General features: G+C 48.7%; 100 protein-coding genes, 1 tRNA gene and 3 pseudogenes (1 of these 104 only partly in view). 65 read left to right on the plus strand and 39 right to left on the minus strand.

The features are described from left to right. The 5 genes and pseudogenes from AC53GJ_RS04085 to AC53GJ_RS04105 all read right to left on the minus strand — a co-directional run. On the minus strand, positions 1-243 hold the 5' portion of the coding sequence (locus AC53GJ_RS04085; protein WP_496731269.1) for a BON domain-containing protein. 117 nt of this gene lie to the left of the window's left edge; the window shows 243 of its 360 coding nt (coding positions 1-243); its start codon is at positions 241-243; the stop codon falls past the left edge of the window. 909 nt (positions 244-1,152) lie between these two features. Beyond that, positions 1,153-1,500 (minus strand): DUF3024 domain-containing protein, encoded by a 348-nt coding sequence (locus AC53GJ_RS04090; RefSeq protein WP_496731270.1) that lies wholly within the window; start codon positions 1,498-1,500, stop codon positions 1,153-1,155. A gap of 36 nt (positions 1,501-1,536) precedes the next feature. After that, the gene (locus tag AC53GJ_RS04095; RefSeq protein ID WP_496731271.1) at positions 1,537-1,842 is read right to left on the minus strand and encodes a type II toxin-antitoxin system RelE/ParE family toxin; all 306 of its coding nucleotides are present in this window, start codon (positions 1,840-1,842) and stop codon (positions 1,537-1,539) included. Further along, complete coding sequence (locus AC53GJ_RS04100; protein ID WP_496731272.1) at positions 1,835-2,089, minus strand: type II toxin-antitoxin system ParD family antitoxin; 255 nt, start codon at positions 2,087-2,089, stop codon at positions 1,835-1,837. Before AC53GJ_RS04100 ends, AC53GJ_RS04095 begins: the two co-directional genes overlap by 8 nt. An 84-nt stretch (positions 2,090-2,173) precedes the next feature. Continuing rightward, a pseudogene (locus AC53GJ_RS04105) lies at positions 2,174-2,275 on the minus strand (flagellin); the annotation flags it as partial. 153 nt (positions 2,276-2,428) lie between these two features. Here AC53GJ_RS04105 and AC53GJ_RS04110 point away from each other — a divergent pair. The 4 genes from AC53GJ_RS04110 (at position 2,429) to AC53GJ_RS04125 (ending at position 4,942) form a co-directional block, all read left to right on the plus strand. Beyond that, positions 2,429-2,986 carry an ATP-binding protein gene (locus AC53GJ_RS04110; protein WP_496732759.1) on the plus strand — a complete coding sequence of 186 codons (558 nt, stop codon included), beginning with the start codon at positions 2,429-2,431 and terminating at the stop codon, positions 2,984-2,986. A gap of 31 nt (positions 2,987-3,017) precedes the next feature. Next, the gene (locus AC53GJ_RS04115; RefSeq protein ID WP_496731273.1) at positions 3,018-3,476 is read left to right on the plus strand and encodes a DUF6641 family protein; all 459 of its coding nucleotides are present in this window, start codon (positions 3,018-3,020) and stop codon (positions 3,474-3,476) included. Between the two features lie 62 nt (positions 3,477-3,538). Next, positions 3,539-3,943 (plus strand): DUF2787 family protein, encoded by a 405-nt coding sequence (locus tag AC53GJ_RS04120; protein WP_496731274.1) that lies wholly within the window; start codon positions 3,539-3,541, stop codon positions 3,941-3,943. 225 nt (positions 3,944-4,168) lie between these two features. After that, positions 4,169-4,942 carry a hypothetical protein gene (locus tag AC53GJ_RS04125; protein WP_496731275.1) on the plus strand — a complete coding sequence of 258 codons (774 nt, stop codon included), beginning with the start codon at positions 4,169-4,171 and terminating at the stop codon, positions 4,940-4,942. Between the two features lie 121 nt (positions 4,943-5,063). Here the strand turns inward: AC53GJ_RS04125 and AC53GJ_RS04130 are convergent, their stop codons facing one another. Continuing rightward, a complete protein-coding gene (locus AC53GJ_RS04130; protein ID WP_496731276.1) occupies positions 5,064-6,923 on the minus strand; it encodes an ATP-binding protein in 1,860 nt (619 codons plus the stop codon). Positions 6,924-7,369: 446 nt separating this feature from the next. Between AC53GJ_RS04130 and AC53GJ_RS04135 the strand changes: the two genes are divergently transcribed. The 4 genes from AC53GJ_RS04135 (at position 7,370) to AC53GJ_RS04150 (ending at position 12,324) form a co-directional block, all read left to right on the plus strand. Continuing rightward, the gene (locus AC53GJ_RS04135) at positions 7,370-8,647 is read left to right on the plus strand and encodes a tyrosine-type recombinase/integrase (protein ID WP_496731277.1); all 1,278 of its coding nucleotides are present in this window, start codon (positions 7,370-7,372) and stop codon (positions 8,645-8,647) included. 753 nt (positions 8,648-9,400) lie between these two features. Beyond that, positions 9,401-9,670, plus strand: coding sequence for a hypothetical protein (locus AC53GJ_RS04140; protein ID WP_496731278.1), 270 nt, complete (start codon positions 9,401-9,403; stop codon positions 9,668-9,670). A gap of 696 nt (positions 9,671-10,366) precedes the next feature. Beyond that, positions 10,367-10,948 carry a restriction endonuclease subunit S gene (locus AC53GJ_RS04145; RefSeq protein WP_496731279.1) on the plus strand — a complete coding sequence of 194 codons (582 nt, stop codon included), beginning with the start codon at positions 10,367-10,369 and terminating at the stop codon, positions 10,946-10,948. After that, on the plus strand, positions 10,945-12,324 hold the full coding sequence (locus AC53GJ_RS04150) for an HsdM family class I SAM-dependent methyltransferase (protein ID WP_496731280.1): 1,380 nt from the start codon (positions 10,945-10,947) through the stop codon (positions 12,322-12,324). The genes AC53GJ_RS04145 and AC53GJ_RS04150 overlap by 4 nt, the downstream gene beginning before the upstream one ends. Before the next feature lie 91 nt (positions 12,325-12,415). Here AC53GJ_RS04150 and AC53GJ_RS04155 read toward each other — a convergent pair whose 3' ends face one another. The 6 genes and pseudogenes from AC53GJ_RS04155 to AC53GJ_RS04180 form a co-directional block, all read right to left on the minus strand. Then, the gene (locus AC53GJ_RS04155; protein ID WP_496731281.1) at positions 12,416-13,519 is read right to left on the minus strand and encodes a DUF2971 domain-containing protein; all 1,104 of its coding nucleotides are present in this window, start codon (positions 13,517-13,519) and stop codon (positions 12,416-12,418) included. 350 nt (positions 13,520-13,869) lie between these two features. Further along, positions 13,870-14,556 carry a hypothetical protein gene (locus tag AC53GJ_RS04160; RefSeq protein ID WP_496731282.1) on the minus strand — a complete coding sequence of 229 codons (687 nt, stop codon included), beginning with the start codon at positions 14,554-14,556 and terminating at the stop codon, positions 13,870-13,872. Positions 14,557-14,708: 152 nt separating this feature from the next. Beyond that, complete coding sequence (locus AC53GJ_RS04165) at positions 14,709-14,936, minus strand: hypothetical protein (protein WP_496731283.1); 228 nt, start codon at positions 14,934-14,936, stop codon at positions 14,709-14,711. Positions 14,937-15,085: 149 nt separating this feature from the next. After that, positions 15,086-15,844 carry an RES family NAD+ phosphorylase gene (locus tag AC53GJ_RS04170; protein ID WP_496731284.1) on the minus strand — a complete coding sequence of 253 codons (759 nt, stop codon included), beginning with the start codon at positions 15,842-15,844 and terminating at the stop codon, positions 15,086-15,088. 83 nt (positions 15,845-15,927) lie between these two features. Continuing rightward, positions 15,928-16,152 (minus strand): annotated as a pseudogene (locus AC53GJ_RS04175) (flagellin); the annotation flags it as partial. 744 nt (positions 16,153-16,896) lie between these two features. Further along, positions 16,897-17,259: pseudogene (locus AC53GJ_RS04180) on the minus strand (flagellin N-terminal helical domain-containing protein); the annotation flags it as partial. A 255-nt stretch (positions 17,260-17,514) separates the two neighbouring features. Here AC53GJ_RS04180 and AC53GJ_RS04185 point away from each other — a divergent pair. After that, positions 17,515-17,754 (plus strand): helix-turn-helix domain-containing protein, encoded by a 240-nt coding sequence (locus AC53GJ_RS04185; RefSeq protein WP_496731285.1) that lies wholly within the window; start codon positions 17,515-17,517, stop codon positions 17,752-17,754. Positions 17,755-17,839: 85 nt separating this feature from the next. Here the strand turns inward: AC53GJ_RS04185 and AC53GJ_RS04190 are convergent, their stop codons facing one another. Next, on the minus strand, positions 17,840-18,487 hold the full coding sequence (locus AC53GJ_RS04190) for a response regulator (protein ID WP_496731286.1): 648 nt from the start codon (positions 18,485-18,487) through the stop codon (positions 17,840-17,842). 57 nt (positions 18,488-18,544) lie between these two features. On the opposite strand from AC53GJ_RS04190, the gene AC53GJ_RS04195 reads away from it, so the two are divergent. Beyond that, positions 18,545-20,125: an MASE1 domain-containing protein gene (locus AC53GJ_RS04195; RefSeq protein ID WP_496731287.1), complete on the plus strand. Its 1,581-nt coding sequence runs from the start codon at positions 18,545-18,547 to the stop codon at positions 20,123-20,125. Here AC53GJ_RS04195 and AC53GJ_RS04200 read toward each other — a convergent pair. Beyond that, complete coding sequence (locus AC53GJ_RS04200; protein WP_496731288.1) at positions 20,111-20,365, minus strand: hypothetical protein; 255 nt, start codon at positions 20,363-20,365, stop codon at positions 20,111-20,113. The two genes, AC53GJ_RS04195 and AC53GJ_RS04200, sit on opposite strands and share 15 nt — an antisense overlap. Then, complete coding sequence (locus AC53GJ_RS04205) at positions 20,365-21,006, minus strand: hypothetical protein (protein ID WP_496731289.1); 642 nt, start codon at positions 21,004-21,006, stop codon at positions 20,365-20,367. Before AC53GJ_RS04205 ends, AC53GJ_RS04200 begins: the two co-directional genes overlap by 1 nt. Positions 21,007-21,162: 156 nt before the next feature. Here AC53GJ_RS04205 and AC53GJ_RS04210 point away from each other — a divergent pair, with 156 nt between their 5' ends. The 6 genes from AC53GJ_RS04210 (at position 21,163) to AC53GJ_RS04235 (ending at position 26,857) form a co-directional block, all read left to right on the plus strand. Next, positions 21,163-22,125, plus strand: a complete 963-nt coding sequence (locus tag AC53GJ_RS04210) for an endonuclease/exonuclease/phosphatase family protein (protein WP_496731290.1) — start codon at positions 21,163-21,165, stop codon at positions 22,123-22,125. Positions 22,126-22,189: 64 nt separating this feature from the next. Then, positions 22,190-22,390 (plus strand): hypothetical protein, encoded by a 201-nt coding sequence (locus AC53GJ_RS04215; RefSeq protein ID WP_496731291.1) that lies wholly within the window; start codon positions 22,190-22,192, stop codon positions 22,388-22,390. Between the two features lie 40 nt (positions 22,391-22,430). Next, positions 22,431-22,832 carry a hypothetical protein gene (locus tag AC53GJ_RS04220; protein ID WP_496731292.1) on the plus strand — a complete coding sequence of 134 codons (402 nt, stop codon included), beginning with the start codon at positions 22,431-22,433 and terminating at the stop codon, positions 22,830-22,832. Positions 22,833-22,974: 142 nt separating this feature from the next. After that, a protein-coding gene (locus AC53GJ_RS04225) for an IS3 family transposase (RefSeq protein WP_496732760.1) occupies positions 22,975-24,149 on the plus strand; the annotation gives its coding sequence in 2 pieces (ribosomal slippage) (positions 22,975-23,242 and positions 23,242-24,149; 1,176 coding nt in all). 45 nt (positions 24,150-24,194) lie between these two features. Next, on the plus strand, positions 24,195-25,031 hold the full coding sequence (locus AC53GJ_RS04230) for an anti-phage phospholipase (protein WP_496731293.1): 837 nt from the start codon (positions 24,195-24,197) through the stop codon (positions 25,029-25,031). Positions 25,032-25,111: 80 nt separating this feature from the next. After that, positions 25,112-26,857, plus strand: coding sequence for an anti-phage protein (locus AC53GJ_RS04235; protein ID WP_496731294.1), 1,746 nt, complete (start codon positions 25,112-25,114; stop codon positions 26,855-26,857). Positions 26,858-26,910: 53 nt separating this feature from the next. On the opposite strand, the gene AC53GJ_RS04240 is transcribed toward AC53GJ_RS04235, so the two are convergent. Continuing rightward, a tRNA-Leu gene (locus tag AC53GJ_RS04240) sits at positions 26,911-26,996 on the minus strand. A gap of 490 nt (positions 26,997-27,486) precedes the next feature. On the opposite strand from AC53GJ_RS04240, the gene AC53GJ_RS04245 reads away from it, so the two are divergent. The 3 genes from AC53GJ_RS04245 to AC53GJ_RS04255 all read left to right on the plus strand — a co-directional run bounded on the left by AC53GJ_RS04245 (position 27,487) and on the right by AC53GJ_RS04255 (position 30,375). Further along, positions 27,487-29,154 (plus strand): sensor domain-containing diguanylate cyclase, encoded by a 1,668-nt coding sequence (locus AC53GJ_RS04245; RefSeq protein WP_496731295.1) that lies wholly within the window; start codon positions 27,487-27,489, stop codon positions 29,152-29,154. A 221-nt stretch (positions 29,155-29,375) separates the two neighbouring features. Then, complete coding sequence (locus AC53GJ_RS04250) at positions 29,376-29,873, plus strand: RDD family protein (RefSeq protein ID WP_496731296.1); 498 nt, start codon at positions 29,376-29,378, stop codon at positions 29,871-29,873. Positions 29,874-30,030: 157 nt separating this feature from the next. Continuing rightward, positions 30,031-30,375, plus strand: coding sequence for a hypothetical protein (locus AC53GJ_RS04255; protein WP_496731297.1), 345 nt, complete (start codon positions 30,031-30,033; stop codon positions 30,373-30,375). 342 nt (positions 30,376-30,717) lie between these two features. Here AC53GJ_RS04255 and AC53GJ_RS04260 read toward each other — a convergent pair whose 3' ends face one another. The 3 genes from AC53GJ_RS04260 to AC53GJ_RS04270 all read right to left on the minus strand — a co-directional run bounded on the left by AC53GJ_RS04260 (position 30,718) and on the right by AC53GJ_RS04270 (position 36,750). Beyond that, positions 30,718-32,208, minus strand: a complete 1,491-nt coding sequence (locus AC53GJ_RS04260) for an efflux transporter outer membrane subunit (RefSeq protein ID WP_496731298.1) — start codon at positions 32,206-32,208, stop codon at positions 30,718-30,720. Beyond that, a complete protein-coding gene (locus AC53GJ_RS04265; RefSeq protein ID WP_496731299.1) occupies positions 32,201-35,377 on the minus strand; it encodes an efflux RND transporter permease subunit in 3,177 nt (1,058 codons plus the stop codon). Before AC53GJ_RS04265 ends, AC53GJ_RS04260 begins: the two co-directional genes overlap by 8 nt. Positions 35,378-35,505: 128 nt before the next feature. Further along, positions 35,506-36,750, minus strand: a complete 1,245-nt coding sequence (locus AC53GJ_RS04270) for an efflux RND transporter periplasmic adaptor subunit (RefSeq protein WP_496731300.1) — start codon at positions 36,748-36,750, stop codon at positions 35,506-35,508. Between the two features lie 387 nt (positions 36,751-37,137). On the opposite strand from AC53GJ_RS04270, the gene AC53GJ_RS04275 reads away from it, so the two are divergent. After that, positions 37,138-37,749, plus strand: a complete 612-nt coding sequence (locus AC53GJ_RS04275; RefSeq protein ID WP_496731301.1) for a TetR/AcrR family transcriptional regulator — start codon at positions 37,138-37,140, stop codon at positions 37,747-37,749. Here AC53GJ_RS04275 and AC53GJ_RS04280 read toward each other — a convergent pair. Further along, positions 37,746-38,051, minus strand: a complete 306-nt coding sequence (locus tag AC53GJ_RS04280) for a hypothetical protein (RefSeq protein ID WP_496731302.1) — start codon at positions 38,049-38,051, stop codon at positions 37,746-37,748. The two genes, AC53GJ_RS04275 and AC53GJ_RS04280, sit on opposite strands and share 4 nt — an antisense overlap. 275 nt (positions 38,052-38,326) lie before the next feature. On the opposite strand from AC53GJ_RS04280, the gene AC53GJ_RS04285 reads away from it, so the two are divergent. Beyond that, positions 38,327-39,289, plus strand: coding sequence for a sensor domain-containing diguanylate cyclase (locus AC53GJ_RS04285; RefSeq protein WP_496731303.1), 963 nt, complete (start codon positions 38,327-38,329; stop codon positions 39,287-39,289). Positions 39,290-39,436: 147 nt separating this feature from the next. On the opposite strand, the gene AC53GJ_RS04290 is transcribed toward AC53GJ_RS04285, so the two are convergent. After that, positions 39,437-40,150 carry a SapC family protein gene (locus tag AC53GJ_RS04290; protein WP_496731304.1) on the minus strand — a complete coding sequence of 238 codons (714 nt, stop codon included), beginning with the start codon at positions 40,148-40,150 and terminating at the stop codon, positions 39,437-39,439. A gap of 333 nt (positions 40,151-40,483) precedes the next feature. Here AC53GJ_RS04290 and AC53GJ_RS04295 point away from each other — a divergent pair, with 333 nt between their 5' ends. The 13 genes from AC53GJ_RS04295 to speD all read left to right on the plus strand — a co-directional run bounded on the left by AC53GJ_RS04295 (position 40,484) and on the right by speD (position 53,793). Then, positions 40,484-42,217 (plus strand): phosphoethanolamine transferase, encoded by a 1,734-nt coding sequence (locus AC53GJ_RS04295; RefSeq protein WP_496731305.1) that lies wholly within the window; start codon positions 40,484-40,486, stop codon positions 42,215-42,217. Positions 42,218-42,502: 285 nt separating this feature from the next. Beyond that, on the plus strand, positions 42,503-43,420 hold the full coding sequence (locus tag AC53GJ_RS04300; RefSeq protein WP_496731306.1) for a porin: 918 nt from the start codon (positions 42,503-42,505) through the stop codon (positions 43,418-43,420). A gap of 245 nt (positions 43,421-43,665) precedes the next feature. Then, positions 43,666-43,878, plus strand: coding sequence for a hypothetical protein (locus AC53GJ_RS04305; RefSeq protein ID WP_496731307.1), 213 nt, complete (start codon positions 43,666-43,668; stop codon positions 43,876-43,878). 207 nt (positions 43,879-44,085) lie between these two features. Next, a complete protein-coding gene (locus AC53GJ_RS04310; RefSeq protein WP_496731308.1) occupies positions 44,086-44,310 on the plus strand; it encodes a hypothetical protein in 225 nt (74 codons plus the stop codon). Positions 44,311-44,381: 71 nt separating this feature from the next. Further along, positions 44,382-45,575: a lanthionine synthetase LanC family protein gene (locus AC53GJ_RS04315; RefSeq protein ID WP_496731309.1), complete on the plus strand. Its 1,194-nt coding sequence runs from the start codon at positions 44,382-44,384 to the stop codon at positions 45,573-45,575. Between the two features lie 181 nt (positions 45,576-45,756). Next, positions 45,757-46,377 carry an anthranilate synthase component II gene (locus AC53GJ_RS04320; RefSeq protein ID WP_496731310.1) on the plus strand — a complete coding sequence of 207 codons (621 nt, stop codon included), beginning with the start codon at positions 45,757-45,759 and terminating at the stop codon, positions 46,375-46,377. A 44-nt stretch (positions 46,378-46,421) separates the two neighbouring features. Then, positions 46,422-47,543 (plus strand): HDOD domain-containing protein, encoded by a 1,122-nt coding sequence (locus AC53GJ_RS04325; RefSeq protein WP_496731311.1) that lies wholly within the window; start codon positions 46,422-46,424, stop codon positions 47,541-47,543. A gap of 348 nt (positions 47,544-47,891) precedes the next feature. Further along, positions 47,892-49,109, plus strand: a complete 1,218-nt coding sequence (locus AC53GJ_RS04330) for an aspartate aminotransferase family protein (RefSeq protein ID WP_496731312.1) — start codon at positions 47,892-47,894, stop codon at positions 49,107-49,109. Between the two features lie 163 nt (positions 49,110-49,272). Beyond that, complete coding sequence (astA, locus tag AC53GJ_RS04335; RefSeq protein WP_496731313.1) at positions 49,273-50,289, plus strand: arginine N-succinyltransferase; 1,017 nt, start codon at positions 49,273-49,275, stop codon at positions 50,287-50,289. A 93-nt stretch (positions 50,290-50,382) separates the two neighbouring features. Further along, positions 50,383-51,846 carry a succinylglutamate-semialdehyde dehydrogenase gene (gene astD, locus AC53GJ_RS04340; RefSeq protein WP_496731314.1) on the plus strand — a complete coding sequence of 488 codons (1,464 nt, stop codon included), beginning with the start codon at positions 50,383-50,385 and terminating at the stop codon, positions 51,844-51,846. A gap of 189 nt (positions 51,847-52,035) precedes the next feature. Then, positions 52,036-52,386 (plus strand): DUF3802 family protein, encoded by a 351-nt coding sequence (locus tag AC53GJ_RS04345; protein WP_496731315.1) that lies wholly within the window; start codon positions 52,036-52,038, stop codon positions 52,384-52,386. A gap of 82 nt (positions 52,387-52,468) precedes the next feature. Then, positions 52,469-52,912: an OsmC family protein gene (locus AC53GJ_RS04350; protein WP_496731316.1), complete on the plus strand. Its 444-nt coding sequence runs from the start codon at positions 52,469-52,471 to the stop codon at positions 52,910-52,912. A gap of 74 nt (positions 52,913-52,986) precedes the next feature. Further along, positions 52,987-53,793 carry an adenosylmethionine decarboxylase gene (gene speD, locus AC53GJ_RS04355; RefSeq protein WP_496731317.1) on the plus strand — a complete coding sequence of 269 codons (807 nt, stop codon included), beginning with the start codon at positions 52,987-52,989 and terminating at the stop codon, positions 53,791-53,793. Between the two features lie 50 nt (positions 53,794-53,843). Here the strand turns inward: speD and AC53GJ_RS04360 are convergent, their stop codons facing one another. The 8 genes from AC53GJ_RS04360 to AC53GJ_RS04395 all read right to left on the minus strand — a co-directional run bounded on the left by AC53GJ_RS04360 (position 53,844) and on the right by AC53GJ_RS04395 (position 63,737). Further along, positions 53,844-55,589: a potassium/proton antiporter gene (locus AC53GJ_RS04360; protein WP_496731318.1), complete on the minus strand. Its 1,746-nt coding sequence runs from the start codon at positions 55,587-55,589 to the stop codon at positions 53,844-53,846. A gap of 290 nt (positions 55,590-55,879) precedes the next feature. Continuing rightward, positions 55,880-56,209: a DUF4144 family protein gene (locus AC53GJ_RS04365; protein ID WP_496731319.1), complete on the minus strand. Its 330-nt coding sequence runs from the start codon at positions 56,207-56,209 to the stop codon at positions 55,880-55,882. A 71-nt stretch (positions 56,210-56,280) separates the two neighbouring features. Next, positions 56,281-57,867, minus strand: a complete 1,587-nt coding sequence (gene purH / locus AC53GJ_RS04370; protein WP_496731320.1) for a bifunctional phosphoribosylaminoimidazolecarboxamide formyltransferase/IMP cyclohydrolase — start codon at positions 57,865-57,867, stop codon at positions 56,281-56,283. 211 nt (positions 57,868-58,078) lie between these two features. Beyond that, the gene (gene fis, locus AC53GJ_RS04375; RefSeq protein WP_008897208.1) at positions 58,079-58,369 is read right to left on the minus strand and encodes a DNA-binding transcriptional regulator Fis; all 291 of its coding nucleotides are present in this window, start codon (positions 58,367-58,369) and stop codon (positions 58,079-58,081) included. After that, complete coding sequence (gene dusB, locus AC53GJ_RS04380) at positions 58,362-59,357, minus strand: tRNA dihydrouridine synthase DusB (protein WP_496731321.1); 996 nt, start codon at positions 59,355-59,357, stop codon at positions 58,362-58,364. Before dusB ends, fis begins: the two co-directional genes overlap by 8 nt. A 463-nt stretch (positions 59,358-59,820) precedes the next feature. Beyond that, complete coding sequence (locus AC53GJ_RS04385) at positions 59,821-61,041, minus strand: hypothetical protein (RefSeq protein WP_496731322.1); 1,221 nt, start codon at positions 61,039-61,041, stop codon at positions 59,821-59,823. Between the two features lie 228 nt (positions 61,042-61,269). Further along, positions 61,270-62,154, minus strand: coding sequence for a 50S ribosomal protein L11 methyltransferase (prmA, locus tag AC53GJ_RS04390; RefSeq protein ID WP_496731323.1), 885 nt, complete (start codon positions 62,152-62,154; stop codon positions 61,270-61,272). 86 nt (positions 62,155-62,240) lie between these two features. After that, on the minus strand, positions 62,241-63,737 hold the full coding sequence (locus AC53GJ_RS04395) for a capsule assembly Wzi family protein (protein ID WP_496731324.1): 1,497 nt from the start codon (positions 63,735-63,737) through the stop codon (positions 62,241-62,243). A gap of 460 nt (positions 63,738-64,197) precedes the next feature. Between AC53GJ_RS04395 and glf the strand changes: the two genes are divergently transcribed. Further along, complete coding sequence (glf, locus tag AC53GJ_RS04400; RefSeq protein ID WP_496731325.1) at positions 64,198-65,349, plus strand: UDP-galactopyranose mutase; 1,152 nt, start codon at positions 64,198-64,200, stop codon at positions 65,347-65,349. Positions 65,350-65,358: 9 nt separating this feature from the next. After that, entirely contained in the window at positions 65,359-66,171 is an 813-nt protein-coding gene (locus AC53GJ_RS04405) for a DUF707 domain-containing protein (protein WP_496731326.1), read from the plus strand. Positions 66,172-66,275: 104 nt separating this feature from the next. On the opposite strand, the gene accC is transcribed toward AC53GJ_RS04405, so the two are convergent. From accC to AC53GJ_RS04425, 4 genes are all read right to left on the minus strand, one after another. Continuing rightward, a complete protein-coding gene (gene accC, locus AC53GJ_RS04410; RefSeq protein ID WP_496731327.1) occupies positions 66,276-67,619 on the minus strand; it encodes an acetyl-CoA carboxylase biotin carboxylase subunit in 1,344 nt (447 codons plus the stop codon). Positions 67,620-67,635: 16 nt separating this feature from the next. Next, a complete protein-coding gene (gene accB, locus AC53GJ_RS04415) occupies positions 67,636-68,085 on the minus strand; it encodes an acetyl-CoA carboxylase biotin carboxyl carrier protein (protein ID WP_496731328.1) in 450 nt (149 codons plus the stop codon). A gap of 74 nt (positions 68,086-68,159) precedes the next feature. Next, the gene (gene aroQ / locus AC53GJ_RS04420) at positions 68,160-68,615 is read right to left on the minus strand and encodes a type II 3-dehydroquinate dehydratase (protein WP_496731329.1); all 456 of its coding nucleotides are present in this window, start codon (positions 68,613-68,615) and stop codon (positions 68,160-68,162) included. A 286-nt stretch (positions 68,616-68,901) separates the two neighbouring features. Beyond that, complete coding sequence (locus AC53GJ_RS04425; RefSeq protein WP_496731330.1) at positions 68,902-70,719, minus strand: protein-disulfide reductase DsbD; 1,818 nt, start codon at positions 70,717-70,719, stop codon at positions 68,902-68,904. 370 nt (positions 70,720-71,089) lie between these two features. Between AC53GJ_RS04425 and AC53GJ_RS04430 the strand changes: the two genes are divergently transcribed. The 4 genes from AC53GJ_RS04430 to AC53GJ_RS04445 all read left to right on the plus strand — a co-directional run bounded on the left by AC53GJ_RS04430 (position 71,090) and on the right by AC53GJ_RS04445 (position 76,173). Then, complete coding sequence (locus tag AC53GJ_RS04430) at positions 71,090-71,380, plus strand: co-chaperone GroES (protein WP_496731331.1); 291 nt, start codon at positions 71,090-71,092, stop codon at positions 71,378-71,380. Positions 71,381-71,437: 57 nt separating this feature from the next. Then, entirely contained in the window at positions 71,438-73,075 is a 1,638-nt protein-coding gene (gene groL, locus AC53GJ_RS04435; protein ID WP_496731332.1) for a chaperonin GroEL, read from the plus strand. Positions 73,076-74,155: 1,080 nt separating this feature from the next. Further along, positions 74,156-75,817: a group II intron reverse transcriptase/maturase gene (ltrA, locus tag AC53GJ_RS04440; protein WP_496731333.1), complete on the plus strand. Its 1,662-nt coding sequence runs from the start codon at positions 74,156-74,158 to the stop codon at positions 75,815-75,817. 53 nt (positions 75,818-75,870) lie between these two features. Continuing rightward, positions 75,871-76,173, plus strand: a complete 303-nt coding sequence (locus AC53GJ_RS04445; protein ID WP_496731334.1) for an Ea8.5 family phage-derived protein — start codon at positions 75,871-75,873, stop codon at positions 76,171-76,173. 985 nt (positions 76,174-77,158) lie between these two features. Here the strand turns inward: AC53GJ_RS04445 and AC53GJ_RS04450 are convergent. Continuing rightward, positions 77,159-77,491, minus strand: a complete 333-nt coding sequence (locus tag AC53GJ_RS04450; RefSeq protein WP_496731335.1) for a hypothetical protein — start codon at positions 77,489-77,491, stop codon at positions 77,159-77,161. A 412-nt stretch (positions 77,492-77,903) separates the two neighbouring features. Here AC53GJ_RS04450 and AC53GJ_RS04455 point away from each other — a divergent pair, with 412 nt between their 5' ends. The 3 genes from AC53GJ_RS04455 to AC53GJ_RS04465 are packed head-to-tail and all read left to right on the plus strand — an operon-like array spanning position 77,904 to position 81,691. Then, entirely contained in the window at positions 77,904-78,488 is a 585-nt protein-coding gene (locus tag AC53GJ_RS04455; RefSeq protein WP_496731336.1) for an aspartyl/asparaginyl beta-hydroxylase domain-containing protein, read from the plus strand. After that, a complete protein-coding gene (locus AC53GJ_RS04460) occupies positions 78,469-80,520 on the plus strand; it encodes a phytanoyl-CoA dioxygenase family protein (RefSeq protein ID WP_496731337.1) in 2,052 nt (683 codons plus the stop codon). The genes AC53GJ_RS04455 and AC53GJ_RS04460 overlap by 20 nt, the downstream gene beginning before the upstream one ends. Next, positions 80,513-81,691 (plus strand): sulfotransferase, encoded by a 1,179-nt coding sequence (locus tag AC53GJ_RS04465; RefSeq protein ID WP_496731338.1) that lies wholly within the window; start codon positions 80,513-80,515, stop codon positions 81,689-81,691. Before AC53GJ_RS04460 ends, AC53GJ_RS04465 begins: the two co-directional genes overlap by 8 nt. 26 nt (positions 81,692-81,717) lie before the next feature. Here AC53GJ_RS04465 and AC53GJ_RS04470 read toward each other — a convergent pair whose 3' ends face one another. Then, positions 81,718-82,530, minus strand: a complete 813-nt coding sequence (locus AC53GJ_RS04470; RefSeq protein WP_496731339.1) for a hypothetical protein — start codon at positions 82,528-82,530, stop codon at positions 81,718-81,720. Positions 82,531-82,665: 135 nt separating this feature from the next. On the opposite strand from AC53GJ_RS04470, the gene AC53GJ_RS04475 reads away from it, so the two are divergent. From AC53GJ_RS04475 to AC53GJ_RS04510, 8 genes are all read left to right on the plus strand, one after another. Then, positions 82,666-83,175 (plus strand): GNAT family N-acetyltransferase, encoded by a 510-nt coding sequence (locus AC53GJ_RS04475; RefSeq protein WP_496732761.1) that lies wholly within the window; start codon positions 82,666-82,668, stop codon positions 83,173-83,175. A gap of 85 nt (positions 83,176-83,260) precedes the next feature. After that, positions 83,261-83,578: a DUF6916 family protein gene (locus AC53GJ_RS04480; protein WP_496731340.1), complete on the plus strand. Its 318-nt coding sequence runs from the start codon at positions 83,261-83,263 to the stop codon at positions 83,576-83,578. 41 nt (positions 83,579-83,619) lie between these two features. After that, positions 83,620-84,165, plus strand: a complete 546-nt coding sequence (locus AC53GJ_RS04485) for a phage tail protein (RefSeq protein ID WP_496731341.1) — start codon at positions 83,620-83,622, stop codon at positions 84,163-84,165. An 11-nt stretch (positions 84,166-84,176) separates the two neighbouring features. Next, positions 84,177-84,695 carry a phage tail protein gene (locus AC53GJ_RS04490; RefSeq protein ID WP_496731342.1) on the plus strand — a complete coding sequence of 173 codons (519 nt, stop codon included), beginning with the start codon at positions 84,177-84,179 and terminating at the stop codon, positions 84,693-84,695. Beyond that, positions 84,662-85,252 carry a phage tail protein gene (locus AC53GJ_RS04495; protein WP_496731343.1) on the plus strand — a complete coding sequence of 197 codons (591 nt, stop codon included), beginning with the start codon at positions 84,662-84,664 and terminating at the stop codon, positions 85,250-85,252. Before AC53GJ_RS04490 ends, AC53GJ_RS04495 begins: the two co-directional genes overlap by 34 nt. A 53-nt stretch (positions 85,253-85,305) precedes the next feature. After that, complete coding sequence (locus tag AC53GJ_RS04500; RefSeq protein WP_496732762.1) at positions 85,306-86,667, plus strand: S8 family peptidase; 1,362 nt, start codon at positions 85,306-85,308, stop codon at positions 86,665-86,667. Between the two features lie 13 nt (positions 86,668-86,680). Then, entirely contained in the window at positions 86,681-87,754 is a 1,074-nt protein-coding gene (locus AC53GJ_RS04505; RefSeq protein WP_496731344.1) for a TIGR03032 family protein, read from the plus strand. 26 nt (positions 87,755-87,780) lie between these two features. Further along, entirely contained in the window at positions 87,781-98,433 is a 10,653-nt protein-coding gene (locus AC53GJ_RS04510) for an Ig-like domain-containing protein (RefSeq protein ID WP_496731345.1), read from the plus strand. A 70-nt stretch (positions 98,434-98,503) separates the two neighbouring features. Here AC53GJ_RS04510 and AC53GJ_RS04515 read toward each other — a convergent pair whose 3' ends face one another. Continuing rightward, positions 98,504-99,397 carry a phosphoribulokinase gene (locus AC53GJ_RS04515; RefSeq protein ID WP_496731346.1) on the minus strand — a complete coding sequence of 298 codons (894 nt, stop codon included), beginning with the start codon at positions 99,395-99,397 and terminating at the stop codon, positions 98,504-98,506. Between the two features lie 111 nt (positions 99,398-99,508). Here AC53GJ_RS04515 and AC53GJ_RS04520 point away from each other — a divergent pair, with 111 nt between their 5' ends. Beyond that, a complete protein-coding gene (locus tag AC53GJ_RS04520; RefSeq protein WP_496731347.1) occupies positions 99,509-100,519 on the plus strand; it encodes a TolB family protein in 1,011 nt (336 codons plus the stop codon). Beyond that, positions 100,516-100,926, plus strand: a complete 411-nt coding sequence (locus AC53GJ_RS04525; RefSeq protein WP_496731348.1) for an MAPEG family protein — start codon at positions 100,516-100,518, stop codon at positions 100,924-100,926. Before AC53GJ_RS04520 ends, AC53GJ_RS04525 begins: the two co-directional genes overlap by 4 nt. Before the next feature lie 5 nt (positions 100,927-100,931). Here the strand turns inward: AC53GJ_RS04525 and AC53GJ_RS04530 are convergent, their stop codons facing one another. From AC53GJ_RS04530 to AC53GJ_RS04540, 3 genes are all read right to left on the minus strand, one after another. After that, the gene (locus AC53GJ_RS04530) at positions 100,932-102,707 is read right to left on the minus strand and encodes an ExeM/NucH family extracellular endonuclease (protein WP_496731349.1); all 1,776 of its coding nucleotides are present in this window, start codon (positions 102,705-102,707) and stop codon (positions 100,932-100,934) included. Positions 102,708-102,875: 168 nt separating this feature from the next. Further along, positions 102,876-104,165: a phosphoribosylamine--glycine ligase gene (purD, locus tag AC53GJ_RS04535; RefSeq protein ID WP_496731350.1), complete on the minus strand. Its 1,290-nt coding sequence runs from the start codon at positions 104,163-104,165 to the stop codon at positions 102,876-102,878. Positions 104,166-104,191: 26 nt separating this feature from the next. Continuing rightward, complete coding sequence (locus tag AC53GJ_RS04540) at positions 104,192-105,022, minus strand: class I SAM-dependent methyltransferase (protein ID WP_496731351.1); 831 nt, start codon at positions 105,020-105,022, stop codon at positions 104,192-104,194. A 214-nt stretch (positions 105,023-105,236) separates the two neighbouring features. Between AC53GJ_RS04540 and trmJ the strand changes: the two genes are divergently transcribed. The 12 genes from trmJ (at position 105,237) to AC53GJ_RS04600 (ending at position 115,148) form a co-directional block, all read left to right on the plus strand. Beyond that, positions 105,237-105,968 (plus strand): tRNA (cytosine(32)/uridine(32)-2'-O)-methyltransferase TrmJ, encoded by a 732-nt coding sequence (gene trmJ / locus AC53GJ_RS04545; protein ID WP_496731352.1) that lies wholly within the window; start codon positions 105,237-105,239, stop codon positions 105,966-105,968. Between the two features lie 69 nt (positions 105,969-106,037). Beyond that, positions 106,038-106,847, plus strand: coding sequence for a serine O-acetyltransferase (gene cysE / locus AC53GJ_RS04550; RefSeq protein ID WP_496732763.1), 810 nt, complete (start codon positions 106,038-106,040; stop codon positions 106,845-106,847). Between the two features lie 120 nt (positions 106,848-106,967). Next, positions 106,968-107,450 carry a Fe-S cluster assembly transcriptional regulator IscR gene (gene iscR / locus AC53GJ_RS04555; RefSeq protein ID WP_496731353.1) on the plus strand — a complete coding sequence of 161 codons (483 nt, stop codon included), beginning with the start codon at positions 106,968-106,970 and terminating at the stop codon, positions 107,448-107,450. A 19-nt stretch (positions 107,451-107,469) separates the two neighbouring features. Next, entirely contained in the window at positions 107,470-108,684 is a 1,215-nt protein-coding gene (locus AC53GJ_RS04560; RefSeq protein ID WP_496731354.1) for an IscS subfamily cysteine desulfurase, read from the plus strand. 73 nt (positions 108,685-108,757) lie between these two features. Further along, the gene (gene iscU / locus AC53GJ_RS04565; RefSeq protein ID WP_496731355.1) at positions 108,758-109,141 is read left to right on the plus strand and encodes a Fe-S cluster assembly scaffold IscU; all 384 of its coding nucleotides are present in this window, start codon (positions 108,758-108,760) and stop codon (positions 109,139-109,141) included. Positions 109,142-109,147: 6 nt separating this feature from the next. Then, complete coding sequence (gene iscA, locus AC53GJ_RS04570; RefSeq protein ID WP_496731356.1) at positions 109,148-109,471, plus strand: iron-sulfur cluster assembly protein IscA; 324 nt, start codon at positions 109,148-109,150, stop codon at positions 109,469-109,471. Positions 109,472-109,483: 12 nt separating this feature from the next. After that, positions 109,484-110,008 (plus strand): co-chaperone HscB, encoded by a 525-nt coding sequence (gene hscB / locus AC53GJ_RS04575; RefSeq protein WP_496731357.1) that lies wholly within the window; start codon positions 109,484-109,486, stop codon positions 110,006-110,008. A gap of 8 nt (positions 110,009-110,016) precedes the next feature. Next, positions 110,017-111,873: a Fe-S protein assembly chaperone HscA gene (gene hscA, locus AC53GJ_RS04580; RefSeq protein ID WP_496731358.1), complete on the plus strand. Its 1,857-nt coding sequence runs from the start codon at positions 110,017-110,019 to the stop codon at positions 111,871-111,873. Between the two features lies 1 nt (position 111,874). After that, entirely contained in the window at positions 111,875-112,213 is a 339-nt protein-coding gene (gene fdx, locus AC53GJ_RS04585; protein ID WP_496731359.1) for an ISC system 2Fe-2S type ferredoxin, read from the plus strand. 232 nt (positions 112,214-112,445) lie between these two features. Further along, positions 112,446-113,576 (plus strand): porin, encoded by a 1,131-nt coding sequence (locus AC53GJ_RS04590; protein ID WP_496731360.1) that lies wholly within the window; start codon positions 112,446-112,448, stop codon positions 113,574-113,576. 69 nt (positions 113,577-113,645) lie between these two features. Next, positions 113,646-114,719: a porin gene (locus AC53GJ_RS04595; protein WP_496731361.1), complete on the plus strand. Its 1,074-nt coding sequence runs from the start codon at positions 113,646-113,648 to the stop codon at positions 114,717-114,719. A 15-nt stretch (positions 114,720-114,734) separates the two neighbouring features. Next, positions 114,735-115,148, plus strand: coding sequence for a type 2 periplasmic-binding domain-containing protein (locus AC53GJ_RS04600; RefSeq protein ID WP_496731362.1), 414 nt, complete (start codon positions 114,735-114,737; stop codon positions 115,146-115,148). Positions 115,149-115,343 lie beyond the last annotated feature (195 nt).

A 115,343-nucleotide genomic window follows, 5' to 3' on the forward strand; every position in this document is an offset into this window, starting at 1 on the left:
TTTGGTGGTGACAACTTCGATTTCAAAGCTACTCAGCGAGTTTTCCAGCGCAATCGCTGATTTTACCCGATTCGTCACATCCAGATCTTTTGCCTCTGTCCCTCCGACCTGGCGGGTTTCTTCAGCAGCTGTGTTAGCTTTGATCTGAGCTGTGGCAACATTTGTGGTGAAAAGCAGCACAGTCAGTAACGGCAATAGGCTATGGTTTAACATCTGACGTGCGGTTGGCGTTTGAATATTCATAAACAATTCCTTGGTGTTGGTGGCTTTGCAGTATTGAGCATAGAGAATTGAGGCCAGATGTCCGTGCGCCAGCGAACTCAGCCGCATATTCGTTATGGATAACAAACCAGGTGGTGGAGCTGCCGCGTTGGCATCATCTCTTTAGTGTCAAACGCCAGGACTGAAGCAACACCGGCATAGCTCTCATTTACAGCCAAGATCCAGACGATAGTGCCAGGCAGGACGTTCACTTAGGCCAACAAAATGCTGTCATTTGAATAGCCTGCTCTCTGTTTTGCGTGCAAGAAATGGCATGCAAAACAGCTGTATAGCGGATGTAGGGATTTATTGAGGGCCCGCTCTGGCAGGGGAGAAGTCATGTTAAAAATAGAAAATTTGTACGAAATCTGTTGATCAGATAGCAGAAAGTATTGGAGGCTAGGGCTGGGCTCTCCGTAGCAAGGTAACCTTGCGTATTGCGGTTTGTCCGGCCTTGAATTCTAACCAACCCAATGAGGATATTTAAATGGCTAAGGGCAATTCACCAGCAAATGGACCAAGTAAAACAGGCAACCCATCAGGTCCGGGTCGTGGCAATAACCCACCTAAAAGTAAATAGTTGAAAACTCGGCCAGAAAGTGTGCTGGCCATTCCTTCGCGGTACTGGTGCATGAGTTCGGATGATGACGATACAAAAGACTGGCTGGCGCTGAAAATTTTGCATCCTTAGTAATGGTTCTGATCCCCCCGTGACGCGACTTAAAAGCACTTTAATCACGATTAAAGTGCTTTTATCTCAGACTTCATGCCTGTTTACCTACATTTTCAGCTGTTTTTCGATTCACCTGCAGACATCTCAATGTTCCTGAAATTAATATGCACGTTATTCCTGTTTTAGAGCCTAAACTGCGAATATCAGAGCGAACTGTATTAGCCGAAGAAACAAGCGAATTGATCTTCTGCAACAAGTTGCAGCGCTTCTTCAATGCTCCGCGTTGAGGGAGCAGCCTCATAGCTAAACCATTTCAGGTTGGCACGCATCCAGAAAATGTTCCAGACGTTTTGTGTACGGACATACGTCAGCTTGGCAAAGGGATGTTGGTGAATCACTGTGCTGTCCTGCCTGTCCGGCCGCACCTCATACAGCACTAAACTTTGCCGCTCTATCCTGGCCGATAAATCAAATTGATGCCGGCTGTCGGGCCGGGGCCGACATTGCTTCATAAAGGCATCAATCGCCTTTTCGATACGGAATTGCTCAAACTCGCTAAATGCCATGGATTATCTCAGACTATTTCAATAGATAGGGATACGTCAGGACTCGTTGCTGAACTGACTCAGCAGATCCATACGCTGATGCAATACACGCGCTATTTCAATGACACCTTTTGCGGCCGCACGATAGAAAATGACATGCTTGCCGGATGGAAAACTACGCGCACCGGCATAAACCTCACTTCGCTCTCGGCCTAACTCTGGGTTCTTCGCAAGCGCCAGCATCGTTTTGTCCAGGCTTTCCAAGTAAGCTCTGGCCTGAGCACCTCCCCAGTTAGTTATTGCCGTTGCGGAAATTTCTCGCAGGTCTGTTTCGGCCAGCCGTGAAAGCCGGTAACTAGCCATGCATGCTCCGGTTTACTTCATCAAATATATCCAATGTACTCTTTGACGAATGCTCACCAGCAGACAATTGCTCAAAACCTTTGGCAACTTCTTGCCGCAGAACATCCAGCTGTTGCTGCTTTTGCATGTCTTTTTCAAACAGCAGCCGCAGGCCATCGCGGATCACTTCGCTGGCGGAGGTATACATACCCGATGCAACCTTTTCCTGAATACGTTTTTCAAACTCAGTGCCTAATGTGATGTTCATTTGAACCTCCATAAAATAACGTCTTATGTGCATGTTATGCTCATATCATGCACTATGCAATTTGAAATACAGCAAGGCTTCAGATCAGCCACTGAGTAAACTTAGAGCCACCGATGGTCGCTGGTTGGCCTGAGCCAATACCGTTGAGCTGGCTTGGTTGAGGGTTTGCCGCTTGGTCAGCTCTGCAACCTACGTCGTTTGTTAAATCTTGCAGCGCTGAACATCAAACAAGGCAATGAGCAGTTAGCGCAAATCCGCCATGCTGTGAAAAAAGGTCATTCGGTACGGGTATTACTCTGCGGTCCGCCTGGCACGGGTAAAACAGCGCTGGCCTATCACATGGCTGAGCAGTTTGATTACCCCATCAAACGGGTGAAGTGTTCAGATGTGCTCAGTAAATACGTGGGCGACAGTGAAAAGAATGTGGCCGAGCTTTTTCAGCAAGCCCATCAGGATAAGCAAATCCTACTCCTTGATGAAGTGGATAGCCTCTTAACCAGTCGTGACCGTTTGCACAATCAGCATGAGCTGCAGCTTGTAAGTGAGCTGCTGACACAGCTTGAATGCTTCACGCAGCCGCTCTTTGCAGCAACAAACTTCGACCAGTCGCTAGACAGAGCTGTGCTTCGCCGCTTTGACTTCAAGCTTGAGTGTGACTACTTGACTGCTGAGCAAGCGATGACGCTCTACAAGCGCGTTCTGAGTGTTAAAACGCTATCGAGTGACGAGCGCGACAGACTCACTACGCTCAAGTACTTAACCCCAGGCGATTTTGCGATTGTTGCAAGACGTCTGAACTTCGATACCAGTTCAAACCCTCGCCAATCGGCACTTCTGCTGCTGAAAGACGAAAACCAACGCAAGCAACCCTCGTCAGGCATCGGCTTTATCCGCTAAGCCCTGACACCCACATTACAAGGTGAATGTTATGACTACATTATTGAGTTCTCTCAAGGTGATCGACCGTCCAAAAATCGAGCCTAAGCCACCGATTTTAGGCAAACGCATGAAGCTCATCGAGCGGCTGGACGAACAGCTGGCCATGGTGCAGTGCATGTTAGCGGGTGAACCCTTCGAAGCCTTTAAAGAAAAGGTGGTGAAACACCCTGAAACAGGAGAGCGCCAGACGATCCGCAAGCGCAAAGCCGTCCGGCCTTGGTACTACGATGCCAACGAGCACTACTACTTTGAAATCAAGGTGGGCCTCAAATCAATGGAGCTGGAAAAAGGCAAAACTGCGATTGATGTTGGCCCGAAAGACAAACTACTGGATGTGATAGGAACCATCATCAAGGCCGTGGAGAAAGGCGAACTGGATTCGCACATTCTGGCGCTGTCGCCGCCCAAAGCGCCAAAGCTGCGCAACAGAACCAAGAAGACTGACTAAACCAACCCATATCACCAAGGCCTGCACTCACTGCGGGCCTTGTCCTTTTTAGGAGAATCACGATGAATATCAGCACGACCAGTCTGACGTTCCCAGTAAGCGATAAACTGACAGGCCTTATCAAAGAGGCATTGAAGGGAAAAGACCTTACAGGCAAAACCAGCGTCACCATCAACTTCAGGGACCCAGACTACAGCGCAGAAAAGGGTGGCTACCATCCGGTGGAGATCATGCTAAAGCGCAAAGGCGACGAATGGCACATTCTGTACATCACCGACTTTTGCTATGCAGGCATTGGACCCTATGCCGAGCTGGTCAAAGACTTGGATTTTGATTTTGGGGCAGGCGTGTTTCAGACCCAGTACGGGTATTACCGGATAGAAGAAGCATCAGACATCTATCCGGTGTGGGAGCGGAATTTTTGCACATACTTCAAAATCGACGTATTCGTAATTGAGATCCATTAAATCCTGTTTTGATAATTCTATTCGCCCCCTCTAATGCATATTCAATAAGCAGCAAAATAGCCCTATTGAAGTTTTTGTCTAAGCTGATATGCTTTAAGTAGGCTTTAGTGACGCCTGTTAGCCGCCCTTGGCGAAGGTCCCATCTGACCAACACTTATTCATCAAAGATCCTCTTGATTGCAAGAGTCGTTGGCGGCGCGTCTATTGCGTATCAGGAGCTTTAAAATGACGAACCAAGTCAATTGTTTTCCTTCTGGCCGTTCAGTGGACAGATGTAGAGCTGATGCCAAAAAACTTGTCAAAGACCAGAAACAACCAAAACTAACTCTTACACAAGCACTTGATGTGGTCGCCAAATTGAACGGTGGTTTTGCCACTTGGCCGCAAGCGATGAAAGAACTTAGTAAACAAAAAGCACAAGCCAGAAAGACCTCAATAATAAAGACACCTAGGATTGCTAGACAGCATCTACTGGGACATGCATTAAATACCCTCATTGAAAAAAAACTGATAGATATGCTTTGTACTGAACCAGTTAAAGCTGGCTATCTGGAACTTGAGTTGCTTGGATTTAAGTCAATCATTAATTGGCATGATATAGGTTATGGCGAAATTAGATTAAGTGTATGGTGGGACTTCGACAAAACGAAACACCCACAGCATTTGGATGGCGGATATAAAGATTATTTGATTCTGGACGATATCCACGAAGCCGAGCGGTATAAATACTTCGGAAAGAAAAAAACTATATTCCGAAATTCATCATTTGTTGAACGGTACACTACCGCTAGGCCATTAGCCAAAAAGACTCACTATAAGGATTTTGTTGGGGTTACTTGTAGTTGCTTTGTCGAAAGAACTAACGGACGGTATTTGCAATTGTCCGAGCAACATGACTGTCATGACTCGTATGTAAGAAGCACCAGTAAGCACGATTTACAGAGCATACCAGAGTGCATTCCAAATGGATTTTCCTTGTCCGGTCCATTTCATATGTAAATTGTACCTCCCATAAATACACGTGCCTGCAAGGAAGCAGGCAATATGGTGGTAGAGGAGTACTCTATTTTCATATCAGAAGTACGGTTCAAATATCTTAACATTGCAATTAACAAGCATTTTATGCATCCGAAGCGACAGCTTTCATGCTACTTCTCAAAATCTCGAGGAAAGTATGATTTCTACTTTGAGCATCAGAGATTATGGCATCAAATGACATCACTGTTGTCGGTGTCGGTACGATTGTTCCATCAGGCCGAGCTGAATCATACTCTTGATAAAACACATCACCTTTTGAATAAAGAGGAGTCCACTTCATCTGCCTGAGTCTGTTGGATAAATTTTTATTAATTTGAATGACCGCGTAATACCACATTCTTTGAATATTAGGGCAAAACTCAACTAACTTCTCAGCCCTTTGTAACAGCTGTGTAATTGCATAAAGATTATCCTTTTCAACATCAGTTTTCTTTTTGATCTCAACAATAACAACATCAACAGGTGCATTATCATTGGGATCAGCAGAGAAGATCATTGAAATATCTGGCCTTCCATCGTCTTCAGACTTATCGTCTTCGAGGGTTACAGCCTTTATTACCTCGCTCATTCTAGCTTCACTTAAGATGGTTCTAAATGTCATAAACTTATCATCTAATAGCCAAGCATTGTTCTGGTACAGGCATTTCACGGTGTCAGATTGGGAATGCTTCGTATGCTTAGGCACAATTAAATTGTGTATATCAGCTTCAGAGTTTTCAGCATGCATTTCCTTCATCTTACTGATTATTTTCTCACGATAGAGGACATACTCAGTTAGTGTTCGTGCTGAAAGTTCTAATGATTTTTCATAAGTCCGTTCGTCAAGGTGTTCCGCCTGAAGGATTTCTTTCTGACTTTTGAAAAATTTTGATTGTGCCGCATCTAAAGCTGCATCTTTATCCAAAAAGCCTATTACAGTATTATCGAAATAGCCAAGAAGATGAGGGAACTGCCTTTCAAACTGGTCATTTATTTGGCGGTTCACTGAAGAAATCTGAGGGATTTTATCAGCTAATATTTTAGCGATCTCTCTCTTAAACCTTTCATACAATTTTGATTTAGATAGGTCTTCGGAAAGATTAAAATTCTGCCGCGAACTATCTGCTTTCATGTTGAAAAGCTCAGATGAAAATATAAATATTACTGAGTAACCAGTAGGAATCTTCGATGAGGGGAATAAAGTTATTGGGATAGTCCTACCATCAACACAAACTGCAATCAAATGATAACATTTACCACCGGTATATTTTACGTTGAAACGCATGTCAATTGTTTGAAAAACCTCAAGTTCTTCACAATTAATAGAATGCGTCTCTAGTGATGGTAAGTCAGAAGCAGTTATCCTAACAGACTCAGAACCAAATCCTTTCTTATTATTTCCTTCAGTTACTCTTGATAAAATTTCGATACAAAAATCCCGACCAGAATCTATGAATTGGCTAAGAGTAGGTAAAAAATGCTCTATTATCCGCTCTTTCAATACTTGAGGGCGAACATCATCATAAGAGTTAATCTTTTTACCTAAGAAACTGGAGAAAACTAAAGTTGTTTCTTCATTCAATTGGGTAGTTGGATAAGATAAGGCTTCATCATTAAAGTCTTCCGTAAAAACAAATTTACGCTCAAAACCTTGCCAACGACTAACAACTTGTACTTGACCGAAATAATGCAAGTAAACAAGCCGACCAATCCCTTTATGAAATTCATCTCGAGGCTTCAGTAATGTTTTGAATCGTTCAAAATTGTCGTCGTTAAATCCGTCCCCATTATCTCTAATTGTTACCTTGAGGGTGTCCGGCTTATCAAAAGAGAACAAATCTAACTCAACACTTATCTTGGTTGCACCTGCATCAAGGCTATTAGCAATAGCTTCAAAATAAACCAAACTAAGTGAAGGGGAAGGGAAAAATAACTGTACCGCGCCAGACGTTTCAATTTCCATCCGAACAAATCCTTCTACATCGCTGATAGTTAACAGTACTGTTTAAGTCACTATAACAGAATCAGTTACAGTCTGAAGCCCCAAACAAATGTTTGAGAAACCAATCTTTGAATTAGTGTAATGAAAATTTTTCTCGAACGAGAAATAACCTTACGGCATAGAATTTATATAGCAGATAGAAGAGAATATTTTGGTGCCTAGGGTCGGACTCGAACCGACACGATTATTCATCGGCGGATTTTGAATAGAGCGCGTCTAAAATAGCAGTTTACTAAACAGTGGGTTACACTCACTATCAAGACACTTTGCAAATTCTTTGCATAACGCTATTCGGACTAAGCCATGCACAGCAATCAAATTTCCACCAACTTTATCCCTTTCCTACAACCCTTATCTGCCAGCACGTTTCCTGCTATTTCTAATTCATCGTGTTTTTGGGTGATGCCATGACAACTCAGCTAGAGCGCCATGACATCAAGCCGGGAATGTACATCTTTCTGCAGAACAATAGCAAGAACTGGTATGTCAGATTTTCGCTTTGGGGTAAGTGGTATTGCAAAGCCACCAAGGAAACGGACAAAGACCGAGCTATCGCCATGGCTCACCGGATTTTCATCGAACATGAGATTCGGGCAGAGACTAATACCCTAACCACCAGTAAACGCTTCAGAGACGTTGCAGAAAAGGCTGTTGCCACCATGAAGGCTGACCTTGCCCGTAAAGCAGGTAAGGCCATCTACGAGGATTACATAGGCGCTCTGCAAAACTACCATATCCCATTTTTTGATCGGACTTATATCACATCTATAGATAGTGAAAAGCTGCGTGATTTTGATCTTTGGCGTGAGAACAAGATGAAGCGTAGGCCAGCTCGTTCAACCCTTATGACTCATAACGCCGCCATGCAGATGGTATTTAAGGAAGCAGTCGAAAATAAATGGATGCTGCAGATGCAAATACCATCCCTCACGACTGAAGGGACTAATACTGTAAGACGAGCGGCCTTTACACCAGCGGAGTACGAAAGGATTCAAGAACACCTGTATCAACTGGAACAGAACAGCCGTAAAGAGGTTACAAAGCAGATCAGGGAGCTGACGCAAGACTACGCGGAATTTGTAATTCATACCGGAATGCGCCCTGGCACTGAGCTGGATAACCTGACATGGGGAGATTTGCATATTGAACGCCATGACGACAAGGCCACATTCTTTATCACTGTACGTAAAGGCAAGACCACACTGCATACTGGCACTCGTGAGGTAGTTTGCAAGCGGGCTTTGCAAAATACCATTTGGCGACTAACTGAGCGCTTTCCTAACCGTCAGGCCAAAGACCTGTTATTCCGCTTACCAGACGGTTCCACCACTAACGAAATTAGTCGTACATTTAATACTGCCTTGAAAGAAATGGAACTGGACCAATCGCCGCACGGCAAAAGAACACTTTACTCCCTGCGTCACTCATTCATCACATGGGAACTTATAGCCCAAAAAGTGACTATTGATGTGCTGGCCCGTCAGTGTGGCACCAGTATAGAAATGATTGAACGTCACTACAGCCATGTCATACCGCGAATGTTCAGCCAGCAGTTGTCTGGTGTAGATTTACCTGCAAAGCAAGACATCGAGAAAAAGTGGGAGCAAAAGGATTCGTTAGCTAAGCTGTGGAAGGAACGGTACATGAAGTGGGAAAACCGATACAAAAGGCAAGGATGCATTTAAATTTAAAAATTAATTTCCGGTGCTTGCATTTAGTTTATCCCTTTTGTTACAACGTACAAAATGCGAGCAAGCACTGACATTGCATACAGCCTGTAAAAAAACACATAACTGGTGTTCGCATTACGCAAAAACCAAGCCTATCCTCATATCTGGATCGATTTCTGGCACAAACTGGAGATGAGATTCAGATGCAGTAGCTGACCAATTTGCGGTTGGTCAGCCACCAAAGCATCACCCATACGGCTGCTGCTTTCCTTTTACCGGATCTGGATTTTAGCAGCCATACCTAAACTTGCAATGCAGAGGGTCATTAGATGGCTAAGACACAAAGCGGAAAGAAGAAGGTTCACGTTCCATCCCATACCAAAAAAGATGGTACGAAGGTTCGTGAGCACTATCGTTCAACTCCAAATTAGATTCTAAGAATCACTAAATCCAGAGGTTATTATGGCTAGATACATTCTCAACAAAAATGCTCAGACAACAGGCGAGCATGAAGTACATAACACCAATACGTGCAATTGGTTACCAGATCTACCAAACAGAATTGACTTGGGTGAGCACTCAACTTGTCAGTCCGCCGTTTTAGAAGCCAAGAGGCGTTACCCTAGTAGCAAAATTGACGGCTGCTATCACTGTAGTCCAACCTGCCATACGCGATAGGAATTGTTTACAGGGATGTTTTAGCCCAGCCCAACAACTGCATCACAGAGACAAATTAATTGTTCCTTTTAGCATGGGGATTTCTGGTTTATGGAAACAAGAAGTAAAGAGTTTTACGAAGGATTTCATTCGAAAGCCTATTTGAATCCCTACCCACCAGCCAGTAACGAGTATGACGAATTTGAACGAGGTTGGACTCAGCGCCTAAAACGAGGGCTACCAATCCATGAAACAAAGTTTGAAGGTGAAGCTGAAGATAATCTGACACTTTTCAAGAACAAAAACCGAATGGCAAAAGCTGAACCCTCAAAGAAAAAATCATTTAGTGAACTTCTAAACTATTATGGCTTGAAGAGGTAGTTGCAAATCCGTGCATTTTGTCGAGTTGAGAAGTTAAGGTTCTTATGAGTTCCATCAGACAAGTATTCAGATGATTTTACGGAATGTAAGTAATAGGAATCACCATTTACTTACCCGGCAGCTATCTTGAATGGAGTTACCTGACAAAAAGAGCATAGAGAAAAATCTGAGAGTAATTGCGAACATCGAGGGTCTATATGGTGTAAAGCACCGAGCTCAAAAGTTAAAAAAAATCAAAACAGAATTTTTAGCAACTTACTGAAAAAACAACCGCTCCTCAACCAGACATAAACCTTTTACCCGCAAAGCATCGCCTAACCAGTTAACTATTTGCAGTACAATCACATACTGCACTTGACAGTCAGTAGAACCCGAGGTAAATTGATTGACACAGTGCAGTAGTGCAACGTACTGCACTGTGTTAGCAGCTGAGAGTAATGCTAGTAACAGAACTCTGAGCAAAAAATCACAACATCTAGCTTTGGAGCATTAGATATATGACTATTAGAGAATACAACAAACCTACCAGTAGTAGCAACCCTAACTGGCTACTGCGCTTCTTACTATTACTAGTACTGAGTAACAGTCTTGAACTTAACGTCAGCTACAGCATAAGTAGTAGTTTAGCTACTACTAACACAACGACTTACACCTTAAACATTAACTCGAGAGTTAACCAATAGGTATTAGATACAGATGCGTCAACTAGTTGAGCTAGCTGATATCACTGACGTAATCCTAGGTCAGACTTTCCGCTCTAGAGCGGAGTCTGATCTAGACTTAGGTGTCAGATTGATACAGATTAAAGACATTCAAGCAGAATCTATAAGCTTAGTATCGGGTCTTCCTTTTGCCGATATTGATGTTTACGGTCTTAAAATTAAATTGCAGAGCGGGGATATTTTGGTTCCTCTGCGAGGCTCTAGATTTGACGTGGCAATTTTCGAACCTGAATCAATAACTCCAGTAACTACTTTAAACCAAGTAGCAATTATAAGATGTAATGTAAACGTTGTACTCCCAAAATTTTTGTTTCGCTTATTAAACACAAACCACTACAAAGAAAATATCTCTAAGCTAGCAACAGGAACAGTTCAAAAGGCTATAAAAAAAACAGACTTAGAGAAATTGAGAGTAAACATACCGTCGATAAAAGAACAACAAAGAATTATTGAGGTATCGGAAAACTGGCAGCAGCAAAAGGACATCATCCACAAGATAATAGAAAATGGTAATATAATAAATGATATAGCCATACTAGGACAAAAAAATCAATGACAACAGCCCAAGACGAATTATTCAAAAAGGTATTTGGTGCAATCAACAAAGCACTAAAATCACATCTATCTGAAAAATCACTAAAACAATTACTGTTCATTCTTGCCATTCACGTATCAGAAAGAAAAAAAGAAAATGGAAATCGGATAAAATTTTGTAGAGAAATAGAAAATAGTAACAAAGAAGAAATAGATTCAAACATTAACCACGCAAAAATTTTTGAAGACTTATCAAACCTCCTAGAGGATGCAGATAGATATAAAAACAAGTATATAATACTGTCAGAATTATTTGATGATGTAGATAAATCATTAGAAAGCATATTCTGTGATGAAGTATTCAATTATGGATTTGGGTTTCAAGACACTCTTCCCAAAATAATAGATCAATTCGCGTCCTACGATAAATTGAATCTTGCCCAGATGTGCACTCCATCATCAGTAGGCATACTCGTAGCTAAAATAGCCGATCCAAAAATTGGAGATTCTATCTACGACCCAGCTTGCGGTAGCGGTAGTTTTCTCGTTTCGTTAAAAAGATACCTGTGTGGCAATGATGATGTTCATTACGATGATCGAATAAGCCTCACAGGGTCGGATATAAATAAAAATGCGTTAGCAATTGCAAAATTGAACCTTTATATCCAAGGCTGCGAAGATGCTCACCTAAGGCATTGCAACTCATTGATCGATACCACATATGGCTCACCCTTTGACATTATTGTTTCCAACCCTCCATTCTCTATGAAACTAAGTCAATCTGACTTGGAGAATCTTACTCAACGCTTCAAAATTCCAGGCCGAGTTGCTAAGATAAACTCAGACTACTTTTTTATACTGCACACTTTGGATAATCTAAAGAAATCAGGAAAGGCGGCAATAATAGTTCCAACTGGAGTATTGTTTAGAGGTGGTCAAGAAAGAAATATACGAGAAGATATTGTACAGCGAGGAGTAATTGATTCAATCATCAGCTTACCACCTAGATTATTTCCTCACACCAATATACAAACACATATCTTAGTTTTAGACAAATCTCGTTTTAAACAAGAAATCCTCATGATAGATTTCGGAAAATTAAATACGAACAAAAAACAAAATGAACTGGACGCATACTCAATCGATGAGATACATCGTATTTTTAAAGATCGTCTCCAAGTTGTTGGAACCTCTCGCCTAGTTACTATTGACGAAATTAAGAATAGTAACTTCGATCTTCAACCTTACAACTACATTGAGATGGTTCAATCTGAGATTCAAAGAGACTCTGACCTCATGGATCTACCAAGCCTGCAAAGAAAGCAAGAGTTTTTATTTAACGAATTAGATAAACTTAGAACCCAGATGATTTCTTCTATAAAGGCCTTAGATTACTGATTTAAGAGACGACCTAGCCTCACCTGACAGACATTTTTGGAAATCTCATTAATGTCATCGCCTTAAATTTGGGGGAAGGTCAACACCAACGTTAGCTAGAACTGCTAAGTATATTGAGACCGTGCAATAAATTTTTTAACTTGTCACCTTCGAATGGCGAGAACATAGGATTCTCACCTAGACATGAAACCTGGGATGCTTTACTAATCTCAATATTTCCGCTGTTATTCAAAATAGTGTTTAGCGAAAAGAATGGTTCCCGTCCTCTATGATAGCGATTATCATGAAGAATGAACTCAACTTCACTCTGATACTCCGCTTTAACTCGGGGCCCAAATATCACTCCAGCTATAAGGCTGGCATCATGATATAGAATTCGCTTGCGATCTGTTGTTTTTAGCTTTGTCGCCCTATGGGAGGCACCCGCCATTATATGGGTGTTTAACTTTGTAAATGTAAAAGATCTCAGCTCACCCTCGTATTTCCAGAAAGAATTTTTCTGCAAAAAAGTTAATTCAGCCTTATCTTTCCCAGATGTCACGCACTCTAAAATAGGGATTAATTTATTAGAATCCACATAATCAACAGGCTTCAGTTTATAGCTATACACATTTTTAGAAAAAGGATTATGAGACAATAAGAACTCATTGTTTTTTGATGCGTAGATAACTACGCACCCATTGAAACCCTCTGCATAGTGGGCCCACATCATTGAATTAAGGGCGTCTTTCGAAAATGAAACACTATAGAACTCATGATTGATAGCTCTACTCAGAAGCTCGGTCAATATTATTTTACATTGCTCTACCCTAGCTGCTGGACTATTTAATTCATTTTCCTTTTTAAGCAAGGCGCTTTCAAATGCAGCGATAATCTGTCCACTGCAGAGGTCAAGCACCCCTTTAAGAGAGCCGAAGCTATCAATGGAGGTGATTTCCCTACCTTTAAAAATATCATTGAGACTACCAGCGAGAAACTTGCACTCCGTATTTACTATTTCTGACAAACTCCAAGAACTGCTGATCCCTTGGATATTTAAAATTCTCCCCCAAAGTTCTGGATTATCTTCAAAATAGTATATAGCTTTCAAGTCATTCGGATCATTTAGCTCATGATTTGCCGCAAAATAGAGCTCGTTATATCTTATGGCCTTGTCAAAGTACAAATTTGGCCTGTAATACTTAAATACATACATTTAGCTATCCTAATTTCCTTGATTATTCGAGCAGGAAGATTTCTCTTCAGGTTTTTAAGCCGAGCGTATACAGTTGCAAAACTACAATATAGAATTTTAACCAGTATATCGCAGCCCTGATAAATAGCCGAGCGCGACGCAACCCACCCTCGAATAGAATAATATTACTCAATAATTAAATTTTTCAAATACATGATGAAAACAGACCCTAGCGCATTTTCATATTTTCTCACATCAATATTTCAGAACGTGACACATCAAACGAAATTAATATTTTTGTTCTGAAGTGGAAATTACACTTTAATAACTATTAAAGTGCTTTATTAGACCCCAAATGTTAACTAGCAGACCTAACGCGCTCTTCCACCGCTGTATGGTTTTGTATTATATCTTTTCAAATTAGAACCTCTACCAAAGAATATATTGTCAGCCCTAGGAATGTTATCATCTCTAGTCGCCTCTATGTTCTCCATTAGTTTTTCATTGACTTTCTCTAAGCGCTCAACTTTATCATGAAGAATTTCATTCTCTTGCTCTAGAACAGTCAATTTATTTCGATCCTGAGCCAAAATATTTATTTCAACTTTGCAGTTCTCTACTTTCTGCTTCAAAACTTTTATTTCTTCTTGAAGGCTAATATTGTCTTTACTTAACTTGGTTGACGGCACAATTTGACTTGATAGATATTCTATCTTTTTTTGAGCACTTTCTAGCTCTAATGAAAGTTCAGCAGCGCGTTGTTGATTTTCGACTAACATTTTGTTACCTGACCGAAGCTTCCTATTATCTGATTTCAGCGCTTTAACAACATCAACGATTTCAGCTAAATACTCATCTAAGAAATCCCTTTGTTCAATCAACCGTCTCAGCGTTGTAGGTTTAACTTCCACGGTTCTAACTGTTCGCCCCAAGCTCTTTTCTTCAACTATGGCATGGAAGTTTATTGATGAAAGGAAATCTAAAGACCTTGGCAGCTGCATTTTTCTTGGGCCAAAATCCTTCTTTATAAAACGCTTTACAATTTTTGAAGATCCCATTTTAAATCCTTTTTTATCAATGCACTTTAATGTTTGTTAACGTGCATTTTGTGGCTCATTTCAGCTCAAAATCATTGATTAACATGCGTTTGGACAGTTTCTGTAATTAACGTGCGTTTTAAGCTATGAAATCTGCATTAAAGTGCGTTTAGTCAGTGCTGACGACTTGAATATTCTCGGGTGTATTTAAGAACAGGGTCTGCACGCTCAGCAACACGGGATTGTTGATTCAGAGAGACTTGCTCAGTAAGTAGCGTCAGAACTCGCTCTAATTCCTCTTGTAGCAACTGATTATGTGCTTCAAGGGTCTGAATATACTCAACAGTATCTTTGTGACCAGCCTCGCGCAATGCCCGTAAGGCTAAATCATGATCTGGCATTAGAACACCTCCCTGTCGCCATGGTAACTGCGTCCTGCAGAACCCAATTATCACTGGCACTCATACTTTAGCTTAAACTGTACTCCAACGTGCATCATCTGGACTATTTTCTGAACTTCAAAGCAATACCCTTGCCAAGGGATGATTTGCTACATCAATTGATGTTTTTTAAATTTATATTCTACATCTTCAATGACATAGCCACTGACTTCTAAGCAGGTTGCCGCATTAACATCAAACAAGGCAGTGTTTACACCTTCGCTATGCAAAACGCTCTTGTACTCTAAACCATCTAGCCCTCGGTCTTTAAATGCCTCGGAGATATATTGGCTCGCTAGATAGGCATACTTGTCGTTACTATGTGCTGGTACAGAGAAATATAGTGCTTTTAATACAAGCCCATTAATGAGCGAATTGACTTCGCTTAGAGTTTCAGGTGTCTCAATAGTATCAACTGTCACAGCACTGCTTAGTTGGTCTCTAAAGTTAAACGAAACCACCTTCACTTGTCTTGTCATCTTAAAGATTCCAACGGATATTTCAGCTTTTTTCCAAGGACGAACTTCCGCAATAGCCGTTGCTGGGCTATCTGCTAAATAAAGATATGGAATACCTTCCGGATTTATACGACCGGGCGCAGCATTTCCTTTTGGGGGCGCGCCCATTTCGCTATGGTTGAAAAGCTTATAACTTCCAGCATCTGCGATTCTTGCCCGATAAAAAACAGTATCTTTTTCGATGATCTTTGTACCATATTCAATTTGTCTATCGACAAACATGTCTATCCGAAATTTCAGATGCTGGGGCAGAGAAAATCGCCCTCTATGCCTTAAGTGTTCTGAAACCTCCAGATATAAGTTTTGTAACTCTGATGGTAAGGCAATTGATCCAAATGGCTCTTCTATCACTGCTATTTCCCCAACAAGTAAACTAAAATATTATTGTTCAATTTCGTAAGATTTTTGCAACTTTCTGAACGGATAGACAGGAATTATCCACTGAGTAGGCTAAGCGCTAATGATGGCCGCTGATTCGCCTGCGCCAACACCGTTGAACTGGCCTGATTGAGAATTTGGCGCTTGGTCAGTTCGGCAGTCTCTACAGCATAATCTGCGTCCCTGATTCGGCTTCTGGCTGCTTGAAGATTTTCACCCACATTAGAAATGTTCCTGATGGTGGATTGGAAACGGTTCTGAGTCGCTCCCAGCTTTGCTCTTGCATCGCCGAGCAGGGCTATCGCATCGTCAATAATGGCGACGTTGGTTTCAAAGATGGTCTCTTCTTCCTCGGCTTCTATTTCAAACCAAGGAAGACCCACTTGTTCAGGAGACATACCAGTGATCGAACTTATCTCGGCTTGAATGGCTTTGGCTGAAAGGTAGTCAGGGGCTTCACCTGCGATACGAAAGCGCAGGTTTAAGTCCCCAACTGTTTTAATCGAATGGTCCGTCCAATCAATACTAACCTGTCTTACCCCAGCTACAAACGGCTGTCCTGCAGTGCCAGCAGAGTACCCTAGTGCGATAACAAAATTCTGCAGATTTATGTCCACTGCACCATCAGGACCAAAGAAATCATCGCCAAACGTATATTGCCCTGGAATTACCGGAGTCGGAGCAAATGGATTTCCTGTTGCGCCATCTTCGACTGCAACAAAAGGTGAGCCATTCACACTAACCTGAAGCCCCTGTATAGCACCAGCCTTGGGCGGAGATGGTATGGTAAAAGTAGTACCGCTCTTATTCAGAATGCCATTTCGCGTTGATGCACTAATCCCATCGCTTCCATCGACCACTACTTCAGACAACAACAGCGACTCTGCGGTATAGCCTCCCTCTCGATCTAAATTCACGGGAATAGTCTGGTTAGCATCAGCTCCCACCTGAAAATTCCGCCTTAAGGTTCCGTCCAGTAACTTGATACCAGCAAACTCCGTTGAGTTGGCTATGCGGGTAAATTCCTTTTTAAGCTCATCAAGTTCGGTCTGAATGGCCGTTTTATCACTGACATTGTAAGCACCATTTTTGGATTGCAGCACCAGTACCCGCATACGCTGCGCGATGTTCGTCATTTCATCAAACGCACCTTCTGCAACTTGCGTCATCGAAATACCGTCATTGGCATTTCGTACCCCCTGCTCATAGCCATTAATCTGCGCTGTCAGCCGATTAGAGATTTGCAAACCTGCAGCATCATCTGCAGCAGAATTAATTCGAAAGCCAGACGACAATCGCTGAAAGGCTGTATCTAGTCCAGTCGTGTTCATATTCATGAAACGTCTGGCATTGAGTGAAGAAATGTTTGTGTTGACGACAAGTGACATCGCAAAAGTCCCTTAGCAAAAGAGGATTATAATCCTCATTTAGTTTGCTTACTTATCGTCAGGAAACGAAGAGACTTTAATTATTTTTGGAGAGCATCATGAATTTATCTTCATGAAATAAAATGGAAATTTGTTGCCGCCGAGAGAGTGGGCAAAGCGATTCCGTATCCGCATCTATTTTATAAATGCGGATTATAATCCGTGGCAGTAAAAGCTGCAAAACTGGATAGTTCACCTGTACAAAACAGGTGGTGAATGAGCAACTTACTTATCCAGTTCGGACAGAACATCAAAGCAAAGCGTAAAAGCTTGGGTATATCCCAGGACGACCTTGCTCATCTGGCGGATGTGGACAGAAGCTATGTAGGCCGCATTGAACGCGGCGAAGCCAATATCTCACTCGACATGCTCTATAAGCTGGCGGCAACTTTACAGTGCTCACCGTTAGAGCTGTTGCCAGAACCTGCTCAAAACACGAACTCAGCTATAGAGTAACGTCACAGCGAAGTGGCGGCTTCAGCCTTTTTCTCACATTCTCTAAGAAATATTCCGAGTCTGATTTTCAGGCTATGAGGTATATCTATGGCATGAGGTTTTGAATGCTAATGAGCTTATGTTTCAAGGCAAAACGAACTAACTCGAAGTCCGTTGTCATGCCGAGTTTTGCTAAAAGGTTGGTACGGTGGGAATGAATGGTTTTTACTGCGACATCAAGCACTTTAGATGCGCCTTTAATGCCAATACCTGTTGCCAGTAACATGAAAAGCTCATGCTCTCTTGGGGTCAACTCTTTAAAGCCGGTGTTATCAAGTCCTTTGTTCGTCAAAGAGATATTTTTTAACACATCACTGCTGAAGTAATTTTGATTCTCTTCAATCCCTTGCATTGCATTCAGCAGTTCGTCGGCCACTTTACGTTTAGATAAGTAAGCACTGATACCCACATCAAGGCACTGTGCAACATAAGGGTTAGTGTCATACATAGACACCACAATGTATTTTGCATCGGGTCGACTGATTTTAAGTGACTTAATCAGCTCCGGAGCTGTGGTGTCAGGTAGAGCAAAATCGATGATGGCGATATCAAAGGGCTTATCGGCAAGCCGCAGAGTTTCAGCACCATTGCCACACTCGTAAGCTACTGTAAAATCAGCAGAAGACTCAAGCAGTTGACGGATGCCAGAGCGAACAATAGGGTGGTCATCCACCAGTAGTACAGAAAGCGCCATAACGGTAAGACAGTCCTTGTGAAGCCGATAGTGGCGACTTTAACAAAAGAGATACTGATGCAAAAGGAATTCCTGTTTAGTCACAGACTATTGCGCGAAATACTGCGACATCTTGCTGTATTTGTTGGGTATGCGCTGTTGTTTGTCGCGCTTTATGCGCTGTCGAAAAACTTCTTCACGCATAAAGGCTGGTCTACATGGTTTATGCCAACAGGGGCACGACTAGCGCTTTTACTGATTTTGCCATGGCGTTACTGGCCAACTTTACTCTTCACTGAGTTTTTATGTAACCGAGGCATTACCCACTATTACGGTAATGTACCTCCAGAGCTGGGTTATGCGTTATTGAAGTGGGCCACCACTCGGGCGCTTTATGTCTTGCCTGTGATTTGGCTAAAAACCAAGTTCCAGAGTATTGACCTTGCAAAACCCGCCTACATTTTGGCAATGCTCGGTACTTTAGTTTTTCAGGCCATGGTGAACGCCACTGACTTGGTGTACTTTTCAACTTTTTACCAGAACATTCCGGCTACACAAAAACTAGAAATGTGGCTTTCTTTTGCCATGGGAAGCAGTATCGGCATGCTATTGGTTGCGCCATTGATGGCAGGTATTTACCAGCTCACACAAGAACAGAACACCAAAACACGTACACCTCTTCTGCCACCTGTTTTAATGCTTGGTGTTGGGTTAGCGGGTCTTTACCAACTATTGCATGGTGAGCCGGGGTCGATGTATCTGCTGATTGCACTGTGCCTGATCCCAATGATGTATTTTGCTTATCGTTTCGGCTGGTTGGGTTCTGTACTGTCATTGTTCGCGCTCAACCTCTTTGTGGGAGTTTCGCTTTACGGCCAGTCTGGTACGCTCACCATGCAACAGGTTCAGGTGTTTGTGCTAATGATGAATGCAGTTGGCCTCTACTTTGGTGCGTTAATGTCAACTCAGCACCAGCTGAACTCGGAACTGTGCCGTAGCCTTGAATACCAACAAGAACTTACGGCCCATAACTTGCGCTTGGCAGAGAAGTTCTCAACCCTGCAAGAAGATGAACGCAAACGGGTTTCCGATGAACTACATGATGATTTAGGCCAGAGCATTACCGCATTAAAGCTGCAAATCACTCTGCTTGCAAAGCAAGTAACCACTGACTCACAGCGTAATAGCATCACACAAATTACCCATGGTATAGAGCAGTTGTACGAATCGGTTTATCGCATGATGCACAGCCTGCGGCCTCGGCTTCTGGAAGTGTATGGCTTGAGGGGGGCACTGATCCAAGGAGCACTGCCAGCCATGCTGGAACATGCCAACATTCACTACCAATACTCTGTGCCTGATGAAGTGGACTCGTTACCTGAGCATTTAAAAATTCTGCTGTTCCGGATTGCACAGGAAGCCCTAACCAACATCGTCAAACACAGTAAAGCCAACCAATGCTGGTTAGTCATCGAGTTAAATCCGCGCTTAGTTCGCATTGAAGTGAAGGATAATGGCACGAACACAACCCAAGGTATATCCGGTGGTTTTGGGCTGGCTAACTTACAGGACAGAGTAAGTGCCTACTCCGGTACACTGAGCTTTACACAGCAAGAGGGGGCTACGCTGGTTGCGTTACTTCCTCTACCCCAACAATAACAATAAGCTGCCATCGCCTAACTGCTGCCAGTCACGAACACTGGCAGCATCCAGATACAGCTTAATTTTGTTTGTGGTTTGCTCAGGTGAGTTGGCAAGGTCGCGTTGTAAGTACTCAGAAATCAGCACCATACGCACTGGCACAGTCTCAACCAGAAAAGTCCAGTGGCCAAGCAAAGTGACAACAGCCTCGGGATAATACAGACTCAGTGCATCCTTACACCGACTGGCGATATCCATTAATTATCCTGAAACGAATAAACCGAGGGTAAATAGATTTCCTGACCCGCCTTATGCTTTTGCTCAGCAAAATCAAAGAAGCCTTTGATACTGACACCATAAACTTTCTGGGCATTAAACTGTGGCACCAGCTTGTCTATAAAGTCCTCGCTCAGGTTATGGGCATAACGGATCAGCTGTAAGTCCGCCTCATCCCCATGCTGAAAGTACAGCTTAATAAAGGTGTGCATCTGCGACAGACGAAACACAACTTTCATAATGCCAGGCTGCCAGAACCTGAAATCCATGTTTGGGTCGTTCGACAGCTCATAGTCAAACTCCCGACTGCCACGCCAAGGGATACAGTGGATCTCAAAACCCTGTGGGGTAAACACCTTATAAATAGAAATACGTGGCTTGTTCGGGCAATCGATATGCCCAAGTCCGTCATCCCGACCGCCTAACAACTTCGCATTCCAATTGTTCTTGTTGGTCAGAATATCCAGTGAGTTATCAAAACCATACTTAAACATACCCTCGGCCATGCCAAGGGACGTTGCGACAGAATGGTAAAAAGCAGGAATGTTGCCAAAGGTCAGCTTGCGTTTTAGCCGGTTAATCTCGCGTAACCGGCTGTCCAGTAAATCAGTATCCTCGACCATAGCCCAATCCGTTAGTGACAATCTTGGGCATGGTAGAAGCTTAAACAGCTATTTGCATGGGAAAGATTCTTAGGCCTGTCTAAATGAACAATACTCATCATTGCAAATTTACCATTGTCGTCTATTGTTTTTCTGAACATAAAACAGGGACGAATTATGGACTACTCCAACGTGTCGTCAGATATGGCTGGTCGTTTGAAACTTTTGATTGAACGGATAGATGAATCAAAAATCCCAGCATCTAAGCTTGATGTCAGTCTTAATATTGCGACTTGGAATATTAGGGATTTTGGGAAAAAGCCGCGCACCGATGACGCCATTTTATTTATCGCACAAATATTCTATCAATTTGATTTAATTGCAATTACTGAATTACGTAACGACCTGCTTGAACTAAAAAGAGTGCTGCAACGCTTAGGGCCGAACTGGAAGTTTGTGATGAGCGACTGGCAAGCTGATTTTGGAGGAAACTGGGAACGCACTGCATATCTATATGACGAGCGTATGGTGACTTTTACTGGCTTAGCCGCAGAAGCGCAGCCAAATAGGAAAAAAGTCGGTTCCGAGTACATTAGCGAACAGTCATGGTGGAGATCACCTTACATTGCTTCATTTCAAGCAGGCAGCTTTGACTTCATCATGGTCGCTATGCACGCCAGATGGGGAGACGAGGCTGGTCGTCTCAAAGAACTACAAAGCTTCGGTGATTGGATTTCCAGTCGATGGGACGATAGTGCAGATAAAGTTTTTGATCAGGACATTATCGTTGTTGGGGATTTTAATATACCCAAAATTGGCGATGAATTTTACAAAGCATTGACCGTAAACAGTAAGTTGAAAATGCCAAAAGCCCTTGAGGGCATTCATGACACAGCAGTTAGCCCTGGGCATAAACGATACGATCAAATACTCCACAGAGCCAAAGGGGCTTTTAGCTATTCAGGCAAAGGCGGGGTTATAGACTTTTCAAGCGGCGATCTGATGAAAGCTCTGTTTAAAGGTACAGATGTTCCAACGAAGAAACTGACTTGGCAGCTTAGTGATCATTTCCCGCTATGGGTTCAGATCAAAACTGATAATGATGTCGCCAGACTAGATAGCATTATCAAACGGGGTTAGTTGTCCTCAGTAATCTAACGAGTCTGATTACTAATTAAGTTCATAACAACAGGAAGAGACAATTATGGAACATGTAAAAAAAGCAATCGCTGCGGCATATGAAGCTCATATCGCAAGCATCTACAAAGTTTTGTCACAGGCGATTCTGACAGCACAAGGAGATCAAAACGAAATCACAGCCGCAGAAGACCGTTTTAAGAAAGGACTTGAACATGCAGCTGTTGTCAGGAGCAAGGCACTTTCGATAGCGGGTATTAATGAGTAACCATTTTTAACTGGTATGCAATTCGATGGAGGCTCTCAAGATGCAAGATGACACACCGACTCTGGATAAGGTTCGCACTATGCTTGCGGATTATGAACGAGGTTATCGGCGCTCAGCATGGCGCTGGAAGGTTGGATATAGGACTCTTCTAGTTGTGTCTGCAATATTAAGTACGGGTGCAGCTGTCATAGGTAAATTGGATTTTTTTAAAACTGATGGCAGCGACATTGCAGCGATTCTTGCAGCACTAGCAGCGGTCATTACTACTTTAATTGCAGCACTTGATTTTGAAGTCAATTGGAGAATAAATCGAAGGTCACGACACGAAGTAGATGTCATTGCATTAGAGGCGGAAAAATCAACAGCTGAGCCGGATAAACTGTTATCGCAGTTGCAAGAAATTGTTAGGCGAAGAAATGATGATTTGAATAAACAAGACTGACACAACAAGCATTGTTAGTACCCGTCACTCATTTGCTCTAATAAGAGAGTTGATACAGGGTATCTGTATTGTAGTGGCACACTGAATTTGGCCACCTGATTAGAGGTGTTATGCTATACCTCGTAAGCAATTAGGTGACATGATGAACAAAAAGACAAGACCTACTTTTAGCCCAGAATTTCGTCTGGAATGTGCCCAACTGGTGCTCGACCAAGGTTACTCGGTTGCTAAAGCAGCGGCAGCGATGAATGTTGGTAAATCCACCATGGATAAATGGGTTCGGCAGTTGCGTGAAGAGCGCTCAGGCATCACGCCCAAAGCCACACCGATGACGCCAGACCAACTTAAAATTCGCGAATTAGAGAAGCGAATCAAACAGATAGAGCTGGAAAAAGAAATCCTAAAAAAGGCTACAGCTCTCTTGATGTCGGACTCGCTGAACAATTCACGATAATTGCTCAGCTCAAGCAGAGTTATGCCGTGGCGCAGTTGTGCCGGGTGTTTGAAGTCCATCGCAGCAGCTTTAAGTATTGGAAAAAGCCCAAGGCGATTCAGCCAGAGCAGGTTGTTCGGCTAAGCAAAGTCCGTGAGCTGTTTGATGCCAGCAATGGCTCCGCAGGCTCTCGCAGCATTGCAACGATGGCAAGCACTCAGGGTGTTAAAATGAGCCGATACCTGGCGGCTAAATGCATGGAAAAACTAGGGTTTATCAGCTGCCAGCAACCGGCGCATTCATATAAAAAGACAGGCAGTGAACGGATTGATATCCCAAACTTGCTGGCGCGCCAGTTTGCCGTAACCAAACCAAATCAGGTGTGGTGTGGCGATGTGACCTACATCTGGACAGGCAACCGCTGGGCTTACTTAGCTGTAGTGATGGATTTATTTGCAAGAAAACCAATTGGTTGGGCCATGTCGTTCTCGCCTGACAGTGAATTAACCGGCAAGGCGCTTAGTCATGCGTTTGAATCCAGAGGTCGGCCTGAAGGAGTGATGTTCCATTCAGACCAAGGCAGCCATTACACCAGTACCAAGTTCCGGCAATTGCTGTGGCGCTTTCAAATTCGGCAAAGCATGAGTCGTCGTGGTAATTGCTGGGACAATAGCCCGATGGAGCGCTTCTTCAGAAGCTTAAAGACAGAATGGGTTCCGACCGTAGGTTACAGCTCATTTGCTCAAGCAGAACGAGAGATACTGAATTACATGCTGGGCTATTACAGCCAGCTCAGGCCACATCACTATAACGGTGGTTTGGCTCCGAATGAATCCGAGCGCAGGTACTGGCTTGGCTACAACGATGTGGCCAAAATTAGTTGACCACTACACTTCTACACATTAGGAGTTCTGAAAGAGATCGAGGCAATGCTAGGTTGCCCTCTATATAAGCGTTTCGACCTTATCTACGGAACAAGTACTGGAGCAATCATCGCCTCGCTCATTGCTCTTGGTTTTGAAATAGATCAGATACATGAGTTGTATAAGAAACATGTCCCATCGATTATGTCATGCCTCACAAAAAAGGGAAGAACAGCAGCTTTAGCGACTTTAGCTAACAATGTATTCGAGCAAAAGACATTTGCTGATGTGAAAACTGATTTAGGTATTGTTGCGGCAAAATGGATGTCTGAGCGCCCGATGATTTTTAAAAGTAATGTTAGGCAATCTCATGGCATGAAGGCAACTTTTGTCCCAGGATTTGGAGTATCAATTGCAGATGCAGTACAAGCCTCATGCTCAGCCTATCCGTTTTTTGAAAGAAAATTTGTAACTACGTCAATTGGAGACACCATTGAACTGGTTGATGGAGGTTATTGTGCAAATAACCCAACACTTTTCGCTATAGCTGATTCAACAAAAGGATTTGGAAAAAAACACTGTGACTTACGTGTCGTCAATATAGGCGTGGGTGTCTACCCAACACCAAAGAAGCCTCTAGTAAGTTTAGTCAAAAAAATTCCCTTCAATAGCATTGACCTATTGCAAAAGACTCTCGAAATCAACACTCAATCAATGGATCAATTAAGGACAGTCCTTTTTCCAGATGTGGCAACGATAAGAATAAGTGACACTTTTGAAAGGCCGGAAATGGCAACAGATCTACTTGAGAACAATCTGAAAAAACTCAACATTCTTAGGCAGCGGGGGCGTGAATCTTTTGCATCAAGAGAAAGCCAACTAAGATCATTTTTACTTGAGTAAGAACTCAACATCAGTAAGTCACAGTATGCATCAAATTAACTGATTTAGGCGCAAGGTAATTTAAGGGTTTCATTTAAAATATGACTAGACGTTACATTGATCTCTTTATGTGGGGATACCAAGAGCATTTCCAGCTTAATATCAAGTTGCTCACTAGGGATGTACTCAGAACATTAGGGGCTGATGCCGAAATAGATGTCTTACTTGTTGGAGCTAGAAAGGAAGATAACCACCTAAAGAATCCAGTATGTATAGAACCAGAAAAAGGGAAATGGCGTCTATCACTATTTGATGGCCTATTGGAGGATATTCAATCAAAATATGAAAACCATGATTTGAAAAATATGTTCTACGGCGATGAAGCTAGCATGCGTGACAAGCCGGAAGTGATGAAACGAGATTCAGTGCGTAGCAGTGTATTAGAAAAATTACAGAATCATGACATAACACATAATGTCACTTCTTTTTGTGGTGATGTTTGGCCTGTTGGTGATTACTATGTAGCTACAGTTATCCAAGTTTCAAACACTATTTTTATACAGTATCCATCGCTATCCACTAAACCACGGGTCGATAGAAGGCAAGCAACGGGCTACGCGAGCCTTATTCATTCATCAATATATGCTATTCTTCGCGAAGCAACTGCCGAACTGAAAAGTCCTGAACCTGGGCGTTTCATAATGAATGGAATGAGAAGTGTTGCTGAACTGATCCGTATTGCGGCCAAGGATTTCATGCATACTCCTGGCATCGCAATTGAGCAACGGTATATTTATACTGATATGTACGAACGACTAAATGTCATTTCTTCCTTAATGTACGAAGGGACAAAGGGTCTTGGTCGTATGTTACTCGTAAATCCAGATAATCCATCAGTTTCGTTTTTAATAAGACTCGCCCAACCTGTCCCCTTTGAGGAGCATAGATGGGTCAGAAAAATCCTACAGATGGCGACAACGGACGTGAGCATCATAGCGGATAGTCGGAAAATTTATGGTCTTGGTCGCTTAGTGCAATCTCATGACGCAAGCTTGCAAGACGCATTTACAGTTGATTTCCTTGATCATTACTATTGGGAAATTCGTTGCGGAAACAATATATTACTTCGTTGCCGCTATGGAGAGCCCAAACTGGCACAAGAGCCTTTCAATAAGTCAGCCTTTGTAGCGAATTACAAACGCTTATTCCCTAAATCTTCTGAATTGGACGCTCTCAATATGTGGGATATGCTGAACCATCAGTTAAGTCTTGCTCATGGGAGTATGATTGTTATTGCAGAAGACGCCGCCGACGAAGCCAGCAGATTAATCAGACAAGGATCTCAAATAGTTCCAACAAAACTAACCGAAGAACTTTTGCATCGTGTTAGTGGTATCGATGGAACTATTTTGCTTGACAGCCATGGAGTGTGTCATGCAATAGGCGTCATTCTTGATGGCACAGCTAATAATGACTGCACTCCATCAAGGGGCTCTCGCTATAACTCAGCAGTACGATATGTTAAGCAGGGAAACAAAAAAAGATTAGCTATTGTGATTTCAGAGGATAGAACAGCCGATATCATTCCTAAGCTACGACCATTAATTAGTCGGTCACTAGTTGAAAAAAATATTATCGCTTTGGAAACGGCTACAGAAGACAACTATCACGAGCCAAGGAACTGGCTGGATAACCACCGTTTTTACATCACCCCTGAATATTGCATTCGGATAAACGCTGCACTAGACCGCCTCGACAATTTACCTAGAGAAGTGGGGTTAATTTATTTACTGACGGAACGTTTTGTACCAAATACTGAGATGGAGGAAAGCTACTTCGTAGATTAGTAAGATTTAATCTCTAAGCTTTTGAATTTTCAATAAAATGACTTAAAGGATATTGGTGCCTAGGGTCGGACTCGAACCGACACGATTATTCATCGGCGGATTTTGAATCCGCTGCGTCTACCGATTTCGCCACCTAGGCATAGGGGACATGCTCTAAAACTTTGCAAATCTTTGCATCAGATTCGCATTTTTAATAACTCATGAACTGTAGACGTTTCAATGAGTTATGTCTACCACTTTTCAGACGCTTTGCATTTTGAATCCGCTGCGTCTACCGATTTCTCCACCTAGGCATAGGGGGAGTGTGAAAGTAAACAGATGGCATTATACAAAGCTTCGGCAGCTCTGCAAGTAAAAAATCAATCGCACCAATCAATTGCGCGTTTTTTCAGCGATATGCAGGTGGCAGGCGATGGTTAATGATTGGGGTTAGAGCTGAATCTGCGTTGCTGGCTTTGGTGTGGTTCGAAAATAGGGTGGTATTGGCCACGGTTGCGCTGGCAACTGACTGATAATTTTTGTTTGTATCGGTCTGCCAGCTTGAACAATCGCAAGCTGTACTTGAAAAAACCGACTGAACATGCGATTACATTGCTCTGATGTTTAAAGCTGAATGTGCGCGGTAATCCATGCAGTTAAATAGTATCCATGTTCGTCTGACGGCTTGCTTTGGTGGCTTGTTGCTGATCCTCAGTCTGGCGCTGACCTTATATCTGGATCGGGTGGCGTCGGCGGCGCTAACCAAAGCCAGTGGTCAATCTTTGCTTGATGTTGGCAATTCTGCCGCTTTGCTGCTTGCCAGAACTATGAACGAACGGGAACGGGAAATTGGGTTGCTGAGTCAGAGTGATTTGCTGACGCAAGCCAATATTGACTATGCCGCTGTCCAGAGCTGGCTGGATAAAATTAAACAGTCTTATCAATTTTATGCCTGGCTCGGGTTGGCGGCACCGGATGGCACAGTACTGGCAGCTTCCGATGGTTTATTGTTGCAGCAGAATGTGGCGCAACGGCCCTGGTTTGTGCACGGCCTGCGTGGTCCTTTTGTCGGTGATGTGCATGAGGCGGTGTTGCTAGCGAATTTGTTAGGCCAACCGCAGACCGATGAGCCGCTGCGTTTTATTGATTTTGCTGCGCCTGTCTATGACCAGCAACAACAGCTGCGCGCCGTTATTGCCTCACATGTGCATTGGTCCTGGGTTGAAGATGTACTGAAAAAATCACTGGCGGCCGAGCATTCTTCCCGTGGGGTGGAAGCCTTTATTCTGGCGGGGCAGCATTGGTTATATCCACAGCAACATATCGGCACTTTAGCTGTGCCCACGGATTTACCTGAACCAGGTCGGTTTGGTCTGGTCAGTTGGCAAAACGGTGAGTTATTTCTCAGCAGCCGGGTGCAGGTGACCGCCAATACCAGCAATGAACTGGGCTGGCAACTGGTGCTGCGACAACCCATCACTGCAGCCTTATTACCGCTGACTCAGTTGCAGCAGCAACTGATGTTGGTGTGTGTGCTGGTGATGTTGCTTGGGATGGTGCTGGCCTACCGGCTGGCGTTTCAGTTTAGCCGGCCGGTGGCGCAACTGGTGCAAACGGCCGGGCAGATGAACGCAGGTTCGGAGCAAGATGCCTTTCGCAGTCAAAGTTCGTTAGCTGAAGTGCAGCAGCTTGGGGATGCGCTTAATAATATGATGCTGACGCTGGCAGAAAAACGCCAGGCATTACAAGCTGCCAATGCCAATCTGGAGCAGCAGGTACAGCAGCGTACTGCTGATTTAGTCTTAGCAAACAATACATTACGCGATATTGCCCGGCAGGATCCATTAACCGGCATTGCCAACCGGCGGGCGGCAGATGAGCGGCTGCATGAGGAGTTTATGCGGTTAAAAAGAGCAGAAATCGGTTATGCCTTGTTGCTGTTAGATATAGACCGTTTTAAATCTATCAATGATACCTTTGGGCATGAAGTGGGCGACGACGTGCTGAAGTTTGTGGCGCTGCAATTACAAAGTCAGCTGCGCTCAACCGACTTTGTCGCCAGGTTTGGCGGTGAAGAGTTTATTGTCGTGTTGCCACTGGTGGATGAAAAAGGCGCCCGGCAATTCGCGACACAGCTCTGCACTGCGCTGGCCAGTTGTCAGGTGCCGGTGGTTGGCCAGGTCACGGCCAGTATTGGTGGTGCTATGGCACAGGTGACAGACGCTGCCGTTGAAACCGCATTGCGGGCGGCCGATGCGGCTATGTATCAGGCGAAACAAACCGGCCGCAACCGGGTGGTGTTTGCCCCCGGATGCTAACAAAGCCAGTTGGTGAGGGCTGGGCTGAATTTGCCTGCTGTAGTCAGTACAGGCTCTGGCCGCGTTATGGTGTCAGCGCTTTGCCGTGCATTCTTCTATCCACAGTGCTATGCCTGGTTCTGGGCACTGTCCTACGCCTAGTTCCGGGCACTGCCCTTGACACAGTCCTATGGTAAACTGCGTTTTATTGTCGTTCTGGCTGATTGTTAACGAGAAAAGTTATGTTTAGTGATGCTCCGCGTGCAGGTTTAGTCCGTCGTCTGGCTGCTATTGTGTATGATTCGCTGATTGTGGTAGCGCTATTGATGTTTGCCATGACGCTGGCGCTGGCCGCAGTGGGCGGACTGGTGAGTGTTGGGCTGATTTCACTGCAGGGTTATCAGGATAGTGCTGATTATATTCAGCACCATGCGCTATGGTTTCAGGGTTATTTGTTGCTGTGGCTGTTTTGGTTTTATCTGTATTTCTGGTGCAAAGCTGGTCAGACGCTGGGCATGCGCGCCTGGCGATTATTGTTGTTACAACAAAATGGTCAGCCGGTGACCTGGCGCCAGGCGTTGCTGCGGGCGCTGACCTCGTTATTTGGCCTTGGTAATCTCTGGCTCTGGATCCGGTTTGGCAAAGGGCTGGCGTTGCAGGATCAGTTGTCGGGCACTCAGGTGGTGTTGCTGAGTAAAGAACAAAGCCGGGCGCTGAATTTACATCGCCAGGCAAAATAAGCTTTCATACGACCCGTTGACCCATGCCGCTCAACCAGCTCCGACGCTGGTCAGGCGGCATCGCGGCAGCCATTTTCCTGTTTTCCCACCAATTTTTCTCAAGCTCTGGCGATCCTGACCGATACAGTCTGCATGTGTTATTTGTCAGAGTTTGATCATGTCAGAACATCAGCGCCTGCAGCTTATCCGTGAAATTGGTCTCAGGTTACAAGAATTACAGTTGATCCACCGGCAGGGTGAGGGCTCTTATGCCGGACTGGCGCTTAGTTATTTATTTGCGCTTTATCAACAGCCGAAGCCAGTTGGACTGCCATTGCAGCAATTATTACAGCAGTTGGCCGAGTTAGTGGTCAGGGCCAATGACTGGCCGCACAGCCGGTTAACGGCCGATTCAGTGCTGGATTATTTTTGTCATAAGTTTGAAGTGTCTGGCCATTACCGCACCCATCCGGCTTACCGGTTGGCCAATTTGAAACCGGCATTACGTTTGCAAAGTGCTTAGTTGATGTTTGATTGATGGCGGACTGCCCCGACGCTTCGCGCCGTGTCGAGTCCGCCCTACGGTGGAATTGTTGCGTCGCCGTATCGAGTCCGCCCTACGGTGCTTTTGTCTCACGTGCTGACATGATAACTGCAGAAAAAAAGCACCGTGCGACCAGCGCACGGTGAAAAAAAGGGCATATCAAGTGAACCTGCTTTGGCTGCAAAGTGGCAGCGAAGGACAAGGTCGCATTCGCTTTGCAGTCAGGCCTGATATTGATTACTCGATATGCCCCGGCAGGAACTGTGTGCCCTTACAGGAACTGTATGCCCCGGCAGGAACTGTCTGCCCTTACAGGCACTGTTAACGCTGCGCCAGCACCTCCGTTTTACCCGCTGCTGTGCCCACAACGGCGGTTGGGTTTCCCAACTGACCGGCAAAACTGCGGTAAATATCCACCAGCCGGCTGAAATTCTGCTGAGTCAGCCTGGCTTGTTGATCCCGGGCGGCTAGCAGCTCACGCTGTGCATCCAATAATTCCAGAAAATCGGCATGACCGGCCTGAAATCTGGCAGTCGCCAGCTGGACCGCTTGTTCGGTGGCTTGCAGTTGTTGCTGTTGCAATAATTGCTGGCGACGGCTTAGGTTGTAGCTGTCCAGGCTCAATTGCATCTGCGCCAGCGCGTCTTGCACTGTTTGGCGAAATGCTGCCAGCGCCATTTGCTCGCTGGCTTTGGCGACGCTGATCCGGGCCTGCACTGAGCCCCAGTCAGCACCTTGCCAGTTCAGACTGGGCGCTACGGACCAGGCCTTTTGCGCGCTGCCAACAGAAAATTCCGGTGCTGCGATAAAGCCAAGAAAACCAGACAACGACAAGGACGGATACAGATCGGCGGTGGCGACCCCAATATCAGCCACAGCTGCAGCCAGCCGCCGTTCGGCCATGGCGACATCAGGCCGGTATTGCAAACTGGCGCTGACATCGGCCAGCGCCTGCGGCGCGGCCAGTGCCGGTAGTGGCAACGACTGTTGCAGTTGCAGGCTGTCGGCCGATTGCCCCAGCAGCGCTGCTAAGGTCAGCTCGGCGCGCCGTTTGGCCAGCACAAAATCGGGCAGGGTGCTTTCCAACTGATAACGCTGCGCCTGCACTCTGGAAAGCTCCAGATCCGAGGCCATACCGGCGTCCCGTCTGGCTTTGACCAGCTCACTGATTTGCGCCAGATTCTGCAGGTTTTGCTCGGCGACACTCAGCCGTAAAGCCGCGCCGCGATAGTCGGCCAGGTTTTGCGCCACCTGTGCAATTAAACTCAGTTGCGCTTGTTGCCAGGCAAACCCGGCTTCATCGGCCCGGGCACTGGCAGCTTCGCTGGCGCGGCGTAATTTACCGGCTAAATCCAGATCCCAGCTCAGGCCAGTGCCGGTTTGCAACTGGCGACTGATGCTGCGTTGACCGCTGGCCGATACTTCGGCCGGAGTGGCATTGGCCTGATAACTGAGGCCAGGCTGCAGTTTTGGCCAGTGGTTATCGTCACTGTCGGTAAACACGGCATAAGCCCGCGCCACATTGGCCTCGGCGGCTGCCAGGCTTTGATTTTGCTCCAGCGCAGTGCCGATCAGGCGATTAAGTTCTTCGTCAGCAAAACCTTGCCACCACTGTGTCAGCGCTATTGCGCTGGCCGTATCGCTGCTGTTGACGTCAGCCAGGGCAGGCATCGACTGGCTGGCAGATAAGGTGGTCGGTTGTTGATAATCCGGACCCACAGTACAACCTGACAGTAGCAGTGCCAGACTCAGCGCACTGAGCGTCAATGGGCGTTGCAGCTGGCGCCGTCCGGCTTGAATTGGCTTAAACATGGCGTTGCTCCAGAGTTGGGTGGTTCGGATCGCTGTCAACTGGCTGGTTGCTGCCACGTTTGGCTAACAGGTAATAAAACAGCGGTGTTAAAATCAGACCAAACACTGTGACCCCAATCATGCCAGCAAAGACCGCCACCCCCATCGCCTGACGCATTTCCGCACCAGCGCCACTGGAGAACACCATAGGCACCACGCCCATAATAAAAGCGATCGACGTCATCAGGATCGGTCTTAACCTTAAACGGGCTGCTTCTAAAATCGCCGCCAGTGGTGCCATGCCATGATCTTGTTTTTCCTTGGCAAATTCGACCATCAGGATGGCGTTTTTGGTCGCGAGCCCCACCAGTACAATCAGGCCAATCTGGGTGAAGATATTGTTATCGCCGCCATAAATCAGCACGCCGCTGATGGCTGATAACAGCGTCATCGGCACAATCAGAATAATCGCCAGCGGTAAACTTAAACTCTCGTATTGAGCTGCCAGCACCATAAATACCAGCAGGATCACCAGCGGGAACACAATGTACTCGGCGTGACCGGCCAGAATTTGCTGATATGACAGTTCAGTCCACTCATAGGTCATGCCCTTGGGCAGGGTTTCAGCCAGAATCTGTTCAATCGCAGCCTGCGCTTCGCCGGTACTGAAACCTGCCGCCGGGCCACCATTAATCTCGGCAGTGGTGAAACCGTTGTAATGCATCACCCGATCCGGACCGGCGCTGTGGCTGACTTTGACAAAAGAACCCAGTGGGATCATGTCACCTTGTTGGTTAGCCACTTTTAAGCTGGTGATTTGCGATGGATCCTGCCTGAAGGCTTCATCCGCCTGCACATTGACCTGATAGGTGCGGCCAAACTGGTTAAAGTCATTGGCATAGCTGGTGCCTAAATAACCCTGCAGCGTCTGGAACAAGCTATCGAGCGATACGCCTTGTGCTTTGGCTTTGGTGCGATCGACGTCCACTTCCAGTTGCGGCACATTCACCTGATAGCTGGAGAATACGCCGGTCAGTGCCGGGGTTTGCCAGGCTTTCATCATCACTTGTTGCGTCACTTTGGCCAGTTCCGCATAACCTAAGTTAGCTCTGTCCTGAATTTGCAGCCTAAAACCGCCGATAGTGCCAAGCCCCTGCACCGGTGGTGGTGGGAAGATAGCAATATAAGCATCCTGAATAGCGGCAAATTTGGCATTCAAATCGGCCGCAATGGCATTGGCTGACAGTTCAGGCGAAGTGCGCTGGTCAAAGTCTTTTAGCGGGGTAAACAGAATGCCGCTGTTAGTGCTGTTGGTAAAACCGTTGATGCTCAGGCCCGGGAAAGCCACCGAGTTGGCCACGCCAGGATGCGCCAGTGCGATTTCAGACATCTGTTTAATCACAGCTTCAGTCCGTTCCAGTGAAGCCGCATCCGGCAATTGGGCAAAGGCCACCAGGTATTGTTTGTCCTGACCTGGTACATAACCGGTTGGGGTGTTGTGGAACAGACCAGCCGTTAGTACCAGCATGCCCAGATACATGATGCCGACCAGAGCGCCGAAACGGATGACTTTTCTGACCAACAAACCGTAACCATCAGAAGCACGCTGGAATAACCGGTTAAAAGGTCGGAATAACCAACCACCAAGGGCTTTGTCCATCAACCGGGTTAACCGGTCTTTCGGCGCATCATGGGCTTTTAACAACAGCGCCGACAGCGCCGGGCTTAACGTCAGCGAGTTGATGGCGGAAATAAAGGTCGAAATGGTGATGGTCAGGGCAAATTGTTTATAAAACTGGCCGGTCAGGCCTGTCATAAAGGCGGTTGGAATAAAGACTGCGGCCAGCACTAAGGTGGTCGCCACAATCGGGCCTGTCACTTCTTTCATCGCTTTTTGGGTGGCGGCCAGCGGCGATAAACCATCGGCGATGTTACGCTCGACGTTTTCGACCACGACTATGGCGTCATCCACCACAATACCAATCGCCAGCACCAGTCCAAATAAGCTCAGGGCGTTCAGTGAAAAGCCCATCAGATGCATAAAGGCAAAAGTACCCACCAAGGATACCGGCACCGCTACTAATGGAATAATAGAAGCGCGCCAGGTTTGCAGGAACAACACGACAACCAGCACCACCAGCAACACGGCTTCCAGCAACGTTTTTACCACAGCTTCAATAGAACCACGCACAAAGACTGTCGGGTCATACACGATGTCGTAACTTAAGCCTTGCGGGAAGCTTAACGACAGCTCGGCCATCTTCGCGCGGACATCATCGGAAATCTGAATGGCGTTGGAGCCTGATGCCTGAAATACCGGGATCGCCACCGCATCTTTATTATCCAGTAACGACTTCAGCGCATAAGTGCTGGCACCCAGTTCCAGCCGCGCGACATCTTTTAACCGGCTGATTTCGCCCTGGCTGCCAACTTTTATAATGATGTCTTCAAATTCGGCCACTGTACTGAGCCGGCCTTTGACATTGATCAGTAACTGAAAATCGCTGCTGCCTGATGGCTGCGCGCCCAGACTACCGGCGGCGGCTTGCTGGTTTTGCTCGCGAATGGCGGCGACTATGTCTTGCGGTGTTAATTGCAGCGCTGACACTTTGTGCGGATCTAACCAGACCCGCAGGCTGTATTCACCGGCGCCAAATAACCGTACCGCACCGACGCCTTTGATCCGCGCCAGTTCATCTTTGACGTTTTGTGCCGCATAGTTTGACAGATACAACATGTCATAACGGTTATCTGGCGAGGTTAAATGCACCACCATGGTTAAATCCGGTGAGGATTTTTCGGTGACAATCCCCAGCCGCTGTACTTCTTGTGGCAGCCTTGGTTTGGCGCGGTCGACCCGGCTTTGCACCTGGGTTTGTGCCCGATCCACGTCAGTACCGATGGCAAAAGTAATGGTTAGTGTCATCCGGCCATCTGAAGTGGCCTGAGATGACATATACAGCATGTTTTCCACGCCGTTAATTTCCTGCTCCAATGGCGAAGCCACAGTATCAGCAATAACTTTAGGATTTGCACCCGGATAATTGGCAGTGACCACCACCGTGGGCGGTACCACTTCCGGATATTCAGTGATTGGCAGTTGCCAGACTGCGATAGCGCCGCTGATCATAAACAGCAGCGATAGCACAGCGGCAAAAATCGGCCTTTTAATAAAAAATTGTGACAGCATACGGGGTCCTTCAGAGCCTGTTTTTTGTATGAAGTTGTCCCAGCTACCGCTGTGCGGCAGCTTAGGTTGTTCCTGCTTGGTTGGCATGATGGCGCTGCTGGGTCACAGCCGCGCGCACTTTGTTTTGGTTAGCCGCGCTTCTCTGCACTGGTGGTCAGAGGTTGGGCCGCTGTGACCGCATCACTGTCCAGCGCTTGCTGTAATTGCCGCAGTTGGCTCAGTTGATCCGGCTTCGCCATTTCCACTGGATTCGGCGTGATGTGCATGGTCGGACGTACCCGTTGTAACCCGTTAACCACAATCCGATCATTGGCTTTTAAACCCGAGGTAATCACCCGCAGTCCACCAATTTTTTCGCCCAGCGTCACCGGCTGATAGTGCAGTTGCTGTTTGTCATCCAGCAACAGCACAAATTTGTTATTCAGATCAGTGCCAATGGCTTTGTCATCAATCAGAATACCATCGTAGCTGGCGCTGCCCGCCAGTTTTAATCTGGCAAATAAACCCGGGATCAGGCGGTTTTGTGGATCTTGAAATACGGCACGGGCGCGGATGGTGCCGGTTTGCGGGTTGACACTGTTATCCAGGAAATCCAGTTCACCGCGAAAGCGGAATTCCTGATCTGAACTCAGCGCCATCAGCACCGGGCTGTTGCTGCTGCGGCTGTCAGCGCGTTGGCCGGCGGCAGCCAGAGCGACGTATTTCAGATAGGTTTGTTCATCAGCGTCAAAATAGGCGTACATCTGATTGGTCGAGACAATCGAAGTCAACTGACTTTGACCAGCCTGCACAAAGTTACCGGCGGTGATCAACGCATTGGAGACCCGGCCGCTGATAGGCGAGCGGACTTCAGTATGTGACAGATCCAACTGAGCTTTCACCAGCGCCGCCTGCACACTGGCCACTTCTGCACTGGCCTGGTCAAAACGGGCACGGCGGGCATCCAGCAGCTCTTCGGCAATGGCTTTTTGACCGCGCAGTTTTTCCGCCCGGCGTAAATCGCTTTGCGCCAGTTGTTGCTGACTGCGGGCATTTTGTAACTGTGCACTCAGTCGGTTCACTTCGGCGACAAAAGCGCGGTTATCAATTTGAAACAATAAATCGCCGGCTTTGACCAGCGCCCCTTCACTGAATAAGACTTTGTCCAGATAACCAGACACCCGTGGCATCAGCGCCACAGTTTCCGGTGCCTGTAACCGGCCGGTGAACTCATCTGATTCAGTAATTTTTTGTTGCACTACAGTGGCAACATCAACAGTTAGCGCGCCGGGTGCTTGGGCTGCAGTGGCGGCTTCAGGCTGGCCACAAGCGGTCAGCACCAGGGCGGCTATACTGGCGAGTAAAAAACTTCTGACAGGGTATTTGTTGCTCATGGCAAGTTCCTTTTTTGGCTAAACTTACAGCAATCAATGATTATTGCTGTGTTATGTACCGATTGGTATTTTGTACTGGTCGGTAAATATATAGAAAGTTAGCCGGCAGTCAATCTTTTTTTGTACTGACTGGTAAAAAAGTAAATAACTTTTTTCAGCGCTTTTTATCTTTTAGTGATAACGCTGGTAAGTCGTGAGAACCTGCCTGGTTTAAGTCACTGAAATGTCACTTTATCCGCCAGCTCACTGGACAGAGCAGTTGACAGTTGGTATCTATTTTGTACCGCTTGGTAAGTATCTCGGACTTTACAAGGCTTGCAAAGCTGATTACTCTGTGCGCATTCATTGATAACCCTGAACCTGCTGTGGTTATAAAGGAGCTTGCTGATGACGGCGAATTCGACCCCTGTTGGTCGCCCCCGTGCTTTTGATGTCGACAAAGCCTTACAAAAGGCGTTGGAAGTGTTTTGGGCTAAAGGTTATGAAGGCGCTTCACTGCCAGATTTGACCGAGGCGATGGGCATTAATAAACCCAGTTTGTATGCTGCTTTTGGCAATAAAGAACAGTTATTTTTAAAAGCCATTGAATTGTATGAAAACCGGCCTTGTGCTTTTTTTCAGCCAGCGTTATTACAGCCCACCGCGTATCAGGTGGCGAAACACCTGTTGTTTGGCGCTGCGGCTGCCAATGCTGATCCAAATTTACCGAATGGCTGTGTGGTGGTGCAGGGCGCTTTGTCCTGTAGTGATAGTGCCAGCAACGTGAAACAGGCTTTGATTGAAAAGCGTCGTCATGGCGAACAACAAATGCTGCAACGACTGGAGCAAGCCAAAGCGGCCGGTGATTTACCTGCCGATGCCGACTGTGCTGCCTTAGCCAGTTACCTGGCGGTACAACTGCAGGGCATGGCAATCCAGGCTGCCAATGGCGCAACGCCTGAACGGCTGCAACAAGTTGCCGCTTTGGCGTTAAAAGTGTTTCCGGGTGGGCCGGATTAAGCACTGGCTGCCGGGAAGATCCTGGTTAGCGGCAGATCCAACTCCAGCCGGCAACCACCGTCCAGATAAGGGCCGGCAACTTTTTGCCAGCCGGTGCCAGGATCCTGCTGCCGACAGATAGTGTTGCCGCTGATTTTGCTTTCCCACTGATACCAATGCGCTGTTTCGGCTTGGACCTGATTTTGCAGCAAGGCAAAACCAAGTAACAACACGCCTAAGCTCCATAACAGCCAGCCTGAAGCCAGCAGTGCCAGCGCAGTATAATTTTGTTGTTGAGTTATTTTTTGCCAACTGCTGATCATCTGTGCATCCCATCCTGCTTAACATTCAAAGGGTCTGAAAACTAAGCAAATCCAGTGCCAGTCTGTTTGTCAGGCCATTGACGCTGTCAAGCTTAGTTGGCAATAGCCGGTCAGGTTATCGGCTATCCACTGGATTGTTTGAGTATAAAATTGAACCTCGACGCTGTTTTGGCAGTCACAGCTTCACATGCGGCTATTCTGTTGTGGTGTTGTTGTGCTGAAATACACCTGATGGTGCGCGTGACACCCGGTTTTTTTACACAGGAGTCACCGTGATGATCCATGCCACTATTCCGGATAACGAGCCGATCCGGCTTGCCACTTTGCATACCTCCCAATTGCTGCACAGTCGTGGCAATGAACAATTTAATCGCCTGACCAGACTCGGTCGTCGTTTATTACAAATGCCAATTTGCCAATTGAATCTGGTGGACGCCCAGCATATTCAGGCCTTGGCGGCGCAAGGGCTGGATAGCAGTCAGCAACCAAGACATAGTGCTTTTTGCGCTTATACCATTTTGGGTGACGAAGCGCTGGTGGTGCAGGATACCCGCCATCATCCGTATTTTTATGATCACCCGCTGGTGCAGGGAGAGGCTGGCATCCGCTGTTATGTTGGGATCCCGTTGCGGGCTTTTAATGGCTGCAAAGTAGCGACTTTGTGTCTGATGGACAAAGTACCCCGCGAGATCTCGGCCGATGATCTGGCGGCACTGAAAGATCTCGCTTTGCTGACCGAGCAGGAAATGGCGATGGCGCAACTGGCGGTGATTGATGAATTAACTGCGCTGGTCAACAGGCGTGGTTTTGAAACCATGGCCCGGCTGGTGCTGAATACCACAGAGCGGCAAGGTTTACCCGCGATGCTATTACAGTTCGAACTGACGGGTATTGCGCCTTTGGTGTTGCATTATGGTCAGGCTGAAGCGGACCGGCAGCTGTTGAAATTCAGTGCCTTGTTGCGGCAAACCTTTCGCAGTTGTGATGTGATTGGCAGGCTTGGTGAAACTGAGTTTGCCGTGTTGCTGGCCAACAGCTCAGCCGAAAAAACCGCGGATATTGTCGAAAGATTGCGCCAGTCCGCACTGGCACAGCAGCAACAAACGGGTTGTAGTCTACTGCAATTTAATGTGGCTGCTGTGCATGCACCACCCAGTCAGACACCGAGTCTGGAGCATTTGTTAAGCCGGGCTGATCGGCTGATTTATCAGCGTCAGCAAGGTCAGCAGTTGTGCTGAGACGAAGCTGTGTGACTCGACGCTGGAGCTTGGCGCAATGGAACAAAGATAGCAGTCTGAAGGGTAATACAGGCGGTTACGTGAAACTAAACTGAAGAAAATACAGCAGCAGTCAGCGACTGCTGCTCTCACAAAGCGGATTATGACTTATGCTTTAGCTGCTTCGACTGGCAGACGGGCGATTAAAGCACCAATACGTTCCAGTGATGAGAAATGGGCATAAATGGCCGGCAGTACACCAAATTTACGCAGATTCAGGAATTGCTCGTCAGTCAGAGCTTCAAATTTTTCCCGGTCGATCACAAAGAAACCATTGACGCGACGTTCGGCACCCGCAGCATCACGGTACTGCAGGCCATCGGCTTTAAACAGATCCATTTCAGCAATTTGTGCTGTGATGTTGCGGCTGACGTTGTTGGCATCAATAAAGTCTTTGAAGAATGAGTTTACACCTTCGAAAAACTCAGTCGCTTTACCTTCTGCATCAAATAAAGCCTGACCTTCAGTTTTACTGACGATATCAGACTGTTCATTGACGCACAGTACTAACTGATCATCACTGGCTTGGGCCAGCGTGAATGGGTAGGCCCGTAACGCTGCTGGTACATACTGGCCTTCAAACTTGTCTTCTTTGACGAATAAATTCTGGCCTTCAACCAGACCAAACACCGCCACTGCATTGTAGTCATTGCTGTCGGCATTTTTCAGGAAGAAAATTGGGTAATGTGGTGCAGCTGCAACAAACTCCTGCAGCATCAGAGGCGCAATATGACGGTCAGCAACAGCTTCCAGTGAAGTTTTTGGCAGAATTTTTAAGTCTTTATGGGTTTCATTGCTTAAGGCAACTGGTTTAGCAAGCATGATAGTTCCTTACAGATTAGATGAGCTGACCGGTCAGTAGCCACGGGATACCCGCTGGCGTTGAAATTGCCGGTTATATATTTATGTCAGACCGAAGCACCATACTATAAAAATATGACAGAATACCAGTGCAAAAACGAAGAAATCTGCTATTGGCGAAAGTTACAGCAATAGGGGTTTGAGGGCTTTTTGCTAACAAATTGATTTCAATACAAAGTCAGAAACCTTATCAAGCGTTATTTGCCAGCGAATCATACCGGATTGGTACTGAGTCGTGGTTTGGCATTGGCGGTGATGGGTGCTGTGGTTAATTCTGAGGTGTGAGCTGTCGCGATGAAAAGCATATTTGCTTCGAAAATACTGACCAGAGGTCTGGTGCTGTTGTTATTACTGTTGCTGCTCGCACCGCAAATTTGGTTATGGCCACAAAAACCACTCAGTCAGGTTCTGCTGTATGGATTACTGCCAGCACTGTTACTGCTGCTGTTACTGCTCAGTTGCAGCCGTTATTTGCATCGTTCTGTCTGGTTATGGCTGCCGTTTGCGCTGATGGCGCCACAGGAGTTATTTTATCTGTCAACCTACCAAAAATCGACCGATGCTCATGCGATGGCGATTATTGCGGAGACTGATTTGGCCGAAGCTGCCGGTTATTTATCGGGCTTGGGCTGGCTGATTATTCCGGCGGTGTTGTTGTTACTGCTGCTATTTGCCCTCTGCAGCGCCATGTTTAAAGTGCAGCAATTACATTGGCCCCGTTATGGCAGGCCTGCCGTGTGGTTTCTGTGTGCGCTTGGGGCCAGTTGGGTCTGGCTGCAGGAAGTACAGTACCGGCGGGATTACCCGGTGCAGGCCGGTCGCAATGCCACTGAAACGGCGTTAGGCCAGCGGCCACTGCCACAAAGCCATAATTTGTTTTATCAGAGTTATCCGCTGAATTTGTTGCTGGCAGCCAATGAATTTCGCGTGCAGCGGGCCGCTTTAGCTGCGGTGGCCGCCACAGTGGCTGAGTTCAAGTTTGGCGCAGAGCAAAGTAACAGCGTGCCAGAACGGCAAATTTACCTGCTCGTGATTGGCGAAACCTTGCGGCCCGATCGGTTACAGCTCAATGGTTATGCCAGACCCACCACGCCAAGGCTAGCTGGTCTTGGCGATGTGGTCAGTTTTGGCAATATGATCAGTCCCTGGGCCTGGACGCGCATGTCAGTGCCGGTGATTATTTCACGCAAATCAGCCCAGGATCAAAGTTATTTCTCCCGTGAAACTTCACTGGTTGCCGCTTTTAAAGAGGCCGGTTTTTATACCAGTTGGTTGTCGACGCAAAGCCCGCTTGGGGTGCATGACAGTTCAGTGGCATTACATGCCAGCGAAGCTGATGAGGTGCAGTACCTCAATCCGGTAGGCTATAAAAAAGAAGGTTATTACGATGATATTTTACTCAAAGCGGTGCAGCGGGTGCTGGCTTCAGGTCAGCAGAAGCAGTTGATTGTATTACACACCCTCGGCAGTCATTTTAGTTATGCCGACCGTTATCCGCCGGCTTTTGATTTGTTTCAGCCTTCCGGCAAAGGTCAGGCCGTCAGTATGCATAATCCGCAGAATAAAACTTTGCTAAACAATGCTTATGACAATAGCGTTGCTTTTACTGATGCCTGGTTATTTGGCCTGATCCAGCAGTTAAAACAGCAACAAGCGATCAGTAGTTTGCTGTTGGTATCGGATCATGGCGAAAATATCTTTGATGGTAACTGTCACAAAAGTGGCCATGGTCATCACACCGAATTTGACTATCGGGTGGCCGCTTTGTGGTGGGGGTCAGAGAAGTTTCATCAGGCCTATCCGGCGCAAGTAGCGTTATTGCAACAACGGCAGCAGGCGCCACTGATGACCAGTCAAACCTTTGAAACTATGTTGGATTTAGCACAAATTCGTTATCCGGGACAAAGAACAGAGCAAAGTTTTGCTGCTCCTGCTTTTCAATCGGGTCCGCGTTTGTTGTCATCTGGCCAGGATTTTGACCACACCCCGGTTGATCAACAATGCCGGGCCTTGCCTTTATTACATTAACTTCAATATTGCTCAGTGACGATGGCTGGCTGGTCAGCGCAGCCGTTGCCGCTAGCTTTTAATCTTCACTGTCATATTATTGTCATTTCATAGACATAAAATAGTCCTAATTCTGACATGCAAATGAAATTAAATCTTAATAAAACAACTAATGAAGTTGGATAAGCCATTGAAATCAAATGCAGCAGAGCAAGCTTCGCAGTTCAGCCGGGCATATTTTTGTGCTTCGCTGGCTGTATAACCCTGAAATTTGCATCATGCCCACAGGCTGAGAAGGACTGAACTATGTTGACCCGTAACACCTTTGTTCCACAAACGCTCGCGGCTGCCTTGTTAGTAACATTACCAGCCTTGGTGCAGGCCGAGCCAGTCACGTTGTACGGTAAAATTAATCTGACGGCTCAGCAAGCAGATGAAGGTGAGGGCTCGTTCAGTGAATTAAAAAGTAATGCTTCCCGCTTTGGCGTCAAAGGCGATTATGCACTGGATGGTGGTTTAAGCATGATTTATCAGTTGGAGTGGGAAGTTGATCCGGCCGATGATGCGGAAAAAAATCTAAAGTCGCGCGATCAGTTCATTGGTCTGACCGGTAGTTTTGGCACTGTTAAAGCTGGCCGTAATGATAGCGCATTGAAGTTGTCGCAGGGGAAAACCGACTTATTTAATGACTACGAGGCCGATTTAAAAGTGTTATGGAAAGGTGAAAACCGGCTCAACAATTCAGTGGTGTACCAGACACCGCAATTTCAGGGCTTTTCACTGCTGATCAACCATGTGATGGCAGAAGCCGCCGATGGTGTTGATGGTCAGTCAGTGGCACTGCTCTATGGTGATGAGAATCTGAAAACCTCTACCTGGTTTGCCAGTCTGGCGCTGGATAACGACATCAATGGTTATGACAACCGCCGTGCCACAGCACAAACCAAACTGGCTGGCGCTAAAGTTGCGGTTGGCTTACAGCAACAAGAAGTCGTGCTCAGTGGTAAAAAAGCCGATGGCTGGTACAGCAGTCTGGCTTATCCGTTAGGTAAATATGAGTTAAAAACGCAGTTTCAGACGCTGGAAGATGATCAGGGCCTGAGCCTGGGCGTTGACTATAAACTGGGCGATAACACCAAAGTGTTTGCCTGGTACAGCAGCTTTGATTTTGATATCAAAGTTGATAGTGATTTTCTGGCGATTGGTTTTGAACATCGTTTCTGACCCGAGCCGCTAGCACTCTGAAGCTGGGTGGCGGCTGTAGCTCGCCGTCACCTTAGGCAGTGAAGGTCCTGTCGCGACTGCGGCAGCGAAGATGATGGTTGTGCTTGATGTTGCTTTGGTAAAATGCTGAAGCTTTTGTGATGTTTTGCTTACTTATTTATTTCTGCCGTTTTTTTCTGTTGTGATTTGGTAGCTTGAAACTGGCTTTTGCCAAAACATTATAAACCTCACAACAGGGAATTATCATGAAAATTACTTTAAACAAAGCCTCTCTGGTTAACTTATCCAACGACGACAAAATCATCCCAGGCGAACTGACGCCGCTGGTTGTTGGTGGTAAAGTTGACGAAAATGCGGTGAACGCTGCGACCCGCTTTTGTGGCGAACTGACAGCCAACGCTAACACCTGTCCTTCTGATCGCACTGGTCAGACGCGTCGTTGCTGCCAGATCCCATAATAGTTCGCCAAGTCCAGTGCCGCTGCAACCTGATAAGTGCGGCGGCTTTTTTTGCCTGTCCTCCCTGTAAGCGTTAGTTTTTAAATGCAAAATTTATTGATTATTTGCTTATATTTTCATAATAAATTCATTTTCCAGTGTTTTTTGTCAGAACATTATTGCTACGTTTGTGACGGTTTTTAACCATAACCCAACCGAGGAAATAACATGAAAATTACCCTGAATAAAACATCACTGGTCAATCTGTCTAAAGATAACAACGTGCTGCCTGCTGAACTGACACCCCAGGTTGCCGGTGGAACTGCAGCTCAATCCAGCTACCCTGGTTATACCAATTACACTGTTAGTTGTTATATGCCTGAAACTGTAAATGCTGATACTTGCCCTTCAGATCGCAATGGTGGCACGATGAACTGCTGTATGGTGCCATAACACCCCAATCAGCTCTGACAGGACGGCGCAGTTGTGCTGTCCTGTTAAAGAAGTAACACAGGAATGACGTTGTGACAGAGCCAATACCTCCAACTAAACAGTTGCTCGCGGCATTAATTCAGCAAACCCAGCAACAGTTATTACCGCCTTATCAAAGTGGAATTTTGTCCGGTCTGTCCGGTCAACTGCTATTTCTATGGCAAGCGGCCAAAATATATCCGGAATTGGTCGATGAGCAATTGTTTAATCAGCAATTAATCTTGTTGCAGCAGTATGGCGTCCGTCAGGAAGATATCCGATCCTTTGGCTATGGCATCAGCGGAGTGGGCTGGTTTTTTGAGTACATTCTATCGGATGATGATTATCAGGCTGATTTTAATGCCGGCACTGATACCTTGCTGCAGAATTATTTACAACAGTTGCCGGCAGAGGCAGATATCGAATTTGTGATTGGGCTCAGCGGTCTGGCGGTGTATTTAGCCAGACGAGCCAGGCATGGCCAAGCTGAACAGGCAACGGCTTTACTGCTGGCCGCCATTGCAGAGCGGGCGGTATTTCTGCAACCTGATCAATGCAGTTGGCCTACGCCGGTCGGTTCTGCCTACCGTCTGGAAAAACAATCGACAGCCGTTGAGTATAATCTGGGGCTGGCGCATGGCATGCCTGCGGTATTGGCGGCTTTGCTTGGCTTGATCCCGCATTTACCAGAACCCGCGCCTGCCCGGCAGTTACTGCAAGCAGGTTGCGACTGGTTACTGCAGCAACAACAGCCTGCGACAACTTTTGGCAGTTATTTTGCCAATGCCGCGGACCGGCCCGCTTGTTCACGCCTTGGCTGGTGTTATGGGGATCTGACGCTGGCACTGACGCTGTTTCGTGCTGCCGAATTGCTGGCAGAACCTGCTTATGCAGAATTAGCGCGCCAAATGAGTTTGCATTGCAGTCGGCGTCGTGAGCAAGACGGTATGGTATTTGATGCCGGACTTTGTCACGGTTATGCCGGGCTGGTACTGATTTTCGGCCTGTTAAGTCAATATTTTCCAGAGCCTGAGTTGCTGCTGGCAAAACAATACTGGCTGGATAAAGTGCTGACCCAATACCAGTTGCATGGCCTGGCGGCTTTACATAAACAAGTGGAGCGCGCTGATGAGCTGACCGCGCAGGAAGAACCTGGTTTATTAAGCGGCTACGCCGGTATTGGGTTGTGTTTATTGGCGGCTGAAGGTCAGAGTACCGATTGGGTTGACTTGTTATTGCTGGGCTGAAAATAGCTTTTGACCAAGGTTTGGGACCCAAGCTCTGGGACCCAAGGTCTGGGACCCAAGGTTTGGGAGCCAAGCTCTGGGAGCCAAGCTCTCTGGATGCTTGTCGGGTTTGAATGCGTTAGAATAACGCCCTGACGGTGCACCACTGCACATGAGCGATTTTCTTTAGGTCCGGGCCATCATGCTGTTAATGATCGACAATTACGACTCTTTTACTTACAACCTGGTGCAATATTTTGCGGAATTGGGCCAGCAGGTGCTGGTTTATCGCAATGATGAAATTACCCTGGCCGAAATTGAACAGCTGGCGCCAATCGGTTTGGTGATTTCGCCAGGTCCTTGCAGTCCGGATCAAGCTGGTATTTCGTTACAGGCTATCCGCTATTTTGCCGGCAAGTTACCGATCCTTGGCGTTTGCCTTGGTCATCAGGCGATAGCTCAGGCCTTTGGTGGACGTATTATCAGGGCGCGACAGGTGATGCATGGCAAAAATTCACCGTTAAGACATCAACAGCAAGCCTTGTTTCAGGGCTTGAATAATCCATTAAGTGTCACCCGTTATCACTCGCTGGTGGTCGAACTTGCTAGCTTACCGGCTGATTTTGACATTCTGGCCTGGACCGAAACGGCTGATGGACAGATGGATGAAATTATGGGGCTGGCGCACCGGCAGTTACCGCTGTGGGGCGTGCAGTTTCATCCGGAAGCCATTCTGACCGAACAGGGGCATCAGTTATTAGCAAATTTTTTAACATTATTGCAGCAACATCGAACTGCATCAGTTGACAGCCGGCAGGGCTGATTGCACACTGCCTGCTCGTGGTTACGCAGGGACTAATAATAACAATGTCGTCGATGTGTCAGGTATTACAGCAGCGTTTTTTCGATGCTATGTTGGAAGTGAATCCACAACAAACTCGTTTTGGCGTGAAAAGAAGCAAAGCCGGTGCTGAGCAACCTGCCGATCGGACTTTGCTGGCGGTGGAGTTACAGGCGCAGCAAGATAGGCAGGCCGGATTGGTCGCCAGACAGCAATTTCTGGAATTTACTCAGGCCCATCTGCATGATCAGGTGGCAGAGGAATTATTTTTAAAGCTGGGCAAAATTGACACTGTGCTCAACACAGTGTTTAGTCTGGCGGAAGGTTTTCCAGTAGTGCTGGATACCCTTAGCGCCAAAGCTGTGACTTTAAGTCAGTTGGAAAACTGCATCAGTAAAGTGGAGTGGCTGAAAGAAGATATTCTGAAAGTTGCCAACCAGCCTCAGTATAAAAAGAAAATCTCCAGTGGCAACTACGTCAAAGAACTGAAAACTGCGCTGGGCATGCTGGGCATTGAAAGCTTGCAGCAAATGATCCCATTACTGGCGCTGAAACGTTGTTTACCGCATTCCACCGATCCTTTTACCGGATTTAAAAGCAATATCTGGGATTATTCCCTATCGATCGCCATTGCTTCGCAACGGTTGGCACAAGAGAGTGGGCATAATCCTTTTGTCGCTTTTTGTGCCGGTTTATTCCAGAGTCTGGGTTATTTTGTCGTGACCCGGACTTATTTGCGCACTTATTCACAAATCAAACAATCGGCGTTGTTACAAGCTCGAGATGCCAGAGATACGGTGCTGACCGATGCGCTGGATAGTCTTGATGCGGATGCCAGCTTCCTGACCAGTTGTTTTCAGGAGTTTTCCGCGATTATCAGCGCCGATTTAGTGTCGAAATGGCAGCTACGCCGGTTACCGCTTGGGCAAATTCTGGACCAGTTGGCAGAAGGACTGAGTTACCAAAGAGCGACCGACTTGACCCGCCTGGTGCAACAGGCAGAATACTTCACCCAGTCAGCATGGTTACGTAAAGCGAAATTACTGACTGAAGCGGAAGATCAGTTATGGCGGGAACAGGTACAACTGCGGACTGATTATCTGCAAATTCTGCAAAATACCCGGCTGGATCGACTGACACTGGATTAAAGGCGGAAATTTTTTCCGATATTCATGCAGCCGATGCTGCTGACCTGGCTGTGCTATTGAATAGTTCTGCCAGCAAGGTCAGCAGTTCAATGGCATGGCCTCAAGCTGCTGCAACAGCGCTGCTTAGTTATTCACCCGAACTGCAAATCTATCTGTAAGCCTTGATTTTCTTGGCTTTTAGCTATTTTGCTTCAAGACTTTCCAGTTTTATTCTGCAATAATAATTTTCAGTCTGAATAAAAAAACAGCGCCTGCCGTCTGGATTGTACTGCCAAGCCGGTCAGTGTGGCTGAATATTGCTGATTATTCCGCCGGAATAGTCGTTATTTTGCTCCAGGAGAAAATCTGATGTCTGAACCTATTGTTGTCACCCGCGCTTTGTTTGATGAAGTGATGGTCCCGAATTATGCTCCAGCGGCACTGATCCCGGTGCGTGGTTTGGGGTCTCGCGTGTGGGACCAACAGGAGCGCGAGTATGTCGATTTTGCCGGCGGTATCGCGGTGAACTGTCTGGGTCACTGTCATCCGGCACTGGTCAAGGCGCTGACCACCCAGGCAAATCAGCTGTGGCATTTAAGTAATGTGATGACCAATGAGCCAGCCTTGCGACTGGCGAAAAAGCTGGTCGATAGTACTTTTGCCGACAAAGTGTATTTTGCCAACTCAGGTGCTGAAGCTAACGAAGGGGCGTTAAAACTGGCGCGGCGCTGGGCGCTGGATGTGCACGGGGAGCACAAGCAAGACATTATTTCTTTTGGTAAAAGCTTCCATGGCCGTACTTTTTTTACCGTCACTGTGGGTGGTCAGGCTGCTTATTCTGATGGCTTTGGTCCGAAGCCTGGTGCGGTTTTCCATGCTGAATACAACAATTTAGCCAGTTTGAAAGCGCTGATTTCGGACAACACTTGTGCCGTCATTATGGAACCCATCCAGGGCGAGGGTGGCATTATTCCGGCGACTGCCGAATTTATCCAGGGGGTGCGGGAGCTGTGTGACCAGCACAATGCACTGCTGATTTTTGATGAAGTTCAAACCGGTGTTGGCCGTACTGGCCAGCTGTATGCCTACATGCATTATGGTGTGGTGCCGGATATTCTGACCTCGGCCAAATCGCTTGGCGGCGGTTTCCCGATTGGCGCTATGCTTACCACCACGGCCATTGCCGCGCATTTAAAAGTCGGCACCCATGGTTCTACTTACGGCGGCAATCCGCTGGCCTGTGCAGTGGCAGAAGCAGCGCTGGATACCATCAATCAACCTGAAGTATTGCAGGGCGTTGTCAGCAAAGAGGCCTTATTTCGTCAGGAATTAACTAGGATTAATGATAAATATCAAGTGTTTAGCGAAGTTCGAGGTCAGGGCATGCTGTTAGGCGCTGCGCTGAATGACAGCTACAAAGGCCGGGCCCGTGATTTCCTGTTAGCCAGTGCTGAGCAAGGCGTTTTTGTGCTGATGGCCGGGTACGACGTGGTGCGGTTTGCGCCAAGTCTGGTGATCCCGGATGCTGATATTATCGAAGGGATGCGCCGGTTTGAACTGGCAGTGGCCCAAGTGGTACAGGGCTAGCCTGTAAGGTTTCCCGTAAGGTTCCACTTAAGGGCATGCAACCTGTCTGAGACAGGCCGGGCCGAAGCCGGATCTGACGCAAAAACAATAATAAGGTCAGATCTGTAAAGCAAAATAACAGGGCGGGAATGAAGCACCCGCCAACAATCTGGAGTAAGCGGTCATGATGATTATTCGCCCAATCCGTGCCGAAGATTATCCTGCCTTGTATGACATGGCAGTTGAATCCGGCCATGGTTTTACCTCACTGCCGGTCAATGATGAGTTGTTGCAGCGTAAAATTACCCGATCGGAAAGTTCATTCCGCAAAGATATCAGCCAGCCTGGTGACGAAGGTTACCTGTTTGTGCTGGAAGACACTGATACCGGCGATATCTGTGGCACCAGCGCTATTGAAGCAGCGGTCGGGCTGGATGATGCCTTTTATCACTATCACCTGGGGAAAGTGGTCCATACGTCCCGAGCGCTTGGGGTGTATAAAACGGTTGATGTGCTGACGCTGTGTAATGATTACACCGGTGCGACTGAACTCTGTACCTTATTTTTACGCGAACATAAACGGCTGAAGAATAATGGCCGGTTATTATCCCGTTTTCGCTTTTTGTTTATGGCAGAATTCCGTCAGCGTTTTGCGGATCGGGTGATTGCAGAAATGCGCGGGGTGTCGGATGAGCATGGCAATTCCCCCTTCTGGCAATGGCTGGAAGAACACTTCTTTTCGGTCGATTTCCCCACCGCCGATTATCTGACCGGCATTGGCCAAAAAGTCTTTATTGCCGAGTTAATGCCGAAATATCCGATTTATGTCAGTTTGTTAAGTACCGAAGCGCAAGCCGTGATCGGTCAAGTGCATGATAAAACCAAACCGGCACTGGCTTTATTGCAGTCTGAAGGTTTCTCTACCACCGGCTATGTCGATATTTTTGATGCCGGCCCGACCGTAGAGGCCAAGCTGGAGCATATCCGCACGGCCCGTAATAGTCGCAAGTTACAGGTGCGGGTCGCCGAAGTGAGTGGTGGCCAGCCTTATCTGATCTGTAACACCGAGCGACAAAACTTCCGCGCTAGCTGGACCCATCTGCATGTCAGCGAAACCAGCGAAGAGGTGAATTTGCCGGCTGACCTGGCCAGCGCCTTGCTGGTGTCAGATGGCGACTGGGTGCGGTTGGCCAGATTATAGCCTGAGCCGCAGCGCTGCTGATGGCCGTCACCGCAGCATTGTGGTCGACGCTGGCAGTGTTTTAATCATCATTGCATTGTGAAAGAGAACATCATGACAACACATTTTATTGCCGGCCAGTGGCAACAAGGCGAAGGTGCGCAGTTTCAGTCAATGAACCCGGCCAAAGCACAAGTTTTGTGGCAAGGTCGTGCTGCGACTGCAACCCAGGTTGACGCCGCGTTTAAAGCCGCCCGGCAGGCATTTGACAGCTGGTCTGAACTGAGTTTCAGTGCCCGCGCAGCGTTGATGCAGGCTTTCGCCGCGCAACTGACAGCGCACAAAGAGGCGATGGCGCAGGTGATTGCCGAAGAAACCGGCAAACCTTTGTGGGAAACCCGCACTGAAGTCGCGGCGATGATTGGTAAAATCGACATTTCAATTCGCGCTTATCAGGAAAGAACTGGTGAAAAGCAGCAACCAATGCCACAAGGACAGTCTTTTTTACGGCACAAACCGCACGGCGTGGTGGCGGTATTCGGACCTTATAATTTCCCAGGTCACTTACCCAATGGTCATATAGTGCCAGCTTTGCTGGCGGGCAATACGGTGGTATTCAAACCCAGTGAAATGACGCCCAAAGTGGCCGAAACCACGCTGCAGTTGTGGCAACAGGCAGGTTTACCTGCTGGTGTGCTGAATCTGGTGCAAGGGGAAGTGGAGACCGGAAAAGCCGTGGCGGCGCACCCGGAATTGGACGGTTTGTTTTTTACCGGCAGTTCGCGCACCGGACATTATTTACATCAGCAATTTGCTGGTCGGCCGGATAAAATTCTGGCACTGGAAATGGGCGGCAATAACCCGCTAATTGTGCAAGATGTCGCAAATATCGATGCGGCTGTGCACGACATTATTCAGTCGGCATTTATTTCCTCTGGCCAGCGCTGTACTTGTGCCCGCCGGTTGTTTTTACCCGCTGACGCCACTGGTGATGCCATCCTGGCGCGTTTGCTGGAAGTAACGGCCAGATTAGAGGTCGGTTTGTACGATGCCCCTGAGCAGCCCTTTATCGGCTCAATGATTTCCAACCAGGCGGCACTTGGTATGCTGGCAGTTGAGCAGCAGTTGCAGCAGTTGGGCGCTACTGTACTGTTACCGATGCGGTTATTAACAGTGGGCACCGGCTTATTAACGCCAGGGATTATCGAGTGCTCAACGGTGACGAATTTACCGGATGAAGAGCACTTTGGGCCCTTATTAAAGGTGTTCCGCTTTACTGAGTTCAGTCAGGCGATTGCGGCCGCAAACCAAACCAGCTTTGGTTTATCCGCCGGTTTGTTGTCGGATGACGAACAGTTATATCGCCAATTTTTCCGCCAGATTAGGGCTGGTATCGTGAACTGGAACCGTCCTATCACCGGCGCCAGTTCGGCCGCACCTTTTGGGGGTATTGGTGGCAGTGGTAATCATCGGGCCAGTGCCTATTATGCCGCGGATTATTGTGCTTATCCGGTGGCTTCAGTGGAATTGGCGCAATCAGAATTGCCTGCGCAATTATCCCCTGGGGTCAGGTTCTGAAAAACGGCCAGCCGTCGGTTTGCTATTGGCAGAAGTGACGGTTGGCTGCTGCCAAAGTGGTCAGACGCAATAGATAGCAACTGATGAAGCAACGGAATAAAAATATTTTCGTTCAGTGCTTTACCGAAGTTCACCATCTGTGGCAGATTTGACTACTCTTTAACTCAGTTTGGTTCATTGGTTGTCCCTATGGTCACAGATAAACCCGGTTATGAACATCTGATCCAGTTTCTGACGGAGCACTTGGCGCTGTTTGAACAAGCAGGTACAGCGACCGATAACGGTAAAACACTGGGTGTTATTATCGAAGAGCAAATTGCTGAGCAGATCATTCAGCTTTGTACCCAGCATACTGAGCTGGAAACTATCCACCGCAGTCAGATCATCCGCGAAGTGGATGGTATCATGTATGATTTTCAGGAAGTGTTAGCTTCAGTGCTAAACAGACCGGCCACGCAGGAGCAGGTCGAGCTGATCAACGAAGTTGCACTGTTGATTAAGAACTTGTTTGACACTGCTATTGCGCATCTGATGGATTAAACTCAGCTGTTTGCGGCCGATGCTGGCTTGCTGGACACATTTTTCGTAGAATGTCCGTCTAATTCTGGATGGAGCAGCAACAATGGCAGGTCAAAACCAATTACATGCAACCGTTTCCTGGGCTGGTGACAGCAGTTTTATTGGCCGTTCCGGTTCAGGTCATGCGGTGGTGTTCGATTCTAATATGGACAGCGGCGTGGCGCCAACGCCGATGGAAACTCTGCTGATGGCGGCTGGTGCCTGCTCGTCCGTCGATGTCGTCAGTATTTTACAAAAAGCCAAACAGCAAGTGACTGCCTGCCGGGTGGTGCTCAGCGGTGATCGTGTTGACACAGTGCCACGGGTATTCAGTAAAATTCATCTGCATTTTGAAGTCACAGGCTTTGACGTGAGTGAAAAACATGTCGAGCGGGCGGTGAATTTATCGGCGGAAAAATACTGTTCTGTCTCCATCATGCTGCAACAGGCGATGACAGTAACGCATTCTTTTAGCGTGTTTACTTCTGAAGTGGCGCCTGCAAGTTAAATCTTCTTTCTGAATACACTATACTGACAATCTTGCCGGCTGGACTGGCCGATTGTTAGTGGAGAACGCATACCGTGGTAAAACCTTTTGAAAAATTGAAACTGCATGGCTTTAACAATTTAACCAAAAGCTTAAGTTTTAGTATTTATGATATTTGTTATGCTCAAACCGAGCAGGACCGGCAGGAATATATTTCTTATATTGATGAGCAATATAATGCCGATCGGCTGACTGATATCCTCAGTGAAGTGGTGGATATTATTGGCGCGAACATTCTGAATGTCGCGCGGCAGGATTATGATCCACAAGGTGCCAGCGTCACTATTCTGGTGTGTGAAGAGCCGATTGAAGGCAAGCATGACAATGCGGCTGCACCTGGTCCGTTACCGGATGCCATAGTCGCTCATCTGGATAAAAGCCATATCTGTGTGCATACCTACCCGGAACATCATCCGGATGGTGGTATTTGTACCTTCCGCGCCGATATTGAAGTGTCGACCTGTGGTGTGATTTCTCCGCTGAAGGCACTGAATTATCTGATCCACAGTTTTGAATCTGACATTGTCACCATTGATTACCGGGTGCGTGGTTTTACCCGTGATGTGAATGGGATTAAACATTACATCGATCATCCGATCCATTCGATCCAGAATTTTATGGATGACACCACCAAAAATGCCTTCCAGATGGTGGATGTGAATGTGTATCAGGAAAACCTGTTCCACACCAAAATGATGCTCAAAGAGTTTGAACTGAGTAATTATCTGTTCGGCGCCAGTATTGACGCGCTATCTGACGATGAAAAGCGGCAAATCAGCAAAAAAGTGAAACGTGAAATGCGGGAGATATTTTACGGTCGTAACTTGCCTGATCTGGCCTGAGTTCTGCGAAGCAGCCAACCTTTTCAAAGGCTGGCTGCTGTGAAGCGGCCTTAGTTGGCATTGATTTCAGTCATCGCTTTTACCCCTAGCTTACTGATTTGATCCTGCTCCAGTTCTGCCACTGTCCAAACCATGCCTGACCAATGGATAAAGTCACCCACGACAGGCTGCCCCCCGTGCTTCTTGACAAAAAACTCATTGATTTGGCTGCACGTCGCGCATTCGGATAGATCCAGTGAATAGAACATCGCCAGATCATCCAGCTTGGCATTGCCGTCAATCATAAAATCACCAAAGAAATCAAAGTTAAAGAACTCGTTGTCGAACTGCTTCTCCGGCGTCTGACTGAACATTCTGCCAAGTTTGGCTAAATCTGCATCATGACCGACAATACATAAAATATCGCTGGCCATCAGCATGGTGCTACCCGATGGGTGTAGCAACTGATTATCGCGGAACAAGGCCACAATCCGGGTATTTTCCGGCATGCAGAGGCTACGCAGTTCGCTGCCGATACACCATTTCTCCTCACTGAGTCGGTAGACAAATAATTCCCACTGACTTTTCAGATTAATTTCAATGCTGGAGCGGGAAATAGGCGAGGGCACTGAAGGTACCACTACATTGGCTTTGCGTGCCGCGAACCCCAGCGTAGTGCCTTGTAACAGCAATGACACCAGCACAATAAAAAACGCCACATTAAAAAACAGCTGGGCATTAGGCAGGCCTGCCATCAGCGGGAATACCGCCAGGATCACCGGCACAGCGCCGCGCAAGCCAACCCAGGAAATAAAGGTCCGTTCTTTCAGGCTAAAACCGCGAAATGGTAACAGGCCGATAAAAATTGACAGTGGCCGGGCGAATAAAATCATCCACAACGACAACAGCAAGGCGGGTACCGCGATTGGCAGCAGTTCGCTTGGCGTCAATAACAGCCCCAGCACCAGGAACATACCAATTTGGCTCAGCCAGGCCAGGCCATCAAACATATGCAAAATACCATGGCGGTTCCGGATCGGATTATTGCCCAGCACCAGACCACAAACATAGACGCTGAGGATACCACTGCCACCAACGGCACCAGATAAGGCATACAGAATAATACCACCACTGACCGCGAGTAGCGGATAAAGTCCATCGGCGATTTGAATTTTATTAATCAATTGCAGCAGCAACCAACCGCCGCCGAGGCCAAGCACAATACCAACGCCAAATTGCTGTACCAGACTTGTGAGCACCGACCATTCAAAGCTGGTCTGGCCGGCGACTAACATGGCAATCAACGTTACTGTGAGAAACATCGCCATCGGATCGTTGCTACCGGACTCAATTTCCAGCGTAGCGCCAACCCTTTTGTTCAACCCTTTGCCATTGAGTAAATTAAAGACCACAGCGGCATCGGTGGAGCCAACGATAGCGCCAATCAGCAAGCCTTCCAGTAAGCTCAGATTAAATAACCAGGCGGCAGCAATACCAGTCAGACCTGCGGTAATCATCACGCCGACAGTGGCCAGTGACAAGGCCGGCCACAAGGCGACTTTAAAACTACTGCGGCTGGTTCGCATCCCGCCATCCAGCAGGATCACTGCCAGTGCCAGGTTACTGACCAGGTAGGCCAGCGAATAGTCGTTAAAAACAATACCGCCAGGACCATCGACACCAGCCAGCATGCCGACAGATAAAAAAATCACCAGGATAGGCACGCCGACTTTGCTGGCAAAGGAGCTCATCATGATGCTGAAAGCGACCAGAATGGCTCCGACCAGCAGTAAGTTATTGATTGTGATGACATCCAATGGCGACCTCCTTTGACCGGACGGATAAACCGATCACTTACTTTGTATTCTTTGGATTTAAATCAGATCCAAGCGCAAATTTCTATTTCTATGACTTAATAGGTATTTATGAGTTATTTTTCAAATAAAATCAATTATATATTTTCATGAATAATTAATTGAGTGCTGGTTAGAAACGCTATTTCAGGCAGAAATATCAAGCACTTAAATGCAATAACGCGGCTTTGTCAGTTTTTTTTGTGAATAGTTCAATATTCATTTGAAATAGCGGGGGAAAGTCGGACTGATCGTTAGGATGTCAGCATGCCAAAGGCACTGGCGATATCAGGTGGCTGAATTTTTAGCACACAACTTTGCGCACAAGCAAAAAAATGTTGTTGGACTAGTTCAGTCACTGCAGTCAGATCCAGCACTTGCGCACTGAGATACCATTGTTTTGCCGTATCAAGCTGATAGACCCGGCCCTCTACGTCGATCAAGCGATCAGCGTCTGGCAACAAAAAAGGATTATCTAGTTGTAACTGCGCAAAAGCGGCTGGGGTAGTAAGTAGTTCCAGTTCCTGTTGTCCCTGATAACTCAGGAGCAGTGGATACTGCCACATGTCTGTTGCTGTCTGCATCTGAACTCCGTTGGCTCAGCACGGCAACCTGGATTGCCGTGCTGAGCATCACATCATGTCATCAAGAATGATTAATGACGGAAATGCCGAACGCCGGTAAAGATCATGGTCATGCCGTGTTCATCCGCGGCAGCAATAACTTCAGCATCACGCATTGAGCCACCAGGCTGGATCACGGCTTTGATACCGGCAGCAGCCGCGGCGTCAATGCCATCGCGGAATGGGAAAAACGCATCTGAGGCCATGACTGAACCTTTTACTTCCAGGTTTTCATCGGCGGCTTTAATGCCGGCGATTTTAGCGCTGTACACGCGGCTCATCTGACCGGCACCGACGCCAATGGTCATTGAATCTTTTGCGTACACAATGGCATTGGATTTGACGTATTTGGCCACTTTCCAGCAGAACAATAAATCACGCAGTTCATCTGCTGTTGGCTGACGCTTGGACACCACTTTTAAGTCATCCGCAGTAACCATCTTCTGGTCGCGGTCTTGCACTAATACACCACCGTTGACACGTTTAATATCAAAACCTGCGGTTTTGCTATCCCACTGGCCACAGACCAATAAACGCACATTCGGCTTTTTCGCAATCACAGCCGCTGCGTCATCTGTTGCCGTTGGCGCAATAATCACTTCAACAAACTGGCGGCTGACAATAGCTTCGGCCGTGACTGCATCTAATTCGCGGTTAAACGCGATGATGCCGCCAAAAGCTGAGGTGGGGTCAGTCTGATAAGCGCGGTTATAAGCTGCCAGAATATCGTCACCAATGGCCACACCACAAGGATTGGCGTGTTTGACGATGACACAGGCAGGCTCAATGAATTCTTTCACACATTCCAGTGCGGCATCAGTATCGGCGATATTGTTATAAGACAGCTCTTTGCCTTGTAACTGAGTGCTGCTTGCCACTGAAGCTTCCTGGATCTGCTGCTCGACATAAAAAGCAGCTTGCTGATGGCTATTTTCGCCGTAGCGTAAATCCTGCTTTTTCACAAACTGGCTGTTAAAAGTACGCGGGAATTTGCTCGGCGGTGCGTCTACTGTGTCATAGGCTGGCAGCATGGTACCAAAGTAGTTGGCAATCATACCGTCGTATTGGGCGGTATGTTCAAAGGCACTGATCGCCAGACTAAAACGGGTGGCCTGGGTGGTCGCACCTTGATTGGCGGCCATTTCTGAAAGTACTTTATCGTAATCAGCAGCGTTTACCACAATAGTGACATCGGCATGGTTTTTTGCTGCTGCACGCACCATGGTCGGGCCGCCGATATCGATGTTTTCGACTGCATCGGCCAGGGTACAACCTGGTTTAGCCACTGTGCTGGCGAATGGGTACAGGTTTACCACCACCAGATCAATAGCCTGAATGTTGTTTGCGGCCATCACAGCTTCATCTTGTCCACGGCGGGCTAAAATGCCACCATGCACTTTCGGATGCAGGGTTTTGACCCGGCCATCCATAATTTCCGGATGTCCGGTGTAGTCGGAGACTTCAATAACCGGAATGTGTTGTTCAGCCAGTAATTTGGCAGTACCACCGGTGGATAACAGTTCCACGCCTTGTGCTGCTAAGGCACGGGCGAATTCAACAATGCCAGTTTTGTCAGACACACTCAAAAGTGCACGACGGATTGGACGAGCTGAGGTCATATCGGTTCTCTCTTTAGTATCTTCGATAAGCAAGGGATAAAAAATTCTGCTCTGTCTGTGCTGCGAGGGCAATGATGGCGACAAGCATAGCCGTAAAATCATTGTGCTGCGCAACACGGGTATCTATGGCACCGGAGCAGCAATTTGCCGATGCCCAGAAACAAAAAAGCACCCGAAGGTGCTTTCTGGCGGGACTCCTCCCGCAGGGGCATTAACTCATGCCGTATTGTTTCAGCTTCTTGCGCAGCGTGCCGCGGTTGATGCCCATCAGATTGGCGGCGCGGGTCTGATTACCGCGGGTATACTTCATTACTTCTTCCAGTAATGGTTTTTCCAGTTCTGACAACACCAGTTCGTACAGGTCGTTGACGTCCTGACCGTTTAACTGTTGCAGGTAGTTCGCCACCGCTTTTTGTACCGCATTACTTAAAGGCTGCGGTTTTTCCTGAGTCTGTACATGTGCGTTGGTGATAAATGGCGAAGTCACGTTTTGATTAAACATTACCAGGTCTCTTTACGTTAGTTGCTGCTAGTTGTTCGAAATAATTCCACAAAGCATCAAGCTGCGTCTGTTGCTGCTCGATACCGTTAAATTCACTGCGGAACGCGCCTTCGGCATCGTGTTCAGCCAGATACCAACCCACATGTTTGCGGGCAATACGCGGGCCAAGCACTGCACCATACAGCTGGTGTAAGCCTTGAACGTGTTCCAGCAAAATCTCCCTGACCTGCTGCAGGTCGGGTGGTGCCAACAGTTCCCCTGTGGCAAGGTAATGCACCACTTCCCGAAAAATCCAGGGCCGGCCCTGTGCTGCCCGCCCAATCATGATGGCGTCAGCACCGGTGTAATCCAGCACAAACCTGGCTTTTTGCGGTGAGGTGATGTCTCCGTTCGCAATCACCGGGATCGACACTGCCTGTTTGATAGCGCGGATGGTGTCGTACTCCGCTTCTCCTTTATACATACAGGCTTTGGTTCGGCCGTGAACCGCCAGGCATTGAATGCCATTGTCTTGTGCAATCCGTGCTATCTGCACGCCATTGCGATTATCGGTGTCCCAGCCGGTCCGAATTTTCAGCGTAACCGGAACTGAAACCGCCTTGACTACAGCCTGAACAATTTGCTCGACCAGTTCGGGATACTGTAACAGCGCCGAACCAGCCAATTTTTTGTTCACTTTTTTTGCTGGACATCCCATATTGATGTCGATGATCTGAGCGCCATGTTCAACATTAAACAGGGCAGCTTCGGCCATCTGCTCCGGATCGGCACCAGCAATTTGTACTGACCTCAGGCCAGACTCATCGCCATGCGTCATCCGATTCAGCGACTTTTCGCTTTGCCACACCAAAGGATTGCTCGACATCATTTCAGACACAGCTAAACCTGCACCAAAACGACGGCAAAGCTGACGAAAAGTGTAATCGGTCACGCCAGCCATCGGCGCACAGATTACATTGTTCGATAATTGGTATGGTCCGATGCGCACCGCTATATCTCTAGGCTCTACCCCAAAGGGGCGCTAAGTTTACGGATTTTTTCCAGCAAAGCAAAGGCTAATATTTAAACAAAAGTGCAAATTTATTGGCCTTTGGCGGGTTGACAATCGCTAAACGTCTGAAAATTAGACTCAACAAAATACCGAAGCCGCCAGAATCAGTGTGATCAGAAAAAGATAATTGTTTTGCTGGTGTTTTTTTAAGCGCTGTGGTTTGGCTTCAATTGCTGACAATTGCGCAAAAGCTGGCCAGTTCAGCTCAGGCTTGCCATCAAGCGCGGATAAACGCTGCCGGTTGGTTTTTGTTGAGTGGCTGGCAGCGATAGTGCCGCCTGCAGCTGATGTCGGTTTCAGCTAAAAAAAAAGCACCTGCGAACAGGTGCTAAAATCATCTCCCAGGAACGTGGTGTGATGAAAACATGCCTGACCATCTTGCCGTCAGGGAAACAAAGAGTTATTTGGCAGGCTTGGCGATACCAACCCAGCTCATTTTGGCTGGTGTAAAATCAAGTTTCAGACTGCTGTTGGTCAGTGCCGCCAGATCCACTTTCAACAGTTGCTGGTTGGCTGGATCTGTGATGAAAATATCGTCGTTTTGCAAATTGGCACTGATCACTGGTGGGTTGGCGCTGTCAATTTTGCTGATCAGCTGCAAGCTGCCTTTGATGCTGTAACCGGTGTTCACATCTTGCACTGTCAGTTTGCCGCTGCTATCAAGCTGGGCAAAATAGTCCCCGTCACCTGACATGGCAAAAGCGGTGCGGGTGGCCGTGCTGTTGCCGCGCCAGTTAAGCAAGGTCATGGTTTTTGCCACCGGATCCAGCAAGTATTGGTCTTGGCCGGCAAAACCTAGCATGGTACTGAGGTTTTTATGACCGGTCACAGTGCCGATCCGGCCTGACATCCCACTTGGGTTGGCAATTTTACTCGCCACCATTTGGTCTGCTTTTTGTTCTACCACCAGCACGCCGTCAGTACAGCCAAACACACTGTAATCTTTATTGGAAAAACTGCCGTGCAGGCCAGGGCATTGCTCGGCGAACTTTTCTTTTAAGACGTAATTTTCGCCATTTAGCTGATACCACTCGACCTGCGTTGGTAAAGTATTGCTGGCATCCGCTGGCCGGAAGGTCGTTAACAAATGTTTGCCGCGCGGTTCGGCAGTACCATGCATATTCTGTGGCAGATTAAGGCTGGCGGCGAGCTTCGCATTGCCGATACTGGCATCCGTCAGCAATTGTACGGCGGAAGCTTGTCGCGGGTTGGCGACGCCATCAAAAAAGATGGCCGCCTGGCCGCTGTGGACTTCGTAATGGGTTGGTGCCGGGCCATTGAGCTGAAAACTGCTAAGTTTGGCTGCTTGCTGATAATCATGCATATGGTTGCCATGATCTTCTTGCCATAAACCACCATCGACAAAACTGACTTTGTTATCAGTTCTTTGCATCAATACTGCATAACGTTGTTCAGGACTGCTATAAATCGCCTGGATCGGAAATTTACTGTCAAAGCTGCCGAGCTGTTTTTGTTGTTGGATGTCGTAAACATGCACCTGATTGCTGCCGGCAGCACTAAGGATCAGCCGGCCGGCTGATTGTACTTTGTCATGTTTATGTTCGGTGGCAGGTTTACCTTCGTTACTGTGGCTTGAGCCATCACAGCCTGTTAAAGCCATTAATACGGCTGCTGCCATTAAACTTTGTTGGATATTAGAACGCTGAAAAAATTGCACTGACACGATAAAATCCCCCTAAATTGAAATGTTATACTATAACAATGGCATTCAAGTGAGAAGCACTATCAACGAAAAATTAACGCTGTTGGTTGCAGTAACTGGAAAACAGAAGTTGCCACAGCGCGCAATAGGGCGCTGTGGCAATATGGAAAAGAGGGAAGGGGGATGTTACAGGGATTTTTTCCGCGCGCTTAACCGTACCCATTCTTCTTTCACCGCAACCGGATCAAAGTCGAACTCTGTGCTGTAAGCATCGATCACTTGTTGCGCCTGGCTTTCCAGGATGCCAGATAAGGCTAATAAACCACCGGGCCTTACATAAGCGCTGATAATGGCTGATAATTCAGCCAGCGGACCTGCCAGAATGTTGGCGACCACTACATCCGCTTGCAGTTGTGGTTGATCTTTTGGCAGATAGAGTTCGATTTGACCTGCCACGCCGTTGCGCTCGGCATTGGCGGTACTGGCTTCAATCGCCTGCGGATCTATATCTACACCCACCACCCGATTCGCACCGAGTTTTAACGCGGCGATGCCTAAAATTCCGGAGCCGCAGCCAAAATCGACCACCAGTGCTTGCGACAGATCCTGACCATCCAGCCATTCCATGCAAAGTGCTGTGGTCGGGTGGGTACCAGTGCCAAACGCCAGACCCGGATCTAGCATCACATTGACGGCGCTCGGGTCCGGAATATCGCGCCAAGATGGACAAACCCACAACCTTTGCCCAAAGCGGATTGGGTGGAAATTATCCATCCATTCCCGTTCCCAGTCTTTATCTTCTAATTGTTCCAGTTTGTACTGTACACCTTGCTTAAACAAGCTGACTTGCTGCAGTTGCCGGATCACTTTATCCATCGGATGTTCAGCATCAAACAGACCTACCACCACGGTATTGGCCCAATAAATCACTTCACCTGGCATAGGTTCATAAATGGGCGTGTCATGGGCGTCGACAAAGCTGACGGCCTGCGCGCCCCAGCTCATCAGCATATCGCTGACCGTTTCTGCTTGTTTTTCGGTGGTGTGAACACGTAATTGGATCCAGGGCATGACATTCTCTTTGGCAGTTAAAGGGGGCGCTCAGCTAAAGTTGGCTTATTAAAGCACGAACGCCAACCCGCAGGCTGGCGTTCGCGTCAGAACTGATAAACATAGCCGGAATACAGGGTATTTTCCCGTTTGTCAGCCGCATCCGGATATTGAATATTGGCCGTACTGGCACCAAGTTTCAGCGTACCATGCCAAAATGGCCGTTGATAATTCAAATCCAGTCTAACGATTTGCTGTTTGTCATTCACTGGCTTGTAGTTTGCTGGATAGTTTAGACCGTCATAATTGAGTTTGATATTACGGATGGTGGCATAAAGTCCGCTCTGATCGGCAAAGCGGGTAACTGCGCCTAACACCCAGCTTCTGGCGTCACTCTCATAGGTGCTGCCCAGGCTGCGCTGGTAATAGCGGGAGCCGCTACCGTAAGTGAAATGTTCGTAAAAGCAGTTGTAGTATTTATTATCTTCACTACAAGCCACCATAGTATCTGAATATTCGACAAATACTTTAACTTGCTGCTGCGACAGTTGCAGCCAGGTATGACCGCCTGCCAGATTGGCGCAATCAGCAATATCCAGTGGCCCACCGCCTGACGTATCTTCACAGGTTCGTTCGACGTACAGCGAAACCGGTTGGCCGAACCACAAGTCACGGTATTGCAGATCAAAACCTGCTATCTGATTGCCTTTGGTTGATTTGTCGATATCAGCACAGCCCGGCAGATTTTCCGGGCAACTGGTATTGCCTGATAGTAAATCTTTAAATGCATCCAAGCCACAGTCAATGCCTTCACCACACAGCTGTGCGGTAAAAGACAAGCCAATTTCCAGCTTGGCAATAGGTCTTAAATTTAGCCGGTTGCTCCATAACAACGGATTTGCGACCACCCGTTCATGCTCCATTCGGCTGACTGAACTTTGCACACTCCAGGGACCAAACCAGTTGAGCCATTGGTAATCATAGTCAGCTGCATGATAGCCTGTCAGCATCAGCCCTGGCATAGGGCGGGCATTGGTGGATTTATGCAGGCTACTATCAACGCCTGGGCCCCACCACTGCTCAATATAACCAGCGCTCAAAGTCCAGCGGTCAAGCACCAGCGCCAGATAACTATCATCTGGCCGGGTATTTTTGCCATCAGAAGCCTCTTTTACCTGCGTCACTGACCCTTTTCCCGCCAGATATTCGGACTGAAAACTGACACTGGCTGTCGCTTGCTGTTTTTCGCGATAATCGGCACCAAAATGACGAAACTGAGCGGCATCACTGGCGACGACCGCACTTAATTTGCCCTGAACACTGGTTTGTTGCTCAGCGAGATAGCGTTGGTACACCCGTTGGTAAACTTCTGCCACCTTGCCTGTCAGCCGGTTTTGATCAACCTGCTTTAATTCCTGACCAATCGCTTGCCAACGCAGTGGGTAGGTATTTAAAGGCGAGGCTATCAGGCCATAGTCTGACAATAGTTGCATATCGGCGCGTAAGTACAGGTCCGAGCTATCAACAAAAAGTTCGGCTTGCGCTGCGTAGCTGCCAAGTAGCATTGTACTGATGACCAACTGTTTAAACGGTTTATACCACATTGTTTCTGACCTTTATGAAAAATGGAGCCGGCAGATTTTTCAGGCCGGCGATTCTACCTGTTCAACCCCGGATTGTGAATGTGAATCTGTGGTTAGCCATAAAACTGATCTGCTTGCAGGCAAGCGTTTGCTCAGCGACACGGAAATCTGGCTCAAAATCAAGACATAATAAAACGGTCAGTCTGACAACAAGCTGAATCGACCACAGCCAGTGTAACAGTGAGTGACAGAAATTTTATTGCAATGGGATGTCATAAAAAAGATAACAAATGTTTGAAATTGTAAGCTCCGCGGTTGTGTTACGGATTTGCAACAGTCGCAGGCGTTGAAGCGGTAAGAACCGGCCCCGCAACCGGCAGTTTTTCAAGCGTTTGCGCTGTTGTACCCATTAGACTCGCTGGTGCAGCCTTTACTGGCTAGTGTAGAATAACAACTTTATTCAACCTGAAAAGGCTGCTTTATGTCGAAAATTATTGGTATTGCAGGAGCTGGATTTTCTGGCGCAGTGATTGCAAACGAGCTGGCCAAAGCTGGTTATCGGGTTGTGGTATTTGAACCTCGCGCGCACATCGGTGGTAACTGCTATTCCAGTCGCGACGAAGCCAGCGGTATTATGGTACATCATTTCGGTCCGCATATTTTTCACACCGATAAACAGCATGTCTGGGATTATGTCACGGCACTGAGTGAGTTTAAGCCTTATATCAACCGGGTGAAGACCACCACTGGCGGTCGGGTGTTTTCGCTGCCAATCAACTTGCATACCATTAACCAGTTTTATCAGAAAACTTTTTCACCGTTAGAAGCGGCTGAATTTATCAAATTACAAGGCGATCAGAGCATTGCTGAGCCTGAATCTTTTGAACAACAAGCACTGAAGTTTGTTGGTCAGGATCTGTATGAAGCCTTTTTTAAAGGTTATACCCTGAAACAATGGGGACGGAGTCCAACTGAACTGCCAGCTTCAATTCTGAAGCGGTTACCGGTGCGGTTTAACTACGATGATAACTATTTTAATCATCCGTATCAGGGCATGCCGGTCGAAGGCTACACCCCACTGATTGCGAAGTTACTGGACCATCCATTGATTGAAGTCCGGTTAGGCGAAAAATTACAATCCAGTCAGGTGTCTGATTTTCATCATGTGTTTTATTCGGGTCCGCTGGATGCTTTTTTTGATTTCCGACTCGGCCGGCTTGGTTATCGCACTCTTGATTTTAAAGAAATTCGCGCCGAAGGTGACTATCAGGGCTGTGCTGTGATGAATTATGGCGATCAGTCCATACCTTATACCCGCATCTCAGAGCATAAACATTTTACCCCTTGGGAACAGCATCAGGCGACAGTGTGTTTTGCTGAATACAGCCGCGAAGCTGAGCCGGAAGATACGCCTTATTACCCAGTGCGGTTGGTGGCGGAAAAAGCCTTGTTGCAAAATTATGTTGCACTGGCCACTGAGCAGCAACAGGTCACTTTTGTCGGACGACTGGGTACTTATCGTTATCTGGATATGGACGTTACTATTGATGAAGCGCTGCAGACTGCGGTGGCATTTTTACAAGCTGAGCAAGCACAGCAGGTGCTGCCATCTTTTGTTATCAACCCGTTATAGGCAGACAAAATGAAACGATATTTAGTAATTGGACGGGTTGGTGATCGTTCATTGCACCCACATTGGTTGCAAGGTGCGACGCCGAATTTTGATCTTTATTTAAGTTATTTCGGCGATGAAGCAGATAAATACCGGTCACAGGCTCAGTATTATGAGCAGGTCAAAGGTGGGAAATGGCCAGTGTTGCACCGTATTGTCGCCGAAAACCCAGAGCTTATCAGTCAGTATGATGCGGTCTGGATGCCGGATGATGATTTGCTGGCTGATGCTGCTTCCATCAACCGGATGTTTGCGTTATTTGAAGGCTTGTCGCTTGATTTGGCACAACCTGCATTAAGTCATGACTCTTATTACTCGCACGCCAGCCTGTTACAAGTGCCTGATTCTGTGGTGCGTTACTGTAATTTTGTTGAAGTCATGGCGCCAGTGTTTTCTAAACTGGCAATGACACAGCTGCAGCACAGTTTTGGCCAGAGTCCATCGGGCTGGGGGCTGGATAATTTATGGCCCCATTTACTGGGCAATCAAACCAAACGGCAAATCGCAGTGATTGATGCTGTGACCGTGGTCCATACCCGGCCTGTGGGTGGTGAACTGTATAAACTAAACCCGGAATTATCACCGGCGCGGGACATTGAAAAATTAATGACTTTGTATCCGCAGTTTAATATCCATCGCCGTACCCACAAGAATAAATTCCGGGTGTTTTTCCAGGCAATTCTGAAAGAATACAATACTGATTTTAAAGCTTTTTTTGCTGGGAAAGTGCAGCGAATCCGCAATAAACAACGCGGTAAAAACAGTAAAAAATACGGTAGTTAATGGCGCCAGCTAAGCTGAACAGCCTGCGAGTCATAGCGCGAGTTGGTCTTGAGCAGACAATAAAGAAAAATCACGGCTGCAGTCAACTGCAGCCGTGATTAACATTACTTCATCCCCAGTTTGTGCTCCAGGTAATGAATATTGGTGCCACCTTTATTGAAGTTGACGTCGGTCATAATGTCCTTGTGCAAGTCAATATTGGTTTTGATGCCACCGACCAGTAATTCACTTAACGCATTGCGCATCCGGGCAATCGCGATTTCACGGTTTTCACCATAAGTGATCAGCTTGCCAACCATCGAATCATAGTTTGGCGGTACTGTATAATCGGCATAAATATGCGAATCCCAGCGCACACCATTGCCACCTGGTGGGTGGAAGCGGGTGATAGTACCCGGAGATGGAATAAAGGTTTTCGCATCTTCAGCGTTAATCCGGCATTCCACCGCATGACCGCGAATGACGATATCGGATTGTTTGATTGACAGTGGCATGCCTGAAGCGATGCGTAACTGCTCTTTAATCAAATCAACGCCGGTGATCATTTCAGTGACCGGATGCTCTACCTGAATACGGGTGTTCATCTCGATAAAGAAGAATTCACCGTTTTCATACAGGAATTCAAAAGTACCGGCACCGCGATAGTTCAGATCGATACAAGCCTGCACACAACGGCCACCAATAAAGTCGCGTTGCTGTTGGGTAATGCCAGGCGCTGGCGCTTCTTCCACCACTTTTTGGTGGCGACGCTGCATTGAACAGTCACGCTCGCCTAAGTGGATGGCTTTACCTTGACCATCAGCCAACACCTGGATTTCGATATGACGTGGGTTTTCCAGGAATTTTTCCATGTAAACCATGTCGTTACCAAAAGCAGCTTTAGCTTCAGCTTTGGTCATCTCAATCGATGATACCAGTTCGTCTTCGTTACGAACCACACGCATGCCACGACCACCACCACCACCGGCGGCTTTGACGATAATCGGATAACCGATGCGTTTGGCAATAACTTTGTTAACGTCCGCATCGTCACCGACGGCGCCGTCTGAACCAGGGACACAAGGTACACCGGCTTTTTTCATCGCTTCGATGGCGGAGACTTTATCACCCATCAGGCTGATAGATTCCGGTCTTGGGCCAATGAAAATCAGGCCACTTTCTTCGACTTGCTGGGCAAAATCGGCCCGTTCAGCTAAAAAGCCATAGCCTGGGTGAATGGCTTGGGCATTGGTCACTTCGGCAGCTGCAATCAGCGCCGGGATATTCAAATAACTTTGTGGTGATGGCGCCGGGCCAATACAGATGGTCTCGTCAGCCAGCAACACATGTTTCAAATTTCGGTCGACAGTGGAGTGCACTGCAACAGTTTTAATACCGAGTTCTTTGCAGGCGCGTAAAATACGCAGTGCAATTTCTCCCCGGTTGGCAATCAGCACTTTTTCTAACATGGGTCGGCCTTTTGAATTATTCGATCACAAATAAAGGCTGGTCAAATTCAACCGGCTCGCCGTTCTCAACCAGAATGGCTGTGATGGTGCCTGCTTTGTCCGACTGGATCTGGTTCATCATTTTCATCGCTTCAACGATACACAGAGTATCGCCGACTTTGACGCTTTGACCCACTTCGACGAAGTTTTTCGAGGTTGGTGAAGCGGCGCGGTAGAAAGAGCCGACCATGGGTGAACGCAACTGGTGACCCGTGACCACTGGTGCTGCTGGTGCAGCTGCCGCTGCGGCAGGCGCTGCTGCAACTGGGGCTGGTTGTGGGGCCGCTTGATAGTGTACTGGTGCATATTGTTGTACCGGGCCGCCGCGGCTGATACGAACCGATTCTTCACCTTCGGTGATTTCCAGTTCGTTAATACCTGATTCTTCCAGAAGCTCGATCAGTTTTTTAATTTTTCTAATATCCATGACGATGTCGCCTAACTTAGTTGAAATATGGGTTTATGATCTTGGTTGTTTTACAAAAAACTTTAATGGTTGCATCAGGCTGGTTGCGGCCTTAATGCGGATACTGCGGCTTGCAGTGCGAAGTGATAACCCTGAGTACCCAGGCCACAGATCACGCCAGTCGCAATATCAGATAAATAAGAATGCCGACGAAATGCTTCACGCGCATGTACGTTCGACAAGTGCACTTCAATAAAAGGTATCGCCACAGCCAATAAGGCATCGCGGATCGCAATACTGGTGTGGGTATAAGCGCCCGGATTAATCAGAATATAATCCTGTTGGCCCAAAGCTTGCTGAATAGCGGTTACCAGCTCATGTTCAGCATTGGTTTGCAAATGGGTCAATTCAACTTGCAAATCAGTGGCATGTTGCTGCAGTTTGGTGACGACTTCAGGCAAGGTCTGAGTGCCATAAATATGTGGCTCCCGTTGTCCAAGCATATTCAGGTTGGGGCCATTCAGAAGCAAAATTCGTAAAACTGTTGCCATTTGTCGCCTGTTCCGTTGAAGTTCTATCATCTGCAGTTATCTTGCAAAGCCTTGGTTTTTATCTTGCCAAATGCTGGTGAAAAAAGCATCTTTTTCCGTTCAGCTGCAGCTGACATTGCACAGTTGCCGCTTATTATAGAGAAATCGCAGCAAATGGCAGCAAAATACTGGTCTTATCAGCAGAGCGGAACTTTTTGTCAGCTTCGAAGTCGTCTACAGCCATTGGCAGCAAAAAAAACGCCAGAAGCTGAGTTCTGGCGCTCTGCAGGGCAGTGGGCAGTCCTGGTTAACCCGGGTTCAGCGCTGCCAGATGGGCCTGAAATTGGGCTGGCGGCATAAAGCCTGTGACGCGGGATTTGGTCAATTCGTTGCCATTTGGTGCAAAAAACAACAAAGTTGGCAGGCCGAGCACATTAAATTTATCCAAGACCTGTTGATCTTCGACGGTCGCTTTTGTGACATCGATCCGCAGTAAGCGGATTTTGGCCATTTCGGTTTTAACGCCGGCATCAGCAAAAGTAATGTGTTCAAACTCCTTACAGGCCACACACCATTCGGCAAATAAATCCAGCATCACATACTGATTAGCAGCCTGAGCTGCGGCCAACTCAGTCTCGAGCTCAGCGAGCGTTTTAATATCAATAAATTTGCCGGCAGTGGCTGACGGTGCTGAACTCACTACCGGTTGCGGGGCTGGCCACCAAAAACGTTGGTTCAGCAGTAAAGTTCCAGCCACCAGCAAGGTGGCCAATAGCCAGGTGACTGATCGCCACAGCGGTCGCTGTAATTGTTGCTGGGTCTGGTGCAAAAACAAGGCAAATGTCAGCAGTAATAAACTCAGCAGGATCATCAGCACCTGATCCGGCAGGATGCGTTCCAGTAGCACCAGCGGTACTGATAACAGCAGAAAACCAAATAAGGCTTTGATCCTGTCCATCCAGGCGCCTGGTTTTGGTAAAAATTTGCCGCCGGTGGCGCCCAGTAGCAATAACGGCAGGCCCATACCTAAGCTCAGCACATACAATACCAGGGCGCCATAGGCCAAATCACCACTTTGCGCTATGTACAACAAGACGCCGGTTAATGGTGCTGTCGTACAAGGCGATGCGACTAAACCCGACAAGGCCCCCATCAACAATGCGCTGCCGAGACGCCCCCCTTGTTGTTGATTGCTGACCTGATTGACCTTTTGCTGCCAGCTCGCCGGTAATTGCAATTGGAAGACGCCAAACATCGCCAGTGCCAGCAACACAAAGAGTACACTGATGCCAGTCAGCACCCATGGATGCTGAAAATAAGCCTGAAATTGCACGCCAGCGCTGGCGACCACCAGTCCAAGCAGTGAATAAGTAATGGCCATCCCCTGCACATAGGCCAAAGACAAACTAAAAGCCCGCCCCGTACTTAACTGTTGGCCCTGACCGACAATAATGCTGGTCAGGATCGGGTACATCGGAAAAACACAGGGAGTAAAGGCCAATCCCAGCCCCAACAGGAAAAATAACCCCAAAGTCCAGAAACTGCGATCCTGATTTAACCGCTGTGCCAGCTCGGTTTGTTGTGACACTGGAGCTTCGCTACCGGCATTGGAATTGTTGCTGTTGTCTGTGGTTTGCGGCTCAGTTGCCAGTTGTTCGGAACTGATGGGCTCTGCTGTCGTGTTACTGGCCGCTAATGGCGACAACGGAATTTCTACCGTGGTCACCGGATAACATAAACCCGCTTCTGCACAGCCCTGATAACGGATTTTTAAGCTGGCATCAGCATCTATGTTGGCCAGTGGCACAGTAAAGACCAGTTGGTGCCGGTAAATTTCGGTCTGGCCAAAATATTCGTCCTGATACGGCATGCCCGGTGGATATTGTGGGTGGGAAAAATTCACCGCCACCCCGGCGATTTTGAATTTATCTTTATACAGATAATAACCATCCGCAATTTGCCAGCTCAGTTTTAGCTGATTACCCTGCTGGGCAAAATCAACCTGAAACGCCTGCTCAACCGGTAAAAACTGTGGCTGATTACCTAATTTACTTAAAATATCATTAGCTTGCAGTGAAAAGCTGCTCAGCAATAACAGCAAAAAACCACCCAGAATTCGTAACATCAGTAAAATTATCCTTGTTGTTGAAAACGCGGCCTGAATCTGTCAGCCCGCACTGTATGGCCCTCAGTCAGGCTGAACAAAACAGTCGCTTTACGCAAAGCGCTTGGTGTTGGCTCAACTCCCGAGCAAAATCAACTTCAGAGCATGGTTGCATGCTGCCACAATGTAAGGTTTCAGCCAATCGAAACAGGCTGTTGCCTGAAAAGACCGGTCGGAGCAGTACTGCCTTTCAGCGACGGCTGGATTTTTCGCGTCAGACAGATTTTTTTCTGCGACCCCTTGGTTTTTTTTCGGCGTTGCCCCATATAGCTGTCACAACAAATTTAACGTCAACGTTAAAATCCAAACCAAGCTTTAGGAGAAATTAAGCATGAATATTCGTCCATTACACGACCGCGTGATCATTAAACGCCTGGAAGCAGAAAGCAAATCGGCTGGTGGTATTGTACTGACCGGCGCTTCTGCTGAAAAATCAACCCGGGGCGAAGTGGTAGCTGTGGGCAACGGCCGGATCCTTGAAAACGGTACTGTGCGTCCATTAGAAGTAAAAGTGGGCGACAAAGTGATCTTCGGTGCTTATGTTGAACGCAGCGAAAAAATTGATGGCCAAGAATATGTCATCACTAAAGAAGACAATATTTTAGGCGTGATCACTGAATAATTTCAGCACCCTGCATTTCACACATTGATTTGATAAAAATTTTCGAGGAATTTTAGAATGGCTGCAAAAGACGTACGTTTTGGTGATGAAGCCCGTAACAAGATGCTTAAAGGCGTCAACATCCTGGCAAATGCGGTTCGTGTGACTTTAGGTCCAAAAGGCCGTAACGTGATTCTGGACAAATCTTTTGGTGCGCCGTTGATCACCAAAGACGGTGTATCTGTTGCCAAAGAAATCGAGCTGGAAGACAAGTTCGAAAACATGGGCGCCCAAATGGTGAAAGAAGTTGCTTCTAAAGCCAATGACGAAGCCGGTGACGGTACCACGACTGCCACAGTACTGGCGCAGAACATCATCAACGAAGGCGTGAAAGCTGTTGCTGCCGGTATGAATCCAATGGATTTAAAACGTGGTATCGATAAAGCGGTGATCGCAGCTGTGGCTGAATTAAAAACTTTATCTCAGCCATGTGCTGACACCAAAGCTATTGCTCAGGTCGGTACTATCTCTGCTAACTCTGACGATGAAATTGGTCAAATCATTGCCAATGCCATGGACAAAGTCGGCAAAGAAGGCGTGATCACTGTTGAAGAAGGTCAGGGTCTGGCTAACGAGCTGGCCGTGGTTGAAGGCATGCAGTTTGACCGCGGTTACCTGTCTCCATACTTCATCAACAACGCTGAAGCCGGCCAGGTTGAGCTTGATAATCCATTCATTCTGACTGTTGATAAGAAAATCAGCAACATCCGTGAATTGTTACCGGTGTTAGAAGGCGTGGCCAAGTCTGGCAAGCCATTGCTGATCATCGCTGAAGACTTAGAAGGCGAAGCTTTAGCCACGCTGGTTGTCAACAACATGCGCGGTATCGTGAAAGTTTCTGCGGTGAAAGCACCAGGTTTCGGTGACCGTCGTAAAGCCATGCTGCAAGATATTGCGGTATTAACTGGCGGTGTGGTGATTTCGGAAGAAATTGGTCTGGAACTGGAAAAAGCAACCTTAGAAGATTTAGGGACTGCCAAACGCGTGGTGATCACCAAAGACAACACCACCATTATTGATGGTGCTGGTGAGCAAGCTGCCATTGATGGTCGCGTCAAGCAAATCCGTCAGCAAGTGGAAGATGCCACTTCTGATTACGACAAAGAAAAACTGCAAGAGCGTCTGGCCAAGTTAGCTGGCGGTGTTGCAGTGATTAAAGTGGGCGCTGCCACTGAAATCGAAATGAAAGAGAAAAAACACCGCGTTGAAGATGCGCTGCATGCAACCCGTGCTGCCGTTGAAGAAGGCGTGGTGCCTGGCGGTGGTGTGGCGCTGGTCCGTGTCGCCGCTAAACTGGTTGACCTGCGTGGTATCAACGAAGATCAAAACCATGGTATCAAAATTGCGCTGCGTGCGATGGAAGCACCACTGCGTCAGATCGTCGACAACGCCGGTGATGAGCCGTCAGTGGTTGTCAACAACGTCAAAGCTGGCGAAGGTAACTATGGTTACAACGCTGCGACTGGCGTGTACGGCGACATGCTGGAAATGGGGATCCTGGATCCAACCAAAGTGACCCGTTCAGCACTGCAATTTGCCGCCTCTGTCGGTTCACTGATGATCACCACTGAAGCCATGGTGACAGAACTGCCGAAGAAAGATGCTCCAGCTATGCCTGATATGGGCGGCATGGGTGGTATGGGCGGCATGATGTAATGCGACGAGAGTCGCGGAGGTCGCTATCCTCGCGGGGTTACACCGATAGTGTACACTAACTTAGCTTAGTGTACACCCACCCGCAAACATAGTAGTCGAAAAAATCCGTTGGTCGGATTCACCCAATCCGATCAGCGGCATTCCTTCGGGAGTGTTTCGCCTGATTGCATTGGATGGAATCAGCTTGAAGAAATAGGCGCTAGTTTGCAGCCTGCAATTCATTTGGCTAAGCCAAAAGTCCCGCGCTGGTCCAGGCGACGACTTTAAACATAGAAAAATTCGGCGACTTCGGTCAGCCGGCAAAACGCTATGCGAGGTTTACGCCGTCAAGCCTGCCATTTCTGGCACGACTAAACGGTTCATGACACTACTGAGCGACGCTCCGGCGTAAGCTATTGTAGTTATTGTCTCAACTTTTCCGGCTGATACAGCGGTTGAGTAGCGAGACCTGTTATACGGCTAACAGTAGCCTAGGGATAGTGCGATGCTGGTAACGGCGTGGTGCAAAGCTTCCTGACAATGTACCTCTGCGCAAGCAGTGCCTTAACCTGTGAGGGTGGGTATAGCACACGAACAATACGTGAGCTGGGGGCTAGGCTGGGTAATATGGTTAACATATGTGAACTGCTGATAAATACCGTCAACCGCACTGAGCGAAAGATTGTTGTTACGCTCTGACCAAAAGGTACGTGGCTGGTTATTCCTCTTACATCTGGGAATACGCCGTTTTCAGGCCACCGGTGGATAGGCAGAACCTAAGTTACTCGTGTAACTACAATGGAACTCGGTAAGCCCGATTGTTCGCCTTGTTTGCGCAAGGCAGGGGATCCGTAAGGAAAACTGTTGGACAAGCGGGTAAAGGATGTCTGACCAAGCGAAGGCTGCGCTGTAATGGCGTGGATAGGGGTTCAAACTTTGCCCTGACCCGAAAGGGTGCCAAATTCAGACTGGTCTTTAATCGTGTGAAGACGTGGCAAGCCGTCTTAAGCACAACTCCCACTGGGGAAAGATAATATCTTCCCCGTGGGGGAGGTGTGTCTTCTCTTCTGCGTGGGGGTAACGCAACAGGAGAAAAGCAAGATGAGTACGGTGATGAAAATGGCCATACCTGCGTTCTCCCACCCAGCGCAAAGTTGGCATACCATTGACTGGTATCTGATGCAGCGACAGGTGAGAGGGCTACAAGTACGGATCGCGAAGGCGACGAAACAGCAACAGTGGCGCAGGGTGAAAGCTCTGCAACGGATGCTGGTGCGCTCGTTTGCTGCCAAGGCATTGGCAGTCAGGCGGGTCACGGAAAACCGGGGCAAAAGGACGTCCGGTGTTGATGGGGAGTTGTGGGGGACGCCTGAGTTGAAATGGCAGGCTATTACAAGGTTACAACGGCAAGGCTATCAGCCAAAACCGTTACGTCGGGTTTATATTCCAAAGGCCAACGGCAAACGCCGTCCCTTAGGGATACCAACGATGCTGGACCGCGCGATGCAGGCTCTATACCTGTTGGCGTTAGAACCGGTGTCGGAAACTACGGCCGACCGCAATAGTTATGGCTTTCGCCCAATAAGGTCCACGGCTGATGCGATAGAGCAATGCTTCGTCAATTTAAGCCGCAAAAGCTCGGCAGAGTGGGTACTGGAAGGGGACATCAAAGGTTGCTTCGACAACATCAGTCACAACTGGTTGCTTGCCAACGTACCGTTGGATAAACAAGTGCTCAGACGTTGGCTGAAGGCGGGGTATCTGGAGTCCGGTAGTTTATTTGCAACCGAAGCCGGTACGCCACAAGGGGGTATTATTTCGCCTGTGTTAGCCAATTTGGCACTTGATGGTTTGGAAGCGGTGTTAGAAAGCCATTTTGGCCAGAAAAACACTAAAGCCAGCTACAAGACCAAGGTCAACTATGTGCGGTACGCGGATGACTTTGTGATTACCGGTATCTCGAAAGAGCTGCTGGAACATGAAGTAAAACCTCTGGTCGAGGCCTTTATGGCTGAACGGGGGCTGACGCTATCGCCGGAGAAAACGCTGATCACCCATGTGGAGGATGGCTTCGACTTTTTGGGGCAGAATATTCGTAAGTACAACGGCAAACTGTTGATAAAGCCAAGCCGGAAGAACTTGCGTAATTTGCTACAGAAAGTAAAAGGCATAATTTCGGGGAACAAAACCGTGACGGCGGGTTTGTTGGTATCACTGCTCAATCCTGTTCTGCGGGGCTGGGCAAACTACCATCGACACATTGTTGCGAAAGAGACCTTTAATTATGTCGACTATCGGGTTTGGAAAATGCTGTGGAAGTGGTGTCGCAGGCGGCATAAAAACCGTCGTTACCGCTGGGTTAAAGAGAAATATTTTAAGTCAGTGGGCACCCGCAACTGGGTGTTTTCCGGCGAAGGGGCAGATAAGCAAATGTATCGGCTCTTTTACTGCAATGACACGCCGATAAAGCGGCATATTAAGATTAGGGCAGAAGCCAATCCGTATGATTTGGCCGACGAGGAATACTTTGAGAAGCGGCTTGAGCGCACTTGGAGAGACTCAATGGCTGGACAACGGAAAGTGCTTTACCTCTGGCTACGGCAGCAGAAATGCTGTCCGGTATGCCGGTTCCCGATTACCAAGGAAACGGAATGGCATATTCACCATATCGTGGAAAAGGTAAAAGGCGGATCGGATGAGCTGGATAACCTAGTTTTGCTGCACCCTAATTGCCATCGGCAATTGCATAGTGTTTCGATATAGACAATTATCGCTTTTATGCCTATGTTGATTATTTCTCGAAGGAGGAGTTTTAAATGGGGACAACGAAGAGATATATGGAAAATAGAGAACACCAACATGCTGTTGCGATAGGAATTGCCGTTGAGGCTGGAGTTCTGGAGCGATGTGATATTCATGACGGCATTGTTTTCAATATCGGGGGTGAAATCGAAGAAGCCTATCGATTAGGAAACACAAAGTTTAGTCGTGGCCAACTAGATGGTGCTTTTGAGTCTAGAAGGGACATGACTGATGCAATCAAGGAGGTTGTAGAGTCACCAGATCATGCAAATGATCGTTGTGAGGCTTGCTTTGATGCTATGCATGGAGATGACTAGTCCGAGGTAGTCGCTGGTCGGTACTTAGGTATTGGCTTATAAAGGCTTGAGCCGTATGCGGGGAAACTTGCTTGTACGGTTCTTAGGGGGCGGCGGCGCAGTAATGCGCTGCTGCTACCCGACGTGCGACGAGAGTCGCGAGGTCGCTAACCTAGCAGGCTACACCGTAAGCGGATACTAACGTATCCGCTTCATTCCTGCAAAAATAGTAGTCGAAAAATCCGTTGGTCGGATTCACCCAATCCGATCAGCGGCATTCCTTCGGGAGTGTTTCGCCTGATTGCATTGGATGGAATCAGCTTGAAGAAATAGGCGCTAGTTTGCTGCCTGCAACAGGCTAAGCCACTGTCATCAGTTGATGACCATAGAAGAAAAACGGCGACTTCGGTCAGCCGGCAAAACGCTATGCGAGGTTTACGTCGTCAAGCCTGCCATTTCTGGCACGACTAAAGGGTTCATGACACTACTGAGCGACGCTCCGGCGTAAGCTATTGTAGTTATTGTCTCAACTTTTCCGGCTGATACAGCGGAGCAGTCGCGAGACCTGTTATACGGCTAACAGTAGCCTAGGGATAGTGCGATGCTGGTAACGGCGTGGTGCAAAGCTTCCTGACAATGTACCTCTGCGCAAGCAGTGCCTTAACCTGTGAGGGTGGGTATAGCACACGAACAATACGTGAGCTGGGGGCTAGGCTGGGCTATAGGGTTAACGTAAGTGAACTGCTGATAAAGCAACTATGACCAGAGCTCACAACAATTGCTGACTTGTGACTGCAATAATAGCTGCAAAGTGGTTTAACTTTGCATGATGTAGCACAATGAAGCCGTTGACCTAAGATGACGGTCTTAGTATCAGCATCAGCGCAGCAGAACGTTTGCCAAGAAGATTTACAAGCTATTCAACGCCCTATCGACAAACAGAACTGGTCAAGTTGCATTGATGCAGAATTGTTCGCCATACAGGGCCTGGAGGCGGGATGACGTATTAGCAATTGATTGGACCCGTACAAACGTAGTTTGTGTCCCACGCATTCGGGTAAATATTGCAACTCTTTGAATAGTTGACTGTTACAGTAGTCTGCGCGTGATAGGCGGCAATGAGGCTGGACTGAGTCGCCTTGAAATGCAACTGGTCGCTGTTAATGGCATAACGACCTGTATCATTACACCCCCCCGCTGGGTTGCCTTCTAGTTTAAAGATAAAAACTTCCTTGCCTGCAATGCTGGCTGGAACAAAGCCGACAATTTTTGCGACCTGCATATCTGCCATCGCTGACACCGAAAGAATGGCAAGCAGCGACCATCTATATTTTTTCATCTTTTGAATTCCTTTATTGTTAACTCTGAATACGCCAGCAACAAACTACTCGCGGATTGACGTCTTGGTGGTCGCATGCCACGCGTGGCTTGTAGTGTCTTCACTTGGGGACTGTGCTGTCATTGACACATTTGCGCCGGAATGCCAAAAACATCACATATTGTCGCTCCATGACGCCAATTGTTGGTATTACTTTTCATTGACCTAACGGCTTATTCTGCGATAAAACCAGCCTTGTCGCAACAATTCGGCAAATCCATCAAAATCCCCCATGGAAGCACTTTTGCTCTTGCAAACTATTGTCATTAAACACAGCGTCGTAGAGCAGCATCTTGTGCACAAGAACAAAATTTGCTCTGTCCCATTTTTATCTGCTACATTTCTGGCAATAGTTTTTGTACAGGTCAACCGGATGACTGCAGTATCTTTTTCTTTGTTATCAACAATTTCCAACTTGAATGCGTTACAACAGGAAATGCAATTGCTGCTACAGCAAGCCTGGCATGCTCATGTCAATCAACGGGATTATCAGGGTGGTTGGGATGTATTACCGCTTCGTTGCGCTGCTGAATACCTACATAGCCACACTGTGTTACAAAGCTTTGCTATCGCCGGCGTCACGGCCTGGCAGGATTTGCCGTTGCTCAGCCAGTGTCCGGCGTTACAGGCCTGGCTGCATAGCCTGCCCTGGTCAGTGAAATCAGTTCGCCTGATGCGGTTGCATGCCGGCGCTCTGATTAAACCGCATCGCGATCATGGTTTATGCCTGGAGCAAGGTGAAGCCCGTTTACATCTGCCGTTGCAAACCCACCCTGAATTACGGTTTTATGTCAATGAACAACAAGTGCCGATGCAGGCTGGTGAACTTTGGTATATCAATGCTGATCAAACGCATTGGGTAGAAAATAACGGCCAGCAGGACAGAATTAATCTGGTGCTGGATTGCGCAGTCAACGCTGTATTGCAGGAGCAAGTTTATGCCGGTCGCCAGTACTGAATCCAATGTGTTATCTTCCGCTCCCGCCAACTCTCCTGTGAATGCTGCACTCAGCTTCAGTCAGTTGCAACAATTCGCACTGCAGTTACTGGCCTGTACTGCTGCGGGATCGACCCGGCAGTTGATCCAGCCCTGGCTGGAGCGGCTCTGCCAGCAAGTCGGCCTGGAGCTGCATCCGCCGTTATTTATTGATGCAGATGCCACTATCACGGCATTTGGCAAAGCGGTGTCGCCGACGACGGCGGCGCAGTGCGCGGAAGATCCGGAGCGGAGCCGGGTATTTATCCAGGGCATTTTTGCAGCCATTCGCGATCGCCTCGCCAAACAGCCGGATCGACCTGTGCTGTTGCTGTATGCCGGTACCGGCCCCTTGGGCTGGCTGATGCTGCCTTTACTGGCATTATTCAGCGCCCGTCAGTTACAAGTCACGGCGCTGGATATTCATCCACAATCACTGGCGTCTTTTCGCCAACTGGCTGCTTTGTTTGGCGTTTCTGATCGGATCTGCCAATGGGTTTGTGCGGATGCGACGGTCTGGCAGCCTGAAACCGGTCGCCATTTTGATTTGATCCTGTCAGAAACCATGAAACATTTGCTGCAGCAAGAACCGCAAGTGCAAATTTTCACCCATCTACAGCAATTTCTGCGGGCGGATGGTGAACTGTTACCACAACAGATCAATTTGGCGGCGGCGTTGCAATGGCACACTGACGCCGGGCTACAGACGGCCTTGTTAGGGCCGTTATTTAGCCTGAACCGGCAGACCGCGGCGCAATTGGCTGCAGGTGATCGCAGCATGTTGCAAGGACGCTTACAGCTACCGCAGTTTGAAGCTGGCATGCTGAACTTAAAGCTCACCACCGACATTCAGATCTATCAGCACTACCAGTTGCAGCAAGAACAATCACAACTGACCTTATCTCGCTATAAAACCAATCTGCGGTTGCTGCCGGGTTCAAGCCTGAGTTTTCAGTATCAGCAAGGCGAATATCCGGATTTTCACTTTGAGTTTCAGACGCAGCAACCAGAATTGGTCAGCAGTGCCGATGTCTCCGTGATACCACTGTGGCATTTGCAGCGCTGCTGGCAAAAAGTGCAACTGAAAATGTACCGGGAACTACCCAATAACGCTTATGCTGAAGAATGGCAACTGGACCGCGCAGTACTGGATTTGGCAGGGATTGGGCTTGAACCCGGACTGACGGCGTTGCATCAGTGCCATCGCTTGAGCGATTTGCAAGCCTTTGTCCAGAGCCGAGGGTTATCGGAGGCGCACATCCAGCAGATCAACCAACAATTGCAGCAACTAGCCAGCGGTTTGCAGACGGCCAGTCCGTTACCGGCCCCGCTGAATGCTGAACAACTGGCGTTTTGGCAACAGCATGGCTATCTGGTGGTGCCCGGGGTGTTAACGGCGGCACAATGCGCTGCCAGCCGTGCTGCGATCTGGCAACATTTACAGGCCGATCCATTGGAACCCGCCAGTTGGTACCTGCAGGGCGATAAAATGAAAAAAATTATGCTGCAACTGTTTCGCCATCCGGCGCTGGACCAGAATCGGCAAATTCCATTGATCCGACAGATTTTCCAGCAATTGTGGCAGCGCCATGATTTGGCCATGAGCACAGATCGGGTTAGTTTTAATCCGCCGGAAACTGCCGACTGGCAATTTCCGGGGCCCCAGATGCATTGGGATCTGCCACTGACATTACCTGTGCCTTTTGGCACTCAGGGCATGATTTATCTGACCGATACCACGGCTGAGCAAGGCGCTTTTTGTTGTGTACCGGGTTTTCATTTACAAATCAGTGACTGGTTGCGGCAACAACCTGAACCAGACCCAATACTGCTGCAGATGCAGCGCTGGTCTGACTGGCCGGTACAAGCTATTGCTGCCAGGGCTGGTGATTTGATTATCTGGCATCATGCGCTGCCGCATGGTCCCAGTGCCAATAAAGCCAGTTTGCCTCGGATGGTGCAGTACATTAATTGTTATCCGCTGAATATGGCAACTGTGGCTGACTATGACTGAACCAGCAACTGAACTGGACGCCAGTTTGCGGCAACAGCGCTATCGACAATTATTGCAACAAGCTGATGGGTTACGGCAATTGACGCAGGCCAGTAGTCTCGATGACTTTTGCGCCGTGCTGGCGGCTGCGTTGCAATGGCCGGCGTTGTCGGTTGAAGTCATGCTGGCGTTTTTGCAGCAACAGAATCAGCTGTACCTAGAGCCCGAATTAGTGTTATTCAGCAAGCTCTGGCAACCGGCCACTTATCGTCGCAAAGATCAGAGTATCAGCTGGCTACCGGCTTGGCGCCGGCTCAGTCAGCCATTTTATCTGGATGATTTGCAATTGGCTGGCCAGTCGCTGCTGGCGCAACTAATTAAACCTGTCAGCCGGCTGGTGGATCTGTTGCCACAACGGCAATTATTGCCGATAGTCGAACCAGATCTGCTGATTTTTCACTGGTCGCGTTGCGGCTCTACGTTGCTGTCGGGCAGCCTTGGCTTGGCTACTGAGGTCAAGGTTTTATCCGAATCCATGTTAATCAGCGACATGTTGCTGGACCCTCATTGGCCAGCGGCCGCCCAGCCTGAGTTATTGCAGTTAATGATCAGGTTGCAGGGCCAATTTCGGCATGCTGAAACTAAACTCGCGGTGAAATGTAATGCCTGGGATCTGCAGGACTGGCCTTTGTGGTTACAGGTATTTCCAAAGGCCAGGGTGATCTGTCTGGGGCGGGAACCTGACCGAATTCTGGCTTCGCATCAGCGGCTTAGCGGCCGACAAATGGTATATTTGCAGCCGTCGGTCTGGCGTGACTCATCTTTACTCAGTCCGGCCTTACCACGACTGACTGGACGTATACAGGTGATGCAAAGCCTGATGCAACATTCAGCGGCTTTACTGGCCACAGGGCGGGCGCATTGGCTGGATTATTCGCAGCTGATGCAGTTAAGTCCAGAGCGGATCGCCGCTTGGCTCGGCCTGCAGCTGGATCAGCAGCAACAGGCACGTTGGCTGGCTTTTTGGCAAACCGATGCCAAACAAGCCGTGCCGGCAGATACAGCATCAAAGCTGCAATTTCAGCCCAGTGTGCAGCATGCTGCTGAAGTCTTTAGCGCCGCTGAGCTGCTGTTGATCCATCAGCAACTGGCGGCTCCTTATCTGGCGCTGCAAGTAAAGTACAGCGTTTGAAGTTGTTAGCTAAGGGGGCGTTTTGCTCAGTCGCACTGCAGTGGTGTCGCGCCGAAATAAATGTCACCGAATGGCAATGGCGCATATCCCAACTGCTTGATCAGGGCATTGGCCTGTTGCAACCAGGCCTGGTGTTGGCTTAGTTGTGGAAATTCCAGTGGAACCGTTAACATGCTGCCGCCGAACTGGTCGACAGCGGCTGGTATCACTGCGGCAGCCTCAGTTGCCGGCAGCGCAAAAAACTGTTGGATTTTCGTCAGCCCCTCGTTGCTGAACAGTGCATTGAATGACAGCGTCAACCAGTCACTGGCGGGCCAGTCTTGTTGTAATTGCCAGGCATAAGCCTGTAGCTCCAGCCAGTAACACAGATTTTTTTCCGCTGGTTGCAGTGTTGGCCACAGCGCCTGCACCATCTTCAACTGATCCTGGCTGGCATCCGGCAGATAAAAATTTTTCAGCGGAATATAGTCAAATAACGGCGGCACAAAGGCATTTAGCTTTAATAACGAGCGCACTGTCGAAAGTGGCTCACGGTGCAGATGCAGGATTTTCACCGGCCCGGTGAGCTGCTGGCGGAACCAGTACAGGTGACGCCAGCACGGAAAACCGGTTTCAATATAAGACCGGCCAGTATCCAGTTGTTGCTGGATCTGCTGCAGGTGCTGCTGGATCAGCTCAGCATTATGTTGCAGGGGGAAAGTCGCGGCATTTAAATCTGGCCGGTATTGAAAATGTAGTGGTTCATGTTCGACCCGTGCCTGCGGCAATTGTTGTCGCAACAATTCGGTTAGCCACTGGGTGCCACAGCGGCCGGTTGATAACACAAAATATGCACTCATCAGCTGTCCTTGTCTTCATTGATTTTTTATCACAGATTTATCAGCAAATATCAGCCTGATTTGGCTGGAAATAAATTTCACTCAGTTCTAGCTTGTATCTCAAAATATAACAAGATGGAGTTTGCCATAGTGGAGATGTTTCAACTGCCTGACGGTTTAAGAGTTCGCCCTGCCACAGCCAGTGACCAGTTATTTCTGGCACAGCTGTTTGAATCCACCCGCCAAGATCTATACCTGATTGATCAGAGTGCAGAAGCCACCGCAGAATTGATGGATTTGCAATTTCGCGCTCAGACTCAGGGCTATGGTCAGCAGTTTCCGAATGCGATGTATTTTGTCATTGAAAAACATAGTGCAGCCATTGGCAAAGTGACGTTGGATTTTGGCAGCAATGAAATCCGTTTAGTGGATATTGCCCTGTTGCCTAAAGCCAGAGGTCAGGGGTTTGCAGCCTCTGTCGTGCAATCGCTGCAACTGGCCGCCAGTAAAGTGGGCACGCCAATGACGCTGACAGTCCTGAGCCAGAATTTACCTGCAAAACAGCTGTACGCCAGACTTGGCTTTCAGCCCGCCGACCTCAGCCCACCTTATGAACAATGGATTTGGTATCCGCCAGCGATGCGCAGCATCGTGATGGCCAGTTAAAGTTCAGTTTGTGACAGCGAAGTCTGTGCAATTTGCCACCATCTTGCTCTGGCCTTGCCAGGGCAAAGCACCACAGAGGTAGACCATGGAAGCATTTAATTTTGCCAATCTGCAGTCGTTGCTCGGCGAACAAATCGAAGTCAGCGATGCCCTGGCGCAGAAAACCCGGATGAAATTAGTCGCCGTTACCCAACCAGCCTGGCAACACCACAATTTCGCTACTTTTTCCGTCGAGCTGGAACAGGCTGAATCCGGCTTGTATTTCCCCTGCGGTAATTACCAGTTAAGCCATCAGGGCTTTGGGGCTGTGGTGTTATATCTGTCACAGATTGCCGCAGATCGTTATCAGATAGTTGTCAGTCGCGCCGTCACACCTGAGCAGCCGCAGCTACAAGCTGGCTGAAAGGGTCGTGATGTCATCTCACTTACAAGGAGCACGTTGTTATGTCTAATCCTTACGTTGGCGAAGTCAGAATGTTTGCTTTTGCCTTTACGCCGAGAAACTGGGCCAGATGTATTGGCCAAACGATGGCAATTCAGCAAAACGCTGCCCTCTATTCATTACTGGGGGTGCAGTATGGGGGCAATGGTAGTACCAATTTTAACCTACCGGATTATCGCGGCCGGACTCCGCTTGGCCGCACCACTACCGGAACGGGGCAACCTGCCGGCTCACCTAATTACACCAATGGCAACATCGGTGGTACTGAAAATGTGACCTTGACACAAGCACAAATACCATCACACACGCATGGGCTATTTGGTGTAACGACCAATGGCACGAAAGTGTCGCCTGTGAGCAATGCTTTTGCCACGCCGCAACCTGCGGGTGGTAACTTTTATGTGCCCTCTAATGATGTTAGTAAAGTGGAGCTGAATGCGGCCACAGTAGCAATTTCAGGTGGGAATCAACCACATAATAATATGCAACCAAGTTTGGTGGTGCAGTTTGCCATTGCCTTAGTCGGCATCTACCCATCCCGCAATTAAGGAGCTATACCATGGATGCATATGTAGGAGAGATTCGAATTTTTGCCGGCAATTTTGCCCCGGTCAACTGGTCATTCTGTGATGGTCAATTGCTGGCAATCCAAGACTATCAGGCATTGTTTGCGTTAATTGGTACTACTTATGGTGGGAACGGCAGTACCACTTTTGGTAAACCTGATCTGCGCGGGCGTTTACCGATTGGCGACCAACAAGGGACAGGTTTAAGTAACAGGGTGATGGGACAGGCGATAGGTAATGAGACTGTAACCTTAACAGAAACGCAATTGCCGGCGCATCAGCATCAAGTGACGGTTTCGACGACTGCTGCTAATTTGAGTAATGTTACAGCAAACCTGATTGGCGGTGGTTTGCATTATGTCAGTGCCACCGAAACTAGTTTTACAGAAGGGGCGATGGAGGCAGGGACTATAGGTGCAACAGGCGGCAATGCTGCACATAACAATATGATGCCCTATTTAGTGCTGAATTTTATTATTTGCCTCAATGGCATATTCCCATCGCGCAATTAACAGCAGGAGGTCTTATGTCAGATGCATTTATCGGTGAAGTTCGTTTATTTCCATATACTTATACTCCGATGTATTTCGGGGCCTGTAATGGAGCTTTGGTTAATGTTCAGCAGTATCAGGCATTATTTGCCGTCATTGGCAACACTTTTGGCGGCAACGCCCAAACTACCTTTGGTCTGCCTAATTTACAGGGCAGAGCAGCCATGTCTGCGGGAACGGGTGGCGGGCTCAGTCCGCGAAATTTCGCTGCAGTTGGCGGTGACTTAACGGTCAGCTTAAACCTGACGCAAATTCCGGCGCATAGTCATCAATTGATGGCGCGGATACCCACAGATGCGACAAAAGTAACGGATGCAGCAAGCAATGCATATCTGAGCAGGGCGAAAGGGACAGGCGGCGGGGCGTTGCAGGCTTTTAATGATGTGACAACGCCGAATGTGACGATGGCACAAGCACTGTCATCAACGGGGGGGGCAGCGGCACATCCCAACACTCAGCCTTATGCGGTGATTGGTTTTTGCATCGCGTTAGAAGGGGTATTTCCTTCTCGCAATTAAGTTGTGCTGCAATGGTCATGGCACCTTGCCAGCACATGAGGATTTAGGTTGTGATGCGGTGGTGGTTTGGCTTTATTCTATTGTTCGCACTGTTCTGGCATCACCCTGCGGTATGCCAGAACAAATTTTATTTTCAGCAGGGGAAACAATCTGTTGAACTCAGTTTACTGGCGCCCTTAACTGAGGATAGTCTGAGCCTGCCTGCCGAATTATGGCCCGGACAAATTCAAGTACGAGTGCGTAATCAGTTGATTTTAGTGACCCGGCAGCGATATCAGTTGGACAATCTGCCAACAGCTATGCGCTCGCAGGTGCAGCAACTGCAGTTGCTGCACCAGTATCAGGATAAATATCTTTATTTGTTATCGACCACCGGATTGCAGGGGAGTCTGCAGTTATTGCACCTGTTACAGCAGCAACCGGACATTATTCTGGTTCAACCAGATCTGTTGCCTTTGCGTGGTAAATTGATCAAAAATGATACACTCTTGCAGGCGCCTGTTGCCAGCCTGCAGTATGATGCAACAAAGTTTAACTTGTTCCGTTACGCAGCTCTGGATCAGCTCTGGTTAAAAACGCGCGGCAAAGGTGCGCGTATCGCACTGATAGACAACGGTTTTACCTTTAAACATCAAGCATTACAGCAAGTAAAACCAGTATTTAGCCATGATGTTGATATGAATATTCCAGGCGCAGTGGCGGAACAGCCTGGCAGCCATGGTGATAAAGTCGCAGCCTTGATTTGGGGCCGGGCACTATTACCGCCTAAGGCAGATGTGCAGGATCATCTGACCGGTCAGGCTTTTGGGCTGGCACCGGAAGCTGCCATGATTGCATTAAAATTGACCAAGCCATGGACGAGTCAGTTGTTGCAGGCCTTTATTCTGGCAGAGCAGCAACGGGCTGAAGTAATCAATCTGAGCTGGTTATTGCCATGGGTAGCCGCACCGCTGCGGGATTATCTGCATTATCTGGTGCAGTCGGCCAATCAAGGCAAGGGGATTGTGATTGTGGCCGCCGCCAATCCGGCTAGGGGAGACAACCATGGGCTGGCGGCAATGCCTGAGTTACTGGTGGTCAGTGCAACCGATCATCAAGGACAACTGGCCAATGCCAGTTGGGGAGCGAGCGTTGATGTGGCGGCGGTTAGTTTTATCCTGAGTATTGATCCTCATGACAATACTCGATTTGCGATGATGGCAAAGACTTCGGCTTCGGTGCCTGTAGTGAGTGCTGTAGTTGCCTTATTGCGGATGCTAGTTCCTGATTTGACGGCACAGCAGATAGAGCTATTGTTAACTGACAGTGCAGAAGTCAGAACCCAACTTGATGCCCATGGTGCAAAGCAAAATTATAAAACGTTAAATGTGAGAGCAGCACTACAACAAATAACACAAATCCCGAAATCGTATTAAAAGGAGCCCTGTTGTGCAGTCAGCAGCAGAACAAACTAGCAAGGATGAAATCGATATAGAGAACTTTGATTTCTCTTCCTCCTCCACTGCTTCATTTTTAACCTTTTTGCAGAGTTTTGGCGTTAGCATTGCGGTCACTTCTTATGACGGTCACCGTTTGATTGTGTTGCGTGAGGTGGCAGGTGAGCTGGATACTTTGTTAGTGCCGGTTGCCAGGCCCAGAGGGGTAACAGTATCAGGCAAAAAACTAACTCTGACCAGTTACACTGAGCTGATCAATTTTTATCGCGCAGATACCAATGCAGTCCCTGCAGAGATAACGCAAGGTGCAGATGCCTTGTATTTACCACGCAATATTCATATAACCGGTGAAATTAATGTGCATGACGTCGGTTGGGGACCAGAAGGTTTATGGCTGGTCAACAGCAGATTCAGTTGTCTTTGTACTCTACAGCCCGATCTCAGCTTTAAACCGCGCTGGTGGCCTTATTTTCTGGATGGACCGACCGGTGATGGTGCCGGACATCTGAACTGTATGGCAATGGAGCATGGGCAGCCGGCTTATGTCACTTGTTTTGGCCCCTTTACCGCACATATGTCCTGGCGTGAGCTGGATGATTTACACACAGGTTTACTGATTGATGTCGCGCAGAACCAAGCCGTGTTATCAGGGCTTTATATGCCACACTCGCCGACCATGTTTCAAAATAAGGTCTATGTTTGTAATTCAGGTTACGGCACTGTGCTTTGTTACGACCCTGCAACAGCCCAGTCAACACTGGTACTGGAATTACCTGGTTTTACCCGGGGTTTATGTTTTTATCAGCATTATATGCTGGTGTGTTGTTCTAAACATCGAACCAGCCAGGTCAAAGCTGTGATGCCGCTGGCGCAACTTTATCCAGAGGCACAAGCTGGTATTTATATTGTCGACACTACGGATTATGCGGTAGTGGCGTTTTTGCGTTTTGATGGTGATGTGGGGCAGCTGTACGACATCGTGGTGCTGGAAGATACCAGGCAACCGCTGGTACTGGGTCTGCAAGACGAAAAGTTAATGAATATTTTTGTGTCTAATCAGGGCTGATGCGGAATTAGCCAAGGAAAAGCCAGATGAAAAAACACTATACCAGGCTGGTACATGCGGTACCGCTGTTACTTGCGTTTGCTCCGGCCGGCCAGGTGGTGTCAGCCAGAGCTGCCTCCACCATGACCGCTAAACATAAAACCTTAGTGCTTGAGACTGAACAGCAGCAGCCATCTGCCGATGGTTTTGCCGCCTTTGGGAGCAGTCCTGAACTTGTCAGCAGCAGTCAGGCGGTCGGCATCAGCAACACCGCCATGCAATTGCAGCCATTGCCAAGAGGTTACCTGCAACAATATCTGCGTAAAAACAACCTTTCAGGCGGCAGTCAGGGGCTATTTACAGGCGTCAGGACCAGTGGTGATGCGGCCGAGTTGTTGCAAAATGTCGGCGTCTGTACTTCAGGAACTTGTCTGACCGGGACACCTAATGCCGGCCAGAGCTGTACCATTGATGCCGATTGTTATCCGTCAGATACCGCCCCTCCTGTGGTCAACAGTATCAATCGCAGTGGCAGCCCGGCAGCCAATGTAACCTCAATGTCATTTGTGATCAGCTTTAATGAAGTCGCAACCAATGTGTCAACCGACGATTTCCAATTGACCAGTACCGGCACTGCCACTGGCACTATTGCTTCGGTGTCAGCTGCAACAGGCAGTTCCATTACCGTCACCATCAACAGTATCAGCGGGGCCGGCACCCTGCGGTTAGATTTAAAGACCAGCACCAACATCAAAGATACCAGCAATAATGGTGGTGGCACCAACGGCTTTGTCGCTGCTTACACTTCAGGTCAGACCCATACCGTTGATTTAGTTGCGCCTGCCTTTCAAAACTCAACGCCCAGCCTGAGTGGCACCACTGATAGTGCAACCACGCTGGCTGTGCGGCTCAATGAAACTGGCACCGCTTATTATGTGGTGGTGGCGGATGGTGCGGCAGCGCCCAGTGCGGCTCAGGTGAAAGCCGGTCAGAATAACTCCGGTGCCGCGGCGCTGAAAAGTGGCAGTCTCAATATCAGCAATAACAGCACTGATTTTACCGCTAACATTACCGCCCTGACCGCAGGGACATCTTATGATGTCTATGTGGTAGCAGAGGACACCGCTACCAATTTACAAGTCAGTGCCAGCAAAGTGGATTTAACCACCCAGAGCCTTTCACCCACCATCAGCAGTGCCACTTATGATGCCAGCACAGGTCTATTGACCGTCAGCGGCAGCAATATCACCAACAACGGTGTGATTGATGTCAGCAAACTGACGCTGACGGGAGAAGGCGGTAGCACACATCCCCTGACCTCCGCCAATGTCAATGCCAGTGGCAGCACTGGCTTTAGTGTCACTTTAAATGCGACTGACAGAAATGCCGTGCAGCTGTTGCTGAATAAAATGGGTACCAGTTCAACCTCGGGCACCACCTATAACCTGGCGGCGGCGGATGACTGGGATAGCGCCGTCACCGCTGGCAACACCGCGGATTTAACTGGCAACGGCGTGACGGTCAGCAATGTGGCTGTGCCTGCCATCACCAGTGCAACTTATGATGCTGCTACTGCTACTCTGAGTGTGACTGGTACAGGCTTCAGCACAAAAGCGGGGGCAACCAACGACATTGATGTGTCTGGACTGACCTTTACGCTGGAAGGCGGTACCACCATTGCCCTGACTGATACGGCTGATGTTGATGTGTTATCCGGCACCGCTTTTAGCGTGCTGCTTAGCAGCACCGATCGCAATAGTATCAATCAATACGCCAATAAAAACGGCACTGCCTCAACTTCCGGTACCACCTACAATCTGGCGGCGGCAGAAGATTGGGCGACCGGCGCCGATAGTGCCGTGGTGGTTGCTGATTTAACTGGTAATGGTATTACTGTCAGTGGCGTCGCCACGCCACAACTGACTAGCGCTACTTATGATGCAGCGACCGGGGCCTTAGCACTGACGGGGACTAGCTTCCTGCGTAAATCGGGTGCCAGTGACGATGTTGATGCATCCATGCTGACGCTGACCGTCGAAGGTGGCGCGACTTACACCCTGACGGATACCCTGGATGTCGATATCAGTTCAGCCACGGCTGCCAGCCTGACATTAAGTTCGAACGATCGCAGCGCGCTGGCAACCTTGGTGAATAAAAACGGCACTGCGTCCACCGGAGGCTCCACCTACAATCTGGCTGCAGCCGATGACTGGGCTACCGGCGCCGATGCAGCCTTATTCTCGGCTGATTTAACCGGCAACGGTATTATGGTCAGCAATGTGGCAGTGCCCACCATTACCAGTGCCACCTATAACGCAGCGACCGGTGAGCTGCTCGTTACCGGCACTGGCTTGTTAGCGCTGGCGGGTGCCAACAATGATATTGATATCAGCAAATTACAATTAAGTGGTGATGATTCCGCCTACAGCCTGACGAGTGGCAGTGTGGACATCAGCAGCGCCAGTGGTTTCAGTGTCACGTTAAATGGCACTGATATCGCCGCGTTAACCAGCCGGATCAATAAAAATGGCACCAGTTCAGCGCTCAGCATGACCTATAATCTGGCCGCCAGTGAAGACTGGAACGCAGGGGCTGATAATGCTGTGGTGCTGGCCGATTTGACCGGGAACGGTATTACGGCAAGCAATATTCCACCTTCAGTCGCTGCTGTCAGTGCCAGTACCGCCAATGGTCGTTATAAAGCCGGCGACATCATCAGTATTGAGCTGAGTTTTAATGAAGTGGTCACTGTGACAGGCACGCCGCAACTGACGCTGGAAACTGGCAGCACCGATCAGGTGGTGAACTACAGTGCGGGTAGCGGTACGAGCACGCTGACCTTTAGCTATACAGTACAAGCTGGTGACAGCAGCAGCGATTTGGACTACCTGTCGGTGAATGCGCTGAGCCTCAATGGCGGCAGCATTAAAAATGGCAGTGCGGTGGATGCGATACTGACCTTGCCGGCGCCTGGCACCGCCGGATCATTGGGGGCGAATAAAGCACTGGTGATCGATACTGAAGCTGCCACGGTCAGCAATGTCACTGGTTCCACCGCCGATGGCAGTTATAAAGCCGCTGATGTGATTAGTTTACAAGTCAGTTTCAGTGAAAATGTAACCGTAACTGGTACGCCGCAACTGACGCTGGAAACTGGCGCAGTTGATCGGACCGTTGATTATGTCAGTGGCAGTGGCAGTTCGACGCTGGTGTTTAATTACACAGTACAGGCTGGGGACAGCAGCAACGATCTGGATTATCTGAGCAGCAACGCGCTGGTACTCAATGGCGGCAGTATTGTCGATGCTGCGGGCAACAGCTCAGTGCTGACCCTGTCACCCCCTGGCGCGGCCGGTTCGCTAGGCTTTAACAAAGCCTATCTGATTGATGCTGTGGCACCCACCATCAGCACCGCCACACTCAATAGTGCGGCACCTGCTGATGCCAGTATCAGCTATCAACTGACGTTTAGTGAAACTGTCAGCAATATAGATGCGGCTGATTTTAGTCTGAGCAGCACAGGCACAGCGGCTGGCACTGTCAGCGCCGTTTCTGTCAGCAGTGGCAGCAGTGTTACCGTGACGGTGAATAACATCAGCGGTACCGGCAGCTTAAGACTGGATCATGTCAGCAGTAATATTGTTGATACCGCCGCTAATGCGCTGGCGGCATACAGCAGTGCGCCCGTGCACCAGGTAGACCGTGACAGACCTGTCATCAGCGGGGTGGCCTTTGTGCAGAGCGCTATTGATGCCAGTAACCAGACTGCGGCGAGTTTTACTTTATCCGGGGCTGAAACTGCCACTACCGCCAATTACAGTATCAGCAGCAGCTCTGGTGGCACCCCTGTGACAGGTTCAGTTGCAGTGAACAATGCCGGTCAGACCATCAGTGGTGTGGATCTGAGCGGTTTGGGGGATGGCACCCTGACACTATCGCTGACCTTGACTGATGCCGCAGGGAATGTCAGTACACCGGCTGTGATGACCACTATTGCTAAAGACAGTCTGATCCCGCAACTGACGCAAGTCAGTGTGGCCAATGGCAACTACAAAGCAGGCCAGGTGCTGACCTTCACTGTGAGCTTTAATGACACAGTGGTTGTGGCAGGGACGGATTCAACCTTGGCAATCATGCTGGGCTCAACCAGCCGGCAAGCTAGCTTTGTCAGCAGTAACGGCAGCAGCCTGACTTACAGTTATACAGTGCAAGCGGGGGATAATACTGACCAGGATGGAGTGAAAATCCCGGCTGATGGCCTGGTCCTTAATAGCAGCACCATCAAAGACAGTGGTAATAATCCGGCCAATCTGAGTTTTGCGCAGAGTAACAACAGCAATGCCAAAGTGGATACCCAGACGCCAGTGGTGGCCGTGGTGACCAGTCCGGCGCAGGCAGTGTTCGTCAATGCGGACAGCTATACCATTGCGGGTACCCATGCTGAGAATGCGGTGGTGGTGCAGCTGTATGCCGACAGCAACAATGATGGAGTGGCCGAGGGCAGTAGTTTAGCCAGTTCCGATGTGGTGAATGGGCAGTGGAGCATTCCGCGCGCGCTACAAGCCGATACCGTACATAACTTTGTCGTGCTGACTGAAGACGCGGCTGGTAATCAGACGGCGGCAGTCGATGTCCCGACTATTACTGAAGATTCGCAGACACCGGTGCTGCCGGTGGTGACGGTGCCGGCCGAAGCGCTGGTGCTGAATGCTGACAATCAACAGATTAGCGGTACCCATGCTGAAAATGGCGTCATCGTTGAATTGTTTGCTGACAGCGACAATAACGGTGTTGCCGACAATGACACTGTGCTGGCGACTGCCACTGTGGCAGATGGTGCCTGGTCATTGACGGCTGTGCTGAGTCAGAACAGCAGTAACTATTTTGTGGTCAGAGCCAAAGATACGGCGGCGAATCAAACGGTTGCGGTGAATATCCCTGATATTACCGAAGATTCGCAGGCTCCAATCGTCAGCTCTGTCACAGTGCCAACGGCTGCCAGTTATGGCATCGGGCAGCAACTGAATTTCACGCTGAACGGCACAGAAAACCTGACGGTCGATACCACGAACGGCACGCCAAGGCTGGCGCTGACCATTGGCGGCAGCACGCAATACGCCAGTTATGTCAGTGGTTCAGGCACTACCACGCTGTTGTTCCGCTACACCGTACAAAATGGTGCTGAAGATGCCGATGGGATCGCGCTGGCGGCGGCTGTTGATGTCAATGGCGGCACTATCAAAGATGCGGTTGGACTGGATCTGCTGACCACGCTGAACAATGTGGGCGGCACTGCCGGTGTGCTGGTGGATGGTCTGGTGCCAACTATCAGCACCGCCACACTCAATACTGCGGCTCCAGCCGATGCCAGTATCAGCTATCAGCTGACGTTTAGTGAAACCGTCAGCAATATAGATGCGGCTGATTTTAGTCTGAGCAGCACAGGCACAGCGGCTGGCACTGTCAGCGCCGTTTCTGTCAGCAGTGGCAGCAGTGTTACCGTGACGGTGAATAACATCAGCGGTACCGGCAGCTTAAGACTGGATCACGTCAGCAGTAATATTGTTGATACCGCCGCTAATGCGCTGGCGGCATACAGCAGTGCGCCCGTGCACCAGGTAGACCGTGACAGACCTGTCATTAGCGGGGTGACCTTTGTGCAGAGCGCTATTGATGCCAGTAACCAGACTGCGGCGAGCTTTATCTTATCCGGGGCTGAAACTGCCACTACCGCCAATTACAGTATCAGCAGCAGCTCTGGTGGCACCCCGGTGACAGGTTCAGTTGCAGTGAACAATGCCGGTCAGACCATCAGTGGTGTGGATCTGAGCGGTTTGGGGGATGGCACCCTGACACTATCGCTGACCTTGACTGATGCGGCTGGTAATGTCAGTACACCGGCTGTGACTGCTACTATTGCTAAAGACAGTCTGATCCCGCAACTGACCCAGGTCAGTGTGGCCAATGGCAACTACAAAGCAGGCCAGGTGCTGACCTTCACTGTGAGCTTTAATGACACAGTGGTTGTGGCAGGGACGGATTCAACCTTGGCAATCATGCTGGGCTCAACCAGCCGGCAAGCTAGCTTTGTCAGCAGTAACGGCAGCAGCCTGACTTACAGTTATACAGTGCAAGCGGGGGATAATACTGACCAGGATGGAGTGAGAATCCCGGCTGATGGCCTGGTCCTTAATAGCAGCACCATCAAAGACAGTGGTAATAATCCGGCCAATCTGAGTTTTGCGCAGAGTAACAACAGCAATGCCAAAGTGGATACCCAGACGCCAGTGGTGGCCGTGGTGACCAGTCCGGCGCAGGCAGTGTTCGTCAATGCGGACAGCTATACCATTGCGGGTACCCATGCTGAGAATGCGGTGGTGGTGCAGCTGTATGCCGACAGCAACAATGATGGAGTGGCCGAGGGCAGTAGTTTAGCCAGTTCCGATGTGGTGAATGGGCAGTGGAGCATTCCGCGCGCGCTACAAGCCGATACCGTACATAACTTTGTCGTGCTGACTGAAGACGCGGCTGGTAATCAGACGGCGGCGGTCGATGTCCCGACTATTACTGAAGATTCGCAGACACCGGTGCTGCCGGTGGTGACGGTGCCGGCCGAAGCGCTGGTGCTGAATGCTGACAATCAACAGATTAGCGGTACCCATGCTGAAAATGGCGTCATCGTTGAATTGTTTGCTGACAGCGACAATAACGGTGTTGCCGATAATGACACTGTGCTGGCCACTGCCACCGTGGCAGATGGCGCCTGGTCATTGACGGCTGTGCTGAGTCAGAACAGCAGTAACTATTTTGTGGTCAGAGCCAAAGATGCGGCGGCGAATCAAACGGTTGCTGTAGATATCCCAGATCTCACCGAAGATTCGCAGGCTCCAGTGGTGTCCGTCAATCCGTTGTCGACCAATCTGCCAAGGCCGGCCTTGAGTGGGTCTGTCAATGATCCGGCCGCGGTGATTACGGTCACTGTGAACGGTCAGACCTATACCGCACAGAATAATGGCAGCAGTTGGTTGATTCCGGCCAATACTATTGCGGCATTGCCCGATGGTGTTTATCAGGTGTCAGTGGTGGCTACTGATGCATTGAATAACGCCAGCACGCCGGTGACAGCGCAATTAACGGTTGATCTGCAGGCGCCACAAGGTTACAGCGTGGTGATCGAACAAAACCGTATCAATAAAGCCAATGAAACCGCGCTGAGCTTCTTGCTGCAAGGCGCAGAAATTGGCAGCAGTTACAGTTACACCCTCAGTGACGGCACCAATAGCGTCAGCGGCAGCGGTGATATCAGTACTGCAACGCAGCGGGTCAGCGGCATTAATGTCACCAGCCTGGCGGAAGGGACGTTAACGCTGTCCCTAGTGTTAACCGACTCCTTAGGCAACAGGGGGTCCGCAGTCACCACCACAGTGCTGAAACGGTATAACACCGCGCCAGTACTGGCAGACATCAGTGGCACCACCGCGGAGGATGAACAACTCAGACTAACGCTGGCTGGTCAGGATGGCGAAAATGATAGCCTGAGCTATCAGGTGCAAACCCAGCCACAACACGGTACTGTCACAGTGGCCGCTAATGAACTGGTGTATACACCGGCGGCAAATTATCACGGTACCGACAGTCTGGTGCTGCTGGCAAAAGATGCAGAACTGAGTTCCGCACCCGCTACAGTGCAGATCACGGTGACGCCAGTCAATGATGCACCAGTGGCGCAGGATGATCGGATCAATCTGGCCAAAACAGCGAATAATCAATACCTGCTGGCGGTACTTGCTAACGACAGTGACGTCGATGGAGATAGCCTGACTATTGACGGGGTGCAGGCGGATGTCGGTATTGTCCGGCTGGCGGCTGGTGGTTTGCGGTTCACAGCGCCAGTGGATTATGTCGGCCCTGTTACGCTACGTTATACCCTGAATGATGGCAACGGCGGTCGTGCCAGTGCGCTGGTCAACCTGCTGATTGAGGGCAGTCGCAGCGGCACTGTGCCGGTGATTACAGTCCCTGCCGATGTTACCGCCAATGCGCAGGCACTCTTTACCAGAGTGGATGTCGGCACTGCAACTGCGGTCGACAGCGCTGGGGCTAAGTTAAAAGTTGCCTTAGTCAATAATTCGCTGTTCTTTGCACCCGGCTCGCACCTGGTGTACTGGCAGGCGACCGATGCCCAGGGCAATATCGCCACTAAATCACAGGCTGTCAATGTCAAACCATTGATTTCGCTTAGCAAAGATCAGACAGTGACCGAAGGTAATGAAGTGGTGGTGCAAGTACTGCTGAATGGTCAGTCACCGGTCTACCCAGTGCAGATCCCTTATACTGTCACAGGTAGTGCTGGTGGCAATGACCACACGCTGGTCGATGGCGTGGTTGAAATCAGTCAGGGCCTGAGCGCTGAGCTGCGCTTCCAGGTGCTGGAGGATGGCACTGCTGAAGAGCCAGAAACTGTGATAATCACGCTGGATCCGGCGCTGAATCGTGGCAGTCAGGCCCAAACGACCATTCGGATTTCAGAGCAAAATATTGCACCAGCTGCCGCGTTGCAAGTGTCGCAGGCAGGTGAAAAGCGTCTGACACTGAGTCAGGCCGGTGGTGTGGTTACTATTGAGGCCACAGTGACTGACGCCAATCCGGCCGATCAACTCAGTGGCAGTTGGATGTTTGCAGATCTTGTTGGTGCCAGTCAGGCCGGTGACAAGCTGAGTTTTGATCCGGCGCAGCAAGCCCCTGGGGTTTATCCGGTCAGCTATACAGTGCAGGATAACGGCAGCCCGCAGTTGCAGGCGACAGCACAGGTCTTTGTGGTGATCCAGCCTAGCCTGCCATTGCTGACGGATGCTGATTCTGATGGTGATTTGATCCCGGATAACAGCGAAGGTTTTGCCGATACCGATGGCGATGGTATTCCGGATTACCTGGACGCAATCAATGAATGCAACGTGGTGCCGGCGGAAGGTCAGCAACAGGTCAGCTATCTGGCCGAAGGCGAACCAGGGGTCTGTTTACGTCGGGGTAGTGTGGCGGTATTGAGTGATAGCGGTGGCTTGCAAGTGAAAGCTGTTGAACTGCAGCCAGACAGTACAGCCATTAACATTGGTGGTATCTTTGACTTTATCGCTTATGGCCTGCCTGTACAGGGGCAAAGTTATAATCTGGTGCTGCCACAGCGTAATCCGGTGCCCGCCAATGCGGTGTATCGTAAATTTACTGAAGCTGGCGGCTGGGTCGATTTTGTCAGCAATGAGCGCAATCGTATTGCCAGTAGCGCCGGTGAACGTGGTTTTTGTCCGCCACCTGGTGATAGCCGCTGGACGCCGGGACTGACCGAAGGTCACTGGTGTGTGCAGGTGACCGTAGAAGATGGCGGACCAAACGATGCGGATGGCATTGCCAACAGTGCCATTGTCGATCCGGGTGGGGTGGCGGTGCCAGCCAATGGCAATACAATGCCTGTGGCAGTCGCTGATACGCTGACCACGCCTATTAATCAGCCAGCTGTGGTGAATGTGTTAACCAATGACAGTGACGCCGATGGCGATGTGTTAACCATCACTCAGGCGGTTGGCAGTTTTGGCGCCTTGTTGATCCAAGCGGATAAACAGTTGTTATATACACCAAAAACGGACTTCTTCGGCACTGATGTGGTGGTGTACAGTATCAGTGATGGCAAAGGCGGAACGACCAGTGCTGAACTCACAGTCACGGTGCTGAACAATAATGCTCCCGTGTTAAGCAATGACACTGCGGCGACCGATGACAGAACAGCACTGCGGATCAATGTATTGGCGAATGACATGGATCCGGATGGTAATCCGTTAACCTTGTTAAGTGCCACTGCGCAGCAAGGGACTGTGACAGTACAAGATCAACAGTTAACATACGTTCCTAAAGCAGCTTTTGATGGGGTCGATACCATTCGTTATCTGGTGCAGGACAATTTTGGCGCCCAATCCGAGGCAGAGGTTAAAGTGACAGTGAAAGCATATCAGGAAGTGATGGTGGTCAATCAAAGTAGTGGTGGCAGCCTGTCACCGTTGTGGTTGTGCGGTCTGGCTGCGGCAGCCTTGATGTACCGTCGGCGGCGGTCGAAAGCACTGCTGGCCGGGGCTTTGTTGCTGCTGAGCCCGCTTGGACATAGTGCGGATTGGTACCTGCAGGGCAGTTATGGTCAAAGTAAAGCAGACAGCGCGGTAGCAGAATTTCAATCGCAGTTGCCCGCTGGCAATATCCTCAGTTTTGATGCAAAAGATCAATTTAAAGCAGTCCAGCTTGGTTATCAGTGGTATCCGGCGGTGGCGGTCGAACTTGGTTATCTGGACAGTGGTGAAGGGCAGTTAACACTCAAAGGCGATAGCCTGACCCCTGAGCAGTATCACCAGCAAGTTAAAACCTTCAGCCCGATTTTGGCGGACGGCATCACCTTGGGATTACGCTTAACACCATGGCAAGCTGGCAACTGGCGACTGGAAGTGCCCTTTGGTCTGATCCGCTGGGACAGTGAAATCAGCAGTCAACGCGGGGCGACTGAGCTGCGGACCAAACTCGATGGGCAGGAGCTCTATTTTGCGCTGGATTTGCACTATCAGTTTACGACAGACCTGAGTGCAGGGGTTGGTTATCAGAAACTGAAACTGGAACCGAATGATGTGGCTAATACTTATTTGCAATTACGTTATCGCTTCTGATTGAGCAAAGCACCAGGTCAGCGTGAAGTTGGCCTGGTGCTTTACACTACAGTAAAAAAGTGGCAGCCCCTTATTCCAGCCAGTTGACCTGACCCCGGGCCTGCCTTCTTTTTAACATCAAATCTTCAATCAACGGCGTTAAAATCAGTTCCATCGCCAGACCCATTTTACCGCCAGGCACCACCAGGGTATTGACCCGCGACATAAACGAACCGTTAATCATCTGCAGATAATACGGAAAATCAACATGTTTAATGCCACGAAAGCGGATCACGACAAAACTCTCATCCAGTGACGGAATATCTTTGGCACTAAATGGGTTTGAAGTATCTACAGTCGGCACCCGCTGAAAGTTAATATGCGTGCGGGAAAACTGCGGCGTGATGTGATTGATGTAGTCATCCATGCTGCGGACTATGCTAGCCTGTACCGCTTCTCTCGAATGACCACGCTCAGAGGTGTCGCGGATAATTTTCTGGATCCACTCCAGGTTGACAATAGGCACCATGCCAATGAGCAAATCGACATGTTGTGCCACATTGTGATCTTCAGTGACCACACCGCCGTGCAAACCTTCATAAAACAGCACATCGGTATCGGCCCGTAAATCCTGCCAGGGGGTAAAAGTGCCGGGCAACTGGTTATAAGGTACTGCCTCATCAAAGGTATGCAGATAACGCCGTACTTTGGCACTGCCATGTTCGGCGTAACTGGCAAAACAATGTTCCAGCGCAGCAAAATCATTGGCTTCGGCACCAAAATAACTGATGTATTTGCCTTGTTCCTTGGCTTTTCGTACCGCTAAATCCATCTCTGGCCGGCTGAAACGGTGGAAACAGTCGCCTTCGACCATGGCAGCATCCACCCCTAAACTGCGGAAAATATGCATAAAGGAGTTACTGGTGGTGCTGGTACCGGCGCCGCTGGAACCTGTGACGGCAATAATTGGATTTTTATCTGACATAGAGTTCCTGTTTGTCTGTTGCCCTGACCTTACCATAAAGGATAAAGTAAATCTTTCGCAACAGCTTTTAATGTCTGCACTAAGTGGCTCTGTTGATGCCTGGAGGATCTGATGTTTCATCCCGTTTCGTGGTTGCTGCGGCTTGAGCCTGCTGTGGCAGTTGGCAGTATCCGCAGCCAACTGTGCGCAGTGACCTGGCTGGCCAGTCTGATGTTGACTAGCTTCCAGCTTTGCGCTGCAGAGCAAAGCAGCCAGACTGCCACTGCTGCACCAGCCAAACCACCTGCGTTTAATTTGTTGTTGGCCGGTTTATCAGCGCAGAAGATCACCAAGTGGCAGCAAATTAATCAACAGCCGGGTTATTTTAATCAGCCTGAATTTAGTCGCGATGGTCAGACTTTGTATTACACCGCTGAGCAAACCAGTAGTACCGGCAGCCAGATGGACATCGCCAGTTATCAGCTCAACACAGGCCAGCGCGCTCTCGTCGCACAGACCACACTCAGTGAATACTCACCGACCATGCTGCCGGATGGCACTGGTTTGTCAGCGGTGGTGGTCGAAGCCGATGGACGACAAAGATTATGGCGATTAGCCGCCACAGCGCAGCCCCAGCTGTTATTGCCTGAGCTGATTGGTGTGGGTTATCACGCTTGGGGTCCCGAGCAGGATCTGCTGATTTTTCAGCTGGGAACCACTGCAGCGAGCCACCAGATTGTGTACCTTGATAGGGCGGGCAGCTTAACTGTGCTGGCAAAAAATATTGGCCGGGGTCTGGCCTGGCAGCCAGACCAACATATTGGTTATTTTACTGAGCGCACCGAGTCGCAAGACGAAGCCGCGCCAGAGCGTTTGGCGCTCAGTTGGTATAACGTGGCGACCAAACAACTCAGTCAGCGTCAATTGTTACTCCCGGCCGGGGCTCAGGACTTACGCTGGTTATCGTCGCAACTGTTACTGACATCCGCTGGCAATAAAATTTACAGCTGGCAGCCGGGTGAACCCAGATGGCAGCTCTGGTTAGATCTGGCCAGTGCCTGCCAGGGGACTGTCAGTCGTTTTAGTCTGACACCGGATCAAAGCCGGATTGCTTTTGTCTGTCAGCCGAAGGAGCAACAATGAGTGTGTTATTGTGGGTGTTGCTGGCGCTGGTATTGTTGCCTTATTTAGCCCGGATCCCGACTATTCGTGGCCAGATTGCGCTTGGTGGTTATGATTATCATAATCCGAGGGCGCAGCAGGCGAGGTTGGCTGGGCTGGCACAACGGGCCAATGCGGCGCATCAAAACAGTTTTGAAGCGCTGCAGTTATATCTGGCTGCTGTTGCTACTTGTGGTTTCAGTGGTCTGAGCGATGGTTGGATGCAACTGATGGCTCTGTGCTTTTTGCTGTGCCGTGTCGCATTTATTCTGTTGTATTGGCTGGATCGCGCCTATGTGCGCTCAACCGTCTGGGTGGTTGGCACCTTATTGATCCTGACTATGATAATAAGAGCAGCACTTAGTCTGAACTTTGTGCTGCCTGTTTAAGATAATTAAAACTTAAAGTCCATCAGCAATGGATCATGATCCGAAGCGCGAAATGGCGTGGGAGCAAAAAAGCGCTGTTGCTGGGCTTTGGATTTAAACTCGGTGTTGTAATCCAGTACCGCCGGTTCATCAGCATTGATATTCCAGTGCTGGAACTGCTGCAATTGCTTCGCCAGTGGCGCAGTGGCCAGGGCATGGTCCAGCGTACCTGAGCGGCCCTGATAGACAAATGACCAGTGCTGGCCCTGGCCCGCCAGATGTTGAAAGCCGGCTTGTTCCAGGCTGCGCACCGGATCTTCCTGCCGGTAAGCGTTTAAATCACCCATCACCAGTACTTTATCTGTGCTATTGCCGGTCGGATGACTGGCCAGCCAGGCCGTTAATGCCTGCGCTGCTTTAACCCGGGTTGGATTCCAGCAAGCCTGGCCATCGCCCTGATCGCTATCAGCCGACTGTTGTTTTGGACAACTGCCTTTGGATTTAAAGTGATTGATACTGACCGTGAGTTCAGTGCCTGAAGTTTGATGGCGGAAACTTTGTGTCAGTGGTGGCCGGCTGCCCCGATCAAAAGGTGCGTCCAGTTTCACCGCCGCAGTGCCGGCCTGGCTAACGGCAGCGCTACGGTAAATCATCGCGACTTTAATATCATCACCACCAGGTTTGACCGCGGTGCTGACAAAAGCATATTGCGCCGAGCCCAGTTGCTGATTCAGTAGACGAACCAGAGTTGCTATTGCGCTGTCGTCAGCTTCGCCATTATTTTCAACTTCCAGCAGACCGATAATATCGGCATCCAGCGCAGCCAGCGCGGCGATCATTTTGGCTTGCTGGCGCGCTAATTCTTCGGCATTGCTGGCGCCGCGTTTGGTTGGAAATTGTGGCTGCTGTCCGGCGCCGGTGAAAAAATTCAGCACATTAAAACTGGCGACTCGCAGGTTTGTTTCTTTTTTGGTTGCGGGTGCCGCGGGTCTTGGGTTCGCTGCAATAAAGGTCGGTTGCTGGCTGACCACCAGCCGATAACCCGCTTTGGTCTGCACCAGGAAACCTGCGACATCTTTGACCTGATCGCCTACCCGCACTGTATTGCTGGCGCTCAGACCACCGGTCGGAAAACGGACCGGATCGACATTTTGTCTGGGGTTATCATCGTCAATCAGCAACTGCTGTAGTTGTTGTTGTTGCTCAAAAGCGGCCGCAGCCGCGCCTGGTTGTTGCAATTCGGTGGCGATAAATAATCTTTTGTCTGCCAGCAGTAACTCGCCATAACGGGCCAGGCCATAACTGTCATTCACCAGCAAAGTTTGTGGCAGTTGCAGATAATGCCCTTCCAGTGCTTCCCAGTCCGTTAACTTTTGCACTGGCAAGGTCAGACTGGTACTGCGCACCGGCACCTGGGCGGCACAAATAGCACTGTGGCTGATATTGGTCAGGGCCGTCATCTGTTGTAATTCACGCACTGTGCCGGTCAGTTCGATCAGTTGCCCGCGCTGGTATAAAGTGGCCAGCTTGCTGTCTGCAATCAGCAGAGCTTCCGAAGTCGCGGCATCCTGATCCGGCGTCTGGCTCTGGATCAACAGCTTAGGTTCTTTGCTGCCGTGATATAAAGTACCTAGCACCACGCCTTGGGTGGACAAGGTTTTGCCAAGCAATGGGCTGGTGTCAGCCCGGCCCTGAATATCTGAGATAGCGGTAAATTCATGCTGACAAGCCGCACTGACCTGAAGTGATAACAAAACGCAGCTAACCGGCAGTAGCAGTCGGGACTTTACAAGTGAAAACATCGGATGATCCTGAACAAAACATAGCTGCACTATGCAGCCACAGGCGACCAGCTTAATTCAGTGGTAAAAATTGGCAAGCATTGCCAGCGGGAATTGACAGCTACTGGCGGCAGGATCCAGCAAAAATGCGCTGTTTTGCCGCAAAAACGGCAAAGCAGCGCCGATCATTTAACTTTGTTGCTCGCGCGCGACTGCACGGTAGCCAATGTCACGGCGACTAAAAACACCATCCCACTGGATCTGATCCACTAACAGATAAGCTGCTTGCTGGGCTGCCGTCACATTCTGACCTAAGGCGGTGGCACATAATACCCGGCCACCGGCCGTCAGTACCTGACCATCGCGCAGTTGAGTGCCGGCATGGAAAACCTTGGCTTCCCGGCTATCAAAGGTCGGTAAACCGCTGATGACATCACCTTTACGATAATCATCCGGGTAACCACCAGCAGCCAGCACCACACCAACAGCGGCACGGCTGTCAAATTGAATGCTGGTGTTGGCCAGCTCGCCGCGCACGGCTTGCTGACAAAGTTCCACCAGATCCGATTGCAACCGCAGCATGATGGGCTGCGTTTCCGGATCGCCAAAGCGGCAGTTAAATTCCAGCACTTTACAGGTGCCGTTTGGCGCCACCATCAGACCGGCATACAGAAAACCGGTATAGACTGTTCCTTCCGCCGCCATGCCGTTCACGGTTGGATAAATCACATGCTGCATTACCCAATCATGCACAGCTGGCGTGACCACAGGGGCTGGCGAATAGGCGCCCATACCGCCGGTGTTTGGTCCTTTATCGCCATTATCCCGCGCTTTGTGATCCTGACTCGATGCAAACGGCAGCGCCGTGGTACCGTCGACCATCACGATAAAAGATGCTTCTTCACCGACCAGAAACTCTTCAATCACCACCCGGCTGCCGGCTTCACCAAACTTGTTACCGGACAACATATCTTCAATTGCAGCAAAAGCTTCCGCTTCATCCTGCGCAATAATCACGCCTTTGCCTGCTGCCAGGCCATCAGCTTTGATGACAATAGGCGTGCCCTGTGCAGTGACATAAGCTTTGGCATCGGAAATGTCGCTGAAAGTTCCGTAACTGGCGGTCGGGATCTGGTGACGAGCTAAAAAGTCTTTGGCAAAAGCTTTGGAACTTTCCAACTGGGCTGCAGCCTTGCTCGGGCCAAAAATGGCCAGGCCGGCGGCCCGGAAACTGTCTACCACACCACGAGCCAGCGGCGCTTCAGGTCCGACAATGGTCAGATCAATCTGCTGCTGCTGCGCAAAGGCCAGCAGGGCAGGTACATCATCCGCTGCAATGGCGACATTTTCCAGATTGCTTTCCAGCGCAGTGCCGGCATTGCCCGGTGCCACAAACACCTGACTGACTGTTGGCGATTGAGCTGCTTTCCATGCCAGCGCGTGTTCGCGGCCACCGCCGCCTATCACAAGAACTTTCATCGACTGTTCCACTTAGGTTATTAAAATTATTGAGCTTTTGGTTTACGGAATTTCAAGGTCATCCGGTCGCTTTCACCAATAGCCAGATATTTTGCTTTGTCCTGCTCTTTCAGGGCCAGAGACGGCGGTAAAGTCCAGACGCCTTGTGGATGATCGGCAGTGTCTTTCGGGTTGGCATTGACTTCACTGGTGCCTTCGAGCACAAAACCAGCTTCTTCCGCCAGTTTGATGGCCAGGCTTTGTGGCATATAGCCTGACTTGGTCCAGTCAGTATTGAGTTTTGCTGCCGGTAAACGGTGTTCCACCACGCCCAGCACGCCGCCTGGTTTTAAGGCGGCATAAAAGCTTTTATAAGCATTGAGCAGGCTTTCATCGCCTTTTTGCATATACCAGTTGTGCAGGTTACGGAAGGTCAGCACGACATCGGCCGAACCTGCCGGTGCGACTTCATAACCGGCTGTCGGCGCAAAACCAGTCACTGTCACCGCACTGTAAATAGGGTCAGCGGCCAGCTTTTCGATAAAAGCGGCACGGGATTTTTTGGCGTAATCAGAAGTGGCATCGGCAGGCTGGTGGGCGGCGTAATATTTGCCTTCAGCTTTTAATAACGGCGCCAGAATCTCGGTATACCAGCCTGAACCTGGTGAAATTTCAACCACGCTACTTTTTGGCGTCACTTCAAAGAAGCTTAAGGTTTCTACCGGATGGCGATGTACATCGCGGGCTTTATTGCTACTGCTGCGGACCGGATGATTGACCGCTGCTTTGATGGCAGCTTCATCGGCCTGGACAATAAAACTTGGTGCGGCGGAAAATAACAGGGTGGACATGACAACGAACGGGGTCAAAGCTTTCATGCGTTAGATCCTTATTGTTGAGAAGGCGCTAGTTTAGCAAAGCTGTCCCAGCTTTGCAGTGACAAACTGATATTTGTCACTGATGATACGACCAGTCGGTTTTTTCTGAAAAACGGATGTCCGGACTGCTGAATTTACTGCACAGCTGGCATTTCCTTATGCTAAAATGCCGCTCTTTTTTCAGTCGCTATGCTTTTTTTCGGGATGTTACTGTATGACAGATCAAATCCGCATCGTGCTGGTTGGCACCACCCATACCGGCAATATGGGCTCAGTGGCCCGGGCGATGAAAACCATGGGTTTGAGCCAGTTGGTGCTGGTATCGCCAAAAGAATTGCCTGATGGTCAGGCCTATGCCTTAGCAGCCGGTGCCAGTGAAGTGCTGGCCAAAGCGCGGGTGGTGGATAATCTGGCGGAGGCCATCAGTGATTGTGGTTTAATTGTCGGTGCCAGTGCCCGTTCCCGCACCTTATCCTGGCCTATGCTGGAACCCCGTGAATGTGGCGAAAAAGCGGTGCTTGAGGCCAAACAAAAACCGGTGGCGCTGGTGTTTGGTCGGGAAAGCAGTGGTCTGAGCAATGAAGAATTACAGTTATGTAATTACCATGTCTGTATTCCGGCCAATCCTGAATATAGCTCGCTGAATCTGGCTATGGCCGTGCAGATTGTGGCTTATGAAGTGCGGGTGGCGACTTTGGCGCAGCGTGTCGTCCAGCCCGAGATTGAACAAGCGCAATATCCAAGCTCAGAACAGATGGAACGGTTTTATCTGCATCTGGAACAAACGCTGAACGATACCGGTTTTATTATCAAACAGCATCCAGGCGTGGTGATGACCAAATTAAAAAGATTGTTTACCCGGGCGCGGCCGGAAGAGGCTGAGTTAAATATTTTGCGCGGGATCCTGACATCCATCCAGCGTAAGCAGCAACAACAGCCCGAATAACTCTGTAGCCATGGTTTCAGGACCTGGCAGAAGATTGCAAAGTAACGCCAACTGGCAAAGGACAGGATGATGTTTGCAGGTATCAGAGAAGACATTAAAAGTGTATTTGAGCGAGATCCGGCGGCGCGCAGTTTTTTCGAAGTGCTGACTAATTATCCGGGCCTGCATGCCATTTGGTGGCACCGCTTGAACCACAAGCTTTGGACCGCAGGCTGGAAATGGCTGGCGCGGTTTTTAAGCACCATTGCCCGTTGGCTGACCGGCGTAGAAATTCATCCGGGCGCCCGCATCGGTCGCCGTTTTTTTATTGACCACGGCATGGGCGTGGTGATCGGTGAAACTGCTGAAATTGGCGATGATGTCACTTTGTATCACGGTGTGACTTTAGGCGGCACCAGTTGGAATCCGGGTAAACGTCACCCGACGCTTGGCAATAATGTGGTGATTGGTGCCGGCGCCAAAGTGCTGGGGCCGTTGTACGTTGGCGAAAATGCCCGGATTGGTTCGAATGCAGTGGTGGTGAAAGATGTGCCCTCGGGGGCCACTGTGGTCGGTATTCCGGGTCGGATCGTCGCCAAGCAAGACGCCAGCGTCAGTGAGCAGCGGCAGCATCTGGCGAAAAAGTTTGGTTTTGACGCTTATGCGGTTGCCAGTGACAATCCGGACCCGGTGGCCAATGCCATTGGCCGGATGCTGGATCATATTCATTGTCTGGATAACAAAGTGGCCGAGCTGTGTCAGAGCATTAATGAGCTTGGCGGCAATGTCTGCCAGGCTGTGCCGGCAATGGATATTAAAGATGAAGCCTTTCTGGCCGCCGAGCGGGAAGCGGCAGAACAGCGCCGTAAGGCGCACGAAGAATTTGATCCGACCATTTAACAGCGCCAGCTGTGCTTGCTGTCAGCAATACCTGACTGTTTTAGTCGGATTAATACTTGACTAAATCAGTCAGGAATGTACAATTTGCGCCATTCTGTGGTCAAAGTTCAGGACATCAAGATGAGGTTAACATCAAAAGGACGTTATGCGGTTACTGCAATGCTGGATGTTGCCTTGCATACCAATAGCGGCCCAGTGCCACTGGCCGATATTTCGGCGCGGCAGGAAATTTCCTTATCTTATCTTGAACAATTATTTGCCCGGTTACGTAAACAGGGTCTGGTCTGCAGTGTCCGCGGCCCCGGTGGTGGTTACCAGTTGGGTCGGCCTGCCAGTGAAATCTCAGTTTCTGAAGTGATCAGTGCTGTCGATGAATCTGTCGATGCCACCCGTTGCCAGGGCAAATCAGATTGCCAGGGCGGCGCTAAGTGTCTGACCCACAGTTTGTGGAGTGACCTGAGTACCCGGATTGAAGATTTTCTGACCCAAATCACTTTGGGCGAATTGGTCAGCCAGAATGATATTCAGCGTGTGGCCAAGCGGCAGGACAGCCGCAAGTTAAAGAACCCTGACACTGAAATTGAAGTCAGCTGCCAGTTGTAAACAGCAGACGGAGCAGAACATGAAGCTACCTATTTATTTAGATTACGCCGCCACGACACCTGTCGACCCAAGGGTTGCGGAAAAAATGATGCAATATTTGACGATGGATGGTCAGTTTGGTAACCCGGCTTCCCGCTCGCACCGTTTTGGCTGGCAGGCAGAAGAAGCAGTAGAAATCGCCCGTAGTCAGATTGCTGATTTAGTGCAGGCCGATCCACGTGAAATCGTATTTACTTCAGGCGCAACCGAATCAAACAACCTTGCTATCAAAGGTGCAGCGCAGTTTTACCATAAAAAGGGTAAACACCTGATCACCTGCAAAACTGAACACAAAGCGACGCTGGATACCATGCGGGCGCTGGAGCGTGAAGGTTTTGAAGTGACCTATCTGGATGTAGAAGCTGATGGCTTGCTGGATCTGGACAAACTAACCGCCGCTATTCGCCCTGATACTACGGTGATCAGCGTGATGATGGTGAACAATGAAATTGGTGTGATCCAGGATATCGCCGCTATTGGTGAACTGTGCCGCAGTAAAGGCATCGTTTTTCATGTCGATGCCGCTCAGGCTGCAGGCAAAGTCGACATTGACCTCGGTACCTTAAAAGTCGATTTAATGTCGTTCTCTGCGCATAAAATTTATGGTCCTAAAGGCATAGGTGCACTGTATGTGCGACGCAAGCCTCGTATTCGGTTAGAAGCGCAAACGCACGGTGGTGGTCATGAACGCGGTATGCGTTCAGGTACTTTACCAACGCATCAGATTGTTGCTATGGGCGAAGCATTCCGGATTGCCAAAGAAGAAATGGCTGCCGAGAACGCGCGTTTTGCCGTGTTACGTCAGCGTTTACTGGATGGCGTGAAAGACATCGAACAGGTGTTTTTAAATGGTCACCCGGACCAACGGGTTCCAGGTATTACCAATATCAGCTTTAACTATGTTGAAGGTGAGTCGCTGATTATGGCACTGAAAGATATTGCAGTGTCTTCAGGTTCAGCCTGTACTTCTGCCAGTCTGGAGCCTTCGTACGTGTTGCGGGCGCTGGGCTTAACCGATGAACTGGCGCACAGTTCAATCCGTTTCAGTATCGGCCGGTTTACCACTGAAGAACAGATTGACCACACCATTAAAATTGTCCACGAAGCTATTGATAAACTTCGGGCTATGTCGCCGCTGTGGGACATGTACAAAGACGGTATCGATTTAAATACAGTGGCCTGGGTGGCACACTGATCCAATCCGGACAGGTTCACCCTTTGGCGCCCGTGCCAGTCGCGGGCTGTGCAGATTAACGAGGTAAAGCACCATGGCATACAGCGAAAAAGTCATTGATCACTACGAAAACCCGCGCAACGTTGGCGGTTTTGCTAAAGATGATCCAACAGTAGCCACCGGTATGGTCGGCGCACCGGCTTGCGGCGACGTGATGAAGTTGCAGATCAAAGTGAATGCCGAAGGTATCATTGAAGATGCCAAATTCAAAACTTATGGCTGTGGTAGCGCTATTGCGTCCAGTTCACTGGTGACTGAATGGGTGAAAGGCAAAAGCCTGGATGAAGCAGCCCAGATTAAAAACACCGACATCGCACAGGAACTGGCATTGCCACCGGTAAAAATTCACTGCTCAATTCTGGCTGAAGACGCGATTAAAGCAGCGATCGCAGATTATAAAACCCGGCACGGGGGCTGAGACATTATGGCGATTTCGATGACAGCAGCGGCTGCTGACCGGGTTCGCAGCTTTCTCAGCAACAGAGGCAAAGGCATTGGCTTACGGGTCGGTGTCAAAACCACTGGCTGTTCAGGTTTGGCTTATGTGCTGGAGTTTGTCGATGAACTCAATGAAGATGATCAGGTGTTTGCACATGACGATCTGAAGTTGATCGTCGATGGCAAAAGCCTGGTTTATATCGACGGTACCCAGCTGGATTTTGTCAAAGAAGGCCTGAACGAAGGTTTTCAGTTTAACAACCCCAACGTCAATGGCGAATGTGGGTGTGGTGAAAGTTTTACTGTGTAATCTGGCGGTCTGATGAACTATTTCCAGCTGTTTCAGCTGCCAGCTCAGTTTGAGCTGGATTTAACTGAACTGGGTACCCGTTATTTAGCGCTGCAACGGAATTTTCATCCGGACAATTTTGCTGCTGGTTCCGAGCGGGACCGGCTGTTGGCGGTCCAACAAGCGGCCAATATCAACGACGCTTATCACAGTCTGAAACAACCTTTACTCAGAGCCGAACATCTGTTGGCACTGCGTGGCGTGAAAATCAGCCATGAGCAACGTAGTTTTACTGATACTGTATTTTTAATGCAGCAGATGGAATTACGTGAGTTATTGGCTGATATTCTGCATTCCAGCGATCCTTATGTCTTGATCGACGAAGCAGAACAACAAATTCAAATGCAAAAAAAGCTGTTACTCAGACAGTTAGCCGAAGCACTTGCCGCTAATCAGCACGAGCAGGATTTACTGGCGGCTGATATAATCCGCAAACTTAAATTTTTCTTTAAACTGCAGCAAGAGCTGGAGTTAACTGAACAGCAACTACAAGACTAAATCCCATTATGGCTTTATTACAAATCGCTGAACCCGGCCAAAGCGCCGCGCCGCATCAACATAAGTTAGCGGCTGGTATCGATCTTGGCACCACTAACTCACTGGTCGCCACTGTGCGCAGTGGTGAAGTCAGTACGCTGTCAAATGCTGCTGGCGAAGATATGGTGCCTTCCGTGGTGCGTTATACCGCTGACCAGGTGGTCGTTGGCAAAACGGCGATGGCTGCGGCGGTGGCTGATCCGGAAAATACCATAATTTCAGTCAAACGCCTGATGGGACGCGGTTATCAGGAAACCCAGGCCCAAAGTCAGAAATTACCGTACCGGCTGGTTGATCAGCAAGGTTTGGTGGCGATTGACACTGTGCAGGGCATTAAAAATCCGGTCGAAGTGTCGGCAGAAATCCTGGCGACCCTGGCCGATACTGCCAGTCAGACGCTGGGAGGTGAACTCACTGGTGTCGTGATTACCGTGCCAGCCTATTTTGATGATGCCCAACGTCAGGCCACTAAAGATGCGGCGCGTCTGGCGGGTCTGAATGTGTTGCGGCTGCTCAATGAGCCGACAGCGGCAGCGCTGGCTTATGGCCTGGATTCAGGTCAGGAAGGGGTGGTTGCGGTTTATGATTTAGGCGGCGGCACCTTTGATATTTCCATTTTGCGGCTCAAGCGCGGTGTATTTGAAGTCATGGCCACAGGCGGTGACTCAGCACTTGGCGGTGATGATTTTGATCATGCCATTGTCAGTTGGTTGCAGCAGCAAAGCGGCGAAACAGAACTAAGCCATCAAAGCCTGCGTCAGCATTTGCAACTGGCCAGAAGTTTGAAAGAGCAACTCACCACGGCTGACAGTGTCAGTTTTGAATTAACCACCGCCAGTGGAGCCCTGGCGTTGACGTTAAGCCGGGAGAAATTCGACAGCCTGGTGCTGCAACTGGTCAGAAAAACCATTCGGGCTTGTAAACAAAGTTTGCGTGATGCTGCTATCGAGGCGGCAGATGTCGTCAAAGTGGTATTAGTGGGCGGCTCGACCAGGGTCCCTTTGGTGCGTCGTCAGGTGGCAGAGTTTTTCGCCACTGAACCACTGACGTCGATTGATCCGGATAAAGTCGTGGCCATTGGCGCCGCTATTCAGGCCAACGTGCTGGTTGGCAATAAATCGGACACAGATACGTTATTACTCGATGTGATCCCGCTGTCGTTAGGGCTGGAAACTATGGGGGGGTTGGTGGAGAAAATCATTCCACGCAATACCGTGATCCCGGTTGCCAGAGCCCAGGAGTTCACCACCTTTAAAGATGGCCAGACCGCAATGTCGCTGCATGTGCTGCAAGGTGAGCGCGAGCTGGTGGCGGATTGCCGTTCGCTGGCACAATTTAATCTGACCAATATCCCGCCAATGGCTGCTGGTGGGGCGCATATTCGGGTGACGTTCCAGGTCGATGCCGATGGTTTACTCAGCGTCACGGCGCAGGAAAAGTCCAGTGGCGTCAGTGCCAGTATTCAGGTGAAACCTTCTTATGGTTTATCGGATGATCAAGTGGCGACGATGATCCAAAGCTCAATGCAATACGCCAGACAAGATATGCAATTGCGGTTATTGCGTGAACAGCAGGTTGAAGCCAGTCGGGTGTTTGAAGCTGTCAGCGCTGCTATTGCCGCCGATGCGCATCTGTTGTCTGCCAGCGAGTTACAACAAATTGAACAGGCATTGTCGGCATTACAGCAACTGAGCCTGAGCGATGATACTGCCGCCATTAAAGCGGCTATTGATCAGACCAATCATATCACCGACGAGTTTGCCGCCCGCCGGATGGACCATTCAATCCGGCAAGCCCTGCAAGGGCACAAAGTTGACGAGGTGTAACATGCCACAAATTATCTTTTTACCCCATGCTGAACTTTGCCCGGATGGCGCAGCTTTATCTGCCGAAAAAGGCGAGACTGTGCTGGATGTAGCGCTGCGCAACGGGATTGCAATTGAGCACGCTTGTGAGAAATCCTGTGCCTGTACCACTTGCCATGTCATAGTGCGGGAAGGTTTTCGCAGTCTGAATGAAAGTGATGAACTGGAAGAAGACATGCTGGATAAAGCCTGGGGCTTAGAACCAGAATCGCGTTTAGGCTGCCAGGCCCGGATCGCCGATGAAGATCTGGTGGTTGAGATCCCAAAATACACTGTAAACATGGTCAGTGAAGGTCATTAATCTGCTTTACCCCCACCTTTGTTAACTAAATAGGTCCAGCCTGATCGGTCTGGACCTGTAATTAGTACATTTTGTTCACATCATTGTAAATCACTGAAACTTAATATAAAGTTCGCCGCCTGTTATTTTTAGCATTTCAGGGAACTAAATTTATAGTTCTGAATTCGCTGGTTTTTTTTAAGTTGTTGACTACGCTAGTCATAGCTGAGCTCATTTTGACAGGAGATTTTTAATGAACAAAACCAGGTTAGCAACCCTCGTTGCCTTAACTTGTTACGCCGGTGTCGCTGCCGCTGAAGTCACCATTAATGGTTTTGCTTCGATCAAAGCTGGTATGGCCAGCAATGGCGATACACTGTATGGCTACACCGATGAAATCGACTTTAAAAATGAAAGTTTGTTTGCGGTGCAGGTGCAATCCGATCTGGGGGAAAAACTGTCAGTGACAGCTCAGTTGCTGGCGCGTGGTGTGAATGATTTTGACGCTGAATTTGAATGGGCTTTCCTGACCTATCAAATTAACGAAAGCTGGCGGTTAAATGCCGGCCGGCTGCGCACGCCATTTTATAAGTACTCGGATTTTCGTGACGTAGGTTATGCCTATGACTGGCTCAGGACGCCACAAAGTGTCTATGACTTAGGCTTTAATACCATTGAAGGTTTGTCCTTGTACCACAGTACCAGCTTGGGCGATATTCAATCCAATCTGCAATTTGTGTTTGGTGCGTATGACGGTGATGCCCGGGTGTTAGGCACTCAGGCGCCTGCGCAAATTGACCAGATCACCGGCATCAGTTGGGAACTTAGCCAGGATTGGATTGCCTTTCGGCTGGCTTATTTGATTGGCGATGTCAGTATTCAGTCTGATGGCTTAACAAAAAATGTGTTAAATCCGCTCAATGCATTAGGTTTAACTGCTGTAGCCAAAGACATTGATTTTGATAAAGACCAGGGCAGTTTTTTCGGTTTGGGTCTGAATATTGACCGCAATGACTGGTTACTGGTCACCGAATACACCCATGTTGAAGTCAAAGACAGCTTTTATGCCGATCAAGACTCTTATTATGTTTCACTCGGTCATCGTTTTGGCAGTTACACCCCTTATGTCTCATTTGAAAAAGATGATGATGCCGCCAAACCTGAAATTTATGCCGGATTACCGGCGCAATTGCCACCTCAGTTAACAGGTGGCGTGAAAGGGCTGGTCGACAGCCAGTTTTTTGATAACAACACCTGGAACCTGGGTTTAAGGTATGACTTCCACCCATCCGCTGCCTTCAAAGTGCAATACAGCTGGGCAGAAGATCAAACCACCAAACGCAAAGACAACCTAATAGCGTTGGGCGTTGATTTAGTGTTCTAACTTGGCAGCACCATGGCGACTGCCATGGTTTGTTTCGTGCCGTGACCCTGACAACTCTGAGGGACTGCTATGAAAAAAGTATTACTTGTGACCGCAATTGCTGCTTGTTTCAGTTCATTGGCCCAGGCTGAGGTGGACGTTTCTGGTTTCGCTTCCGTGGCCGGTGGTAAAGTGTTAAGTGGCACCGGGGTGCCGGGTTTTGTTGGCCCGACTTTCCTGGCTACTTATCCAACTGTTGCCGTGTATGAGGAAGAATGGAGCTTTAAACCTGACTCCAAGTTTGGTTTGCAGTTTTCGGCAGATTTAACTGAAGGCTTGTCAGCCACAGCCCAGCTCGTCGGGCGCGGCGCTGATGATTTTGATGCTGGGTTTGAGTGGGCTTATTTATCTTATGAGCTCAATGAACACTGGACCATTCAGGCTGGGAAAAAACGTCTGCCGCTGTATTATTATTCTGATTTTTTTGATGTCAGTTATGCCTACCTCTGGGTTCGGCCACCAGCAGATAACTATACCTGGCAGATTTTTAATTACACCGGGATTAATGCGCAGTTTAATTATCAGCTCAGTGATTGGACCCTCAGCGGCAATATTTATACCGGCAGTGAAGATGATGGTTCCAACAAATTATTGTCAGACTATTTTTTCAAACAGCCGGTACGGGAAATCTGGGAAAATATTATTGGCGGTGTGTTGAGTCTGAATCGGGACTGGCTGGATTTGCGTTTGACTTATATGACTTATGAGAACCGACGTTTTATCAGTGATCAACCCAGACTCTGGAACAACGGCACTGATACTAGACGGGGTAAGTTTATGGGCTTTTCCGCCAATATAGACTACAACAACTGGATTTTATTAAGTGAAGTCAACCGGTTAACTCTGGAAGGTGATGATTTGGATACTTATCTGGTGTCGGCCGGATACCGGATTGGTCAATGGACCCCTTATGTCGTGTATTCCGATTTTGATGCCAGTGGCGAAGTGCACGATACCACCAGTGTTGGTGTACGCTGGGATTTTCATAATTCAGCTGCGTTTAAACTGCAATTTGATAAAGTGGATGACCTGATCAATGCAGATCATCCAGGTGTCGCCGGTGACAGTAAAGCCATCACTTTTGGCATCGATTTAGTTTTTTAAAGTTTGGAGATAACCATGCATTGGTATAAAGCTTTGACCCTGACAATGGCCCTGGCTGTAAGTTCGGTATCTGCAGAGGTCGCCGTCATTGTTCACCCATCGAATGCTGCCACTTTGGAGCAGGCAGAAATTGCCAGATTGTTTACCGGGCGTGGCACCACGTTTAACAATGGCAGTAAAGCAACAGCTTTGAATCTGGCCGAAGCGGCGCCAGCCCGCACTGAATTTGATAGCAAAGTATTGAATAAGTCTTCCAGTCAAATGAAAGCTTTTTGGTCAAAACTGGTGTTCACCGGTAAAGGTACCCCCCCAAAAGAGCTGCCATCGGATGCTGAGATGAAAGCTGCAGTGGCGGCTGATGCCAGTGCCATTGGTTACATTGATGCTGCAGCAGTAGACGCATCAGTCAAGGTGGTTGCGAAGTTCTGACCTGTCACAGCACACTTAGCTTATTAACAAAAACCACTTCAACTGAAGTGGTTTTTCATCTGGTGCGCCGGGCACGGACGGTACAGCCTTGCGGTCGGGAACAAGCGAGGCTGCATCGTGGCTGGTCAGAATTGACGTGGACTAAGGAGCCAGCAGCAAAAGCACTGGCAGTATTGTCATATCCATCGCAGATAA

The organism is Rheinheimera sp. B2H12, from assembly GCF_059620065.1.

Excerpts from the sequence above, each read along its gene's own strand:
- AC53GJ_RS04255 (WP_496731297.1), top strand. The coding sequence starts at position 30,031 with ATGTCAGAACATCAGCGCCTGCAGCTTATCCGTGAAATTGGTCTCAGG.
- AC53GJ_RS04210 (WP_496731290.1), top strand. The coding sequence starts at position 21,163 with ATGGACTACTCCAACGTGTCGTCAGATATGGCTGGTCGTTTGAAACTT.
- fdx (WP_496731359.1), top strand. The coding sequence starts at position 111,875 with ATGCCACAAATTATCTTTTTACCCCATGCTGAACTTTGCCCGGATGGC.
- AC53GJ_RS04365 (WP_496731319.1), bottom strand. The coding sequence starts at position 56,209 with ATGCAGACAGCAACAGACATGTGGCAGTATCCACTGCTCCTGAGTTAT.
- AC53GJ_RS04230 (WP_496731293.1), top strand. The coding sequence starts at position 24,195 with ATGCTAGGTTGCCCTCTATATAAGCGTTTCGACCTTATCTACGGAACA.
- AC53GJ_RS04140 (WP_496731278.1), top strand. The coding sequence starts at position 9,401 with ATGGAAACAAGAAGTAAAGAGTTTTACGAAGGATTTCATTCGAAAGCC.
- AC53GJ_RS04405 (WP_496731326.1), top strand. The coding sequence starts at position 65,359 with ATGAAACGATATTTAGTAATTGGACGGGTTGGTGATCGTTCATTGCAC.
- AC53GJ_RS04165 (WP_496731283.1), bottom strand. The coding sequence starts at position 14,936 with ATGCCAGATCATGATTTAGCCTTACGGGCATTGCGCGAGGCTGGTCAC.
- AC53GJ_RS04455 (WP_496731336.1), top strand. The coding sequence starts at position 77,904 with ATGACTGCAGTATCTTTTTCTTTGTTATCAACAATTTCCAACTTGAAT.
- trmJ (WP_496731352.1), top strand. The coding sequence starts at position 105,237 with ATGACAGATCAAATCCGCATCGTGCTGGTTGGCACCACCCATACCGGC.
- AC53GJ_RS04090 (WP_496731270.1), bottom strand. The coding sequence starts at position 1,500 with ATGGCATTTAGCGAGTTTGAGCAATTCCGTATCGAAAAGGCGATTGAT.
- AC53GJ_RS04275 (WP_496731301.1), top strand. The coding sequence starts at position 37,138 with ATGACGGCGAATTCGACCCCTGTTGGTCGCCCCCGTGCTTTTGATGTC.
- AC53GJ_RS04300 (WP_496731306.1), top strand. The coding sequence starts at position 42,503 with ATGTTGACCCGTAACACCTTTGTTCCACAAACGCTCGCGGCTGCCTTG.
- astD (WP_496731314.1), top strand. The coding sequence starts at position 50,383 with ATGACAACACATTTTATTGCCGGCCAGTGGCAACAAGGCGAAGGTGCG.
- accC (WP_496731327.1), bottom strand. The coding sequence starts at position 67,619 with ATGTTAGAAAAAGTGCTGATTGCCAACCGGGGAGAAATTGCACTGCGT.
- AC53GJ_RS04205 (WP_496731289.1), bottom strand. The coding sequence starts at position 21,006 with ATGGTCGAGGATACTGATTTACTGGACAGCCGGTTACGCGAGATTAAC.
- AC53GJ_RS04520 (WP_496731347.1), top strand. The coding sequence starts at position 99,509 with ATGTTTCATCCCGTTTCGTGGTTGCTGCGGCTTGAGCCTGCTGTGGCA.
- AC53GJ_RS04445 (WP_496731334.1), top strand. The coding sequence starts at position 75,871 with ATGGGGACAACGAAGAGATATATGGAAAATAGAGAACACCAACATGCT.
- AC53GJ_RS04195 (WP_496731287.1), top strand. The coding sequence starts at position 18,545 with ATGCAAAAGGAATTCCTGTTTAGTCACAGACTATTGCGCGAAATACTG.
- AC53GJ_RS04450 (WP_496731335.1), bottom strand. The coding sequence starts at position 77,491 with ATGAAAAAATATAGATGGTCGCTGCTTGCCATTCTTTCGGTGTCAGCG.
- prmA (WP_496731323.1), bottom strand. The coding sequence starts at position 62,154 with ATGCCCTGGATCCAATTACGTGTTCACACCACCGAAAAACAAGCAGAA.
- AC53GJ_RS04200 (WP_496731288.1), bottom strand. The coding sequence starts at position 20,365 with ATGGATATCGCCAGTCGGTGTAAGGATGCACTGAGTCTGTATTATCCC.
- AC53GJ_RS04250 (WP_496731296.1), top strand. The coding sequence starts at position 29,376 with ATGTTTAGTGATGCTCCGCGTGCAGGTTTAGTCCGTCGTCTGGCTGCT.
- AC53GJ_RS04590 (WP_496731360.1), top strand. The coding sequence starts at position 112,446 with ATGAACAAAACCAGGTTAGCAACCCTCGTTGCCTTAACTTGTTACGCC.
- AC53GJ_RS04385 (WP_496731322.1), bottom strand. The coding sequence starts at position 61,041 with ATGGCTTTAACAGGCTGTGATGGCTCAAGCCACAGTAACGAAGGTAAA.
- aroQ (WP_496731329.1), bottom strand. The coding sequence starts at position 68,615 with ATGGCAACAGTTTTACGAATTTTGCTTCTGAATGGCCCCAACCTGAAT.
- AC53GJ_RS04295 (WP_496731305.1), top strand. The coding sequence starts at position 40,484 with ATGAAAAGCATATTTGCTTCGAAAATACTGACCAGAGGTCTGGTGCTG.
- AC53GJ_RS04285 (WP_496731303.1), top strand. The coding sequence starts at position 38,327 with ATGATCCATGCCACTATTCCGGATAACGAGCCGATCCGGCTTGCCACT.
- hscA (WP_496731358.1), top strand. The coding sequence starts at position 110,017 with ATGGCTTTATTACAAATCGCTGAACCCGGCCAAAGCGCCGCGCCGCAT.
- AC53GJ_RS04395 (WP_496731324.1), bottom strand. The coding sequence starts at position 63,737 with ATGTGGTATAAACCGTTTAAACAGTTGGTCATCAGTACAATGCTACTT.
- AC53GJ_RS04515 (WP_496731346.1), bottom strand. The coding sequence starts at position 99,397 with ATGTCAGATAAAAATCCAATTATTGCCGTCACAGGTTCCAGCGGCGCC.
- AC53GJ_RS04425 (WP_496731330.1), bottom strand. The coding sequence starts at position 70,719 with ATGTTACGAATTCTGGGTGGTTTTTTGCTGTTATTGCTGAGCAGCTTT.
- AC53GJ_RS04190 (WP_496731286.1), bottom strand. The coding sequence starts at position 18,487 with ATGGCGCTTTCTGTACTACTGGTGGATGACCACCCTATTGTTCGCTCT.
- AC53GJ_RS04280 (WP_496731302.1), bottom strand. The coding sequence starts at position 38,051 with ATGATCAGCAGTTGGCAAAAAATAACTCAACAACAAAATTATACTGCG.
- AC53GJ_RS04265 (WP_496731299.1), bottom strand. The coding sequence starts at position 35,377 with ATGCTGTCACAATTTTTTATTAAAAGGCCGATTTTTGCCGCTGTGCTA.
- AC53GJ_RS04160 (WP_496731282.1), bottom strand. The coding sequence starts at position 14,556 with ATGGGATCTTCAAAAATTGTAAAGCGTTTTATAAAGAAGGATTTTGGC.
- glf (WP_496731325.1), top strand. The coding sequence starts at position 64,198 with ATGTCGAAAATTATTGGTATTGCAGGAGCTGGATTTTCTGGCGCAGTG.
- AC53GJ_RS04600 (WP_496731362.1), top strand. The coding sequence starts at position 114,735 with ATGCATTGGTATAAAGCTTTGACCCTGACAATGGCCCTGGCTGTAAGT.
- AC53GJ_RS04345 (WP_496731315.1), top strand. The coding sequence starts at position 52,036 with ATGGTCACAGATAAACCCGGTTATGAACATCTGATCCAGTTTCTGACG.
- ltrA (WP_496731333.1), top strand. The coding sequence starts at position 74,156 with ATGAGTACGGTGATGAAAATGGCCATACCTGCGTTCTCCCACCCAGCG.
- purH (WP_496731320.1), bottom strand. The coding sequence starts at position 57,867 with ATGACCTCAGCTCGTCCAATCCGTCGTGCACTTTTGAGTGTGTCTGAC.
- AC53GJ_RS04235 (WP_496731294.1), top strand. The coding sequence starts at position 25,112 with ATGACTAGACGTTACATTGATCTCTTTATGTGGGGATACCAAGAGCAT.
- AC53GJ_RS04350 (WP_496731316.1), top strand. The coding sequence starts at position 52,469 with ATGGCAGGTCAAAACCAATTACATGCAACCGTTTCCTGGGCTGGTGAC.
- AC53GJ_RS04260 (WP_496731298.1), bottom strand. The coding sequence starts at position 32,208 with ATGTTTAAGCCAATTCAAGCCGGACGGCGCCAGCTGCAACGCCCATTG.
- cysE (WP_496732763.1), top strand. The coding sequence starts at position 106,038 with ATGTTTGCAGGTATCAGAGAAGACATTAAAAGTGTATTTGAGCGAGAT.
- AC53GJ_RS04110 (WP_496732759.1), top strand. The coding sequence starts at position 2,429 with ATGGCTGAGCAGTTTGATTACCCCATCAAACGGGTGAAGTGTTCAGAT.
- AC53GJ_RS04270 (WP_496731300.1), bottom strand. The coding sequence starts at position 36,750 with ATGAGCAACAAATACCCTGTCAGAAGTTTTTTACTCGCCAGTATAGCC.
- AC53GJ_RS04470 (WP_496731339.1), bottom strand. The coding sequence starts at position 82,530 with ATGAGTGCATATTTTGTGTTATCAACCGGCCGCTGTGGCACCCAGTGG.
- AC53GJ_RS04460 (WP_496731337.1), top strand. The coding sequence starts at position 78,469 with ATGCCGGTCGCCAGTACTGAATCCAATGTGTTATCTTCCGCTCCCGCC.
- AC53GJ_RS04595 (WP_496731361.1), top strand. The coding sequence starts at position 113,646 with ATGAAAAAAGTATTACTTGTGACCGCAATTGCTGCTTGTTTCAGTTCA.
- AC53GJ_RS04330 (WP_496731312.1), top strand. The coding sequence starts at position 47,892 with ATGTCTGAACCTATTGTTGTCACCCGCGCTTTGTTTGATGAAGTGATG.
- fis (WP_008897208.1), bottom strand. The coding sequence starts at position 58,369 with ATGTTTAATCAAAACGTGACTTCGCCATTTATCACCAACGCACATGTA.
- AC53GJ_RS04500 (WP_496732762.1), top strand. The coding sequence starts at position 85,306 with ATGCGGTGGTGGTTTGGCTTTATTCTATTGTTCGCACTGTTCTGGCAT.
- AC53GJ_RS04525 (WP_496731348.1), top strand. The coding sequence starts at position 100,516 with ATGAGTGTGTTATTGTGGGTGTTGCTGGCGCTGGTATTGTTGCCTTAT.
- AC53GJ_RS04325 (WP_496731311.1), top strand. The coding sequence starts at position 46,422 with ATGTCGTCGATGTGTCAGGTATTACAGCAGCGTTTTTTCGATGCTATG.
- AC53GJ_RS04215 (WP_496731291.1), top strand. The coding sequence starts at position 22,190 with ATGGAACATGTAAAAAAAGCAATCGCTGCGGCATATGAAGCTCATATC.
- accB (WP_496731328.1), bottom strand. The coding sequence starts at position 68,085 with ATGGATATTAGAAAAATTAAAAAACTGATCGAGCTTCTGGAAGAATCA.
- AC53GJ_RS04155 (WP_496731281.1), bottom strand. The coding sequence starts at position 13,519 with ATGTATGTATTTAAGTATTACAGGCCAAATTTGTACTTTGACAAGGCC.
- AC53GJ_RS04095 (WP_496731271.1), bottom strand. The coding sequence starts at position 1,842 with ATGGCTAGTTACCGGCTTTCACGGCTGGCCGAAACAGACCTGCGAGAA.
- AC53GJ_RS04310 (WP_496731308.1), top strand. The coding sequence starts at position 44,086 with ATGAAAATTACCCTGAATAAAACATCACTGGTCAATCTGTCTAAAGAT.
- AC53GJ_RS04185 (WP_496731285.1), top strand. The coding sequence starts at position 17,515 with ATGAGCAACTTACTTATCCAGTTCGGACAGAACATCAAAGCAAAGCGT.
- AC53GJ_RS04480 (WP_496731340.1), top strand. The coding sequence starts at position 83,261 with ATGGAAGCATTTAATTTTGCCAATCTGCAGTCGTTGCTCGGCGAACAA.
- AC53GJ_RS04115 (WP_496731273.1), top strand. The coding sequence starts at position 3,018 with ATGACTACATTATTGAGTTCTCTCAAGGTGATCGACCGTCCAAAAATC.
- hscB (WP_496731357.1), top strand. The coding sequence starts at position 109,484 with ATGAACTATTTCCAGCTGTTTCAGCTGCCAGCTCAGTTTGAGCTGGAT.
- AC53GJ_RS04485 (WP_496731341.1), top strand. The coding sequence starts at position 83,620 with ATGTCTAATCCTTACGTTGGCGAAGTCAGAATGTTTGCTTTTGCCTTT.
- AC53GJ_RS04560 (WP_496731354.1), top strand. The coding sequence starts at position 107,470 with ATGAAGCTACCTATTTATTTAGATTACGCCGCCACGACACCTGTCGAC.
- iscA (WP_496731356.1), top strand. The coding sequence starts at position 109,148 with ATGGCGATTTCGATGACAGCAGCGGCTGCTGACCGGGTTCGCAGCTTT.
- AC53GJ_RS04305 (WP_496731307.1), top strand. The coding sequence starts at position 43,666 with ATGAAAATTACTTTAAACAAAGCCTCTCTGGTTAACTTATCCAACGAC.
- astA (WP_496731313.1), top strand. The coding sequence starts at position 49,273 with ATGATGATTATTCGCCCAATCCGTGCCGAAGATTATCCTGCCTTGTAT.
- purD (WP_496731350.1), bottom strand. The coding sequence starts at position 104,165 with ATGAAAGTTCTTGTGATAGGCGGCGGTGGCCGCGAACACGCGCTGGCA.
- AC53GJ_RS04290 (WP_496731304.1), bottom strand. The coding sequence starts at position 40,150 with ATGCTTGCTAAACCAGTTGCCTTAAGCAATGAAACCCATAAAGACTTA.
- AC53GJ_RS04125 (WP_496731275.1), top strand. The coding sequence starts at position 4,169 with ATGACGAACCAAGTCAATTGTTTTCCTTCTGGCCGTTCAGTGGACAGA.
- AC53GJ_RS04530 (WP_496731349.1), bottom strand. The coding sequence starts at position 102,707 with ATGTTTTCACTTGTAAAGTCCCGACTGCTACTGCCGGTTAGCTGCGTT.
- AC53GJ_RS04245 (WP_496731295.1), top strand. The coding sequence starts at position 27,487 with ATGCAGTTAAATAGTATCCATGTTCGTCTGACGGCTTGCTTTGGTGGC.
- AC53GJ_RS04465 (WP_496731338.1), top strand. The coding sequence starts at position 80,513 with ATGACTGAACCAGCAACTGAACTGGACGCCAGTTTGCGGCAACAGCGC.
- AC53GJ_RS04150 (WP_496731280.1), top strand. The coding sequence starts at position 10,945 with ATGACAACAGCCCAAGACGAATTATTCAAAAAGGTATTTGGTGCAATC.
- AC53GJ_RS04220 (WP_496731292.1), top strand. The coding sequence starts at position 22,431 with ATGCAAGATGACACACCGACTCTGGATAAGGTTCGCACTATGCTTGCG.
- AC53GJ_RS04130 (WP_496731276.1), bottom strand. The coding sequence starts at position 6,923 with ATGGAAATTGAAACGTCTGGCGCGGTACAGTTATTTTTCCCTTCCCCT.
- AC53GJ_RS04430 (WP_496731331.1), top strand. The coding sequence starts at position 71,090 with ATGAATATTCGTCCATTACACGACCGCGTGATCATTAAACGCCTGGAA.
- groL (WP_496731332.1), top strand. The coding sequence starts at position 71,438 with ATGGCTGCAAAAGACGTACGTTTTGGTGATGAAGCCCGTAACAAGATG.
- AC53GJ_RS04100 (WP_496731272.1), bottom strand. The coding sequence starts at position 2,089 with ATGAACATCACATTAGGCACTGAGTTTGAAAAACGTATTCAGGAAAAG.
- iscR (WP_496731353.1), top strand. The coding sequence starts at position 106,968 with ATGAGGTTAACATCAAAAGGACGTTATGCGGTTACTGCAATGCTGGAT.
- AC53GJ_RS04120 (WP_496731274.1), top strand. The coding sequence starts at position 3,539 with ATGAATATCAGCACGACCAGTCTGACGTTCCCAGTAAGCGATAAACTG.
- iscU (WP_496731355.1), top strand. The coding sequence starts at position 108,758 with ATGGCATACAGCGAAAAAGTCATTGATCACTACGAAAACCCGCGCAAC.
- AC53GJ_RS04510 (WP_496731345.1), top strand. The coding sequence starts at position 87,781 with ATGAAAAAACACTATACCAGGCTGGTACATGCGGTACCGCTGTTACTT.
- AC53GJ_RS04135 (WP_496731277.1), top strand. The coding sequence starts at position 7,370 with ATGACAACTCAGCTAGAGCGCCATGACATCAAGCCGGGAATGTACATC.
- AC53GJ_RS04540 (WP_496731351.1), bottom strand. The coding sequence starts at position 105,022 with ATGAAAGCTTTGACCCCGTTCGTTGTCATGTCCACCCTGTTATTTTCC.
- AC53GJ_RS04490 (WP_496731342.1), top strand. The coding sequence starts at position 84,177 with ATGGATGCATATGTAGGAGAGATTCGAATTTTTGCCGGCAATTTTGCC.
- AC53GJ_RS04145 (WP_496731279.1), top strand. The coding sequence starts at position 10,367 with ATGCGTCAACTAGTTGAGCTAGCTGATATCACTGACGTAATCCTAGGT.
- AC53GJ_RS04475 (WP_496732761.1), top strand. The coding sequence starts at position 82,666 with ATGTTTCAACTGCCTGACGGTTTAAGAGTTCGCCCTGCCACAGCCAGT.
- AC53GJ_RS04320 (WP_496731310.1), top strand. The coding sequence starts at position 45,757 with ATGCTGTTAATGATCGACAATTACGACTCTTTTACTTACAACCTGGTG.